This window comes from Streptomyces sp. NPDC005962, assembly GCF_040629205.1.
Classification (GTDB): Bacteria; Actinomycetota; Actinomycetes; order Streptomycetales; family Streptomycetaceae; genus Streptomyces.
Genome location: NZ_JBEXVE010000024.1, coordinates 56,397 through 148,968, shown reverse-complemented (window position 1 = coordinate 148,968; position 92,572 = coordinate 56,397). Strand labels below are relative to the sequence as shown.

The following is a 92,572-nucleotide window of genomic DNA, read 5'->3' as shown; positions in this document are numbered from 1 at the left end:
CGGGCGAAGTTGCGGGCGAGGTTGCTGCCCATGACGGCGAGCCCGGTGACGCCGATCTGGGCGGTGGGCTGGGTGGCGGAAGGGCTGGGCATACGGTGTTCCACTCCTGTCGCACGCATCGAGACTTGTGCGAGGCGGCAGCGACGAGAGGTCTGGGGATCTTCCCCCTCGGTCGTCCCGGCATCGCCCGGTCATAGTTACACGATGTGCTCGACGCCGGGATGTCTGTCCGAAGAAAGCGGCCGGAGTGTGTCACCTTTTCCGCTGCCCGGGTAGGCGCCAGATTTGTGGGATGTCCACAAGGCGGCGCTTAGGCGTGCTGTGGGCCATTGGCTCCGGGGCTGGGTTCTGGCGGTTTGAGATCTTGGCGCTTGGCGGCGGTCCTGAGCGGTAGGTAGCGGGTCTGATGCTGACCCAATGCTGACTTTGCTGACGATGGATCAGGAGGCGTGGGAACCGACCTGCCGGGTCTCGTGGACGTTTAGGACGCCGGTTACCTCTGATCGCGGTGTAACTCTGCGTGATGTGAGGTGCGTGGCTGCGGCGGGTGTGGGGATTCGGGGCGTGGCGCCTTTCCGTGTCGAAACCGAAGAAGCTCGTGGACATCGGCGCCCCCGTGAGCGTCGTCCGTGGTGTGGGCGTGGGTGAGTCCGGAGATCGGTGTAGTCACCGCCGGGCTTGCGGAACGGGAGTCTCATGGTTGCGCCAGTCCCGTGCCCCCCAAGTTCGTGTTCTGATTGCAGAGCAGCATCGTGGTCCTGGCATTTCACCGCCGCCTGTGCCGACGAAACGACCGTCGGCAAGGGAACGCGTATGTGGAACAACGAGGTGCCTGTCGATTGCCGGTATTAGCGGCGGCGACGCTGATTGATCGTGGTCTCGGGAAGGCGGTCCGCACAACTTCGTCATGAAGTCGTCTACCGGGTGGCGCTGACCTGCGTCGATGCGCCCATGAAAATCTCTGACCGGCGCTGATGCTTCTTGCAGGGTCTTTCAGGTGGGTATCGCGTTACGCAGTCGATTCTCCCCCCCCGCTCCCCAGCAGCGCTCTTGCTCCCCAGATTCTCCCCAGCGATGCCCCCGCGCCGCGGGTCCGTGGCGAGGTAGAGCCAGTCGATTGAGCCGTATCCGTAGGCACGCTGAGCGATTGCCGCAGGGGACAGAAGCCTGTCAGCAGGTTCTTCGTCTGCTGGTGGTACACGGGCTACCCCTCAATTGACCAGCCAAAACGGCTGCCGTGGGACCGGACGGCGGTGATCCGGCCCGCAGATGGCCCGGATCATGAAAACAGACGATTGATCGACGTGTTGACTCAGCCAGCGTCGCGAGCGGTGCCGAAGAGGATCTGTATCCCCCGGCGGGGTACTTGTCAGCTCCATGGCTCTCCGGGTGACTGCCGCCCCGTCTGGGCGCAACGCGAACTCCTACAAGCAGCCCTCAAGGGCACCCCACTGTCGTCCTCGATGCTCGCCCACCTGCTCCTCCGCATCCGCACCGACGGGCGCTTCGACCTCCCCCGGCAGGCCCTGATCCGGCTGTGCCTGACCCGGCCCCATCCCAACTGTCGTGGTGGTGTTGCCTCTCGACGTGAGGGTCTGGGGCTGGCGGTGGATCTCTTAGAAGCCGTTGTCGTATCGAGCGGAAGATGAGGCTGGTCGAACAGGGTTCCTGGTCGGGTGATCTTCCGGTGGTCGAGGCATGAAGACAGGGCCTCTTGGTAGCTCGTGGGTGCGAATCCATACGAGTGGCAGGAGGCCCTGTTGCCGCAGTTCTATGTGCTGTCGCCCTCAGAGTCCAACCCGGCGGCACGGTCGTGTGACTGTGCCGCTCACGTGTACGGGAACGCGGCTGACCGGCCGGAACGGGTGCGACGGTATCCCTCGGACATGACGGATACCGAATGGGCGGCCGTGCGGCCGTCACTGCCGGTGCCGGCCTGGCTGGAAGGGCGGGGCGGACAGCCGGAAGGCTACTGCCAGCGGCAGATACTGGACGCGGTCCGCTACCTGCTCGACAACGGCATCAAGTGCCGGGCGATCCCGGCCGATTTCCCCGCATGGGACCGGGTCTACGCCTTCTTCCGCCGCTGGCGACGCCAGGGGCTGATCAGCGAGTTCCACGACCGGCTGCGCGGCCGGGTGCGTCAGGCGGAGAGCAGAGATGCGGAGCCGACCGCCGCGATCCTCGATTCACAGTCTCTGCGCGTGGCCGCGACGGTGCCGGCCGTCTCACGCGGCTACGACGCGGGCAAGAAGGTCATGGGTCGCAAGCGGCACCTGGTGGTGGACACCCTCGGACTGCTGCTGGCCGTCACGGTGACCGCGGCCAGCGTGCAGGACCGCGACGCGGCCCGGCCAGTCCTCGAGCGCCTGCGCCAACGGCATCGTCGCATCCGCCTGGTGTGGGCCGACGGCGGCTATGCCGGACAGCTCCTCGGCTGGGCCCGCGATCATCTCCGCCTCACCCTGACCATCGTCAAACGCAGCGACGATACGGCCGGGTTCGTGGTGCTGCCCCGGCGCTGGGTCGTGGAACGGAGCCTGGCCTGGCTGATGCGTTCGCGCCGTCTGGTCCGTGACTACGAGAGGCTGCCCGCCACCCACGAAGCGATGGTGATGTGGTCGATGACCATGCTCATAGGGCGTCGTCTGGCCCGGCACCACCGTGCCCCGCGCTCAGACGGCGACCGCCACCGGTGACCCGCCCTTCGCGGAGAACACTCCCGGCGCCGACTCGGCCGCCCAGCCGCGTTCCACCAGGCGCTTCAGCTTCGAACGAAGCCCTTCCACCTTCGCCGGAACCGCCTCCAGCCCCAGGGCGGCGGCCAGTTGACCGGCCCGCATCCCGCCGGCGTCGGCTCGCGAGGCGAGCACAGCCATGATCCGCTGGTAGTCCGGCGCGAGGACCTCCGCCGCGAGACCTTCCCGCCACTGCGGCACCACCGTCCCCGTCCGTGCTCCCCGATCCGGCAGCACGCAGACCGCCTCCCGGGCGCCCACTTCCGCGTCCTGGTCTGGCCGGACCGGCCCGGCCAGCACATCGCTCACCGTCTCCCGCGCGATGACCAGCCGCTCCAGCACCACCTCGGCATCCTCCAGCTCGGACGCGACCCGGGCGGCTTCCTCCCGCAACCGCTCAATCCGCTCCCGAGCAGCCGACTCTCTCGACTCCAGCAGACCCAGTACCGACGCCATCGAAACTCCCCACACGATCAAGAGGCAACACGACGCCTCATCCCTGCCTCGCCAGAGAGACGCCCATCCCCACCAGCGGAAACACGGCGATCATGTTCAGTAAGACAACGGCTTCTTAAGGATGTGGTGGATCCCGGTTTCGGTAACCGGGGATCCGCGGGTACATTGCCGTCGCCGTGCCTCCAGGACCTGGTTGTCTGGTTCGGCCTAGTGCCGCATCGGGCAACCTTGCGGCAGCTATCTGATATGAGTTGGGGCAGATGCGCCGCGTCTGGGTGGGTGCAGTGAGGGGGAGATCATGTCGTACGGCTGGAAGATCGCGACGGTAACCGTCGCAGTAGCGATCATTCTGTCCACGCCTTTGATCTGGCTACTCGATGGCCCTGATGCGGGTCAGTTGGTTGGAGCTTCAGTGCAGGCCGCCACCGGCGTTGCTGGTTTGGTGTGGGCGTTGTACCAGCGGGCAGCTGCGCGTACGGGGCCCCAGGATTCTTCTGTCCATACAGGCTCGGCCGCAGCTACTGGCGGCGGCAGCGCCCACACTGGCGTGCGGCGACCTGGCGGAGTTGGCAGCGGAACAGCCTCAGCGGAACGGACTGGAAACGCAGCGGCGTGTGGTCCCGGCAGCAACGCGAGCACCGGCATCGACTACAGCTGAACCGTCGGCAGGGGGGGAACGTGGTTCGTCGATGAAGTGGCGCCGCAAGCGTGACCCACTCAAGTTTCGTGCCAGGGCCCGTGGTATGGGCAGCGAATTGAAATCGGTGAGCGTCACCGAGACCGGTGACGCGAGGGCCCAGGGCGGTGGAACAGCAACCACCGGCTATCACGGGCCGGTACCGAACGCTGATGGTCTGCTGCCTACCGCGTCGGCGGAGATCCGACATACCGGAAATGCCTCTGCTGCTGCTGGGAGCATCGCCAACACCGGGTACATGGCGATCGGTACGCTGAACATCACGAGCTCGGGATCTCGTGAGCCGGTGACCTGGCCGGCGCGGGTTGGTGTGCCGCCCGTAACTGCCTCTGCCTTTCAGCCCCGAAATGAAGTGCGTGGCCGGATTAACTGCGCCCTTCAGAGCCGCAATACCGTGGTGCTGTCCGGGGGCGGTGGAGTGGGCAAATCGCAGATCGTGGCCGCTTATGCCCGTGAAGCGCTGACCGAGGGTATCGACTTCGTGCTTTGGGCTGGTGCCGCGGACCCTGAGCAGGTAATGGCTGTGTATGCCCAAGCCGCGTACCGCATTCACGTTCCCGGCGCCCATGGCCAAGACGTCGAGTCGGACGCGCGAGCCCTTTTGGACTGGCTCGCTACCACAACTCGATCATGGCTCCTGATACTTGACGATATCAGCGACCCCCATGCGATGGCTCCGTGGTGGCCGCCATCCTCACCTACGGAGACCGGGCGAGTACTCGCCACGACCCGACGCCGAGAGGCTGCGCTGTCCGGTGGCAACCGATCTGTCGTCCATGTCGATACCTTCACTAAGTCTGAAGCTGTGGCCTATCTGCACGACCGTCTTACTGTTGAAGATGCGGCCCCCTTGATGGATGACCAGGTGGGGCCGGTTATTGAGGAGCTGGGGCGACTTCCTTTGGCGCTATCCCATGCTGCTGCCTACGTCATCAATGAGGCTGTGTCCTGCACGGAATACCTGCGCCGGGTGAACGACCAGGAATCTCGGCTGGACCTGCTACTGCCACGTCAGGCGGACACCGAGGGATACGGCCGGCCAGTAGCCGCAGCCTTGTTGCTTTCGCTTGACGCTGCCAACTCGTCCCACCCTGTCGGTCTTGCCATCCCAGCGCTCCGCTTGGCTGCCTTCCTCGACCCTGCTGGCCACCCGCGGTCGTTATGGGGCACGACGGCCCTTGCCGAGTACTTGGCCGAACGCCGTGCAGAGACCTCCGGACCCACTCCGGCGGTGACTGCGGATGACGCGCAGGCGGTGCTGCGGCAGCTCCATCGGTACGGACTACTCACCGACGAGTCCGACGGTGACCCTCGTCTCGTACGTCTGCACGCACTGACCGCCCGAGCCGCCCGGGAGACCATTCCGGTCCCAGAGCTGGCGGGGATCGTGATAGCTGCTGCGTACGCAGTGCTTGAGCTGTGGCCGGAAGAAGACCACAACGCCCCCGATCTGGGTGCTGTCCTGCGGGCCAACGTCGAAGTCATGTCTGCCTGTCTCGGCGTCCCCCGGTGGTCGTCAATCGTCCACCCACTACTTTTTAGACACGGCGACAGCCTTCTCCAGGCTGGCCTCTATCCAGCTGCTCTCAGGTACTGGCGTCGGCTTTCCATCAACTATCAGCGACTCTTGGGGAAAAAGGACTTCGTAACTTTGGCGGTCCGCGGTCGGGAAGCCACTGCCAATTGGCGGACTGGGAACATCGACGAAGCGATCGCCATTCAGAAGCACGTTGCCGCGCAGTACAAACGACGTAAGGGAGCCAAGCACCAGGATACCCTGAACGCGCTCGTAAACCTGGCGATCTACTACCGGAATGCCGGACGTGGAGGCGATGCGATCGCCCTGCTGAACCGCGTCATCAGGCGGGACAACGCCTTGGCGGCCGATAATCCCAGTACGCTCAATCTCGGAAACAATCTAGCCGCCGCTTACGGAAATGCAGGATTCTTTGGCGAAGCCATCAACCTGCTGGAGGTAGTTGTCGCCCAGTCTGCGGAGGTCCTAGGTGACAAGCACCCTGCCACGCTTCTCGCTCGCAGTAATCTCGGGGTCAACTATTGGCGTGCCACGCGTGTTGACGAGGCGATCCAGCTCTTGGAGCCGACTGTCGCCGAGTTTGAGGCAGTCCTAGGAGCTGACCACCCGGAGACTCTCAATGCCTGCAGCAACTTGGGGATGGTCTACCATTTCGTGGGAAATCTGGCTCAAGCGATCAGATGTGAAGAGAAGATTGCCGACAGTCGGGAGCGGTCGGTCGGCGCCCACCACGCAGACACCCTTCAGGCGCAGGAGCTTCTCGCCACGTCGTATGGAATCGCGGGCCGTATTGACGATGCGATCAGGCTGCAGAAGCAGGTCGTCGCCGCACATGCTGGTTCACGGACGGCCGATCCGTCAGACTATCTGCGCAGCAGCGGGAACCTGGCAGTCATCTATCGCCAGGTGGGCTGCACTAGCGAGGCAATAGAGATTCAAGAGATGATCGTCGCTAGTGCTGAAGAAGTTTTCGGGCGAGGCCAGCCGATCTCGCTTGCTGCCCGTGGGAACCTCGCCACCTCCTATTGGCAGGCTGGCAGGGTAGACGAAGCAATCGACTTGGAAGAGCGAGTGGCGCAAGAATGCGAGCAGCTGCTGGGCGTTGGCGATCCTCAAACGATAAATGCCTACGGGAACTTGGCTGTCTCCTATATGCAGGCAGATCGGATCGTTGAGGCAGAAGAAATTCTTGATCGGTTTGGCCTGAGTCTCGACTGACGGCGAAGCTCCCGCCCGAGAGGTTGCGCGTCTTATGAGGCCCAATACGCAGTGATTGGTGCCTCAGATAAGCGATATCTCTGCGTCTACAGGTGCCTGCTCCGTGCCGTTCAGTGGCTCCGAATTGAGGTGGCGGCTGGCGGTCGGCACGCCACGCCTGGCTGGCGGCTTGCGCCGCTAAGGAGTGCTTTCAGAAAGATGGGAGTCTGCGGGTGAGGATCATGCACTGAGCGAGTTGGAGAAACGCGTCGTGCATGTCGTCCCGGGACTCCCAGCGCATACGTAAGCGGCGCGGGCCGTGGAGATGGGCGATGGCGGATTCGGCGACCCAGCGGACCCGGCCCAGTCCCGAGCCGTGGGCCTGCCCGCGACGTGCGATCTTCGGGGTGATGTTCCGCTCGCGGAGCCGTCGGCGGTAGATGTCGTGGTCGTACCCGCGGTCGGCATACAGCGCCCGCGGTTTGCGGCGGGGGCGGCCCCGCTTGCCCCGTACCGGCGGCAGGTCATCGACCAGCGGCAGGAGCTGGGTGACGTCGTTGCGGTGGGCGCCGGTCAGCGACACCCGCAACGGGATACCGTTCCCGTCGGTCAGCACATGGTGTTTCGAGCCCGGCCGTGCGCGGTCAACCGGACTCGGGCCGACTTTTGGGCGGCTTCGCCCCCGCTTGGCCTGCACGTGAGAGGCATCGACCGTGGCACGGGAGAAGTCCAGTCGGTCCGCCGCCCGCAACCGGTCCAGCAGAACCTGCTGAAGCTCACCCCACACGCCGGCCGCCTGCCACTCGGCCAGGCGCCGCCAGCACGTCGGTCCCGAACCGAACCCCAGCTCCTGTGGGAGGAATTCCCACTGGATTCCGGTGTAGAGCACGAACAACACGCCCTGCAGCGTCTTACGGTCATCGATCCGCTTGCGCCCCGGGTACCGGTAGCGGCGTTCGTGTCTGGGCAGGAGTGGTTCGATCATCGCCCACAGCTCGTCACTGATCTCCCACGGCTTCGGCTGAGCCATCCTCACTCCTGAAGAACGAGGTCGCCTACCCCTCCACCGTGCCACACGAAGATCATTCTGCAAGGACTCCTAAGTGCGTGGCGGCGCGGCATTACGTGGTTGAAGGCGGTCAATGATCAGGTGGCGGGCATCGGGCAGATGGTCGTGCCGGGCACCCCGCGCGACTCGCTGCACGTCCTGGACACCCTGCTGAACCTGGACGCCGGGGTGCGGCCGGAGATGGTCGCCACCGACAACGCCTCGTACTCCGACATGGTGTTCCGGGTTGTTCTCGCTGCTCGGCTACAACTTCTCGCCCTGCTTCCGGGATCTGGCCGATCAGCGGTTCTGGCGGGCCGAGCCGGCCAGCAGCCCGACCCCCGCGAGGCCCGCATCACCCGACTGCGGGACCTCAACCAGCGGCTCACCGGCAAACTCGCCCGCACACACACCGAGCTCACTCAGCTCAAGGAGCGACAACGGCTCCTGCTGTCCATCTTGGCCGCCAAAGACGACGATCTCCAGCGGCTCCGTCGCGAGCTGAGCACGTTGAGCTGCACATCCCTGGCTCCCGTCCCGAAACAGCAGGAGGACGCCTCCACGGGCGTCCTCCCCAGGCAGACCTGAAACCCCGTCGCCGCCGCAGCGATCCGATCAAGGCGGGAGGGCCGGGGTGGGATCCGGCCTGTGAGCGGCGGGCGCGTACTGCCGCTCAGTCCATTTGCTTGCGGCGTAGGTCGCTGACGGATTCGCCGAACTCGCGTTTCAGGGACCTGCCGAGGTGTTTGGTGTCGTGTACTCCCCATCGTGCTGCGATCGTGGCCGTGGAGATGTCCGCGGAGGCGGGGTCGAGAAGGTCTCGGCGGATCCGTAGCAGGCGTTCATGGCGGACCCAGGCGGCGAAGGTCAGGTCACTGCCCTTGAAGAGCGCATGGAGGTACCTGACGGAGATGTGGTGCTGGTGCGCGACTCGTTCCGCACTGAGGCGGGGGTCGCCGAGCTGGGCCAGCGCGTAGGCGCGGATACGGTCGGCAAGGTCGCTGGCGACGGACGCCCGCTCGGGGGTGGTGTCGGCGAAAGCGGCAAGGAGGAGTGCGGTGAGCGCGTCGGCCAGATACGTACGTGACACACGCTGACGGGGAAGGTCCTCGTCGGCTGCGGACAGGGCGTGGCCGAGCAGTCTGCCGATCCCGCCCTGAGTGGATATGGGGAGCGCCGTGCGCCGGCTGATGGAGTTCGCGTGCCTGCCCAGACTTGCCCGGGGAACGCAGAGCACAGTCATGTCGCTGGGGTCGGCACCGATGAGCCGGTAGGGCCGGGTGTTGTCACAGGCGAACAGTTCACCGGGTCTCACGGCCGTGGTCCGGTCGTCCTGGGTCGCCGTGACCGGGCCGTGGCGGTGCAGAGTGAAATGCATCCACTCCACGTCGCTGGAGGTGATGCTGCGGTTGTCCCGCGTCACCGTCGCGGCGGTGGCCTGGATACGGGCGACGACCACGGGTCCGATGACCGCGTGGTCCACCACGGCTTCGAACCCCTGCGGACCGGGATCGGTCACCCGCAACGGGGCGAACAAGGCCGAGGCGACTGCCTCGAACGACTCGGTTCCCCTTAATCGGGAACCCTTGCGGTCGGTCATGCCCATGTGCTCCCAGCCCCCTGTGCGCATGTGCGGTTCAGTCCCAATTGTGCACCGTGCACGAACTGGAGAGTCACGGTGCGCATATGGGTGCTCGCGGGTCGCGGGTTGCGCCTACGGTCGTCAACGAGCGATCAACCGCCGGGCGGAGCGAGCCGGCGACGCATACACATCTCGTCGACACCTGGGAGATCTGCATGATCAAAGGTCGTATCGCAAAGGCATTGGCCTCAACGGCGCTCGTCCTGGGGGGAGCGATGACGCTCGCACCGAGCGCGGTGGCGGACAGCGGCTCGTCGGTGACCGCCCTCCCCGCGTCCAGCGACTCCGCGCTGGCCTCATGTTGGGGCCAACGGGTGACCGGCAGCGCGGGCCATCAGGGGAACAAAACCTGGTGCGACTCGGGACGGTACCGTGAAGTGATCAAGTGCGAGACCCTGGGCGGCTACCAGTACACGCACTACGGTCCCTGGGTATGGGCGAGCGCGGAGAGCGTCGCATGGTGCAACCTCGGCGACAGGATCATCGGAGACTATACGGAGTGGGGGGCCTGAGGCTCCTTCTGAGGACGCCCGATCGGTACGCATCGACCCACGCCGGCGAGCTCTGTGCGGAGATGAACCAGAGGTTGTCCCGTAACCGGTGATGCGGTTGGTGCGTCCGCCGGACCTTGAACCATGCGGTCACGCGATCCGCGACAAGACAGCGGCCGATGCCGCTTCGCGGAAACGGCTCAGTACCACAGCGGCCACCTCGGGCGCCGCACCCAGCACGTCCGCGACGACGTCCAGCGCTACCTCGTCTTCGGCGTCGTCCCAGGACAACTGGGTGCCGCTCACGTGGCTGTCCTCTCCACGTCGGACGGGCGGCCAGGCGGGAACGCGACATCCGTCACCCGAACCGGGCAAGGGGCTCTGGCACCAGGTGATGCAGCCAGGGGCGGTCAGCGGTGGCCGATGGATCACGCCTCATGCTTCCTGCGGCACGAGAAGTGCTCGGGCAGTCCTTCGGGTCCTGGAAGGCTTGCGGGCTGACCGCAGCCGTAGCGGCAGAGTGGGATCGCTTGACCCGACGCGTCGACTGGAAGCCTGGCGGCCTCGGTTTCCCGGGTGCGGGACTCGAGGACGATCGCGCGGCTGCCACGTCTCTGCTTCGTTTCAGCCCGCACCTCCGAGGTCGGACGGTCCTCGGTGCACCTGCCGCGCCGGTCCCCCTGTCGTACGGATGGCTGGCGCTCCTTGCCGTCCAGGGCGGGCCCGTTCGCCTCGAGGTACTGCTGCCACTGCTGTGCGGGGAGCCAACCGTGGTGGCCGCCCCGCTGGAACGGGATCCGCTCACCGGCCGCAGCTTCCACGATGAACCGGGTAAGGGTTAAACCGCCTTCCCCTGTGAAGGTGCTCGACTGATGGGCGGGCATGAGGACGCGGTGCCAGCCCCCGCAGTACCCGGAGTCGGTGGGGTTCTCCGGGTCGTAGGGCTTCTCCGGGCACCGGGTGAGCGCGCCGTTTTGGCTGCACTGGCCCTCCTCCAGGACGAAGTTGCCGTCCTGGACCGCGATGGGGTTCTTCTGCACGCGGATAACGGAGGCCGGCAGGTTGGGCGTGCGGACGTATGGGACGGTGCCGATGCCTGCGTGGTCGGGGTCGGCGAAGTCCCAGACCGACTGAATACCGCCGCGGCGCCGGAACCCCTCCCGTGCACGCATTCCGCGGGTTGTCTGGGCGCTCAGCTGAGGCTCGTAGCCCAGGACGATGCCGTTGGCGCCGTTGATGCGTACATCGAGGCGCGCGTGCCCGTCTGCGGTGTGCGATTCGATGTCGGCGTGGAAGCCGTGATCTTCGGAGTCCTTCGCGACGCGTTCCTTGCGGGCGAGGTGCTCGTCGGACTCGTGGCTGATGGGCTTCTCCCCGGGTTTCCGGTAGTGGGAGGCAAGCCATACGCCGTCACGCTGGACGAGGTACATGGGGACGCGCCGGCTGCGGAGGTCCCGGCAGTCGGGGCAGATGAGCCCGCGCTTTTCGACGGGGACACGTCCTCGCATGCGCAGGAGCACGTTCAGGAGGTCTTGGCCTTGCGGGACGCCGAGGTCGGCGCGGTCCAGGTCGAGGTTGCGGCCGGCCGGTTCGTAGTAGACGGGGTTACGGAAGAGGTCTTCGTCGCTGTCGATCTGAAGGTCGTCGTCCACTGGTGCTCCCCGCAGCCGCCACGAGTAGGACTCACAACGCTACGGGGAGGGTCTGACAATCGGGGCTGAACTGCGGAAACAGGGCGTACTGACCGCAACGACTGTCACGCACGGGATAGAGCAGGCGCTTAGAAGGTGCCTGCTCTATCCACTGAGCTACGGGGACTGACCTGCGCAAACGCAGGTTCCTTACACTGTCCCCCGGAGCCCGGGGGACACATGGGGGAATCGCTGATCCCTGGCGGCCGGGGATCAAAGCGTCTCCCGGCGAGGCCGTGCGTAGGATCTCACAGCATCTTCACGACTCCGAAGTCCCTGGTGGAAACAAACCGGTGCCTTCTCGGCGTTGATGTTCTCCTAGCCGAGGAGGGGAAGGTGTCGGGCCTGAAGCTGTTCCACACGACCACGAGAGGTGTGGCCGAGATCACGCCGCGTCTTGCTGAGGTTGAGGCAGATGTGCAGGGTTTCGTCGAGGCGCACATGGAGACGCTGCTGGGTGTCCGGTTCCTGGCGAGCGAGTACAGCACAGGGCCGGTCCACGGCGGACGGATCGACTCCCTGGGCATCGATGAGAACGGGGCTCCCGTGATCGTCGAGTACAAGCGCGGCACCGACGCAGGAGTGATCCACCAGGGGCTGTTCTACCTGTCATGGTTGATGGACCACCGGGCCGAGTTCGAGCACCTGGTCCGCGACCGGCTCGGGGGCACGGCCGCGGCCCAGGTGCTCTGGAGCGGACCGAGGCTGATCTGCATCGCCGGCGACTTCACCCGCTATGACGTACACGCCGTACGCGAGCATCAGCGCAGCATCGACCTGGTCCGCTACCGCTTCTTCGGTAGCGATCTGCTCGGCCTGGAGACGGTGGCCTCCGTCACCGGCCGGGTGCCGGCCGCATGGCGGACTCGACGACCGGCGGCCGTTCCGGTGAACGGCGCCGGGCAGAGCGCGGTGCTGGTCGATCTTGTCCAGGCGGTCGACGAAGCACTGCTCGGACTGGGAGACGGCGTGAGCCGAGTCCGGCGCAAGCACTACCGGGCCTACCAGCTCCTGCAGAACTTCGCCTGCGTTTGCCCGCCGCAGAAGACCAAGCTCCTTGTCTACCTCAAGGCTGACCCGAAGGAGGTTGACCTCGTTCCCGGGTTCACCCGGGACGTGACGGGGCTGGGGCACCATGGCACGGGCGACCTGGAGGTGCAGCTGCGCACGGAGCGCGACCTGGAGCGCGCTCTGGACCTGTTCAGGCTCAGCTACGACGCGGCATAGCCCGGGGGCAGTCGAACAGGGTGGGCGCGGGTATTACGTGCCTATTCGGTTGTCAGCGGGGTGCTGCCTTTCGACGAGGGCGGACTGGGGTGGCGGTGGACCTCTAATGATGCGGTGGATCGCCGGTTTGGCCAACCGGCGATCCACTGCTATAGAGGCTGGATCGGTGCCGGTTGTCGGTGTGCCTCGGCATGTGGGTGCGTTAGGTATGCGGGGATGGGCTGGTAAAGCTTTCGGCGCGTTTCATAGTCGTTCAGTTCTGCCTCGTAGGATTGGGCTCTGTCACCGGAGCGGCGGGAGAAGCGCACTTGGAGTGCGCCCGGCTGTCCGGTGCTGCTGCGGGCGTAGAACCGGCAGCCCCAGTAGTGCTCGGGCGGTTGGCCGCAGGAGCAGTCCAAGTTCGTGCCGATGATCGGCAGACCGCATTCCGGGTCCGTCAGCAGGTTCGTGAAGCCCTGGTGATAGCACGGTGCCTCGGTCAGGGGCACGTTGATGTATTCGATGATCCATTTCGTGCCGCCGTCGTCGGTGAGATTGGTCCAGGCCGTGGTACTCAGAGGCAAACCGATGGTCCGAAGCAGTGGCGCGCGGCGGAGGAGGCCGCTGGCGAGCCAAGCTGAAGGCTTCTTCCGGTAGTGATGTCGGCCGAGGACGGTGTCGGTGGTGGGTTCACGGAAGGGCGTTTCGCTGCGGTGCCATCGTCCAGGGCTGAGTTCATGGCAGTAGTGTCTGCCGCTCGATTTGTCCTCTTCCATCTGGAGGGTCAACGCGGTGGACCAGTCCTCTGCGGAGATGCCCAAGATCGAGAGGGAACCTGGCATCCCGATTCGCTGGACGTGCACGCCGTCGTTGTCTGGAGTGAATCGGGCGCCCGGGATGCCGCGGACGTCGCCATATTCGTCGAAGCTGGGGACGAGGTCACGGATCAATTCCTTTGCCATGGATTCCGAGGCGAGACTTTGGACGACGTCGTTCTCGAAAGTCAGGGCGATGCTGCCGGGGCGAGGGATGACGGAGCGGATGCCCCAGGGGTTACGAGTGTCCACCGATGGCCAGGCGAGGCCGGATAGGACGTAGCTCTCCAGTACGGCTTGGCTGGGGTGCGCCTCGGGAACCAGCGGCGACTTCGGAGGAAGGGACTTCACGCGCTTGAGAGCGTCGGTCCAGGCCATTCCCGTGGCCAGACAGAGCTTCTCGGCGCGTCGCTCGACACAGGTACTCTTCACGGAAGGCTTTCCGCCGCGACTCCCTGTCCCGACCCAGGATGCGCGGCTGTCCTCCGCGGTGCACGAACTGTACGGAGCTGCGACGCCAGCCGAGTTGGCTCATCTCCACACGCCCCGTCGGGTGGGCGTGCCGGAGGTAGGACCTCGCTGGGCCCGTGCGTCGCACCATACGCGGAGAGAGCGACCGGGCCCACGTTCAGACGAGAGCCCGGCCGATGAATCATCCAGACGGCCTATGAAAGGGGCTTCGCGCCTTCAGGCCCGATCGTGCCGTGTACGCGGAGGGCAGCGGTTCACTCCTTTACTTCGAGGCCGCACATCCCGGCGAGAGTGCTGGGTGTCAGGGGAGCGAAGAGTTCCTTGTCGGGCAGTCGGCGAAGGATGCGTTCCCAGAGTTCGGACGGCAGGCGGGAGGGCGGTCGTTCGCGCGTGGTCCGCAGCTCCAGGAGGACCGTCTTCTGGGGGTCTGCGAGTACGAAGTGCTGGTCGCTGCCGTAGCTTTCGTCGGTGTCGCCGCGGAACCTCTTGAGGTGAAGGGGCAGGCCGAACACCGGGTCCAGCAGGGCCGAGGCAATGTGGTGCGGTCCGGGTCCCAGGTCGAGGACATGCGAGGACCGCAGGATCAGGCGCACCGTGTCGAACGCTGAACCGCGGTAGCCGTCCACGAAGAACGTGTTGGCGACGGTGTGCAGCAGACCGAGACGGCGGAGAAGGCCACTGCCCAGCCAGGCTCCACGCCGCTGCACGCGGACGAAGTGGTCGTCCTCGTCGTCCCACCTGGCCTGGTGCGCTCGCTCGGCATCAGTCCAGGCGCGCGGAGATGAGCGCCAGTACAGTTGTACGCCGTCGAGCCACATTTCGAGCATGAGCTTCTCGGCGCTGCGCCAGACCGTCGAGGGCAGCCCTGTCAGCCACAGGCGTGCTGGCTGGCCGAGAACCCGTAGCTCGATTCTGGTCGCGAGCCGTCGGGTGATGCGCAGCCCGGGTACTCCCCAGACTTCGCCGTTGGACCCGGATGCCGGGAGCAGGTTGAAGAGGATTTCGGCCGCGCGTTGCTCGCTTTCCACCCGCAGGGTGACGCCGGTCGGATCTGGGTGAACGGCCGTGACGCCGAAGGGGTAGCGTGTGTAGACGTTCCGGTGCTCCAGGAGGCCGAGGAGGACCCGAGCTTCCAGCCATTCCTGGGCCGGGGTCCCGGCGGCGGGGACGGGTGGTGCTCCGGCTGGCAGCTGATCGATGTGACGGCGGGCCTGCTGCCACACCTCGCCGGTGTAGAGGCGGCGCAGTTGAACGGCTTCTAGCTTGGACGGACTCATGGTTCTCCCATACGCCTCGGCCCGGGACGTACATGTGTGAGACCCATGTGGTTGCGGACAAATCTGCTTGAGATGACCGGTTCACCCGAGCGTGGAGGGAAGGGGCCGAAAGTCTCCGGGGAGCGGTGGTCGAGCCGCACTGCGGATAGTAGACCACCGTGAACGACTGGTCTGCCGACGCGGTCGGGCTCTCACTGGGAAGGAGTAACGGCGCCGAACGGGGCGAGCCCTTCCGGCTCCGGACCGGCTTGTGAGCTGAGAGGACTTGGACGGCCCGTGGTTCGTTGCGGCGGCGAACGCAGCAGCCTGCCTTTTTCACCGGAAGGCGTTGCTTAACTCTATGAGTCCGGGCAGTGTATAGCCTTAAGAGTCAAGTTATATGTGTCGAACCGGCAGGCGACGACAGCAGACAGGGCCCACGCCCCAAGACGTAGACCCTGTACTGGGATCGGCAACCGCGAACCTCTGGGCTCCCCTTCCCGGATATACCAGATCCGGGAAGGGGTCAGAGAAGGCCGACGAGTTTGTTAGCCAGGGATGTCGCGACAGCGGTGATTGCGATCATGACCACTCTCTTCCACCAGCGATGGTGGATGACATCCCGAAGCCGCCTTCCCAGCCCCGCCATTCGCCCTTCGTGATCTGCCTGACCCTGCTGGCGTTCTGTCATATCCAACCTCCCTCCTGGAGTCCCGGCCTCGTTGCCGAGACATGCGGGGTGAGGAGAGCACGGATGCGCCGAGGCGCCACCAGCCAGCATAGAAGCTGTGCCGCCTGAAGGCGGCCGTTTAGCTGGAATTGGCGACACGTAACCGTCAGGTGCGAGATCAACTTGGGGCGCGCATGTTGCCTCGGGTTGATGGATTCCACTCCGTGAACCGGCGAAGTACGGGCCGAACTAGAGACCACGGGGAGACGTGCTTGCCTGCCTCGCTCCGGCTCAGCTAGATTCGGTCCGGGTTGAAGGGAACCCTCGTCGTGCGCCTGCCCGGACCGATGGCGCAGCGTGTCGAAAGCCCCAGGTGCCCTCCAAGTACTGCTCTACGGCGCACAGTCTCGTTTTCGCAGGCAGTAACTCTTTCCCGCGCTGGGTCCGGCAGCGCCGAAGGAGCCTGTCATGCCCAAGAACGACGTGATCGACCTGTGCCGCCGCTACACCGGGGAAACCTGGGCTGGTGCCAAGGAACGTATCGATCGACTTCCGTCGGGAAGCCCACTCATTCCCTTCGCTCGAGGTGACCAGGCGTTCCTCGACAGCCAAGTCCTGCGGGCTTTGTTGGAGTACCCGAGCACCTACACCACCCGGCCGCTCCGCGTACTGCGAGTCATCCCGGGCGAGCAGCGGACGGTCATTCGCTTCGCGGCCGACTCCGACCCTGATGGACTGGCCGAGCTGATCGCCTGGGGGTTGTTCTCGTCCGGAGGCAGGGATGACCTGCGCGGGATCAGCGGTCTGCGCCTGATCAAAGCCGGACACGGCAGGCTTGACCTCGGGCTCCATGGAACAACTGCCAGGCTTCGACTGGACGGTGTTCCTGATCGGGCCTGGGCAAGGGCGGAAGAGATCAGGCTCCGGACCGGGGCTGAGCATGGCGAGCCCTCGCCCTGCCGGTACCGCGGTCTGACGCCGGGCGAGCGGGCCTTCGCGCAGGAGCACGGCTGGTTCGAAGAAGCTGGGCGGGAGACGGCGGCTTTCGGGAGCGCCCTGCTGCGGCGACTTCTGATCTTTCGCTCTGGTGCCGACTGGCTGGACATGGCGGGCTACATCAAACAGGTCAACACATACGCGTTCCGCCTGACCTTCGCAGGGGCCCGCTGGACGGACCACGAGGTGCTCGTCGGGCACCTGACGCACCCGCTCTGCGGGATCGCCCTCAAAGAGGACATGCGCACCTGCACGTGCTCGTATGGGGAGCGGGGGTGCCGGCTCTGGTTCGACGCGCCTGAACAGATGCCCGGGCGACTCGACCTGCAGATGGCCGAGGCCGGCGCGGACTGCGAGATCGCCGAGTACAACCAGGCACTCACCTACACGGGCAGCCCGAGCGACGAGATCGCACGCGTAACCGGTAACCCGCCGGGCATGACCGCCGAGTGCGCTCCGAAGTGCCACCGGCGCCACGGCACCCTCGCTCATCTTCAACGGGTGGCTGAGGCACGCCGGAAGGAGTACGACCGCCTCCGACGGAGGGCTCGCTGATGCCGCCGCGGGGGTCCGGCATGGGGCTGGGCGGGCAACCCGGAGCGGAGGTGCAAATCCCTCGGGCTTCAGGGGGCGCGTGGTCGAGGAGTCCTCGGCAAGTGCGGCCCCGGAGAGGGCTGCCCGGAGGAGCAGGATCTCCGGTGGTGGATCCGCTGTTTGCAGGGATCGAAGCGGCTGAGACCGTCAGTTCACTCGAAAGAGTGGAAAGAGTGGCGGCGACCGGGCGATGCGCCAGAGATTTTCAAGCCCGCCTGACCATTTTCGACCGTGATTGCCAGATGTGGTTCGCTCACTGTCCGCAACAGTGGCCTGTTGAGTCGAGAAGTGGTCAACAACAGATCTGCGCTATGGCTTTATCGGGAGTGCACGGTTCCGTTTTCATGTGGATCAGGGGGCCACCGCAAGCGGGTAATGCGACTAGCGTCCGACTGGGCACGGAAAAGGGTCCCGAGGCGACGTCAACCAACTCGGGACCCCTCCCTCGTGCCATCTCAACTACGCACCGAGGAGCGCGAAAATTGATTCAGCACGTCCGCCGGAAGCTCGCAAGCGTCCTTCCGGCAGCGCCAGAGATTAGCATTCCGCTGTCGGCCTTCCTGCAAACCGCCATTTCGAGCGTCGTGATCCTCACGCTGCGCTTCAGCTCTCTGCTCTTGATCGGCGTACTCGTAGCAGCGGCCGTCCGTAAGGAGCCCTTCCCGGCTTCCGTCCTGGTGGGCATGACGGCTGCCTCCGTGGCCGACCGCAGCTATGTCACCTACCTGAAGGTCCGCCGTACCGTCTGACGGCGCGACCCTGCGTGAAGAAGCCCTCGCCCGTCTCGCGGGCGAGGGCGGCACCGCCGCCACCACGGCGAAGCGGCCGAACACGCGCGGCGTTGATCCCTCCGTGCGTCCTGACGGCCGGCGGCGCCCCCTCTGTAGCCCACCGCGGTGTCTCACGTGCGAGCCGGGTGCCGCTCCGTCCTGCCCTGCACCCCCCTGTGAGGTGAACGACATGCTGATGCGCTCCAGCCCGCCGGGGCTGCGCGCTGACACCGAACTCGACGACCGGCACCTCGCCGCGTGGACGGCCCCTTCGGTCACGCAGCGACACCTGGTCTCCTACACCGTTTTCTGCTGCGATCACTGGGTGGTCTACCGACGTTTCGGCACTGCCGTGGCGGGTTCGGTCCACGGCGGTGTGGGCATCGCCCGGGCCGCCCTGCGCGATCTCGGCGAGCAGTGGGAGAGGGCACTTCGCACTTCCTCACCGACTGCACATGCCTGGGGCCTGCTCTCCCGCAGAGCCTCGGAGCGCCGGACCGCGCCGCTGCGGGGACTTCACCATCTGCTCGGCCGTGATCAGGCGGACGCCCTGGTCCTGCGCTACAAACTCGGCCTTTCTCCCCTCCAGGCCGGCCATGCGATGGGCCTGTCCGAAGCTGACTTCGAGCTGCTGCGTCACCGGGCTCTGCGGGATCTGCTCCCCGCCCGAACGTTTTGAAATATGCCTGCGTCGTATTCCTGAATGAAGTGGCTGATGTGCGCCGCAACGTGACGGTCAAGTCGACGGCCGAAATGCCATCAGAATAGGTGCACCCTTGGCGGGTGCGGCTAGCCCTGCCTCGCCTCGTCCTCCTAACATGGGACCTCTGCCTTCGGGTACCGGCAGCGTCTCAGGGGGGACGTATGCCTTCCGAGAGTGTGGGGAGCGGATCATCGTTGATGCCAGCAGGCCAAGCGTTGCCAGGATGTACGACCACCTTCTGGGCGGCACGGACAACTATCAGGTTGATCGAAAAGCGTGCGAGGAATTACTCCGCCTGGCTCCCAGTAGCCGTGAATTAGCGCGGGTCAACCGGGCTTTCCTCATCAGGGCCGTGCGCTATCTCGCACGCGAGCAGGGCGTGCGCAGATTCCTCGACCACGGGGCCGGACTCCCGACGCGGCCCAACGTGCACCAGGTCGCCCAGGACGTCGATCCGACCAGTGAAGTCGTCTACATCGACAATGATCCCGCAGTTCTGGCGCATGGGGAGATGATGCTGGCCGAGGACCCGAGGACCACGGCCGTCCTCAACGCCGATATCCGCGAAACCACAGAGATCTTCGAGAGCCGTGCGGTACGACGACTGCTGCGCGGCGACCAGCCGGTCGCCGCGCTGTTCGTCTCCGTTCTTCACTGCATTCCCGACGATCACGACCCATGGGAGCTGGTCCGGGCAGTCTCCCAACAGTTGCCGCGCGGCAGTTACCTGGTGATCGCGCAGCTGGTCAGTGACGATCCGGAACTCCGCGGCAGCATCACCGACTTCATGCAGAAGATCACCGGCGACTCCTGGGGGAAGGTCCGCTCGACCAGCGAGGTCGACCGGTTCTTCGAGGGCCTCGATCTCCTGGAGGCCCCCGGGCCGGTCGAGGTCTCGCGCTGGCTGCCGGAGAGCGATCTGGCTCCGCGGCAGCGGAGCCAGGAGTGGATCGAGTACGGCGGGGTCGCCCGCATCAGCTGACGGGGGCTACTCCGGGCTTTCGTCGGCGAGTCGGCCGATGTAGTAGTTGAGCCGATCCATTGTCTCTGTCTTCGACAGGGCGTGTCGCCACCAGTGGTCCATCGACGCCATGAAGGTCTCGATCTGCGCGGTGTCGGTGAGGAGTTTACCGCCGACGTTCTTGTCCTCCAGGTAGACGGCTCGGCCGGTGGACTCGTCGTGGGGCTTGCACAGGGTTATGGCGGGGTGGAGCGGGGAGCCCTGCCGCATGGCCGACCCCGGCAGGATCCGCAGGTGCACGTTGGGCTTGTTCTCCGCGATGGTGTACAGGTGGCGCAGTTGCTCCCGCATGACGCGCACGCCGCCCAGTTCCTTGTCGAGCACGGATTCGGCGATGACGGCCCTGAACATGGGGGCGTTGGGCTGGTCGAGCAGATGCTGTCGGCGAAGCCGCATCTCCAGGCGGCGGTCGATGGCCGCGAGGTACATGCGCCGCGTCTCGGGGTCGACCTGGGCCAGGGCGAAGTCCGCCATCACAGCACGGGCGTAACCTGCGGTCTGGAGCATCCCGGGGACGTTGTTCTCCTGATACACCTGGACCACCTTGGACGTGGACTCCAGGGAGTACAGGGACATGAGCGCGGAGCTCGCGACATCTGCGAAGGAGGACCACCATGTCCGCTCATGCGGCCACTGCAGGAGCATCTCCGCTTCCCTGACGCAGTCCTCCGGCGCCCGGTAGAAGCGCAGCAGCGCGAAGACGTGATCGGCCTTGAGCGTGACGCCGGCGTTCTCGCAGCGGCTGAGCGTGGGCACGGACCCAAGCTCTGGGACGGCCACCACGACCTCGCTCTGGGTCATCCCGCTATCCACGCGCAGGCGCTTCAGTAGTGCACCGACGAGCTTCGCCGCTGCTTTCGGCGTGGCTGGCGGTGGCTCTCCCTGCCGCCCGACCAGAGCCAGAATCCGATCTGACATGTGCACTCCTCGCGCGGGCGGGAGTCTCCCGCCCGCGCTCAGAATGGACAGCCATCTGCCGATGGGCAACCTATGGCCGACGTTTTTTAGACAGCCGTGGAGCTGAACTCTCCCTGGCACACGCTGTCGAGGAAGACCCTGATCTGGGGGCGGGTGAATACCAGCGCGGGACCGTCAGGGAAACGCGAATCACGGACCGCGACGTCGGTTTCATTCACGTGTGCAAGCTCGACGCAGTCGCCGATTCCATCGCTTGCCGACGCCTTCGTCCACCGTGCTCCGGTGATCTCGCTGGTCGGTGTGCCGTTGGTGACCATGATCATTTTCGCACCTGTCCTTCGTGTCTGACCAGAGCCGATCCCCACCGGTGCTGGTCGCTTCCCACTTCCCCGCAGCCCCGCTTGCAGCCGCCTCTGAAATTTTCACGGGGCGGTGAAACTCGTGGCGGAAGCCTAGCTGTGTTGACCTGCTCGCGGTGTCCCTCGAATGGGCGCTCTCGCCGAGCCTGAAAGCTGTTTATATGACAAGTGGTGGGGGTTGGGGTCTTGGTTAGCGGTAGAGAATGGCTGGAGATGAACCGGTGGCGGAGGGTGGTGTTGTGTGGCGATTCCATGGGCGCCGCATTCAGGGGGAATTCGCCTGGCTCGGCGCAGTGCCCTTATCGGGTCGTCACCAGACTGAACTGCTGAGCGCACGGACCGGTGCTGTGTGCCGCAGGGCGGTTCGCGCGCGGTCTGCCCGCGGAGCTACGACAGTGCCGTGGTGCTGCTGTCCGTGACGGTCACAGGCTCCTGCCGGATGACTGTGCGGGGGCAGCCGGGATGCCGGGTGGTGGGGTGGTGGTTCGGAGCACTGCGCGACGAGGTGCTGTTCGCAGGTGGTTGCTGGTGTGAAGGGCGAGTACCTCGGCCAGGTCGGCGATCATCAGTGCCGGGGCGGAGGGCGAGGCGCGGAGGGCCCAGGTGGGCTGGTCGATGCTGGGGCCTGCCCACATGGTCCAGGTAGGGAGGAGGCTGTCCGGTCTCTGGGCGGCGAAGGCGTCGAACTGGACGCCGGTGTCGTTGGACGGGTGCGTCCAGCGGAGCCAGCGTCCGTCGACGGTGTGCGTCCAACCGGCCTCTGTGAGGGGCTTGGTGGCGGTGGTGACGTTCTTCTTGGCGGCGGGGCTACCGAGGGGGATGTCCCAGCCGTCGCCGTTGGCGAGAAGGTCCAGCAGGGTCTGAAGGACAGGGGCCGGGGTGGAACCGGTCGCGGTGAGGTGCCATAGGCGGTCGGAGACGGGCGTCTCGTACGCGGCCACGGTCCAGGCGATCTCGCGGGGGTGGGCTTCGTGGACGCGTTCGATGCGCAGGGTCTGTGACTCGTGGATGGCGTTGGTGGTGTCGTCTGACCAAGTCCGCCATTTCTCCCAGTCGCTGTTCGCATCGAGGAATTCGTCGAGGATGGCGTCGTGGTCGCCTGGGTCGGCTGTGTAGGCGGGCACGATCTCCGGTTCAGGTGTGTGAGGTTCGGGTTCGGCAGTCGGTGTGCCGAGTGAGGCCCGGGCTTCGGCGGCCTCGCGCTCGGTGGCGGTCATCGGCGCGGACCCGGGGCACACGGTGTCGCCGTAGAACCGTTCGAAGGACGCCAGGGCCTGGGCAGGCGAGTCGAAACTCTCCACGATCTGCCGCAGGTGGTCCTCGCCGTGGAGGTAGACGGACTTGTCGTTGCGGCCGAGGTAGGTGCCGACCGCGACGGTGGTGTGGCCGTCGTGGGCGTGGGCGTGGATGAGGAGCTGGCCGTTACGGATGTGGTCATGGATCTGCTGAGCCTAGTTGGAGACCTCGCGGAGCTGGGATGGGTGGGGTGGGTGTCGAGGAGGACGTGCGCGTCGATGGGGGGAGTCACGTGGGGTGTCGTCTCTTCTGCCGGTGGCCGGGCCTTCGGGTCCGGCCACCCGGCGTGTGCGGGGTGCTATCGGGGTGCCCGCGCGGCGCGGGCGGTGCGCGCGGCCGTGGTGGTCGGCGGGCCGGCGCGGGTGGTGGGCGCCGGTCGCGGTCGCTGCCGCGGGACCGTTGCGGTGGCGTGCTGCCAGCGGGTGCGGACGGCGCCGATGTCGGCGAGGGACCGGCGGGCACCGACGACGAGTTGGAACGGGGTGTTCGCCGGGTCGCCGGCATACGCCTCGATGCGCCGGCCGGTGTGATGGGCGGTGGCCAGGAGGGAACGCTGCAGGGTGCGCTCGCCCCAGTGCTCCAGGGAACCGACCGGTTCGGCCAGCAGGCGGAGCACCTCGCCCGGTTCACTTCCCTCGTCCCGCAGACCGCGCTGCTGGACCTCCCACAGGATCGTGACGGGGTCGACAGGCTCACGGCGGCGGGCTAGGGCGGTCAGGCACTGCCACAGGCCGGCGTGCAGCGGCAGGGTGAAGTCCTCGGGGAGCAGCCACCGCACGGAGTCGATGTCGGCGGGGTGGGCGGTGGCGGTCGCGAGCAGCAGCTGCTCCTCCTCGACCGCCTCGGTGCGGTCGGGCGTGATGGCCGGCGGTGGTGCCGCGGTGCGGGGCAGCATTCCGGCGCGCGGCGGGAAGTGGATCGCGATGTCGTCCACGACCGCGGCGAGCGCGTCGGCCTCGGCGAGCACCGTCGGGACGGGCTGGGGGAGGGAGGCATCGTGGGCGGTCTGGACGAGGCGTTCGGCGGCTGTCTGGAGACGGCGGCGGGCGTGTTCGGCCTCGACCATCCGCGCGTATGCGGGTGCGTGTGCCGGCCACAGACAGGGCTGGATGAGGTTGTGCAGGTAGGAGGCGGTCAGTCCGCGCGCCTGCTCGTGCCCCGTGGCAAGCACCTGGTCGAGCCACTTGGTGTTCTTCGCGTGCTCGGCGGGGTCGGGCAGCGGCAGGGTGCTGATCGCGGCGAACAGCGCGGCGTGGTGACGGTCGGCGAAGCTCTCGGGGCCGATCCGGGAAATGTTCTTGAGTTGCTGGGGGTCGACGAGGAGGGCGCCCAAGAGAGACTGCTCGGCGTAGAACCCCAGCGGCCGTCGTGGCGGGACGGGGACGAAGTCGTCTTTGTCAGGGTGGGGGAGGGACATCAGGCGGCCAGGGTGAAGTCGGTGGCGTTCAAGGAAACGGGCAGGTGTGGGGCGAGAAGGTGAGCCGCGAGCAACGGCGGGACAGCGTTGCCAATCTGGCCGAAGACCTGGCCTTTGTTGCCAGCCCAGGGGTAGTCGGCGGGGAAGGTCTGCAGGATGCCGGCCTCCCGGGCGGTGATCCGGATCGGCTCCGGCACAGCGGGGGCGTCCGTGTCCTGTGCCGGCGCAGCGGCCGGTTCGGCGACCCAAGTGCACTCGTTCGCGCGGTGCCCGAAGAACAGGGTGCCCGCCGGCTCCTGGATGGACCGGATGGTGGCGTTGGCCTGGTTGTTGCTGCGCAGCGACCATGACCAGCGGTGGGCCTCGGCGGTGAACCCCGGTACCGGAGCGCTGGCAGCACGGTTCTCACCGGTGCCGTGCCGGGCGGCCCATCCAGCTCCTTCGCGGCGGGACCGCAGGACCACTCCGTCCGGCCGGGGCATCCAGGTGCCGCGCTCCCGGGCGTCGGAGAGCGTTTTACGGGAGCCCGACGGGAACGGTTCGGGCCCGCCGCCGGGTCCGCCGCCGGCGCAGACGGTGGGGACAGGCCGGTCGGTCGCACCCCACCCCAGAGCCTCAGCCATGCTCACCCAGCGGGCACGGCCCGCACCGAACAGCGAATCAGGCTCATCGACCTGGGCATGTGTCGGCTCGGGAGGCTGCGCCGCACGGACCCGGGAGGCAAGCAGGATCGCCCGCCTCCGCGTCTGCGGAACGCCGAAGTCGGCGGCGTTGAGGACCCCGTACCATGCCGAGAATCCCCAGCCACGCAGGACGTTCGCGTACTGCTTCCACAGCGGCAGGACGTCCGGCACCTCCTCCATGGCGACCCACTCGGGCTCGCCGACCGTGCTCAGAGCGTGGAGGTAGCGCATCGGCTCGGCCGCGAGGAGAGAGCGCTCGTCGCGGCAGGAGGCGAGGAGCCGCTCGCGCGTGTCGCGTCCGGCAGCGAGGTCCTCGACCGCCTGGTGCACCAGCGGCTGATCCACCAGCCCGAGCCGCTTGCCGGCCATGCTCCACGCCTGGCACGGAGGAGACGCGATCAACCCGCGCGTCCGGCCGAGAAAGGGCCACGTCGGATACATCGCCACATCGGCCCGTACCGTCAACTGGCCAGCCGCAGAACGGGTCTTGCAGGCCCACGCGTCCCACTCCAGACCGACATCTCGCACGCCGAGGACGTCCAGCGCATGGCTCCAGCCGCCCGGCCCCGCGAAGAGATCGAGGATCACGTCGCCAGCCCGAAGTCGTCCTGCGTCAGCGCGTCCGCATCCCCGCGGCACGCCCACGGCGAGCAGCCGTCTACGACACCGCTCTCCAGCTCGTCGGCTTCGTCCGCGCCGATGCGCAGGGCGGCCCGTTCGGCCGGGGTGACGTGGTCGATCGGTGCCTGGCTCAGCGGGACGCGGGAGCGGTGCAGGAATGCCTTGCCGAGCAGTCGGCTGCCCGCCGCGTTGGCGCGGGCATTTCCCTGCCGGATGGCTGCGTCGAATTCGACGACGTCCGCCCATTCGGAGGGGGAGGTGTCCCTGATGTGCCGCCACTGGGCATTTCCGTGGAACGGGCACCCGAGGCAGCTCGATTTCGGTGTTTCGGCCAGCCCGAGCGACGTCAGGTAACGGATGCAATCCGCTCTGCTCCAGCCGAGGTCCAGAAGCGGATGCCGATTGCGCATGTACTTGACATCGGCGTCCTTGGCCCGGTGGAACTCATCGGTTGAGATCCCCACCCACTGCTCGACGAACACCCCCTTCGGGATGCGCGAGGGGTAGGGGTATCCGAGCAGTTCGCGGACCTTTTGCTTTATCGGTTTTACCTTGTATTCGCCGGTGCACTGCCTTCTGGTCATTCCAGGCCGCCCGTCCTTGTTGAGGATGTGGAGGGGCATGGAGGCGAATCGGTGCTCCGGGTTCAGTGCGTCACTGCGAATGTTTCCGGACGAGACTCGGAATATTGGGATTCCCGCAGGCGCGGCGATCTCTCGTTCCAGGCGGTCCACGTGGGCGTAAACCGCTTCCGGTTCCCATCCGGTGTCGGCGAATATTGCACAGTCGACCGTTGGGAGGATTCCCTCGGCCGAAAGGGCAAGGAGGGTGCTGGACTGAACTCCCGCACCTAGAGAAAGGCAGTGGAATTGGGGCTGATCTGAAATAGTCTGTCCTGGGAGTAGAGAAAGAGAGAGCGCCCTCAATGCGGGTCGTGCGAGCGCGGGCTGGGCGGAATCCGCGGTCGTGACGTATGGCGTGGCAGAGGGCGGAGATGCGGGTCATCGGGTCGCGGAGCGTGCCGCGGTCGCGGCCGGACGGGCGGACGGGCGGCCGGCTGTGAGCGCAGGGCGCCGTGGCCGGCCGAAGGTGGCAGCCAGGCCGCGGCACCCGTCAGCGGTGAGGTGGACCCGCTCGTCGTGGAGCCAGAGCGGGCACGGTTCGCGGGCCACCAGGCCGCGGGACTCCAGGGAGCGGACGGTGCTGATGGAAAGGCGGATGTCGTCGCGGCGGACGTACGGCTTGCCGAAGGCGATCGTCACCTCCCCCTGCGCGATGGCACGCAGCGCGGCGTCCTGAGCGGCAGACAGGGCAGGCGGCTGGTGCAGCGGGGACACACCCCGACGCCGCCGGTCGGTGACGACCAGCTCGGCGGCCGTCACCGCATCATGGGCACCGAGCGCGGTCAGGTCCCGTACGAGGGCGAGGCGGCTGCCGGCCTCATCCATGGCTTGCTCATAGGTCACGAGCGGCACGCCCTGGGCGGGGAGCCCGGCGCGGGCGCTGTCCAGGATGTCCACGGCGTCAAGGAGATGGTCGGCCGCGTCCGTGGCCAGGTAGGCGAGCTGCCGCACCCGCGCGTACACGGTGCGGATCGCGGGGCTGTGATACATCGACTGAGCGTCGATGGCATCCACGATGTGCAGCGCCGAGTAGGCCAGGTGCTGGGTGAGGGCGGTCTGGTGGGTGAGGGCGGTGGTGGGGCTGGAGCCGGTCAGCCGGAGCCGGGTCAGGGCGTCGTTGTGCCGGGTGAAGTCGGCGGCGAGGAGCAGAAGTTGCTCGCAGGCCGGCACGGTGGGGTCGGTCATAGGGGCGGGTGATGCCTTTCTCGGCGTGTGGGCCGTCGCGAGAGGTCAGCGGCGGCGTACGGCACGGTCGAACTGGGCTCCGGCGTGGTGGACGTGCGGGTTCATGGCGGCTTCGGGGGCCAGGGCGGTCAGCGTGCGGGCCATTGGGGGACGGTGGTCCGTGGAGGCACTGCTCACGAAGGCGAGCGGCTGGAGGCGGACCACCGCGTCCGAGACCTCGTGGCTTTCGTAGAGCCGCTCGTCGGTGACCGCCTTGAGGGCGGTGCGGGCCGCGGAGGCGAGTTGCTGGGTGGAGGCGACGTGGGCGTCGGGCTCGGGCTGCGAACCGGCCCGCAGGAGGCGGTCGAGCGTGTCGTTGTGCCCCACGTACTGGTCCGAGAGCAGCACCAGCCGTTCCACCGGCTTCGGCGGGGCGGCCACGTCAAACAGGAGGCCCTCGGCGGGCGGTGGCGTTATGCGCGGCGCCGGACGGCCGGTGCGTGCGAGGGCGCCGGGGCGGGTGCGCTCGCAGCGGCGGTTGACCTCGGCACCTCCAGCGCGGTGCGGGCAGCTGCCAGGGCCCGCCCGGCGTCGTCGAGGTGGATCCGCAGGCGGCTGTGGTGGTCGAGCGAGCCGAGCTTTTGCTGGAGCGTGTCCTGCGCTGTGGTGGTGAGGGTGACGAGCGGGGCGAGGGCCTGGGCGTAGTGGGCGATGGCCCGCCCGAGGTGGCCGGCGCCCGCGCCGAGGGTTTCGGCGGACGGGAGGTCGGCGATGTTCGGGGCGAGCTGGTACTCGATGTCGGCGGCCATACGGGCGGCGAGATGGCACAGCAGGTCGATGTGCCGTGTGGCGTTGAACAGGCCGGTGCCGTCCGCGGTGATGGGGTGGTCGCGGATGCCCGCGGACACGGCGTCTACCGCTTGGCGCGGGGACATGTCGTCGAGGTCGGCGGGTTCGTAGGTGTGCAGGGCGTCTCCAGGCAGGTGATTTAAGGGGACTTGCCACAGAAAGCGGGCGACGCGGTCCTTGCCGTGGCCGGCGTGAGGGCTGGTGAGCGTGGTGGTCGCGTCGATCTCGGACAGCTCGGCAGCCGCTCGGGCGAGGAGGCCGAGGGCGGGGCCTGCGCCCGGAGAGTGCGGGTCAGCGGTGACGCCGGGCCGGTGGTGTCGGAGGGCTGACGGCGGCGGGGGTACGGTCCAGGTCCTGTTCGTGTCCCGGGCGGGGTGAAGTACCAGGCTGGTTGCTGAAGGCGGGAGCGACGCGGTCGAGGGCGCGGACGATCTGCTGGGCCTGATCGTGCGCTTGGCTGAGCTGCTGGGCGATGTCCGCGGGGAGCCGGTCCCATCGGGCTGTGTCCTCGTAGTCCTTGATGATCTCTATGGCGTTGCGGAGCTGGTCGGCGAGCTGCCGCAGGATGGCGGTCTTCTGCTCCCCGGTGTTCGCGGTGTGCGCGGCCTGGAAGAGTGCGTCGAGGGCGGTGGGCAGCGGTCCGGGGTCGGTGGGGAGGCCGTAGAGCTGGGCGTGCAGGGCCTGGGCGAAGGCCGTGACCGGCCCGCCGGTGGATCGGTGGCCGAACTTGGCTCCGGCCTGGCGCCGGACGCCGAAGCTGACGGTCACATCCCGGGGTGCGGCGTCGGGGTGGATCTGAGCGGCGAGAGCACGCGCGAGGTCATGTGCGGTGGGAGTGTCGGAAGACGTCGTGACTCCAGGGGGTGGGGAGGTCAGCGGCGGCGGGCGGCGAGGGCGCGGCCGGCTTGTGCTGCGTGGTGATGGGCGTGGGGGTTCACGCTGGTGCCCCGTACGGGGGTGATGAGGGTGTCGCCGAGGTCGCGGGCGAGGTAGGGGATTTCGCGGAACTCCCGCTCTACCGGGTCGGGGCTGGAGAGGTGGGCGAAGAACTGCCTCACGAGCGGTTCGGGGGCATCGACGGTGAAGGTGGCGGTCCAGGTGGTGTTGAAGCCGCCGTGGATGGAGTTGAGCACGGTGTACGACGTTTCGGCGTCGGGGGTGTGGCGGAGGGTGCAGTACTGGTCCGCGGAGGTGAACTCGCCTCCGTCCGGGGAGGGCGTCCAGTGGTTGAGGGCGGCGATGTCGGCGATGCTCAAGCCGGTGAGGGGGATGCGTTCGCGGTGGCGCTGGTCGCCGAGCATCTGAGGGAGGCTCTGGGTGACGGCCGCGACGGCCTCAGTCGGCGTCTGGCGGGTGAACTCGGCAGTCCAGTAGGGCTCGTGGTGGGTGATGGTCCACCAGGTGCCGTCGAAATCCGTGGGGTCGAACTCGACCTTGAGGCTGTGGTCGGGACTGTGGACGCGGACGCGTCCGGTGGCCGCGTCGTGGTCGGCGTTCCAGCCGAAATGGTGGATGAGGGGGCCGAATGCGTCGCCGACGCGGTCAAGCCCCGTTCCGGCGAGGTGGCGCGGTGAGACCATCACGCGGTCGGTGGGGGAGAAGGCTGTCATGTGTGCTCCTGGGTCTTTGCCGGTCGTCGGCATCGCGGGCCGGGGGCCCGGCTCTGGGGAGAGGCGGGCGTGTGATCTGCCGCAGAGGGATATGGGCCCCGGGGCTGGAGAGGGTGTGGCAGTCAGCGGGTGCGGCGCTTGGAGGTGGTGGGCTGCGGTGGCTGGGCGGGTGCGGGGGCACTCGCCCGGGATGGCGCGGGTGGGATGGCGTCGGGTGTGGGGAAGCCGAGGCTGACCTTGACACCGTGGCCGAGAGCCCACAGGTGGATCTCGGTGCGGGTGACGATGCCGACGCTTTCCCGTTCGCTTATCTCGCCGGGCAGTGCGTAGCCGGTGGGCGTGCGCTGGAATCCGTGCTGCTCCAGCACCTGGCGGGCCGCATCCGTGTCGGCGGTGGCGGTCACGCGCCCGTCGGAGAGGTCGAAACGGGCGCCAGTCTCCGGCAGCGGACCGGAGTCCAGCCAGCGGGTCGTCCAGCTGAGGTCGGCGAAGTCCATGGTGTGCGGGAGCAGCTCGTAAAGGGCCTGGCCGGTCTGGTGGTGCGCTTCCTGAGCCGAGGTGGGCGGCAGCAGGTACAGGGCGCGGCCCTGGTGCTCGCGGGCGGTGAACCCGTTGCGCGTCAGGATGCGGTGGGCCGCGGGAAGGTCGCCGTTGAGGGCGACGAAGGTGTGCCCGTCGGTGGTGGAGCCCACGAACACATCGTGGTGGTCGATGAAAGCCATCGGAATTCCTCCGGTTACGCCGCGGACGATGCGGCGGGGGCAGGGATGTGGGATGTGCCTTCGGGGGCCTGCCAGACACGGACGAAGTCCGTTGCCGCGCGGGAGCGGACCGGCACCAGATGCAGGTCGCTCATGCGGCCGTGTGGAAGTCGGACTGCTTGGGAGCGGTCTTGGCGATGGCGCGGGTGGTGATGGCCTTCGAGGCGCGCGCGGAGGCGGCCGAGAGCTCACTGGAGCCGGGTTCCAGGTACCAGGGGCGCAGGTCCAGTACGGCGACGCGCATGCCGGTGGCGAAGACGAGCGCGGTGCCCTTGGGCAGGGCCCGGATGGCGTCGGCGGGCAGGATCCGCTCCTGGCGCATCGACAGGCTGGTGGACTTGCCGGACTCCGAGTGCGAGGTGGAGGCGGTCTCGACGTCGTGGTCGCCGATCATCCGGGACAGCTTGTCGGCGAAGTCCGGGTCGTCGATACCGGAACCGACCAGCTTGATGGTGGCGGCGGACCACATGGCGTCCATGCCCGCGTCCCCCCAGACTTTCTGGCCCTGGCGGTAGGACTGCAGGATCGTCATCGGGATGACACCACGGGAGCCCAAGTGCGAGTACAGGTCCGGCAGATCCGAGATCTTGCAGACGTTGGCGGCTTCGTCGAGGATCGCGAGCAGGGGCGGGTCGAGGCGTCCGCCGGCGCGCTCGGCCTGTGCGGTCGCGGCCCGCATGACGGAGTCCGCGCACGCGGCGATGAGCGCTGATCCTCCGCCGCCACCATCCTTCGACAGCAGGTAGAGGGTGTCCGTGCTGGTTACGAAGTCGGCGGGCTTGAACTCCGCGACATCGGTCTGAGGGGTGACCCAGGCGGCGATCTCCGTATTGAGCAGCGGCGCGGCGTACTGGCGCGCGGTCTCGTAGATGCCATCCCTCGTCTCCGGCGGGCCTTCCACCGTGCCCTTGAGCTGGGCGGCCACGGCGGCGAAATCATGGTCGCGCAGGATGTCCAGCGGGGTTCGGTCGGCGGGGAAGGCGAGCCAGGCCATCACGTCGGTGGCGGGCCGGTCGTCCAGGGCTGCGGCGAGGAAGAGCTGGCTGAGGATGTTGGATCCGGCCTTGGACCAGAAGTCACCCTGCTGGGAGGCATCGACGCTGGCTGCGACGAAGTGCCCGGCCAACCGGCCGGCGCCGTCGAGTGTTTTGGCATCGGCCAGGGGGTTCCACCACATGGTGCGCTCGGCGTGGGCGATCTGCTGTGGGTCCATCGTCCACACGCGTCCCACCGCCGCGCGGGCGTCGAGCGTGGCGGTGTAGGCGTCGCCTCCGGCCTTGTTGGAGGTCAGCAGGACCGGGCCGGGAGCGGCGAGGATCGAGGGGATCGCGAGCGAGGTGGTCTTGCCCGAGCGCGGGGCCATGATGGCGACGGCCACGTCCTCGTAGCCCATGCGCACTTCGTGCTTGGTGTTCTGCAGGTTGCCGAGCAGGATGCCGGTGTCGCGGGCCTCGACGTGCTTGGCGTCCTGCAGGCTCGGACGCAGGGAGCGGGCTTTGTCAGTGATCGCCTTGGCCATCAGCGGTTCGATGTCCCGGGCCTTGGCCATACCGGTGATCTTCTTCTTCCTGCCGCCGCTGCGGTTCTTGTGCCGGGCCCACAGGATGCCTGCGGCCGTCCCGAGGGCAAGGAGGAGGAGAACGGGGACGATGCGCGCACCGATCAGCAGGGATGTTTCTCCTGCGTCGGGCCAGACCTGCTCGGGGTGGCGCAAAGCGGTGGTCGGCTGGTAGGGGGCCCATCTGGTGCCGGTGAGGTAGGCGGTGATGTTGCCGGACAGCCAGGCGAGGTGAGACAGGGGGACAGCGATGGCGAGAACACCGATGAGGATCTTGAAGGCTATGTCGTAGCCGTCGCTGTTCGGGGGAGAGGTGGAGCTGGACAGGAGGCGGTTCCAGGAGTACGGGGCGGAGCGTGGGAGGCGTTAGCGGGCAGGCCGGTGCGGCGGCGCCTTCGGCGGCTGTGGCGCGGGCGCCGGTTGTTTGGACCGGGCGGTAAGGGCACGGACGCGGTCTTCCAGAGCGGAGGAGACCTGTGCGGCGGGCACTTCCCGGTGCGTGAGGGTGACGAGATCCGGGTCGCGGGTGGGAAGCTTGAGCGGACTTCCGGTGCGCGGTACCGGGCTGGGGTCGGCGAGCGCGGTGGTGAACGCGGCGATTAGGCGGGTCGGTGTGTGCTCGGCAAAGACGGCTTGCCACACGGGCCGGGCGTCGTTGAGCGCCGTGACGAACCAGGGCCCGCTTCCCGCGCCATCAAGGCGTCGGACGCACGCCGTGCCGAAGGGGGAGACGAGTCGTTTCTGGATTCTGGCAGGGCTCCAGTTGGCTTGCAGGAGCGGCTCGTAGGGATCTGCCTCGGTGGACCCGCCCGGCGTCGGGTCGGTGAGGTCGTCGAGGAAACCGGCGATGGCCTCAACCGGGGTGCGGGCGCCGAAGCTCGCATACCAGGCGGGCCGGTCCGGTTCGGCGCTGTGGTGGAGGATCCACCACGGCCCGTCGGGGACGGGCTCCAGCCGTAGCACGGCTTTGTGGTCGGGGCTGGAGAGCATGACGCGCGGAATGAGGGGCTCGCCGCCGTCGCTCCACCCACAGGCGCGGTGCAGGGGGACGGTGATCCAGGCGGGGTCGCCGCCGCCGGCGAGGTGGCGCGGGGCGATGAAGTTGACCTCGACGGTTGCGGGAGTCGGGGGCATGCTCACTTCCGTGTCGCAGTTCGCCGGACGGGTGCGGGCGCTGGTATGGGAGCCAGAGGCGAACGGGTCTTGCGAGCGGCGGAGTTGATTTCCCGGAGCGCCTTGCCATGGGTGGCCCAGTCGTCGAGGTAGCTCCACGATTCGGCGTGATGCTCGGCGAGGGCGTCGTCGAAGTCGGTGGTGCCGGGCTTGGCGGTGGCGGGCAGGGCGTCTCGGGTGGCCAGCCACTGTTCGTGCAGTTCGTCGAGCCGGTCGAGGGCGGTGTGCAGGACGCCCAACTGGTAGGTCCAGCGGCTCTGCACCGTGTTCTCGGGCAGCTGGGCCAGCTGTGTCTCGGCGGTGGCCAGCAGGTGGTGGGCGCCGTAGTGGAGCGGCTCGAACGCCGTGAGGGTGTCGGCGTCGCGCTGGCTTGCACGCATGCCGTAGGCGTGGTCGTCGTGGGGCCAGCCGTCGAGGTCGGAGTGCTCCTCGGAGTACGTGTCCCAGGCGTCGAGGATCTCCTTGCTGTCGCGGATGAAGCCGTCGAGGTGGCACAGGAACTCGCGGTGGGCGGTGGGATCGAGGGAGATGGTGGCGGGGGTCCTCTCTCGTGGGATCAGCGGCGAGCGGTCGGACGGGGAGTGCCGGCTGTGACTGGAATGGCCGTTGTGGGGTTCGGCTGCTGTTGGCGGCGGGCGGCGCGTGCTTGCGCGCGGACGGTGTCGAGGCGGGCGGTGTGTGCCTCGACGACCTGTTCGGGGGTGAGGGGGCTTGGTTTCTGCACGGCGCTGTGGTGGATGGTGTGGTCGAACAGAGCGCGTCGCAGTGGTGCGTTATGGGCGAGGGCGGTGACGAAGGCGTTCATCAGGTGGGCGGGTGCGTGGCCGTCGATCCAGGCGTGCCATATCCGGGGGCCCATCGGGGTGCCGTATCCCGGCTCGCACGTCTCGACGTGCCAGTGCCAGGTGTGGTGCCGACCGCCGTCGTGCCGCTGACGCACGTGGCACATGCCGTCCGGCGAGACGGCAGCCTCGTCGGTGTCGATCGTCCAGCCTGCGGCCTTCAGCACGTCAAAGGGGGCCGGCTGCTGGGTGGGCGGCGGGCCGATGAGGGCGTCGGTGAGGCTGCCGAGGATCTCGGCGGGGACGAGTTCGCCGAACTCGGCGTACCAACCGCGCTCGGTGTCGGTGGGCTCGGCCCGCAGCCGCCACCACGCGGAGGTGGCGGACTGCGGGTCGAACTGGAGACGGTGGCGAAGGTCAGGGCTGCGCAGGACGATCTCGGCACTCAGAGGGTCGGAGACGGCGCGCCATCCGGCGGCGGCCAGACCGTGAGTGACGTGCCGGGCGTCTCCGGGGCCGGCGAGGTGGCGGGGGTTGGTGTCGAACGGGATCTGCCTGGCGTGCTTGTCGGCGAACGCGGCGAGCTGCCGTGCGCTCAGCGGCACCAGCAGCCCCCCGGCTCGCTCGCGCCGGCGCTGCCGTACAGGTCGCGGAGGTCGTCCAGGGCGTAGTGGAGCGTGTGCTGGTCGGTCTGCTCCCACGCGGCCGTGCGCAACTCGGTGATCAGAAGGTCGACCTGTGCGGTGCGCGGCGTGTCTGGGTGTTCCTGTACGGCGCGGGCGAGGGCGCGCAGGGTGTCGGCGAGCTGGACGGGCAGGCCCGTGTATTCGTCGAGGAGCGGCTCGATGAGGGCGAGGGCTTCCACGGGTTCGGGGTTCTCGCGCAGGTAGTCGGTGAGGTCCGACAGCGTTTCTGTGGCGGTGCGGATGGTGTCCGGGGTGAGTGCGGGCATCGGGCTCCTTGGAATGGGGCGGCGGGTCAGCGGCGGGTCCGGGCGCCGCCGGCCGGGGTGTAAGGGCGGGCGGTGGTGCGTGGCCGGGTGTTTCGGGCGCTGTTGCGGGCCCAGGTGGCGGCGCGGGCGGCCGTGATCCGGGCCTGCTGCCACGCACGGAGCTGGGAGGGCTTGACGGAGACCGACCAGGTACGGATCTGCGCGCTGTGCGGGACGCGTCCGCGCGGGCGCATCACGGGATCAGGGTCGGCGAGTTCGGCCGAGAAGGCTTGCACCAGGTGCATCGGCGTGTTCGGTGAGAAGGTGGCCGTCCAGCTGTTGCCCTGCTTGTCCTTCGCCCCGGTCCACCACATCGCCGAGCCGTCGGGGCTGTGGTGGTACTGCATCCACGCGGTGCCGTCCGGGCTGGTCGCCCTGTAGTGCTCGCCCTCGAAACGCGTGTGCCAGTTCTGCTCCTCCAGCGGCGCCCAGACGTTGGGGGCGTGGGCGGAGCGGGGACGGGTGAGGGCGTCGGTCAGACCGGCGACGATCTCCACCGGCGTCTGCCGGCCCAGGTGCGCCGCCCACTCGCCGTTGGGAACGTCCGCTTGGCCATGGATGGTCCACCCGCCGGGCAGGACGTAGGGGGCGTAGGCGACACGGACGGTGCGGTCCGGGCTCTCCATGAACACAGGACCGCCCGCCTTGGACCTGTCCCGCCATCCCGAGGCGCGCAGGAACTCCGAGACGTGCCGGACGTCGCCGCCGCCGGCCAGGGCACGGGGCAGCACGAGGTAGTGCTGCTCGGCCTGCTCGCCTGACCCCCAGCCCTGCCACTGCTTCTTCTTCACCGTCGCCGCCGGACGACGAGCGGCGCGGGTGCCGGTGGCTTCGCCGAGGTGGTGGCGGGCTGGGCGCCGACGTGCTGCAAGGTGTCCATGTGTTCCTCCAGGTCGAGGGCGACGTCGTGCAGCACGTTCGAGGCACGGCCCAGAGCGAGCCACACCTCTGCGGGGAGCGCGCCTTTCCCTGCCTGGCCCTTGGCGAACACGCTGCCGGTGGCGACGAGATGGGTGACGCCGCCGAGGACTCCGGCGTCCGAGTCCAGAACACGGGCGATGACCTCCGCGGCCTGGGTCGGGGGGAGCTGAGAGAGGTGGTCGGCGAGCTGGCCGAGCTGGCGGGTGATCTCGTCGGCCAGTCTCACCGGGTAGGGGGCGAGGTGGGACATGCTCCTCCGGGTCAGGACGGGGCGGTCAGTGGTGATGGCAGTGGCCGACGCGCTGGGGCTCGGCGAGGACGGCCTCCGGGCGGGCGCCGGCCAGCGGGGAGGCGCGGTCGGGACCGGTGGGGATGCAGGCGCGCAGGTAGCGGCGGAACAGAGCGGTCGCGAGTCGGGGTTTGAACCGGTTGCTGATGGGTGGGGGTGTGCGGGGTGCTACGGGTTTCTCCGGGGATTGAGCGGGTGCGGGGTGGGCGGCCCCGGCGGGGTGCCGGGGCCGCCCGGTGGTCTTACGGGGTGCGCCGGGCGGGTGCGGGGCGCGAGGGGGAGCTGGCCGGCGCCGGAGACTGCGCGGCGGGGTGGGCCGCACGGGCGCGGATGTCGTGCACGGCCTGCCGGTAGGCGTCTTCGTCGAAGACGTCGGACGTGCAGTTGACCTCATACCCTGCCAGGAGCAGGGCGGGGATGGCGCGAGTGGCCAGGCGCTTCTGCTCGTCGGCACCGAGGTGTTCGGGCACGGTGTGCCAGATGTAGAGCGGCGCGGCCGTGGGGTATTCGTGGCGTTCCAGGCCGAGCTGTTCCAGCAGGTCGTGGAGCTTGGCGGGGGCGCCGGTGGGGGTGTCGGCGTGGATGGTGGTCGTCAGGGCCTTGATGTAGATCTCGACATCCGTGCCGCATTCGTCGGCGAGGTTGGCCATGTGTTTTTCTCCGGGTTCAACGGTGGCGGGAGGCAGCGGGCTGGGCGGTGCCCGGCGGCGGTGTGGGTGCCGCCGGTTGCGGAGCGCGGGCGGCGTGGTTGCGGGCGCGGAGGATGACGTGCGCTGCTTGGCTCATGGAGCTGGCGGTGTCCCCGAGCCGTGCGAGGGGTTCGGGTTCCTCGCCTGGGGCAGCACCTTGGAGGTCACTGGCGGCGATCCAGGCCCGGACGACCACTTCTCTGGTGAGGGGCAGCAGCCCGTTGACCGGGGCGGCGATCTCGGTCAGCACCTCGGCCACCACACTGTTGGTCCCGGCGGCAGAGGCCCGCTCGGCGAGATGGGCGAGGTAGCGCACGGCTGCGTCGCGTTCGCCGTCCGGCGTGGTCAGCGTGTTCAGGGCGGGGTCGAGGTGGACGCTGTGACCGGCGGCGAGCAGGGCATGCGAGGCGGTGGTCGCCTTCAGCCGCTGCTGCTCGACGGGCAGGCCGTAGGGAAGCCGGTGGTAGTCCCCGCGAGGCCCTGCAGCACAGAGGAAGCCGCCGGTCCGCTGGAGGATGTCCGACGCCTTCTCGGTGCCGCCGATGGCGACGACCAGGCCGGTGCGCGGGTCCTTGGTGATGGTGACGTACTCCAGCACCCAGAAGTCGGGCTCCGACTGCTTCACCGAGCCCTGGTGGCCGGCGAACGGCTGCCGGCCGGGGAGGGCGGCACGGAAGCTGGGGCGGAGGTGGGCGCGGTCCGGCCTGCGGGGCGCTGGAGGGCGGTGCCGATGCCGAGCGCGTCGAGCTGCGGGCCGATCTCTCGCAGGGCGCGCGCCTGCGCCCTGGTGTCGTCACCGCTGAGGCGGTAGATGCCGCTGTGCGGGTCCTGGATGAAGCTGTTGGCCACGAGGACGGCGCTGGCGCGGTCGCCGTCGGGGGCCGTGGCGACGCTGCCATCTGGCTGCCAGGTCAGGACGACCCGGTCCGGCTGGGAGGGCTCGATGCCGCCCAGGGCGTTGTGCCGGACCTGGGCGAGCGCGCTGTCGTAGCGGGCGAGCAGGTCGCCGGAGACCCGCTCGGCGCTCAGGAACGGGTCGTCCGCCAGGGCGATGCCGTTGGGCTCGGGAACGGTGCGGTACGCCTCATCGGGCAGGGCCCGCGAGGCGACGGCGGCGATGAGGAATCCATCGCGTTCGTCGTGCCGGTCCACAAGGACGAGCTGGGCGCCGTCTGGGCGGCTCAGGACGGCTGCCTGCTGGAGCGGGTGTTCGGAGAGGGAGGCGGCGACCAGGTCCAGGTCCCAGATGCGGTCGGCCAGTTCGGCGAGGTCGTCCTTGGCCTCCGGCGGGAGGTGAGTGCTGGTCCAGGTGTCGGGGAGTTCGCCGGCGAGGACGTCGGCGTACGAGGCGAGGCGCTCGGAGGTGTCGTGGTCGTGCATGGTGTCCTTGGGCGAAATGGGGGTCAGCGGCGCAGTCCGGCGGCCACCGGGGGCGGCGGGGCCGGGATCGTGCGCGGCGGGGGCGGGCAGGCGCACACGGCGGAGCGCTCGCGTTCGGTGGCGGGGACCTGTTCGGTGCAGGTGCTGCGGCCGGGGTGCGGGGCGTGCCGGTCGGCGAGGTCGGTGCGGGTGTAGGCGAGGTCGGTGCGGATGATGTGGAGGTACTCGTCGGCGAGGTAGCGCAGCCACCGGGCGGTGTAAGGGTCGGCCGCCTCGCCGAGCCCCTCGTGGAAGTCGGCGGTGGCGGCGAGAACTTCGCGCAGGGCGGCGAGGATGCCGTCGTGGGCGGCGGTCAGCTCGGTCAGTGCGTCGGCCGCCTCGTCCGTGGCGGTGGCCTCGCGAATCCGCGCGGCGAGATGGGCGATGGAGGAGCCCAGCGGCAGGTAACTGGCCGGACGGGCGTCGGTGTCGAAGCCCGCGTCGCAGCCGACGTGATACCCGGCGACCCGGAGGCGGGCGACGGCGTCGGTGGCGAGACGGGACTCGTCGTCCTCGGCCAGGCCGGTGGGGGCGCGGTGGTAGGTCTCGTGGACGCGGACGATGGCGATGAAACCCGCGCGCTGCAGGACGCTGTGCGCCTCGGAGTCACCGCCGCGGGCAAGGAGTTCGTCGGAGTGCGGGTCGCGGCGGATATCCACGAAACGGTCGGTACGGGGCAAGGAGACGTCTTTTCCTACGGCGATCGGTGGGCGGTGTGCAGGGTGACGGGCGGTACGGCCGCGACCCGGGGCTGGCCCAGGTGGGCGGCGGTGGTGTCCAGGTCCTGCTGGATGGCGTGGAGGCGGCGGGCGATCAGCTCCAGCCGGTGCGCCGAGTCGGTGCCGACGGCTCCCGGTTGGCGGGCGATGCGGTGTGCGGTGTGCTCGACCAGTCCGCGGACGGTGGCCAGCGGACCGGCCTGTTCGTCGGAGAGCTGCGTGAGAACGCTCGCGAGCTGGGCCGCTGCCGTGGGCGCCGTACGGATGACGGGCCGCGCCGTGGGCCCGGTGCGTACGGGGATCAGGTGCAGGTCCTGCTCGATGCGGCGGGTTTCTGCTGCGATCCGACGCGGAGCGTCTGCGGGCGGTGCGTGCCACGCACCGTCGAGGCGGATCAGGTTGGCGATCAGATCGAGGCGTCCGGGCTGGGCCTGAACGGCGATCCACCGGCAACCGTGCTCCTTGCCGGGAACCTCGATACCGGCGGCCCGCGCGATCCGATGAGCGACCTCGGCCCACTCCGGTCCGGACAGTTCCCGGTCGTCTGAGTGAAGACGGACGCCGAGGTGGAAGATCGCCCGCCGGTCGTCGCCCCGGCTGGCCGCGAACCGATGCTCCAGGTACGGGTCTTCGAGGTGCTCGGCCCACTGGACGGACGTCCAGGTCTTCTGCTCGTCGTCCAGGGTGAAGTAGTCCAAGCCCGGCCAGTGGGCGACCACCGTGTACTCCGTCAGGCCCTCGTTGGGCGAGACCGGCCGCCCCAGCGCCTCGGCGAGCGAGTCGTGCGGCCTGTGGGCCCGCTCGTGCAGGCGGGGGATCACCGGCCGCCCCGGACGTCGGCGATGTGCACCAACTGGTTGAGGGCGGTGGTGGTGTACCAACCGCAGTCGATCAGCTCGTCGCGGCCGGCGAACCGCGCAAGGAGCGCATCCTCCATGGCCCGCAGGTAGATCAGGCAGTCCGGGCAACGGTACGAGAGGTGCGCGAGGTAGCGGGGGTGGGCGGTGATGTAGGTCTGCGCGCCTCCGGCGGCGTCGCGCAGCCGCCACCCGTCCTCGTCGGTCGGGGTATGCCAGGACGGGGCGACGACGCGCATCGCATCGCCCCACAGTTCCCCGCCGGCCACCCCCTTCAGGACGACGATGGTGTCACCGGCCTGGAAATGCTGGTGCGTGATGTCCCGGTCAGGGGTGAGCGGGTCGGGTGTCGGCGCGAAGGCCGACGTAGGCGGGGGCTGGGACAAGCGGTTCCTTCCACGCGAGGCTGGCGGGGTGGGAGGAACAATGGTCCGGAAGAACACCGGTTTGGCTAACCGGCGTTTCCCGGCTATGTTCCCCAGCCATCAGCGGAACGGGTTCTCCGTACCGCGGTCCGCCACGGTGGCGGCGTCGAGGAGTTCAAGCAGGTCAGTGCCCTCTGCGTCACGCTGATCGATCCACCACCCGGCGCGCGTGATGGCGCGAGCCTTCTCCTCCAGCTCCGCCCAGTCCGCCTCGTCCCAAGTCCCCTCCTCGACCAGCGCGGTGTGCGCGGCCGCCATCAGCTGGTGGCGGGAGCGCTCACCCCAGCCCAGGGCCTTCTCCGGGCCCTCCAACTGCGGCATGTCGAACTGCTTCGCCCACGCGAGGGCAGCCTCCTGCTCGGCGGCGCGCTTGGCTGCTAGCCACTCCTCCTTGGACTCGGTGTCGGCGTCGCGCGCCTTCCAGCAGTTGGTGCAGTCCTTCGCCGCGAGCCAGCGGGCGAATGCGGCCCGCTTGTCGGCAGGACGACCGGACAGGTCATGAACCACCTGGTGGGAGCAGGCGTGTTCCACGGTCCACTGCGTACGGACGGCCATAAGTAGGTCTCCTCAAAACGGTTGGAAGGTAGGGGTGCGCCCTGATCAGGGCTTGTTGTGCCGGCCGCGCTGCCGCTGGCCGGCGGGGCCGAGACGTCGGCGCGCGGCGAGAAGGATGGTGAGAGCGAAGGCCGCGCCGGCGGCGGGGAGCACAGCGCTGGCCAGAGGCTGCTCGGCGAGGCGTCCGGCGAGGGCGGTGCCTATGGACTGCCCGGCGCCGATCGACAGGATCAGCCACGCGTACGCCTCACTGGTGCGGCCCGCGGGAGTGAGAGCGTCGGTGGTGACGTAGGTGCAGGCGACCACGACGGTCAGGAACACACCGGGCACCGCGATCGCGACGGTGGCCGCATACGGGCTCGGGAGGGTAAGGAGCGGGAGCCACCCGGTCAGGAACGCGGCTGTGGCGATGATCAGTCGCCGGGTGGTGGCGCCCGGCCAGGTGCGGCTTCCGTAGATCAGGCCGCCCAGGAAACTGCCGGTGGAGAACGCGGCGGGAAGGGTTCCGGAGAGCATGTCCTGGTGGTGGTGCTCGGCCATGGCGATGGACCACACGTTCATGGCGCCGATCGCGAACCCGATGCCGGTGAGTGAGAGGAACAGCAGCAACACGGCAGGGGCGGCCAGCCCCCGTGCCAGGGCCGCGTCCTGGACCCCGGTCCGTTCGGGTCGCCAGTGCCGTGACGGCGGCGCGAGGGCGACCGTGACGGTGCCGGCCAGGCCGAGGGCGGCGGTGACGGCGAGCGCGACGGCGGGGTTGTACGCGGAGGCGAGAGCGGCGACGAGCAGGGGGCCGACGATGTACAGCAGGCCCTGTGTGCCGGTGTCGAGCGCGAGCGCGGCGTGCCGCAGCCGGGGGTCGGGCAGCACACTCGGCCACAGCGCCCGCAGCCCAGCCTCCAGGGGCGGCGTGGTCAGGCCGCCTCCGACGACGATGGCCGTGCCGAGGCCCGGTCCACCGTACGGTCCGGCCAGGGGCAGGGCCACCAGGAGGGCCGAGTTGAGCAGGGCGGCCGGGAGGTGCACCGCGCTGTGGCCGTGGCGGTCCATGAGGCGTCCCTTGACCGGCTGGGCCAGCGCGGAGGACAGCCCGTACAGGGCGCTGAGCAGTCCGCCGAAGGCGATGCTGCTGCCGCTCGCGGTGGCCCACAGGAGCATGACGACGGGCGCCATGCTGTTGGGGAGCCGGCCGGTGAGGGTGCCGCCGAGGAGGCGGGCGACGTAGGGGCTGCCCAGCACCGCGCCGTAGGTGATGCGCGGTGCCGGTGCCGGGGGCGCGGTCAGGGACAACGGGTGCTTTCTCGGTGGCCTAGCGGTGGCGGGCGGGCGTGCTGGCGCGGGGCGGCGGTGTGGGTGGTGCGGTGTCCACGGCCGGACGCGGGCGGACGCGCAGCACGGGGGTGCGGTGCGGCGGCAGGACGGCGACGGTCGAGCCGAGGTCCTCGGCCGCCTCCTCGACTTCGCGGGCGAGGAACTCCATCTGCCGGCCCAGCGCCGAGAGACGGGCCGCGATCTGGCGGCCCTGCACGGTCTCCAGCGCATGGGCGAACTGGCAACTTGTTTCCAGGAGTTCCTGGAGACGGACCATGGGCCCTGCGTCGTAGCCGCGCTGGGTGGCACTGAGGAGAGCGTTCGAGGCGTCACCGGCGTGCTGGGCTTCGATGACGTCCCGGGTGAGTTCGTGCAGCGAGATCTCGGGGGCGGGCTCGGGCCGGTTGAACCCTGAGACATCGGCGCGCAGCACACCGGGCGGCACCGGGGCAGGGAGTACCTTCCCTGCCTCGTACTGGTCGGTGTAGTGCCCGATCACCTGCCAGCCCGGCGCGTCCAGGTCGCCGCGCAGCGCGACCACCGTCGAGTCGTCGTCCTCGACGAGGTAGGCGAGGGAGATCGGCTGCCCGTCGGCTGCGTACCACGACTCGGTCAGCTCCAGCTCGCCTCGCCTCTGCGCGGCCTGGGCCCTCTCGGTCCACATCTGCTGTTCCTCTTCGGACAGCGGGGCCTTATGGTGCTGGCCATCGCTCTGGCCGGCGAGGTTGCTGGCGATCATGCTGTGGTCCGCCCAGGCGGCGAGGTGCGGCCACAGGGCCGCGTGCTGCGCGCGTTCGGCTGCGGACCCAGGGGCGGCCGGCCGGTCGAGCGCCCGGCGGATCTCGGCGGCGGAGACGGCCAGACCGTCCAGCACGGCCCGCCACCCGGCCAGGTGCCGGGCAGGTGGCAGCTCGTCGAGCGCGCGGCGGGCGGCACCGAGCAGAGCCTCGGCGTGCGGGGCGAGGCGGGTGGTGTACGCCTCCACCGCCGCCTTGTCGCGGTGGGCGCGTGCGGCTGCCGCGGCGCCTGCGTGGACGGTGCGGCCGTAGCGGTCGCGTGTCATGTCGAGCGCGACCTCGCTCTCGTGGTCGATCCCGGCCATCCGCAGCCGGAAGCCGCGGGCGCCGTCAGCGAATTCGGACGCCACCGGCAGGGAACTGTCGGGGGTCGGATTGCTTGCGGGCGTCATCGGGACCGCCCGCCGCCCGAGGCCGTCAGGTGGACGGTCGGTGCGTAAGTGGGCTTCGGCGGGACCGCCCGGGCCGACGGCGGGGAGGTGGTGGGCGGTGTAGCGCGCTGCGCCGTTCGGCCTGCGGCGGCCTGGGCGAGACGGCTGCGGCGTTCCTGGAGCCCGTTCGGCCGGACCGGGCGTCGTGGGCTGGCGGCCAGGGACGGGTCGAGGCGGATGTCGGCCTGCACGGTGTAGCCCTGGCGGCGCAGATCGTGGATCGCCTGGCGGGTGCGGCGGGGGCCGTCGCGCTCGGGCTCGCTGAGCCGGTACAGCCCAAGTTCACCTGGGACGGGCTCGAACTGCTCGCGTTCCAGGTACCAGTGGGCGAGGTGCGCGGGTATGGAGGAGGTGAAGGAGGCGACGAAGCCGTGGGTGGCGTGGTCGCCGAAGGCGAAGTGGGTGCCGGGCTGCAAGGGGGCGGGATTCTCCTCACGTTGTCGAGTGGAAGGCGTCAGTGGCTGCGGTGCGCGGGACGGGCTGCGGCGAGGGGCCGGACCGGCGCGGAGAGGGGGAGGGCCGGACGGCGGTGGGGTGCGCTCACGCGGGCCTGACGCAAGAAGGTCTCGCCGTCGGTGAGCCAGGTCTCGATGGCCGGCCACGCGCGTGTTCGGCGTTCCTGCGACGGCACGGAACCGCCGTGGACAATCCCGTCGATCAGGGTCTCGGCATCGGTCAGGGCGTGAGCCAGCCGGGAGAGCGACATGGCGTCCTCGGGCCATGGGCTGCTGGCGGGACGGCACCGGTCGATCAGGGGTGGGGCGTGGTCGACGACGGTGAGGAAACGGTGCCAGGCGTAAGCGAGGAACAACTCGGTCGCGGCGCCGACGGCGGCGGCGCTCAGCGGGGTGGCGTCGCTGTAGCGGCCGGAGGCGTTCATGGTCTGCCAGGTGTCGTGCTCGGAACGGATGTCCCCGAGTGCGGCAGTGATGGCCGCGGTCCGGCGGGCGTGGACGGCCTGCTCGTAGGAGGGCAGGTACCGATCCGTGAGGGCCTGGGCAGCCCGTCCGGGGGACGGCGGCAGGACGACGCTGCGCGGGGCGTGGGGATCGCCGTAGCCCCCTTCGAGATCCTCCGGGGCGAAGGCCCCGACCAAGTAGTCGAGTTGACGGCCGGGGCGCTCGATGAACAGCAGCGTGGTGCCCTGCACCGCATCGGTGAGGAGCACGGCGTAGGGAATCCGCTCGCTCTGGACGGCGCGGCCGAGTTCGCCGCTGTCCCAGATCCAGGGAACCAGGTCTTCCTGCCAGGCGGGGTGCGAGTAGACCTCGACCGAGGCATGCCACTGGCCGGGCAGTCGGCGCGCGAGGTCGCGGGCGGCATCGCCGATGAACCCGCGGTTGCTCGTGTGCACACTGATGCGGTGCCGCTTCGAGCACCTGACCAGGTCGACCACGGTGGTCTGGTTGCCGTCCGCGGGCAGGTGGTAGACGCCGTCGTCGTCCCGCCGGAAGCCGCTCTCCGCGAGGGCGGTGTGCGCCCACGGGTACCGCTCGCCCGAGGCGATGGCGACGATCCCGGACTCCCGGCTGTGCGACAGGACGATCTGCGCCTCAGCCATCGACCAGGTCCTCGCGGCGCAGGGCGGCGCGCAGGCTGCGGCCGTAGGCCCAGGCGTGCTCCCGGGCCGCCGCCTCCAGCTGGCCGTATCCGACCTGAGCTGTCATCTGCCCGTCCCATTTACGGTATCTGTACACGGGGATCGGCAGCAGGATTCCGGGCGCGAGAGCGGTCACGCCGAGGGCCGCGCAGTAGTCCTCGCCCTGGACGAGGCCGCCCATCGGAGCGGCGCGCACGAGGTCGGTGCGGGCGAGGATCGTGGTCGGCCCGATGGGGATGGTGTCCGACGGGGACTTCCAGTACGTCCACACATCCCCGGCCTCGTGGCGGCCGGGCGGCGTGGGACAGCGCCACAGGGTGGTCGTGCCGTCGTGGTACTGGTCCTCGCTCCAGCCCGCACACCAGCCGACCCCGGTCGACTCCAGGGTGTTCAGCCGCACGGCCATCGCATCAGCGGGGAACTCGTCATCGTCGTCCGCCCAGTTGAGGTACGGGGTGCGTACGTGAGCGAGGGCCAGGTTCCGGGCGCAGGCGGCGCCGACCGGCCGGGGCAGTACCAGCGTGCGGACGCGGGGGTCCTGTGCGAGCGGTGCCGGCAGGCGGTCGGGGGAGGCGCCGTCGAGCGCGATCACGGCCTCCCACGGCACCGATTGCCGGGTGAGGCTGGCGTGCATGGCGGTTAGGTAGTCGAGCCGGTCTTCGCGCAGGCGGCTGGCGATGACGACGGTGATCAGGGGCGTGGTGTGCGGGGGCAGGGAAGGCTCCGGGAAGACGAGGGGGAACTAGCGGCGCGTGGCGGGGCGTGGGGTGCCGGCCTTCGCCGGGGCTGCGGCAGGAGCGCTCCGGGGCTGCGTGCCGCGCGGTGCCCGGAGGGTCGGCGCGGGGCCGAGGGAGGACCAGGCCGCCGGGTGGTCGTTGAAGGCGGTGCGCGGATCGGTGTCCCAGCTCACGACCGGGCCGATGTCCTTGTTCAGGAGGCTGATCACCTCGATGCCCTGCTGATGCAGGACGTACCCCCACTGCATGTCCTGCTCGTCGGGGGTGTCGTCGGTAACCGACATGCGCACCGGCGGCGAGCCGTCCGGGGTGATCAGGTGGTCGAGCGTACGGCTGGGCCAGTGCTCGCCACCGGTCAGCGCGGCCACGAGTGCGGGCGGGGCATCGTCGAAGAGATCGGTGCCGAGTTCGTCCCAGCCAACGGCGACATCGTCGATGAGGTGCCGGCACATGGCCTCGACGTTGCGCCCGAACTTGTACTGGTAGGCAGCCAGGAGCAGGGGGAGGTGGTGGCTGGGGACGCCGTCGAGCTGGACGTGAATGCCGCTGTACCCCGTGCCGATGGTAGGGCGGGCGATGAAGGAGCGCGTGGGCAGGGAGTTCTCCAGATCGAGCAAGAAGGGGGGGAGGTTCGGCGTCCGTCAAGGTGGCGCGCGGCACGTCAGGGGTGATGCGTCTACACGCGGTCCGACCAGGAGGCCACCAAGGGCCGGACGCGTCGGTGCGGGGTCAGGTCATGTGTTCCTGGAGAGAGGCGGTGGTCCCGCGTCATCGCGTGTGCCGCGGCTGTGCCGGCGGGACGGCTCGCGGTGGAAGGGACGCCGGGCCTGGGACGGACGTGAGCCGCGGTGCCGGCACGAGCGGAGTCAGTGCCCGCATCCGGTCCTCGGCCACGTGCAGCACCTCTCCGAGGTCGCGGATCTCGGCGGCGGCGTCGGCGAGGTCGTAGGACAGGTCGAAGCCGTCGTCCTGCTCGGCTTCCTTGGCCTTCTCGCCCGCCGCTTCGAAGAACTCCCCGAGCCGCTCCAGCAGGCCGTTCGCCGGATCTAGAACCTGGTCCAGCAGAGCGGCCACCTCCGCGTACGACTGGGTTCCGTTGAGCCGGTCGGTGAGCGCGAGGAGCGCATCGCCGTAGACATAGGTGGTGGCTGGGTCCATGCTGTCGTCTGCCGTCGGAGTAGCTGCGGTCTCACCTGCGGCACTGATGTCGGAGTCGTGCACCGTGCCGTAGGTGATGTGGGTCAGGCGGATTTCGTCGCCCAATTCGATGTCGGCACTCGCCTGGGCGGATTCGAGGGCGGCGACCCGCGCGTGGGCGTCATCGAGATCCCGGGCGCGCAGGGTGAAGTGCAGCGTGCCGTCCTGGGCGACGTCGAAGGGGCTCAAGGGCTCGGATGTGCGGGGCGGCGGAGCTGTCGGCATGAGCGGGCTTCCGGTAGGCGAAGGGGGACCGGGGAACAGAGCGAGTTGGCCGAGCCGCTGGTCAACAGCCTGGATCAGGGGCGAGGCGCTGCCGCCGTGACGTACTTCGGGGCGGTCCGGGACACGGGGATCGGCTGAGGGAACCGAGTCGTATACCACCTCAGGCAGCATGTGGTCGTCGCGGTGACGGCGGGTGACGGACCACCCCTCCGGGGCTCCCGGTGCATGGTCGGACGATGGCTCCTGCGGCGGAGAGATGATCAGGTAGCTGTCGTCGGGGAGCGATACGTGCACCACGTACGCGCTCAGCCCGAACTCGATGTCGCACGGCAGTCCGCGCTGGCGCAGTGGCATGGTGATGTGCGCGTGGCGGCGCCACAGCTCCTGCCACCACGCGGCGTTCACATTGCGGTGGTCGGGAAGCGGTGCGATCGGCGGGGCTTCGAGAGCCGCGTTCCGCTCGGGCTCGGCGGGGGTGAGCGTGGTGTCGGCGCCGTCAGCGGCCACGGCTGTTCCTGCGCGAGGCGGGGTCGTGCCGGGGCGGCGGGATGTGCCGTGCGGGATGGGGCCGTCCCGCCGGGTGTACAGGGGAAGCGACGTCGTACTCGTCTTAGGAGTCGGTCAGGCCCTGTTCCATGTGGGCTTCTCGATCGGCGACCTGGTCCATGAGGTCGTCGTGGTCGGCTTGGCACTGCTGGTACTCGGCCCAGGCGGCGTCCGTGAAATGGGCGGGGCGGTTCAGGGGACTCCTCGTGAAGCGGGTGGGGGTCGGCCCGGGCTAGCGGTGGCGACCGCTCGGTCTGGGCGGTGGCGGCACGGGGCACTCGCGGTGGGAGGGCGCGGGAAAGGTGCGGTGGAGGTCGAGGTGGCCGTCGAGCTCCTTGGCCGCGTCGCGGAGGGATTCCGATGTGCGCCGCAGGTAGTCGCGGGCCGTGCCGTGGTCCAGGACCATGCGGTTCTTCAGGTAGTGCTGGTCGGCCGGGCTGGAGGAGCGCGGCAGACCGAGGGCGGCCTCGGCAGTCTCCGCGAAGTGCGCTGCGGCGTGGGCTGACATGGTGCTCGCCATCGCGAGGTGGGCCAGGGTGATGCGGCCTGCGCGGTTCGTGCTGTGTGGGGTCGTGGCGAAGGCGGCAGTGAGTCGGAGGACCTCGCGGGAGAGGTCCTGCGCGTTGGTGGCGTGCTGGAACAGCTCGGTGAAGGAGGGCTCGGCCGGCACGTGGCCGCTCTCGTCCAGCAGCCGCCACTGCTCGGCGTTGCCGGAGCACTCGGACTTCAACGCGGTGAGCGTGCCGATAAGGCGGAGGGCCTCGTCGCGCGGAATCAGTGCGCGCTGGAAATCGGGGTTCATGAGTCTCTTGCCGTTGCCTGTGGGGCTGTGTGTTCGTTCGGGTCCGTTTGAGCTGGTGAGCCGGGGTTTCTGCAGGCAGGGTCCCGGGATGACTAGCGTCTCCGTCTTGGGGACGGTGCGTGCGGTGGCACCGGCGGCGCGGCCTCTGGGTGTTGTGGCGCAGACGTCGGGCGGGCCCCTTCCCCGCGGCCCGGGAGGGCCTGGCCCTCTTCGGTGAACAGCATGTCCACGAACTCGGTGTGGGTACCGTGGGAGGTGAGCTGGGTGGAGCCCCAACGCTTGAAGACGCCCTCGATTTCCAGCCATTCCCCGTCAGGGCTCACGGCTCCCGTGTGGATGATCATCACCCACTCGCCTTGGACGGGCTCGGGGCGAGGGGGATGGCCCCCGTATTCGCGGTAGGCGGCCATCAGATCTTCGAAGGTGGCGATGTCATCTGGGGTCAGGGTCCGGTGATCTATCCAGGAGAAGGTCATGGGCATGTATCCGTGTGTTGTCAGCGGTGCTCAGTTGCCGTGGCGGTGTGGTGGAGAGCCACCGTTCCGGTGCGCGCCGGGCTGTGTGTCAGCCGGAGGGAACTCAGCGTCTTCTTGTCTCTATCCCCGCGAGTTGGTTTGGATCATTGAGGTCTCGTTGACCTGGAGTCCCAGGTGGGCGGGGGTTCACCCCTGAGGCTGAAGAATCTGGCGTTCCGTCGAGATTCCTGACGGTCAGGCTGTATCTCTGATGCATGCGCCAGATCCGCGAACTGAGCGGCCGATGAGCCTTGCGGTCGTTCGCAGCCTTACGTCCGCCGGTGGGCTGCGGACGCAGCAGGATGTTGAGGACTTCGAGCAGGAGATCGTTGATCAGTACGCGCTCGCGATGGCGGCAGCCGGGCTGACCGACGGCCATGTGGGCAACGCCCGCACGGCAGTCATCGACTTCGCGCGGTCGCTGCCCGGTCCGATCTGGAGTGCATCCTGTGACGATGCGGACCGGTTCCTGGCTGACCTGCGACAGGTAGGCCGAGCCGCCAACACGCGTGCTGGCAAGGCCGGCATGGTGGCCCAGTTTTACGACTTCGTGATCAGCCGCTACCAGGGAGACATCCATGCCCAGACTGGTTACGTCATCGAGCAGCCGATCGATGAGTTCAACCGGCCGCCGGGACGAGCCCAGGGCGAGATCCGGATTCCCCCCTCGAACGCCGAAGTCGAGGTGCTGTTCAGCCAGTGGCGGTCGAGTATCCCCGACGCCCGGAAGTACCTTCCTGCAGCGCGGAACTACTTCGCCGCGTCGCTGTGGCGCCGACTTGGTCTGCGGATCGGCGAGAGTGTGGGACTCGATATCCGCGACTGGCATCCCGACTTGGGTGAGTTCGGCAAACTCCACGTCCGCTATGGCAAGGGCTCGCGGGGCCGCGGCCACAAGTCCCGGCTGGTTCCCGCGATCAACGGCGCGGATCGCCTGATCGACTGGTGGCTGGCCGAGGTCCGCCACCAGTTCGGGCCCGACTGGTCGGACCCCGATGCCCCGATGCTGCCCAGCGAACGGTTCGACCGGGAGCTCAACCGGTGTGGTCGGGTCGGCGACGATGCCCTGCGACGAGGGCTCGGCACCCAGACTGAACTGTGGCTGCCGTCGTGGGCGGGCCGGCTCACCCCGCATGTGCTTCGTCACTACTGTGCCTCTTCGCTGTACGTCGACGGCATGGACATCAAGGCGCTTCAAGAACTGCTGGGACACGAGTGGTTGGCTACGACGAGCCGCTACATTCACGTCCACAGCGACCACATCGAGCAGGCGTGGACGCAGGCCAACCAGCGCCTGACGTCCCGATTCGAAATGGGGGTATGAGGCCGTGCGCTGGAACCTGCGGATGAAGGCCGCAGAGCGTGGCATCTGGAAGTCCGCCGAGATGCGAAGGCAGCTCGGCGAGGCGGGCCTGGAGATCAGCGCGGGCAAGATGTCGGCGCTGTGGACGGGATCACCGACCACGATCCGCCTGGATGACCTGGACGTGATCTGCTCGGTACTCGACTGCGATCCGACCGCCCTATTGATCCGCGAACCGGACAAGGTGGCCGAACGGCGCCCGCGCCAGGAGAAGGCGGCATCCGCCACCTCCGACGCCCCCGTGATCGTAACTCCCCGGTTCGGCAAGCCCAGGTCGGAGCCACCCCTGTGAGCACCACCCCGCCGCCCCGCTGCTTTAACTGCCGTACCAACTACGTCGCATGGACCAAGCCGCGAGTCGACTACTGCTACGTGTGCCTGCCCGGCGGTCCCTTCACCCCGCCGGCCTGCCGCCGCTGCGGCTCGACCGGCTACTTCAGTCAGGGGCTGTGCGCGGTCTGCCACCCCGGCGGGCCTGGGTACCCAGGATCGTGCCGAGGCTGTCTGGCCTGGGGCGTTCAGCGCGCCTACAGCTGGCATTGCTGGGCCTGCCGCTGGTGGCAGGGCCACTACCCGGTCGGCACCTGCATGTACTGCGAGAGGGAAGCACCGATCGGCGACGCCGGCGCCTGCCGCCTGTGCCTCGAAGAAGGCCGCAGGAACAAGAACGCGGACCGGGCCATCAACTACGCGGCCGTCGCCCGCACCGGCCAGCAGCTCTACCTCGCCAACCTGCACTCCGCCTACGCGGAAGGCGCCGCCCGCAAGGTCAACCGACCCAAGCACCCAACGCAGGTGGTGCGGCCTCCCATCAACCCCCGGTTCGCACCGGTGCGCTGGCGGCAGCTGATCCTCTTCCGTATGCCACCCGACCAAGCTGCCCTCAAGCGCCGAACCACAGCGCCGGACACGGGCATGCTGGCCTACTGCGACGCCATCCTGCGCGAGCACGCCGCCCGGCATGGCTGGAGCAAGAAGCTGACCAACGACGTCAAGCGCTCGATCAAGCTGCTGCATGCCCTCCAGGCCACGCCGGGCGCGAAGATCCACGCCACCGACGTCCTGGAACTTCCGCGGCTCGGCGGCACCGCAGTGTCCACCCTGGAAATCCTCACGGCAGCCGACCTGCTGATCGACGACCGCACCCTCGCAGTGCGCCACTACTTCGCGAAGCACACAGCCGGCCTGCCACCCGCGATGACTCAGCAACTGCAGACCTGGCTCGACGTCATGCTCGACGGCAGCCAGAAGGCCCCACGTCGACACGCCCGCCATCCGCAGACCGCCCACCTGCACATCCTCGGGATGGCAACCATCCTGCGGGCCTGGGCCGAAGAGGGCCACGAGTCGCTTGCCGAGATCACCCGCGAGGACTACACCAACGCTCTCCCGGAGCGAGGGGCCCACCGCAACTTCGCAGAACAGGGCTTCCGGTCGCTCTTCACCATCCTCAAGGGCCGCAAGCAGGTCTTCACCAACCCAACCCGAGGCATCCCTCTCACACGCGTCGCAGGCACCATCCCGCTCCCGCTGGACACCGAGGCGATCAGGAGCGCGCTCAACTCGCCCGACCCCGCGTGTGCCCTGGCCGTGGCCTTGGTCGCCTTCCACGCGCTCACCAGCCCGCAACTGGCATCGCTGCAGGTGACCGACATCCAGGACGGCCGCCTCCGCCTGGCCGACCGAAACTTCCCGCTGGCAGGACCGGTACTGACCCGGCTCACGGCCTACCTCGACCACCGAGCCAGGACCTGGCCGACGAGCCTCAACTCGCACCTGTTCATCAACCGCAAGACCGCACCCCGACTCGTGCCGGTCAGCCGCAACTTTCCGTGGACACAAGCGCAGTTGAAGCCCCAGGCGCTCAGAGAGGACCGCATACTCCAGGAGATCCACGCCACCGGGGGGGACGTGCGCCGCATCTGCGACCTCTTCGGCCTCTCGATCGAAGCCGCCCAGCGGTATGCCAACACGGTCGAGCATCCCGGTCTCACAGAAAGCCGTGTTCCGGGTTCGCGAAACCCACGGGTCCGATAGCCTCATTTATGCTTCCCCATCCGTGAGTTCATGGGGATCAAAGGCCCAATATCCGGGAACTTGCGGACCTTTCAGTGCATGCGAGCGTCGGTGTCGAAGAGCGCCCGCTCGTGCGCGTGCAGGAGGTGCTGCACGATGAAGGATCGTCCGGAGACTTTCCACAGGCCACGCCCTCGGTTGAGGTGGGCGACGGCGTTCATCTCAACCGAGGTCAGGCCGAGCAGCGAGGCCGCGGCGTGCAGTTGGTCGGTCTCCTGGCGGTAGATGATGCGGGTGGAACAGTCCGCGAGGAGTCCCTCGGCCAGAGCCCGGCCGCGGGATCCGGCGTCGCCGGCGGTGAGCAGATCGCTGAGCCGGTGGATGACCATGAGGTTGGCGATGCCGAGACCGCGGCTGAGCTTCCACTGGGCCTGCATGCGCTGGAGCAGACCGACGTGCCGCATCAGCCGCCACGCCTCGTCGTACACGATCCAGCGCCGGCCGCCGTTCGGATCGGAGAGGGCGGACTCCATCCAGGCGCTCGCGCAGGTCATTGCCAGGACGAGGGCGGTGTCGTCGCCGGAGCCGCCCAGCCGGGACAGGTCGATGGTGAGCATCGGCGCCTTGGGGTCGAAGGCGACGGTGGAGGGGGCGTCGAACATGCCGGCCAGGTCACCGTGGACGAGGCGCCGCATGGCGTGGGCCAGGTCGCGTGCGGCGCCGCCGAGTTGGCCCGACATCATCCCGGCGGCTTCGTCGAGCGCACTGGGGTTGTTGAGGGTGGCGGCGATGTCGCCGAGGAGCGGGGTGCGGCCGGTGGCGGCGGCGCGGGTGACGACGGCGTCCAGGGCGACGTCGAGAGCGGTGTGTTCCATGGGCATCAGGTCCCGGCCCAGGACCGTCCTGGCGAGGGAGCCGAGCAGAAGCAGGCGGCGCTTGCGGATCTCGCCGGCCCAGTCGGCCTCCGCAACGTTGTCCGGGCGCGGGGCCGCGTCCAGGGGGTTCAGGCGTCCGGGCAGTCCGGGGCCGAGAGCGACGGACCGGCCGCCGAGGGCTTCCGCCACCGGCGTCCACTCACCTTTCGGGTCGCAGGGGACGTAGACGCGGTATCCGAAGGCCACCGAACGCAGCGCGAAGGACTTGGCGAGCGCGCTCTTGCCCTGGCCGATCACTCCGGCGAGCAGGAGGTTGGGGTTGGTGAATCCCTCAATGCGGCCGTACAGCGTGAACGGATCGAAGACGAAGGACGCTTCGGCGTGGACGTCGCGCCCGATGTAGATGCCGTCAGCGCCGAGCCCGCCCTCGGCGAGGAAGGGGTACGCGCCTGCCGCGATGGCGGTGGTCATCCGGTGGGCGGGCAGGCGCAGGCGGCCCCCGCGAGCGGATGCCGATCCGGGTCGGCCGCTGGGCGGGTACAGGGGGGCGGGGGTTCCGTGCTCGGCTGGTGTGGTGCCTGTTGGAGGGACGGTGGTTTCGGCGCGGGCTTTGGCGGTTGCTTCGGCGAGCTGACGGCGGGCGGCTTTGCGGGCGGCCCGGTCGGTGCCGTGCGGGGTGAACAGCGTGCTGGCGGAGGCGCGGTGGGCAGCCCGGTGCTTCATCAGGGGCCTTTCGGTCCGTCGGCGGGGTCTATCGCAGGTCAGTGGGGGTGTTTTTGCGGCGCGCGATGTGTCCTGCGGCCAGGTGGCGCTGGCAGATCGTGAGGACTGGCGGCCCCTCGGGAAGCGGCTCGGGCCGGCACTCGGCGGATTCCGCCGATCCAGGTGGAAGGAGGTGGAAGGCGTCGTGCACGGCGGCGGTGGCCCGCCACAGACCGGTGCGCGCCGTGGCCAGATGCCGGCCCGCGCCGGGAAACGGTGGGCGCGTAGCGGTGGCGAGGTGGTCCAGGAGCCGGTGCAGTACGTCGAGGTGGGCGTGGAGCGCGTCGAGATGTGCGCGGTCCACCGGCTCTGGCGGCGGTGGCCGGTCCAGTCCGCGGGCATGGTGGCGGATGCCCGCGGTGGCGGCACGCAGGTAGGGGTGTGCCGTGGGCGGGGTGGGAGAAGTCAACAGGGTGGTCCGTGGGTCTGGTGTGTATCAGCGGGGGCGCCGGGGCGGCCCGCAGGACGGCCGGGGGCCGGGGGAAGCCGGGGCTGGCGATGTGGTGCGCCGGAGGGGTGCATGGGCCTGTTCGTGGCGCAGATCGATGTACGACCCGGATTCCCGGGTACCGGGATGGCTCTGGCCGGGCACCAGCTGAGCGTCGCCCGGGGTCTCGTAGCCGTCTGGGGGACGGATGTCGGCCTGCCACTGCTGGAAGGAGGGCAGGCGGGTGAGGGCGCGGTGGGCGTCGTCGAGGCTGGTGCCGGTCACGACGAACAGCCACGCGGCGGCCCCCTCCTCGTGACCGGGGCCCTGGACCGCGACGGTGAACGGGCGGCGTGAGGGCACGGCCACCAGGTTCTCCAGCCGCTCCAGGAGGGTGTCGAGCGCGTCGCCGGCTTCCATGGCCGTTCTCTGGCGGGCATCGTCGTAGTCGGCGTACCGCTCGTCGATCACTTCCCCGTCCGCGGTGCGGTAGAGGTCCAGCTCTGCCTGGTGGCGGCGTTGCATCTTCCGCAACGGCAGGAGCAGTGCCGTGATCTCGTCGGTGAGATGTGCTGACGGGGACACCGTGGCGTGCGGGGGCCGGTGGTGGGGTGTGCCGGTCACAGGGCGGTCCGGGCGAGCGGGAGCGCGCTGAGGGCGAAGGCTTCCGACTGCTGGTAGTTGAGCCGTCGCAAGTCGATGCCGGAGGTGACGGCGTGGGTCTCGATCTGCGCGCAGGCGGCGTCCAGGAGGGCGTCGGTCTCGGCGGTGACGGTGACCAGGCCGGTGAGGGCTACGTCCGCGTGCCCGGCGATGAGCTGCCGTTCCCGCGTTTTGACGTCGGCGTACTCGACGGAATCCTCTTCGGAATCGACCTGTCCCCGGCGGGCACGCTCGTTCGCGTCTGCGACGATCGCGGCCTTCTTCCGCTGGACGTCCCGCAGCGCGGACTCAAGCCCCTGCGGCACGTATATAAGGGACAGGCTGCGCCGCACGCCGGCGGTGAACATGATCCCGTGCAGGAACCCGGCCCCCGTCTCGGTCCTCGGCCAGTTCTCCACCCAGTACGTCGCGTGCCGTGCGCTGTCGGTGGTGAGGCGGTCGTAGTCCTCGAACTGGACGACGGGTCCGGCGGCTGCGGGGTCGGCCTCGGCGCGGCCGGTCTTTGACCACTGCTGGAGTGCGGCGAGGGCCTTGGGGTCGTAGGCGGTGCGGATGACGGCGGCGATCTCCCGCGCGCTCAGCCACGCGGTGACTGTGAGTCCGGCGTTGCGGGCGGCCTGGGCGATGGACGCGGTGGTCTGCTCCATGACGGTGAACGCCCCGGGCAGTCCTCCGCCTGCCTGGCTGATCAGGCGCCGGGCGGCCTTGAGGTCGAGGGAGATGGCGAGGTAGGTCTCGTGCGGAGCGGCGGCGGGTCCGGCGGATGCGACCAGTTCGGAGTAGATCTGTCCGGCGACGGGGGTCTGGGGCTGCCCGTTGTGGGTCCAGTGGCGGGAGAGGGTGTCGCCGCTGTCGGGGACGGTGCGCTCCAGCACCTGCACGGTGGCGATGTGCCCGGTGCGGGCGATGCCCGCCAGAGCCCGTCCCCAGCTGCTCACGTTGTGGTTCTGGGTCGTGGGGTCGAGGAGGGCGAAGGCACGGCTGCTGACCCGGGCGATGGCGGTCAGCGTGTGCTGGTGGGGGTCGTGGACGGCCGCGGCGCCGCCTGCGGAGTCGCCGGGGGTGACCACTTTGAGGGAGGCGGTGGTGCCGGGCAGGTGGAGGACGCCGTCCTGCCGGGGCCGGGTGACGGGCCGGGCGAGCCAGGGTGCCTGGCCGGTACGGCGGCGGTGTGCGTAGCGGGCGACGATCGGTGCCCAGTCGGTCAGGGAGCGGCCGTGCCGGCGGATCGCGACGAGCACACCGGATGCCGCCCACAGCGGCGCCAGGACGACGGCGCCGAGCAGGCCGGTGGAGATCACCGTCATCAGCAGCAGTGTCAACGTGCAGGAAACGAGGACGAGTTGGGGCAGGGAGAGGCCGAGGAGGATGCCGCGGCGGGACCGGTGCGGGAACTTCACCGTGACCGGGGCGACGGAGAGATCAGTCAAGGGGCGGGTCCTGAAGGGCGCGGGTGGAACCCGGGGGCGGGAGGTGCAACGCACGTCCCGCCCCCGGTAGTCGGGCAGGGGATCAGAGGCCGGTCGGCGGCGGCGGCGGTCCGCTCGCCCCGCGGGAGGTGGTGTTCTGTGAGCCGGAGGGCGGGGGTGCGCCCTGCGGCAGCGGGGTGGTGGTCGGCGCAGCGGACTGCCATCCGCCGCTCTGGCCGGACGCGTCGCTCGCGCCGGATTCGCCCGGTCCCGGGCTGCCGCCCACCTGGCCGCTGGTGTCCTCGGACACGCTCGTCGGCGCGGGCTGAACGGCATTCTCCAGGCCAGTCTTGACGGCATCGCCACCAGGTGAGCCGCCCGTGCCGCCGCTCTGGGAACTTTCCTTGCCCTCTCCGCTTCCGCCGGTCGGATTGGCGGCGATGTCGCCGGGGAAACCGCCTGAGCCAGCGGCGTCGGGCCCCTGCGGCGCGCCGCCTGCTGCGGCGGCTGCGCCACCGGTTCCGGCGGTGGCCGCAGCGGCGGCGGCCTTGCGGGTGGCCTTCTCGGCGTGGGCCTTGGCGATCTGGGCTCCAGCGCCGCCGGCCCGGTGGATGGACTCGCCGTCGGTGCCGTCGGCCGCCCAGTGCACGAACTTGAAGACGGCGTACGGGCAGAGCAGCACGAGGACCATGATCACGATGCCGGACATGACGTCGGCGAGGGCTGCGATGCCGTCCTTGGCCTCGGTCTTGCCCATGGCGGCGATGCCGAGCACGAAGACCACGGTCATCAGCAGCTTGCTGACCACGAGGGTGGCGGTGGCCTCGATCCAGCCCTTGCGCCAGCGGCGCGCGACCTCCCAGCCACCGCCGGCGGACGCGAAGACAGCCAGCGTGACCAGGACCAGAATGCCCACTTTTCTGGCCATCATCACGCACCAGTAGAGGAAGGCGCCGATGGCGGCGCCGAGACCGGCGACGACCGCGACGAGCCAGCCCAGTCCGGACAGTCCCGGGATCTGGCTGGCCTTCACGATGCGGCGCACGGCCGAGGCGATGTCCAGATGCGCGGCCTTGAACAGGCCGTCGCTGACGGCGTCGACCACTTCGAGGGCGACCGTAGTCAGGGCGATGGCACAGAAGGCGAACAGGACGCCGCTCACGGTGCCGGTGAAGGCTTGTGCCAAGGCTTGTCCGTCGCGCCGGACGGCGGCCCGGACCAGCTGCGCGCAGAAGGTAGCGACCAGCAGGACCAGGCCCAGTGGCAGCAACATCTCGTAGTTGTCGCGGAACCATCCAGCATTCAGGTCCACCTTCGTGGTGGTGTTGACCGCCTCGGCGGCCAGATCGGCTGCGGCAGCTGCCAGTTCACCGGCGGACTTCGCCATCCAGTCACCGATGGCCTTGCCGGGGTCCGAGGCGAAGTCCACCGCGTCGCCGACAGCGCACACTTTGTCCGCCAGAGGGAAATCACAGAAACCCACGGGGAGTTACTCCTCCTTTCGTATCTCAGGCGCGGGTCACTGCGTGACGCTCGGAGCGATGGCGGCCAGGGCGCAGTCGTGGTTCGGGCGGCACTGGACGGCGAGGGTCACCGCCCGTCCCTCAGCCCCGCCGCCGCCCTTCTTCCAGGCGATCTGCTGCTTGCCGTTGACGGTGACGACGTAGACGTACGCCTCGGTGATCGCGGACGGGTCATCGGCCAGCGCCCGCTTGAACGCGGAGGGGTAGTGGCCCTCGGCGACGCTGGCGGTGGCGTGCTGGCCCTGGTCGGCCATCCGCGACCACAGCACCGGATCGGGAACCTGGCCGGAGACCGAGGCCCAGTCGGCGTACTTGGTCTCCGCGGTCATCCAGGCGCGCATGCCGGCGAGCTGCCGGTCGCGGCTGGTGTCGCGGGTGTCGTAGGACCACAGCATCTGCGCCGCTGCCTTGGCGTAGGCGACCGGTTCGGCGATCCGCGGGGGCTTGGGCACTGACCCCGACCCGGAGGAAGGCTTCGGGACGGCCTCGGAAGAGGAAGCGCTGCCTGCCGGGGCGGGCACGGCGGTGTCCGGGGCCTGGTGGCCCCTCCCGCTGCCGGTCACCACGGCGACGATCCCGGCGATGGCGAGCAGGACGGCGACGGCGCAGGTGGCGATCGCGATGCGCCGGTTGGCCGACCAGCCCGCCCCGTAGGAGGACAGCGAAAAGGAGGGGGATCGTTTCCGCATCAGTGGACCTGCGCCCCCAGGCCGGAGAAGAAGGCCACGATTCCGTTCGCGGCGCCCAGGCCGAGGGCGGCGCCCGCGGCGACGACCGCCCCCTTCTTGCCGTTGGCCTCGGCCTGGTGACCACCGCTGTGGTGACCCCAGGCCCACACGCCAAGCGAAACGGCGAGGGCGCCGACGACGGCGATGATCCCGAACATGTTGATGCTGTTGACGACGTTCTTCAGCACGCTCAGGCCCGGTAGCCCGCCGCCCTTGGGCGAAATTCCTGGGTCGTAGGCGAACTGGATGACGCGGTCTGCGAGAGAGACGGACATAGGGGTGGCGGGGCTCCTTGCATACGCGGACCGGGCGAGGGCCGGCAGAAAAAAGGGGGGAAGCGGAAGCGGGAGGTGCGCTCGGGGCACGGAAGTGGCAGCGGCTGCAGGCCGCCCGGGGCCGCACCGGGCGGGGGCGGCGTCAGAGGACGCGGCGGACGGCGAGGATCGTCCAGTCCTTGATCGGGGTGATCCGGACGGGCTTGGTGGTGCGCGGCGCCTCGATCACGAGGCCCTCGCCCATGTACATGCCGACGTGCTCGGGCCGGGCGGCGGTACCGCGGCTGAAGATCAGGTCACCGGGCTTGAGGCGGGCGCGAGAGACGGCCTTGCCCTCCTTGACCTGCGTGTACGTGGTGCGGGTGAGCGTGACGCCCGCGTGTGCGTACGCCTGCTGCGTCAGGCTGGAGCAGTCGCAGCGGCCCATGGGGTCGGGGCCGTGCGCGTTGGTGCAGAACCCGCCCCACTGATAGAGCGTGCCGAGCTGGCGCATCGCCCACCCGATGGCCTTGCGCGCCTTCGGATCAGCGTCCTTAGGGATCTTGTAGCCCTTGGGGACGCTTCCCTCGGGGATACGGCCGAAGCCGGAACCGTCCTGGCCCGGCGCGCAGCCGGTGGTGCCCGTCGACGGTTGCTCGCCCTGGTCCGCGCCCTTGCTGTCCGCGTCGTTGCCGCCGCCGGGGAAGGTCTTGGCGATGGCGGCCTGTAGCGCGGTGGCCAGGTCCTCCCACTGCGCGTACGCGTCCGGCAGCCCTGACTTCTGCACGGCTTGGGCTCCCTGGGTGACGGTCATCTGCTGCCAGCCGCTCACCTTGAGCAAGCGCTTGTAGAACTGCTCGGAGGCGTAGACCGGGTCGCGGATCTGCTGGGCGCTGCCCCAGCCCTGGGAGGGACGCTGCTGGAACAGACCGAGGGAGTCGCGGTCCCCGTAGTTAAGGTTGCGCAGGCGGCTCTCTTGCATCGCCGTGGCGAGCGCGATGATCTGTCCCTTCTTGGGGACGTCGAGCGAGAGGCCGGCGGCCACGATGGTCTGGGCGTTGGGGACCTGTTCGGCGGGCAGGTCCAGGCCCTTGATGTGGACGTTCTTACCGGACGCGCCGTCGAGGATCTTGGTGACCTGGTCGGCGACCTTGTCGGTGTCGATGTCGGTCAGGCAGTTGCTGGAGGAGCCGTTGCTCTGCACGGCGTCGGTGGAGGAGGCCAGCATCATGCCGCCGGTGCCGGCGATCAGGATCGGGGAGAGGAAGACGACGCCGATGCCGGCGGCGAGCGCCTTCAATCGGAGTGGACCGCTCGCGGGTCAGCGGTTGCGGGCAGGGGCGGGTAGCGAGAGGTCATGAGCGTGTCCTTCGGGGTGCGGTCTCCGGCGTGCCGCGTGCGCGGGGCGTGGTGGAAGGGCGCGGCGGCCGGGGTGGGGCGATCGGGGCGGGCCGGTGTGGGCGAGTTGCCGCTCGCTCCGCGTGGCCGGGCCGTGAGCTAGGTGTGCTGGGGCAGGGGGTATCTCCGTGAGGTGTGGCGGGGAGTAGCCAGCGGCGGTGTGCGCCGGGCGGTTCAAAAACAGTAGGCGCGGATCGGCGGTTGACCAAAAAGTCGGCGTGAGGTGCCGGAATCCGGTACCCCGGCAGGGCACTTCTTGGTCGTCGGCGGATTCGCCTCTACAGTTTTTGGACTCCCCTCTCGCCTTCCTCGGTCTGCGGCCCTGGGCTTCTGCATGCCCACTTCCGGCCCGCGAGGACTCTCGTACGAGACGGGTAGTTCCCTCTGCGATTCCGCACCCGAATAGGGGTTCCTCTTTGCCTTTTTCCCTTCACCAGGGCGATGCCCTCAGCGTTCTCGCCGGCCTCCCAGACGGCTGCGTCGACTCCGTCATCACCGACCCGCCGTACAACTCCGGCGGGCGGACGGCGAAGGAGCGCACCACCCGCTCCGCGAAGCAGAAGTACACCTCCGCCGACGCCCAGCACACCCTGCCGGACTTCACCGGCGAGAACATGGACCAGAGGTCCTACTCGTTCTGGCTGACGCAGATCATGACCGAAGCCCACCGCCTCACGAAGACCGGTGGTACTGCGCTGCTGTTCACCGACTGGCGTCAGCTCCCGACCACGACGGACGCGATCCAGGCGGCCGGGTGGCTGTGGCGCGGGGTGCTGGCCTGGCACAAGCCGCAGGCCAGGCCCCAAAAGGGCCGGTTCACCCAGAACTGCGAATTCATCATCTGGGCGTCCAAGGGTCCGATCGACGGCTCCCGTAACCCGGTCTACCTGCCGGGGATGTACTCGGCGTCGCAGCCCTCGGGCACGAAGCGCCAGCACATCACGCAGAAGCCCGTGTCCGTGATGCGTGAGCTGGTCAAGATCAGCCCCGACGGTGGCTCGGTCCTCGACTTCTGTGCCGGCTCCGGCTCTACGGGTGTCGCCGCCCTGCTGGAGGGCCGGGATTTCATCGGCGTGGAGAAGACCGAGCACTACGCGTCGATCGCGGCCGACCGGCTCACCGAGACGATCCGCGAGACCCTCACGCAAGACGACGTGATTCTCACCGCCTGAGCTGCTACCGCGCTTTCGTCAAGACGGGCCGGTGCCCGTTCGTGACGCCAGGCGGCATTCCGTCGGAGCGTGCGGGTTATTCGCTGTCCGGCCCGCGTGTCACCGCTTCCGCCTTCTTTCATCCCGTGTCTCGTAGGAGGCCGAGTTTTTCATGCCCGAATCCATAAAACCCTCCGAAGAAGGCGAGTTGGAGCCGGTCCGAGTTCCGGATCGGCAGCTGGAGGGGATTGAGACGAGCGTGCGACGGCTCATGGAACAGTCGGCGCAGCAAGCGCAGCAGCTCGATCATCTCGCGTCCGCCCCGACGCCGAGCGGGTCGCCGTTCGCCGCGTTCGGCATGCCGGGGCTTGGCGGGCCGCCTGCCGCCGCTCCACCCGAACCTCGCCCGATCCTGGAACTCGACGGGGAGGAACGGGAAGACGAACTCGACGCGCTCAGCGACTGGGTCGACGACTTCTTCCTCCCGGTCTACGGGGCGGAGGTCACCACCGCGGCGCCCTGGTGTCTGCGGTGGCAGGAGCACGACGATGTCGTGGCCTGGCTCCATGCCCTGTGGCTCGCCTACCAGCAGCACAAGGAACCTGACGCCGGATTGAGCGGGCTGTTCGTGTGGCACCGGGACTTCCTCACCCATGCCGTTGCGGCGGTCCGCTCGCCGGGTGGGCCGTTGTCAGCCTGCATGACCTCTCCCGATCGGCCCGCGCACCGTGTTCTGCCCGGCCCGCCGCCGTCCGTGCGCACGGAGACCGCGTCCGCGACGGAGGCCGCCGAGCCGGACGAGCCGACGTCATGACCGCGGGACAGGGACAGCCCGCCTTCGGACTGAGCTTCGACCCCCGCGCGCTGGACGATCTCCTTCAGGCCCCTAGCGATATCCGTGACCTCACCCTCGTCTACCTGCAGGAAGTCGTGAACGCGCAGCGCTTCGGGCTGCGTCTCGACGGCGACCTGGAGGGGTACCGAAAGCTGTTCGTGGACTCGCGCAAGGACTGGCGCATCGTCTACGGCGTCCGCCCGGCGCCCGCAGAGTCCGCGCACCACAAGGAGATCCATGTGGTCGCCATCCGGCCGCGTGCGGGCAACGACGTCTACGACGAGGTCGGCCGCCGCCTGGGGATGACCCGCCGGCCGCTGAGCGCCCGCACCCACGCGGCACGCTCCCGCTCCCCGCAGCTGACCACCCGCGGCCCCGCGCCTCGGCCCGGTCCGCCGCCCACCGCACTGCCGGGTCTGCCCCGTCCCGCACAGAACCCCGCGCACCATCACACCCGCTGAACGCACGGAGCCTCGCCTATGCCCCCTGAACCCGCGCCGCCACCAGCCCGGCGTGCGCTCTCCCCGCTCGACCATCGCCTCGAAGCCGTCACCGGCCACGACATCGACACCCTGTGGGCCTACCGGGACCGCGGCGTCCTCGACGAGCTACACGCCCACCTGGTCGACCAGCACCGCGAGTTGACCAAGACCCAGACCAGCGTCACTTTCTACCTCCGCCTCCTCAACCGCCTGTCCAGCGGCGAGTTCGACGTCGATGACGCCCTGTTCGCACGTATCGAACGCACCATGGACCAGTTGGAGGAAGCCACCGACGCGCGGGAGGCGGCTGCCGGGAAGGTGCTCGCCGCCCTGGAGCCGATTGAGGCCGCCGCAGTGGCATCGTCCCCCGGAAAACGAACCATCTCGACGGACGACCAGGCTGCGCTGCTCGCCATCGCCGGCGGCGCCAAGCTCTACGAACACCTGCTGACCGGCCGGATGTCCGTCACCGCTGCCTCCGGCACCCGTATCCCGCACGCCAAGCTGCAGCGGCTGGAGGACGCCGGCCTGGTCGTCCGGGACACCGGCCACCCCGTGCACGCCGGCCAGCCGGTCGCACTCACCGACGCCGGACGCGCCGCGCTGTCCGCCGCCCGACGGACGCCCACAACCCAGCGGCCCAAGATCTCTGCTCGACCCGGCACAGCGCCTTCCGCCCCGGCGCAGCGGCGCTGAACTCCACCGAAAGGCCCTTGTTGTCTCGCACCGAACCGGCGCCGGCTCGGAGGCCCATCCCGCAAGTCGACTTCGAGCTGGACGACTTCGACGCCGACGAGGAGAAGTCCGTCGACTTCTACCGCCAGGTTGCCGTACACGAGGACATGCTCGTCCCCCTCGCCGAACACCACACTCCCAACGGCGCGCACAGCTATTACGTCCTCTTCGACCGCACCGCCACCTGGGGACACCCAGGCATGCCGCAATACGTCGCCGTTCACCTGAAGCGGGACCGGGAGAAGGAGACGTTCGACTTCGAGCATGCCCTGCTGCCGCTGCCCGCTATGGCGCAGTCCTGGCTCATCCACCGCGGCTGCCCGCACGATGCCATCGGCCTCGACCCCGAGCTGGGCCCACCGCCGGCGGACGAGGCTACTCGTGCGCTGGAGCGACGCCTCGCGGGCGACGGCGACCACTACGCCATGGGCTACTCCTACACCTGCGACGACCCGGACGACATGGTCACCGTCGTGGCACTGCGCGCCCTGGACGAGCGCGCCCCCAGCCCGTTCCGCGTCATCGTCCAGAAGGTCGATACCGACGCGTGGACGCACACCCTGCGCGAAGGCGGCTTCGACACGGTGAGCGAGGCCCTGCAGTGGTGCGACGACCGGCTCACTGGCGACGCCGGTCCACTCCCGCCGGTCCGCCCCGCAGCCGCAGCCAGCCGCCCGGCCGGTGTATCGAAGGCCCCTGCTCCGCGCCCGCCCGGCCGTTCGCGCTGAGCCCCAACGCCGACGCGGGCGGCGAAACATAGCCGACGATCGCCGGTTAGCCAAACCGGCGATTCTCCGGACTCTTATACAGCCGCCGGGACAACTCCCGCGGCGCCCTTCCACGCAATCCCTATGCCTTCACGGAGATTCCTTCCGCATGCGCTCCACCCGAATTGCCATATCCGCGGCGATGCTCGGCGCGCTCGCTCTGCCGGTGCTGTCCGCCACCACCGCCAGCGCGGCACCCGCCAACGTTTCCGCGGCCCCGGCGAGCAGCTGCTCGTCCCTGCCGCCGCTGCCGTACGCGGTGCACGCCAAGGCCGTGACCATCCGGTCCAAGGCCAGCTCGAAGTCCACCGCGCTCGGCGTGCTCTACAAGAGCCACAAGTTCAGCGTGTCCAAGAAGAGCGGCAACTGGCTCTACATCACGGACAAGTCCACCGGCGTCAAGGGCTGGGTCTCCGGCACCTACGTCTACCGCGACATCCAGATGTGCCTGGACTGACAGGCATTCAGCAGGTATCCGAAAGCGGCTGAGCCGCCGGGTACGGCCGCCCCTCTCATATTCCCGCCAGGCATCGGCCTTTCCAGAACAGGAGTTTCCCTTTTGTCCGACGGCATATCCGATGACGCTGAGGATGTCGTGGGCGTGCTCACCGAACGGATCGAAGCGCGCTTCGACATGGACATGGACCAGCTGAAGGCCGCGGTCGCCGCCGCGCCGACCGCGAATCCTGAGGCCACCGACGTCGTCAAGTGGCACGGCCTTCTCGTCGAGGCCCAGGCGATGCTCGACCGGGCGGAGGATGACCTCCTCGCCGCGCTGGACACCCAGCCCAGCGAGGTCGACGATCCGACGATGGGCCTCGCCCACCGCGTGAACGCGGCCGTGAGCGCCCGCGACGGCCGGGCCATGGTCGTGCGGTGGCTCCTTGCCCCGGACGCTCCGGGCAAGACGGGCCTCGCCGCTGAACGGCTCGCCCGCCTTCGTCCCCGATCCGGTCCGGCTGTGCAGACCAGCGCTCCCCACCGACCCGCGGGTACACCCGCGTCGGCGTCGGCGTGGCGGGCGGGAAGGCCGGCCCGATGAGCCCGGTCAAGGCCAGCACCATGGACGCCGACCTTCAGAAGGTCTTCGGGAGCCCGGTCCCCGAGCTGTACGAGGCGGCTGTCGGCCTCGACGCCTCTCCCGCCCTCGGCCGTGCTCTGGAACTGCGCTCCTTCCTGGCTCTGACCGAGGAGCAGGTCGACTGCGTCCGCGACCGCGTGCACGCAGACATGGCTCCGGACCGCGACATGAGTGAACTGTCTGCGGACCAGCTCCGCTTCGACGCGCAGTGGCTGGAGGCGGCGCTGGATGCCCGCGACGGCTACCGCGCCGCCCTCGGTGAGCTGCTGCGCACCATGCCCCCACCCGACCAGCGGGCCCGGCCCGTCCGCATGACGCAGCTCAAGGCCACCGCAACACTGGCCCCGTCCGCCGCCCCGGCACCTCCACGTGCCGGGGCGGCCCGGGCCCGCCGACCGTGAAAGCCCCCGCTTGTCCCACCTCACGTCCACCGAGATAGCCGGACGGATCGAGGATCTGTACGGCGCGCCGCTCGCCGACCTCGAAGCCCGCGCCCAGGACCAGCCGCCCGGCATGCTCTCCGCCCTGCTCGGCATGCACGACGACCTCGCCCTCGCCGAGCGCAGCATCGACGTCCACCGCGACCACCTCGCCCGGCTCATCCGCCCCGAGCGGCAGATCGGCCGACACGAGGTCTCCCACCTCCTTGACGGTTCACGCCGACTCGCCGAAGCCGTCGCAGTCCGCGATGTCCAGGCCAAATCGGTCTTGGCCGTTGTGCAGAGCCTCGCCCGCGTCCCGGCCCCAGCGCCGTCTCCGCCGACGCCGTCACTGCCGCTACCGGCTCCGCCCCTTCCGGACCAGAGCCCGGCGCACAGCCGCTGACCGCAGGCGATCCCCCTTATTCACCCAGGAGTTCCTCCCTTGGCCATCACGGCTCTGCCCCCCGACACCGACGCTGACATCGCCCGGGTCACCGAGGCCCTCGCCATGATCACCCCGCGCTGGAACGTGAGGATTCTGCTGGCCCTCTCCGACCCGCCGCTGCGTTATAACGAGCTGGCGGCCAAGGTGTCCTGGCTGCAGAACGGCCAGCTCCACCCCAAGCTCAAGTCGCTGTGCGACGCCGGGCTCGTGGAGCGCACCGAACACACCGCACGGCATGTGACCTACGGGCACACCGAGCGTGGCGCCGCCCTCATGCCGGTCCTGCCGGTGATCATCACCTGGGCCGAGAAGCATCTGGAGACCGCGGACCGCCCGCTACCCGCGATCGAGCAGATCGAGGACAGCCTCACCCTGCTCACCCGGCGGCACGCCGCCGCCATCCTGTGGGTGCTCAAGTCCCGGAGGGAGGTCAGCGGGCGGGCCCTGGCCCGGATCGTGATGCCCAGCAGCGACTGGACCAACGTCTACCCACCGCTGCGGCAGCTCGTGGCCGACGGCCTGATCGACACCGAGGGCACGGGCCGGCCCTACCGGCTGTCCGCGGCGGGCGACGGTCTGGGTCCTGTCCTGGGTGCCCTGTCCGCGTGGTCCGCCGGGCAGCCCCTCAACCAGGCGGTCCACCACCCGGTCTGGGGCCACCCGCAGGCCAAGCCCGCGCCGAGGCCGTGGGTCAGCAGCCAGTCCCGACCGGCCCCCGCGGCGCTCCCGCAGGCCCGGACAGGCGAGTCCGTTCCGGTGTGGCACAACCGCGACCTCTTCTCCCACGCCACGACCGCCCGCCCGAAGGCGGCCATCCCGGCGGGAGGCCCGCGCCGATGACCACCCTCTTCACCACAGCCCAAGTACGCAACGCGGTCGAGTTCCTGGCCTCGCGCTCCTTGATCCGCTTGGTCACCGAGATCGACGATAACGGGGCGATACCGCCACGACGGCTGGCCGCCACCCTCCCCGACCTCTCCAAGCACCAACTGCGCAGCGCGACCGAAACAGCCCGCGCTCACGGTCTCGTCCGGACCGCGCCCGGCGCCGGCCTGGAACTCACAGAGGCTGGTTCGGAGTTGGCCGACCTGTACGACGCGGTTGCGCGCTGGTCCCGGCGCCACGCCTCCCCGGCACTGGTCTGCGAGTTCAGCAACCGCGTCCGCCACGTCCTCGACCTGCTGACACCCTCGCTCGCAGCCGAGAGCGCCGACAGCCTCGCACGGCTGCCCGCGGCGCGACTGCCCAGCGCCGAGGCCGAGGCGGACCTTGCCCGTCCCCGCGCCCTCCTGCTCCAGTGGGTGAGCGACAACCCGCAGGTCACCTGGGCGTCCGGGCCCGAGCCGGTCGCGTGAGCGCTGCTGTCACGCCCCGGCACGCGCGCCACACCGCCGGGCTGATGCGCGGCATCTACCTGCCGCGCACGGCGGACGCCCTCGCGTTCGCGATGTCCACCTACGGCATCCCCCTCCTGGTCCTGGCTACCACGCGCTCGGCCGCGCTGACGGGAGCGGCATTCGCTCTGGAGTGGATTCCGAGGCTGGCGGCGTTCGGGTGGGCCGGATCGGTCGTCGACCGGCGCGGGGCATCCGTAGTTTTCCATCTCGCCTCCCTGGGACGCGCGCTGGCCCTCGCCGCCGGCGCGGTCCTTCTCCACCTCCACCCGTCTGGCAGCGTGGCGAGCGTGACCGTGATGGTGCTCGCGGCGGCAACTGGGGTGCTCACCGAGTTCAGTTACATCGCGGCCGAGACCGCGGGCGCCGCGGCAGGCCGACGGGCAGGGGCACGGGTCCACCGCGTCCAGGCGAACCTGCTCGGCATTGATCAGACCGCGACGCTGGCTGGCCCGGCGCTCGCAGGGGTGCTCCTGATCGCCGGGCCCCCGCCGATGCTCGCCGTGATTACCGCGCTTTCGCTGCTCGCGGCGCTGCTCGCTCTGCGCACACCCCCCTCGCCCGTCGTCCCGGCCCGCGCGCCGAAGGGGCGGCCGGGCGCCGGACTCCTGACCGGGTGGCGCACCATCCGCTCGCTTCCCGTGCTCGGCTGGCTCGTGACCGGGCTGACCCTGTCCAATCTGGCCACCGGGCTCCTTCAGGCGGCCGGCCCGGTGATCGTGGTGAAGCACTTCGGGCAGTCCACCACCGCCGTCGGCCTGGTCTGGTCCGCCGCTGCCGGAGCGACGCTCCTGAGCGTCACGCTCTGCCGGTTCGCGCTGGACCGCCTGGGCCTGTGGCCGGTCGGCGCCACCTGCGCGGCCCTTGCCTCGCTCGCCTGTCTTGCCGCCGCCCAGGCCCCCGACTACCTGTCCTACCTGGTCCTGGTCGCCGTCCTCATGGCGGCCGAAGGCGGCATGATGGTCGTCCTGCGCACCCTGCGCTCTCGCCTGATCCCCCCGGAGAAGTTCGGCAGCACTCTGTCGGCGACCATCCTCATCCTCCTGCTGCCCTTCCCCGTCGCCGGCGTACTCACCGCCCTCACTCCGCCCGCCGCCCTGGGCCACGTCCTCACCGCCTGCGCAGCCTTGCAGGCTCTCGGCCTGTTTCTGGCTTTTGCCCGCCTACGCGCCGATCCCGTCCTGCGCGCCTGACCCTGTCGTGTTTCCCCAGCCGGTGGAGAACCCCATGCCCATCGCTGTTCTCGGCCCGCGCGGTCGCACCATCACCGAACAGTTCCACGCCTTCGACGCGAACAACCCGCACGTCTACCGCGCTCTGGAACGCATGGCCGCCTGCCGCCTTGCCGCAGGTGCTACACGGGTCAGCCTCAAGGACCTCTTCGAAGACCTGCGCCGCCAACTCCCGTACGGAGTCGCCGAGCTGAACAACAACTACACCGCCCTCTACGCCCGCCGCCTGATCGGCGACCACCCCCACTGGGCCGGAGCGTTCGAGCTGCGCCGCCGCCGAGCCGCCTGACACACCCTCTCTCCTCTCTCGCCCTGCCATCCACCGATACGGAGAACACCTTCTTGTCCGCTCGTCCCCTCGTGCTCGTCGTTTCCCCCGGTGACGAGACCTATCGCGGCTACTGCCTGGAGCAGGTGGCCGTCGCGTACGACGTCGTTCTGCTGGCCGGCGCGGAGCCGTCGTGGGAGAAGCCGTTCATCGTCGACCACGCCGTCGTCGACCTGAGCGATCCCGCAGCTCTGTTCGCCGGCGGCCGGGCCCTGGCTGAGCGCCACGACCTTGCTGGCGTGGTCATCTGGGACGAGTGGTATCTCGTCCCCACCGCCCGTCTCGCTCGCGCGCTCGGTCTGTCTTCGCCTTCCGTTGAGGTGATGCGGGCCTGCCGCAACAAGGCCACCGCACGTACCCTCTTCGCCCGTCACGGGGTGCCGTCGGCCGCCTCGATGAAGGCGCGGACCCTGCTGGAGGCCGGCCTTGCGACGATGACCCTGGGCTATCCCGCCGTCATCAAGCCCGCCGCGTTCGCCGGCAGCACCGGCGTGATCCGCGTCGACCGTCCCGAAGAGCTGCCTTCCGCGTTCGCGTTCGCCTCGGCCGGCGCGAGCCGCCAGGACACCGGCGTCCTGGTAGAGGAGTACCTCGACGGGCCGGAAGTCTCCGTCGAGTGCGTCACCCACCGCGGCGTGACCACCGCGGTCGCCGTGACCCGCAAGCACCTGGGCCCCGCCCCGTATTTCGACGAGACCGGCCACACCGTCGATGCCACCGACCCGCTCCTGGCCCAGGTCGCCCCGGCAGCCGCTGCCGCGGTCAAGGCCCTGGGGATCACCGACGGCGTACAGCACGTCGAGCTGCGCCTCGTCGGTGGCCGGCCCCGGCTGATCGAGGTCAACGCACGCATCGGCGGCGACATGATCGGCCACCTCGTCGGCCTCGCCACCGGGATCGACCTGCCCAAGGCCGCCGCCGACCTCGCCTGCGGGACCCTGCCGGACCTCACCCCGAGCCGCAGCGGGGCAGTGGGCATCCGCATGCTCTACCCGGCCGTCTCCGGCACGCTCACCGAGCGGCGTATCAACCAGTCGTTCGCCGCCCGCACCCCCTGGCTGCGGCAAGTGCAGTGGATTCGTGAAATCGGCGACCCGCTCCTCCTGCCGCCCGAAGGCGACCTGTCCACCGCCCGGGCCGGGTTCTACATCGTCACCGGCCGCGACACCGCCGAGGTCACCGAACGCCTCGACGCCGCCGCCGACGAGATCACTGTCACCACGCGGGCGGACCGATGAACCGGCCCGATCCGCGCCGCGACATCGACGGCGACGTCTACGTCTCCCCGCGCCATCTCGCCTCCACCACCGGGATCGGTGACCCCGCCCTCGCTCCGCTGCTCGACCTCGGCTGGGACCTCCAGTACGACGAGTACTCCAATGTCTACGTGACCGCCCCCGACCGGCGCGTGCGCCTGGGCTACCTGCCCGAAGGCGAAGATGACGGGCTCTGGCGCATCAACGCCTACAAGGACTCGTTTGGGCCGCCGGCGTGGGGGGTCTGTTTCAACGACCGCGTCCCCACCGAGTTCGTGGCCGCGTTCACCACCGTCCTCGCCACGGCGTACGAGCAGGGGCCGGATTCCTGCCTCGCCCGGCCGGTCTCCGGGACCGACGAGCACGATCCCTTCCTCGCCGTCGTCCCGCTCCTGAAACAGGGCTGGGAGATCGACCGCCCGCGCTGGGGCGTCTTCGCCGTCCAGGCCCCAGATGGGCTTGCCGGCATGGAGTTCACCACCGGCGACCTCGATCCGGAAGCCGAGCTGACCACGCGGGACGCCCGCTGGCAGCTGTGGGCGGGCAAGTCCATCGACCGGCCCCTGTGGTACGCCACGGCCAGCACCGACACCCCCGTCGCCCTGCTCACCGCCGTCACCCAGTGCGTCGCCCATCCGACTCCGCTGCCCCGGTGGCGTCAGGACACCTTCAGCTACGCCAAGGGCATGGCCCAGCTCACCCCCATCCTTGCGCCCGGGCCACCGGCACCCACACCGCTCGACGTGCAGCGGGCCGCCGCGTCCCGCCGCCCGGCAGCGCTGCCTGCGGCCAGCGTCCCGCGCTGGAGCACCACCAGCCGACCCGCCCTGCCCGGCCCACGCCGATAGCACCAGCCCGACCCCGACCGGAGACCCCTTTTGTCCCTACAGGCCCCCGAGTTCTTCGCCGAGCTGTGCCTCCCCTTCCACTTTTCCGAACGCCAGAGTGTCCGGATCGGCGGTGAGCTGCGATGACGTCTGGCGTATATGTACGTGACGCGGTGAACCGCCAAGGCGTCGCACTACGGGCCGAGTTGGAGGGTGCGCGGCCCACGCTTGGTGCCTTCTCGGTGGCCGGCTATCCGGATCTACGTAGCGGTGTCGAGACGTTCGTCGCCTTCGCGCAGAGCGGCGCAATGGTGCTGGAGGTGGGCGCCCCCGCCGTTGATCCGTGGCTCGACGGTGCGGCTATTGCCGCCGCGCATCGCCGCGCGCTTCGTGCCGGCGACGGGGTGAGCACCACGCTGGAGACGGTGCGGCAGGTGTCCACGCTGTCGGACAAGCCCGTGATCACGATGATGTATTGGGCGATGGTGCAGGCGTATGGGCCGGAGCGGATGGCTCGTGACCTCGCTTCGGTAGGGGCTGCCGGATGCCTCGTTCCCGACGTTCCGCCTGCGTACGCGCTGGCCTGGGCGAGGGCGGCCGCCGAGGCCGGCATCACCGCACCCCTCCTGGCCGCTCGCGGGGCATCGCCCGCCCAGATGAGCGCCACGTGCCGGGCCGCGACCGGCTTCGTCTACGCTCTTGCGGCGGCAGGGCAGCGGACGGGCTACTCGGACGGGATCGATCTCGACGGGCTGGCCTCGTTCGTCGGAGCGGCTCGGCGCCTCGCGCCGACGACTCCGGTCCTCACCGGCATCGGCATCTCCACCCCAGAGCTGGCCGCGTCTGCCGTTGGCCAGTGCGGTGTCGTCGGGGTGGTGATCGGCTCACCGCTGGTGCGGGCGCTCGCCGACGGAGGTCTTGATCGAGCGATCCCGGTGGTGGAGCGGTTCGCCGCGGCACGAGCAGGCGGCGGCCTGGCTGATACCAGTGCGGTCGGCGGCCTTCGGAATCCAGGCCAGTTCTTTGAGATTGGCCCTGCCTCGACGTCGAGGGATCCGCTGGGATGGGCACGGTACCGCCGGATGCACGGCGTCAATGAACCGTTTGAACCGCCGTCGAAAGGCCCCGATGACCATGCCGCGTCCACGTCCGTTTGCACAGGCCGGCGTGTTCTCCGCGCCCCCCTGTCTCGGGAATCCGGTAGCTGTCGTGCTTGACGGATCCGAGCTGGACGAGGAGGCGATGCAGCGGGTCGCCCGCTGGACGAACCTGTCGGAGACGGCCTTCGTGCAGCCTCATCATGGCCGACGTGACAAGGGTCCTGCTCCGTGGAGATCCGCCCATGCTCCGGTCGGACCGCATTCGCGGTGCAGCCAAGCGCACGAGACGCCCTGGTGATCTACCGCAACGCGAACGGCCTGGGCGGGCCCGACGGCGCAGCCCGTGGCTTCTCCGAGTGCATCGACGACCGGTCCGAGACGTGCCTCGGCCGCCGCCCTGGACGCCATGGGCTGGTGCATCGGCCCGACGTTCTCACCCTCCACCGTGACGAACCAACCCTGTATGGATCAGAAAGCGAGCTGGCATGAGCGAGATTGAGAAGAAGCTGACGTCGATGGGACTGGCGCTTCCGGAGGTCCCTGCCCCCGCGGGCTCATATCTGCCGGCGGTCCAGTCCGGCAGCTACATCTACACCTCCGGTCAGGTCCCCTTCGTCGGCGGCAAGCTCCCTGCGGTCGGCAAGGTCGGCAAGGTCGGCAAGGTCGGTGCCGAGGTCGACCCGGCGCAGGCCAAGAGCCTGGCCCGCACGTGCGCGCTGAACGCTCTGGCCTCAGTCAAGGCTGTCGCCGGAGATCTGAACCGTGTCCGGCGTATCGTCAAGGTGGTCGGCTTCGTCGCCTCCGCGCCCGATTTCACAGGCCAGCCCGGCGTCGTCGACGGAGCCAGCGACCTGCTCGGAGACCTCTTCGGCGACAACGGCCGGCACGCTCGCAGCGCGGTCGGCGTCGCGGTCCTGCCGCTTGATGCCCCCGTCGAGGTCGAGATCATCTGCGAACTCGCCGACTGAGCTGCCCCTTCGAAGCCCGGGGGCGTACGCATCACGGCCCGTCGCCTCGACGTGGCCACGCCCCCGGATTTTGGATGGCTGTCAGAGCGGCCTGGCGAGATCGGAGTCGCACGGTTCGACGTCCAGATGTCCCAGCAGAAGGCGCGTGTAGGCGAGTTCGCCGACGTCGTCGGGCCCGAAGACCGCGTTCACCAGAGCCCGTGTGCCGCACTCGACGAGGGCCACCAGGCGCACCAGCGGGTAGCCGGACGCGCGGACCCTGCCGATGTGTTTGCGAAAGTGCCAGGTCACCGCTTCCTCGTCGGGAGCGGACAGGGTGGTGCCGTCCACGGCGACCCGGCGCAGGCCACCGTGGATGGCGCGGACTGGCGGTGGTCGTCCACCGGCCCGGCCTGGATCGAGAACAGGTGGCGCGGCGGTCCGCTTCCCACCCGTCGTTCTCGTGGGCAGAGCCACGCGTCCTCATGTCCAGGCTCTGCTGCGGCCGTTGTCCGGCGGATCGGGTCTTCGGTCGGCCACGTGCGGGAGAAGCTTCAGAGAAAGGAGGAGAGGCCGTCGAGGAGCCGGTCCACGTCGTCGGCGGTGTTGTAGGGCGCGAGTCCCGTCCGCAGGGCGGGGTCCTGCAGCTTCAGGGCGGCGAAGGGCTCGTACGCGTAGAACGACCCGGCGGGTGCCAGGACGTCGCGTGCGGCCAGGTGTGCCTGGGCCTCGCGGGCGTCGCGGCCTTCGAGGGTCATCAGGAGGGTCGGGGTACGGTCGGACGCCTTCGAGTGCACGGTGAGGAGATCGCCCAGAGCACGCAGACCGTCCTGCAGCCTCGCACGCAGCGCCTGCTCGTGCTCGTGCACCGAGCCCAGCGAATGCGCGAGCCGCTCCCTGCGCGTGGCGCCCACGCCCGGGTCGATCGCGGCAAGGAAGTCCACGGCGGCGGCGGCGCCCGCCAGGATCTCGTAGGGCAGCGTGCCGAACTCGAAGCGCTCCGGCACGGTGTCGGAGGACGGCAGGAGCTTGTCCGGGCGGAGGGTTTCGAGGAGTTCGGGCGCTCCCGCGAGCACGCCGCAGTGCGGTCCGAGGAACTTGTACGGCGAGCAGACGAACAAGTCCGCGCCCATCGCGGGCACGTCCACCAGGTGGTGCGCCGTGTAGTGCACCCCGTCCACGTACACCAGCGCGCCGACCTCATGCGCCCGGTCGGCGATCCGGCGCACCGGGGGCTTGGTGCCCAGCACGTTCGAGGCCGCCGTGATCGCGACCAGCCGGGTCCGCGGCGACAGCGCCCGCTCGAACGAGTCGAGGTCCAGTTCCGTCGTCGCGGCGTCGATCTCTATCCAGCGGACCGTCACTCCGGCGCGCTCGGCCGCCTGGACCCAGGGGCGGACGTTGCAGTCGTGGTCCAGGCGGCTGAGAACGATCTCATCGCCGGCCTTCCAGTCTTTGGCCAGGTGACGGGAGAAGTCGTAGGTGAGCTGGGTGGCGCTGCGCCCGTGGACGATGCCGTCGGCGGGCACGCCCAGCAGGTCGGCGTAGGCGGCTCGGAACTCCGCGACCGCGCGCTCGGCGTTCAGCTCGGACGGGCTGAGGACACCCCGGTTGGACAGGGGGCTGGTCATCGTCGCGGTGATGGCGTCGGCGACGGGGCGGGGGGTCTGGGTCCCGCCCGGGCCGTCGAAGAAGGCGAGGCCGTGGTCGAGGGAGGGAAAGTGCGCCCGCAGGGCGGTCAGGTCGATGGCCATGGCCTCGGCTTTCTGCAGAGTGGGGGACGATCCCGCGATCGGCTGTCGGCGACAGCGCGGCGGATGAAGCGCAGGGCGGGACGCGTTCTTCCGGCCGGTTGCCTAGACTCTGGCAGCGTCAGCGGAACACGTAAAGCGATGGATCGAGAAGCGAAAGTTCACAAGTCATGAAGTCGCAGCCGGATCTGAAGCTCCTGTCCACCTTCATGGCCGTGGTCAACCGCGGCTCCATGGCCGAGGCCGCGGCGGTCCTCGGCTACGTGCCCTCCGCGGTGTCGCAGCACATCGCCGCGCTGGAGCGCGGCATGGGCATCGAGCTGGTCGTCCGCCGCCCCGGCAGTCGGCTGATCCTGACCGCGGCCGGCCGCTCCCTCGCACAGGCGGCCGAGACGCTCTTCGACGCGACCGCCCGATTCCAGGACGACGCCAACGGCATCTCCAACCGTGAAATCGCCGAGCTGCGCGTCGGCGCCTACCCCAGCGCGATGAGCCACCTGCTCCCCGGGATTCTGCCCGCCCTCAAGCCCCTCGGCCGCGGCCCCCGCATCCGCCTCGTCATCGTGGAAACGGACAAAGGGCTGCCCAGGGTCAGATCGGGGGACCTGGACCTGCTCATCGCCTACCGGTACCAGCCCGAGGACCCGCCGGCCGCTTCCCGTGAGTGGACCATCACCTCCCTGGGGCACGAGCCGCTGGTCCTCGTCACGGGCACCCGGCCGGGCCGCCGCCCGCTGGAACTGGCCCAATGCCTTGAGATGGAATGGACCTCGGGCCACACACACAACCCCGACCGGCGCCTGCTGCACCGCTGGGCCAAAGAACTGGGGATCTCCCCCGACGTCACCCTGGAGACCGAGGACCTGCACAGCATGCTGGCCATGATCAGAGCCGGTCTGGCGGTAGGCATGATCCCGGCCACACTCATCGGCGCAGACAGCGGCCGACCCGGAGTCGACCGGGTTGTCCTTCCGCCTGCGGCCACGCCCCTGCACCGCGAGGTCCTCGCCGTCAGCAGACCCGGAGCCCGCCCCCCGATCATCAACGAGCTGGTCACACTGCTGACCGAGGCCCTGGACAGCGTCCAAGCAGGCGAACAACGAACGGCGAACCAAGTGACGAGCCCTCTGCGGCCAACGTGACCGAACGGTCGCCGGCCCGGAGCGAGAACCAGCAAACCAATCGAGCAGCAGCGGACAGCGGAAAAGACGATGCCGCGCGACAGCCTGGCTCTGTCAGCGTTCGGCGGCTCCACTTGTCAGCCGCACTCGGCCCCATCGCCTCCGGGGCCGCGTCAGCGGATGCTGGCCCCACCCGACGACCTGCGCCGTCTGCGCGTCGGTGGAGCCAAGTTCCACTGGTGATCAAGGCGTCCGAGATCCACGAGTGGGGCCGAAACCCGGTGTCGGGTGGGTCCACTTCTCGCTGATGAAGCCAACAGCCCAACCGGGACGGACGGCTGCCATGGAGCCGGTGACGAACTTCGCCGACAGCACCCGCGCGGGCTGTTCCCCCTTCAGGCCGCGCTGCGTTGCCGCAGTCTGCCCATCGCAGGCTTGAGCACCGGCAGAGCAACGTGGGCCAACTCGGTAAGGGCGCTCAAGGCCGGCCTTTCCACCCGCTCCCTCCACGTCCCAGCCAACCAGTCCACCGTGTCGGGACTGGCCCTGTTCCGCCCGGCCAGGAAACCCTTGGAATGGCCATACCCCCACCCTCGCGCGGGGGCACGCCTTGAGAACTGTTTACCGTCCGCACCGAAAGGCCCTTTGATGACTGAGCCGCGCACACGCCCGTTCATGCAGGTCGACGTGTTCTCCACCAACCCTTGTCTCGGCAACCCGGTCGCTGTCGTCCTCGACGGGACGGACCTCACCAACGAAGAGATGGAGCGCCTGGCGCGCTGGACGAATCTGTCCGAGACCACGTTCGTTCTGCCGCCAACCACTCCGGAGGCGGACTACCGGCTGCGGATCTTCTCCCTCAAGGGCGAACTGCCGTTCGCCGGGCACCCCACCCTCGGCTCCGCGCGCGCCTGGCTGGACAACGGAGGCACGCCCCGGCACGCCGGAAGGATCGTGCAGGAATGCGGTGCCGGCCTGGTCACCGTGCGCGACCACGATGGACTCCTGTCCTTCGCCGCCCCGCCACTCGTCCGCGAAGGCGCACTCGACGAGGAGTTCCTCGCCCAGATCGTCGCCGCGTTCGGCATCACACGTGACCGCGTCCTTGCCCACCAGTGGGTCGACAACGGACCCGGCTGGGCTGTGATCCAGTTGCCCACGGCCGAGGAGGTCCTCGCCCTCGAACCGGACTTCTCTCTCATCCCGACCGCGATGGTCGGCGCGATCGGCGCCTACCCCGACGACTCCGAGCACGCCTTCGAGATGCGCACCTTCGCCCCCGGCGTCGGCGTGGCCGAGGACCCCGTGTGCGGCAGCATGAACGCCTCGGTCGGACAGTGGCTCACCTCCACCGGCGCCGCGCCCGCCACCTACCGGGTCTCCCAAGGTGCGCGCCTGGGCCGCTCCGGAACCATCGAGATCACCACCGACACGGACGGCACCGTCTGGGTCAGCGGGGCCACCACCAGCCACATCCGCGGCACCATCACCCTCTGACAGTGATCCGGGATGACACCCCGCGCACCGTGATCAACCACGGCGCGCGGGGCCCTCGTCCGTCCGCCTGTGCCCCGTCCTTGAATCACGCATGCGATCGATCCACTCCTCGCCGCCGAAGCATGACCCGGTGCAGTCAAAGACTCAGTGCCCATTCCCTGCGGACCGCGGCTACCCAACGCCTCCCGGACAGACCACTGCCTGATCAGCGACCCGCAGGGGCCGTTCCTCGGTGGGCAGCGTGCAGGACTGCGGCACCCACGCAAGATCAGTCATCGCGATCACTCCTGTCGTCGCATCCCTCGGCGGGGACACCTCCGACGGTAAACCTGTACCTAGGTACCGGTTGCAAGCCCGGTCGCCGATTGATCAGCGCCGGACATCTCCGTGGGCGTGTAGAGCGGCTGATCTCCCTGGCGCCGCGCTGAGGACGTCAGCGTCCCGCTTGCCCGCCCTGTTGCTGTTCAACGAGCTGGGCTTCGAGTTCGCCGATGCGGGTCTCGGCGTGTCGGAGGTTGGCACGGCAGCCTTCGAGGCGTTCTTGCAGCTCGCGGTGCTCCCGCGCGAGCTGCCGGACCCGGCGCCTCAAACTGGCGTTCTCCGCGGCCGTGGACTGGGCCGGGTCACCGCTGCTGGCCGTCTCGGTGTCGCGGAGCTGGCCCATGAGCTCGCCGATGCGGCTGCGCTGGGCCCGGATCTCGTTGTGTGCCTGGGTGAGTCCGTCTTCGGCGTTGAGGGCGCGCTCGCGCCAGGTCGCCTCGACGCGGTCGTGCTCGTCGGCGACGCGGCGGGTGCGCTGGTTGCGGGTGGCGACGACCGCGTCCTGGACCAGGGGGCGGGCCTGCGGGTTCTCGTAGAGGAAGGTGCTGGAGACGCCGGCGCGACGTGCGATGGCCGTGACGGTGAGCTGTCCTGTCTCGCGGCGCAGCTGGGCGATGGCGGCCTGGACGTCGGCGAGCTTGCGTTCGGTCTGCCGGTGCCGTGCGGCGAGGGCGGCCGTGGGCGAGATGATGGACGTCATCGTTCAGCTGACCTGGGGGCTGAGGTCGTCGAGCTCGGTCTCGAACTCGTCCTGCTGGCAGGCGAGTTCACCGGCTCGGAAGGCGGCGGACCAGACGCGGCCGTAGAAGTCCTGGGGACGGCGCAGGTCGAGGCTGAGCGCCTCTTCGAGTAGGCCGACGGCGGCCAGGGCACGCTCCAGCCCGTCGATCGCACGGGTGGTGGGATCGAAGTGCTTGTGCAGGTAGTCGCGGGTGGCCGGGTCGGGCGCGCCCTCGGCGAGCATGCGCCAGTGCTCGCGTTTGCGGTGCCAGTAGACGAGGTCGGCGCCCGTCATGACGAACTTGTCGCAGTTGTGGCAGTCGAGGTTCCAGGGGCAGGCGCCTCCGTCGACGACGGGCTGGAAGGTGCAGAAGCCTCCTTCCGCCGGCGTCGAGCGGTGGGTGAGGTCGACGAGCATGGCCTCGGCTTCCTGGCGGGTCATGGGTTCGCCGCCGGACAGGACGATGCCCGGTTCGAGGGAGCCTGGTCCGCTGACCCAGACGGTCTGCAGGGCGTCGCTGAGGCGCGGGTCGGTGTTGGCGATGTGGGCGTAGTGCTCGGCCATGGCGTCGGAGACCTGACCGAGGTAGCGCTTGATCTGCGAGAGGTTCGCCCCTGCCTTGAGCAGGTTGGTGGCCAGGGTGTGCCGGGCCTGGTGGGCAACGGTGTGCGGGATGTCCAGGGTGAGAACCCAGGCGTGGAACAGCGTGTGGAACCAGCCATAGCTGACGCTCTTCACACCGGACCGGTTGGCCGTACGACGCGGGAAGAGAGCCAGTTCGAGTTCCTCGGCCGGGTTCGGCGGACGGCCGTGGCGCTGTGCGAAGCGAGCGCGGGTCCTGGCCTGTCGCGTCTCGATGCGCTGGTAGATCCGCTCTGAGATACGGATTCCCTCGTCGAGCTGCCCGACCTTGGTCTGGTCGTGCCAGAGCAGGGGCAGCTTCTTGTACCGGCCGATGCAGTCCAAGCGGAGAGTGAGGACCTCGCTGGACCGGCGCCCGGTGACGACGATCGTCTCCCAGATGTCGCGCAGCCCGCGGTCGTCAACGTCCGTGCTGTCCAGGCGGCTGAGGTTGGCCTCGTCGGCCAGGGCGCGGGCCGCCTCGTCGGAGAACGGCCGGCGGCGCTTGCCGCGGACGTTCCCGCCGCTGGGCAGCGCCACAACGAACTGCCTCGCCAGTCCGATGCGTTCGGTCTCGCCGGCGTCCATGGCGGCTCGCAGCACGTGGCGGGTGGCACTGAAGATCCCGGAGACCTGCACTTTGGTGACGTTGACCGGTGCGCCTCGCTGGTGGACCTTGTGGTGGACGCCCAGCGGTTTCAGTCCGTGCTCGGCACGGTGCCGCTGATCGGTGACGAAGCCGACCATGTGCTCCTTGCGCAGCAATGTGGGGTCATGGCCGCCCTTCGGGGCGTGTGCTTCCAGGTAGGCGCTCAGCTCGACGCACCCGCGTCGCGGCCGGGTGAAGGCGGTCTTGCCCCGGGGCGGGTCGGTGGTCAGCCGCATGTCCATCCAGTCCCACAGCAGATCGCGCAGCCAGCGCTGGCTGACCAAGGTGAGGTCGAAGTAGCTCAAGTGGCCGCCGAGCCGAATGCCGTAGTGGTCCGTCTCGATGTAGCCGGCCTCCTTGGTGTCCTGGCGGCTGAAGTAGACGAGCCGCAAGTGGTCCAGCATCGCCCGGGCCATGGTCCGCGGGTGCTGCGGAGTGACGTCCAGCTCCAGATCGGCCAGGGAGTTGATCTCCTGTCGCTGGCACTCGGTGACCAGCCGCTGCACCACACTGATCGGCCAGCGCGCCCCTTCAGCAGGACCCTGGGCATGCCGGTGCAGCACCCACTTGAACTCGGCCCGGGCCAGCGGCCGCAGACCCCGCAGCGACAGCACACCGTCCGTGCGCCCGGCCGGCGTCGCCTTTGCGCACCACCGGCGGAAGACAGCTTCGTCTGCGTAGATCACCGCGAACGTCGCGGGCACGCCGCGACGGGGGCGCTGGTGGACCGCTCGCGCGTTTCCCGGCCTGCTCTCCCGGATGTAGCGCAGGAAGTGGTACGGACACAGGCCGATGTAGTGGCCCGCTCCCTCCGGGCACGAGGGCACCAGGCACTCACCGAGACGAGGAAACGGCTCCTGCCGGCCAGCCCAGAGCTCGTAGTCGTCCGGCCTGCCGTTCCGGCGCTGGAACGCGCTCCACTTCACCAGGGCCCCGGAGTGCAGGAAGCACAGCGAGTTGCCGCTATAGGCCGGCACGTCGGGGCAGAACAGGCAGTGGCCGAGGTGTCGTCCACCGCGGGGCTTGAGCGGCACGGCCTCCTTCAGGAAGGCGACGATGTCGCGGCCCTCCCGCTGGCACCGGCTCCACTGCGCGGCGTGGCCGCAGCAGTAGTCCCGCCAAGTATCCCGGCTGCGCTCGCAGTCCGGCACCCCGCACAGCCAGCCGTACACAGGGTGATCACACGGGACCCGAATGACGCCAGGCCGCAGTACTGGGTCGAACGCCGGCCCGGCGATCAGGGCCTGGAGAAGCTCCAGCCGATCGGACGTGGTGCGCGTCCCCGCGGTCGAGTCTGTCGCAAGGGCCAGGGCCGGGGCCGGAGCGCTCATTCCTCCTCACCCCAGACCGTCTGCAAGGCCACGGAGAACTCCGGCGAGTGGAGGTCGGGATGCCCGTAGACCTCATCCACCATGCGTGCCGAGGCCCAGTTGCCGACCTCCTTGGCCACCATCGGGTCCTTGGACACGTCCAGCACGTCGTTGGTCAGCTGGTGCCGGAACGCCTGGGGCTTGATGCGGCCCGGCAGGCCCGCTCGGCGTCCGGCCCGGCGCAGCACCCCGCGCGCTGCGTCGGCGGACCAAGGCTCGCCGCGCCGCGGCCCGCTCAGCTGGATCAGCAGCATGCCGTGCCCGGCCGCGACACCGGTGTACTCCGTCGTCATGTAGGTGAAGTAGCGGCTGATCATCGCCGGGCTCGCGCGGTAGATCTCACCACCGGTGATTACGCCGTCGACCACCTGCCAGTCGGGCTTGATCTTCGCCGCTGCGCGGTTCTGGTTACCCGCCCGGTGGCAAACGTGCACGTGCGGGTCCCGGCACTCGCCGCAGGCCGCGTTTCGCCGCAGGTGCAGGTCGACCAGATGCAGGCCGGTCAGGCCGCCGATGCGCATGGCGGTATCCGACAGCCACTGCACGACCATGGCGTCGCGTGCTGTGTTCACGCGTTCCAGCAGGCTCGGCTTGGCGCCGTCCGGCAGCATCTTCGGGTGTCGGCGCGTCGGCCGGCCGGTGGGCGCGAGCGGGTTGGCGGGCATCGACTTCGCCACGTGCCCCAGGAAGGCCCGGCTGCGGTCCGCCTTCGTCGGCAGGCGCTCCACCGCCAGCGCCGACCGCAGCTCGGCGTTCACGCCGCTGCCCGTGCAGACGTGCAGGTAGAAGCCCTTCAGGCAGGCCGCGGCGACCTTGAGTGCGGACGCACCGTACGGACGCTTTGGCGGCAGCCGCCACGGCTGCCCCCACGGCATCGGCACCTGTGCCCCGACAGCTCCCATGTAGCGCAGCAGGTCCCGGAGCGTCGCCTTCTCGGGCGTCAGCTTCTCCCGGAGGCACCACCGCAGGTGGTCCACCAGGGAGTAGGCGTACGTCTTCTGCGTTCCCAACCCCTCGTACAACCGGAGGAAGTCATCAGCCTCGTCATGGACGGACCCGTCAGCACACAAGATCGTGTACGACCGGCCCCCTCCCGCACGCGTCAGCACCTGCACACGCAGGTCCCCCACCACCAACGCCGGTCGCGCCATTTCCCGCCCGCCCCAAGCTCTTTGAGTACGTGCCAGAGACTACGGGCGTGGTCGGTTAACGCGCCCGGGATAGCTGATCAGGCGACCCGAACGGGTGACGCGGAGACTCTCAGGCAGGTCGGTAAATTCCACGACCACGCCGTCGTGGGCAACACCTACTACGCAACCCCCGTCCCCGGCGCACCGCTGCGGCTGCGGATCGATTTCAGCCGCACCATCTACGCGGACACCTACGGCGGCCTGCGCCTGGCGGTCGTCCATCCGGAGCGCGGCGAGATCGACGCGGTGGCGCTCAGCTTCGAGGACCACGGAACTTTCCACCGCCGCGACGACGCCACCAACACCCAGCCGAACACCAAGCAGCGCGGCACCTTCGACAAGTACCACCGCCCCGGCCGACCCCCGTGGGAGGGGGCCGTCACCACCGGGCTGCGCGACGCCATCGAGCAGTACACCGCCGTCTGGTTCCCCGGCGCCTGGACAGCGTCCGCGCCCAGCCGCCCGGCGGGCCGTACTCCGCGCAGCACACCCGTCCCGCCGGCCACCCGCAGCGGCGCCCGCGTCCGCTGACCTTCTTCCCCTTACTGATCAAGGAGCCCTCTTCCTCGTGCACGCACGTCTCGTCCGATCCGTCGCCGTCGCCGTCGCGGTGACCGGCGCCCTCACCTGGGCGCCGGCCGCGAGTGCCCAGCCCTCGGAACCGACCCCCTCGGCCTCTACGGCTCCCGCCGCGACATCGGCCCCGGACGCGGATAGCGCCGAGATCACTGTGAAGGACTCGGCCGGGGATGCGCTCCCCGGCGCCGCGTTCCTGCTGCTCGACTCCGCCGGCCAGGAGGCCGGACGCGGGAAGACTGACGCACAGGGGAAGCTGTCCTTCCCTGACCTCGCGCCGGGCGTCTACCGTCTCAAGGAGACGGCTTCCGGCAGTCCGCTCCACGAGGTCGTTGCCGACCAAGACGTCATCGTCACCCCGGGCGCGACCACTCGGCTGACGGCCACCGACCCGTTCAAGGCCGCCAAGGTCCTTCTGCAGGCCAAGGACGACAAGACCGGCAAGCTCCTGCCCGGCGCGACCGTGAACATCGGCACCGGCACCTCGACGCTGCTCACCTTGACCACCGGGGCCAAGGGCACGGCTTCCGGAGAACTGCCGGTGTCGAGCCGGAAGACGCAGTTCTGGGTCAAGGAGATCAAAGCCCCCGCCGGATACGACCTCTACAAGCCATCCAAAAGGTTCAGCGCCGGCCCCGGCGCCCCGGTAACCGTGACCGTCACCAACGCCAAGACCACGACCGGCCCGAAGCCCGACCCCTCAAACAAGCCGACCCACAAGCCCACCAACACCCCGCCCACCCCCGGCAAGCCGAGCAGCGGGACCGGCACGGGCACACCCTCCTCGCCGGGCACCGACACACCGGACGCCGACTCCTCATCCACCGCAGCCGCAGCCCCGGTCGGCGACTCCACACCGACGGCACCAGCGGGCTCCCTCGCCCACACCGGCGCCGACCCCACGCCGTGGATTGCCGCAGGCGCCGGCCTCCTCGTCGCAGGCGGCATCGTCACTCTGATCGTCGCCCGCCGTCGTACGGCGGACGGGTCCGAGCCCACCGACAGCGGCACGGCAAGCTAGCCGAAGACGAACCACCGCCAGCAGGCCCCCGGGAACCTCAGCACTCCCGGGGGCCTGATCGTGTCTTTCACCTACCTTCCGCGTCAGCGGCCAGCCTGCTGCTATCCGCGCCCCTGGCCGAGTTCGAGCGGACGAGTACGGTCGCGGCGTCGCAGTCGGTACAGGCACGCGCCCCGTCCCGCATCAGCGCGTCCAGGGCTTCCTGCGTGCCCAGCTCCGTTCCGCCGCCCGAACGTGACGGCACGGGGCGTCGTGCACGACGGTCCGGCCCTGGCGCTCGGGTGCGGGGCGGACTACCCAGCCGAGAGCCGGACAGACGCTGGGTCGGTACGCCGGAGAGGTCAACTCCATCGTTGTGCGTCAATTGTCGGTCGGTCACCCAGACTGTGTACTCGGCCGCCTCGACCCCATCTGGGATCTCGGCGGCGATGTCGATGCCGACCTCGGCCACACCGTCAACCACGGAGCGGTTGACGGTGTGGGCGGGAGCGGATCCTGCGGGAGCGGACCTCGATGCGGTCGCTGGCGAGGTGAGTGAGGAAGGCGGCGGCCATCTGGGAGCGGCCCGCGTTGTGGACGCAGACGAATAGCACCCGAGGGCTTGCGGGGGTCAGACACGAGCGGAGCCTTCCGGGAGCGGCGGCTGGGTTCAGGGTGTTGGTGGCGGGGCGGGGAAGAAGCGACCGGGCGGCCAGGGCGACGTAGACCAGGCCGATCAGGACGGGGACTTCGATGAGCGGGCTGACGACTCCGGCCAGGGCTTGTCCGGAGGAGGCTCCGAAGGTGGCGTCGGCGATGACGAGTTCGAAGTTGTTCTCCGCCGCGGTGAAGGCCAGCGTGGCCGCGCGCGGGTAGTCCAGTCCGATCGCGCGTCCCAGGGCCATGGATCCGGCCCTCATCACGGCGAAGTACACCAGCAGCGGCAGCGCGAAGCGCGCTACGTCGGCGGGGCTTGCTCGGCCGCTACAGCTTCACCGCGAGCGTCCCGGTGCGTGTGGGCGTCGGCTGGCGGCATTGCCCTACCTCGGGGCGGTGTTATCGCTCCGCTTCCGCGGGCAGGGCGGGAGGAAGCTGAGAAAGCGAGGTCGCCGGTGGGTCGTTGGTCCTGGTACAGGCGACCGAGTTCATACCAGGCCATGGCCCCGGAAGAAGGAGCCCTGGGTCGCACGGGCCCGCTGGTAGGCCGCGATCGCCGCGTCGGTCTCAGCGACAGTCTGGCCACGCACTCGGCACGGCCTCCGAGCGGGTCGGGGCTAGGCGCGTGCGGGAGGCAGGTCGTAGCGGCTGACGGCCAGGTACGTTTCCGGCGTCGCCGCTTCGAGGAGACCCTCGTCGCCCTCCAGGTCGAGATCCGGCTCCTGGGGACGGCGCAGCAGGTCGCTCCAGTCGCTCGTAGCACCCCCCCTCGTAGGCGTTGCGGAGCAGGGGGCGCAGCCGTTGACGGGCTTCCTCCTGCTGTTCGCGGAAGATCCGCCGCTGAGTGAGTCGCTGTCGTTCCTGAGCTTCGTCGCTGAGTTCCAGGTCGGTGGCCGGCTGGTCCTTGACGCTCAGTTCTGGGGTGCGCTGCGCGATGGCGAGGTCTTCCTCATGGAGGCGCTCACAGGCGGCGAACAGTTTCCGGGACATGCCGAGGTGGACCTCGGTTCCGGGGATGCGACAGGTCAGGAAGTCGTCGAGACCCATGGAGCGGATTCCGGCGCGCAGGGTGTGCTGCTCGGTGTGCGGTGCTGCTCCGCGGGCGTCGGCCCGCATGGCGAGGGTGAGGCCATCGTCTTCCAGGGGCGTGGTAAGCCCGGCGCGCCGGTGACGGGAAGCGCGGTCGGCGGGAACGGGGACGGTGCGCAACTGCGAGGCAGGAGCCGAGCGAAGGGCCAGGTAGGTGAGCATCTGGGCGCGGGCTGCGTCGATGAGGGCGTCGTCGCTGTCGGCGAGGTGGTCTTCCAGGTTGCCCGGGCCCGCCGCCTCGTCGTTGGTGTTGGATCCGGCAGGGGCCAGGGGTGGCTGGTCGGGGTGCAGGTTGTGGTCGATGGTGCTGGGGTGCAGGTTGTGGTCGATGGTGAGGAAGAGATCGTCTCCGGGCCGCACGGACGCCCCAACCAGGACGGTGCGGTGCGCGTACCCACTGAGGACCGTGCTGCCGGCCGCCAGCTGGGCCCACCCCTTGCGGAGTGTGCGGAGGCCGACGTCGCCGCCCTTGGCCTCGATCAGCCAGTACAGCTCCTCTGCCTTGTGGTGCCCCCATAGGTCGGGCAGCTTCTTCTTCGGGTCTTTGAACGTATTGAGCAGGGCGGGGATGGGGCCGCCGAGTTCGAGGTGTTCGGTCTGGCCGAGGCCCAGCAGCGAGCGGCATGCCCACTCGGTCATCGTCATGCCCAGCCGGTAGGCGGCGGCGCTCTTCGCGCTGCGCTCGGTGCCGTGCGCGTACACCGGGTTCAGGGTCAGGCGCCGGTCCTTGGCGCCCGCTACGGGATACCGGGGCTTGACGGGGTGCGCGCCGAGGTAGGCGTACAGCGGGGAGACCCGGGCGACGAGTTCCCCGTGTGCGTAGTGCGGCTGGTTCTGCAGGTGCGGGGTGACGTCGCGGCCGACTTCGGTGGCAGCCTTGATGATCTCCCGCCACGTGGTGGTCGGGGCGTACCAGCCGTCGGTCGCCGGGAACCCGTCTGACCCGGTCCACGCCTTGTGCTTGGCCGTCCGCCACTGCCTCCGGGGCTTCTTCGCAGGCCCATTTCGGAACAGGACCGGTATGTCGAAGCTGTCGGCGTAGGTAAGCGGTGGCTCGTCGGGAACGTGTGCGGGGATCATGCGGATCACTCTGGCACGGGCCCCAGGCCGCTGCCGGCGCCGGGTATTGAACTGTTATGGGGCCACGGCGGGAGCGATCCGGCTGCGCTTCGGAATGGGTGTTTGGACACGCCTGAAGCCGGGACTCGGCAGTTCGTGTCCGTTGACATCGAACTGCGGGGGTCTCAGATGGCGTTCTCGCGGCCAATGGCCACCTCGTGGCCGATTGGCCACGGATCTGAGGCTTTCCGGCCACCCTGTTCGCTCTAGGGGATGAAGGCGAGGTGGCGCAGCCATCTTCTGGGACAGTCGCTCGGTAGTCCGGCTGCTCCCGCTGAACGCCTACCTCGGTGCCAGGCTCCTGACCCATGAACACGTCGGGCTGGGCATCTTCACCACCACCGTCACGCTGATCCTCGCGGCGAGCCTGACGGTCCCAGGGTCTGAAACCGCTCGGCGTACACCCGTAGAAATGGCGTCTGCTCGGCAGCCGGTCATGGGGGTGGCCCGCAGGCCGGAGTACCTCGGCACCTCCCGCCAGCGCCAGCCCGTTGTCTCCTGCCTACGCTTCCGGGACCAACCCCGACACCGTAGGCGAAGATCGGGGACATGAGCTTGTGGGGTATGGGACAGGAGACAGCCACCGCCGTCATGGGCGCAGGAGGAGCTGTGGTGGGCGCGGCCCTCACCGGGATGTTCACCGTTCGTGGTGCGCGACGGCAAGCCGCAGCCGCTGTCCAAGCCGGGCTCGCCCAGGCCGCCAGCGCCTACCTCGGCCCCCTCGACACGGCCCGCCGCGCGGCGCAGAGGGAAGCCTACGTACGGCTCATGACGGCAGCCCAGAGCTACGCGACCGAGGTACACCCCGTCCTTCGGCTGGCCAGGGGGATGGACAGGGCGGCCGCGAACAGAGACAGCCTCTCCCGCAGGGAGGCCGCCAGAGAGGCCGCGGCGGAAGCGGACTTCCGGGACCGCATATCGGCGGTAAACAACCCGAACGCGGTATCGACGGCTGTCCAGCATGTGGAGCTCGAAGGGCCCGCCGAGGTAGCCGAGGCCGCGCGGCAGGTCCGCGCCGCCACCACCGGCCTCTTCCGCACGCTCCGGCAGGCGGGACGTAGCGAGCGCGTGGCCGGAGGAGTCGTCCCGCCGGACCCGGAGCGCTCCTGGACGCGTCATGAGGAGCTGCTCACCGCGATCGAGCGGTTCACGCAGGCCGCGCAGGAGCACCTGAACCGCCGAGACCATCCACGCACTGACGAGCGGCCCGGGCGGTGGGCACGGGTCTCCGCGTTCTTCAGCCGGAGCAGCGCCCGCCGGACAACCACGTGACCGCTCACTCACGGATGCCGGCACCTACTAGCCGGGCTGCACCTTCACCATGTTGATGTCCGTGGCGGTGCCCTCGGCCTCCAGCGGTTTCTTGCGGTCCTACGCCCTGGGCAGGGTCGTAGCTCACCGCCGACGTGCGCTTCTTGCCGTCCTGTACCCACTGGACCCGGAAGTTGCTCCCTCGTCGGCTTGGTGTGCGACGACCAGCCGCGATTCCACAACCTCGCATCCAGGACTGAATGCGTGGCCCTGCCCTGGTCAGAATGAGCCGGGCACTGTGGCAGCGGCGGTGGGGGCCGGACCGTCGCAGGGCTCAGCGTCCGGAGCTAACGGAGCCCGACTGCTCGGAGCGCCCGCTCGTCCGCCTGGTAGGGGTAAGAGTGGCCGTGGTCGAGGCTCGTCTGGAGCAGCGCTCCCTGCTCCTTGTCGGCATGAAACAGCGACAGAGTGGCGCAGCCCTTGCACTTCTCGCAGGTGAGGAACGGGCTCAGCGGGTGGAGTCCTTGGTCGCGGTCAGCCAGGTACAGACTGGTCTCGATACGGTCTGGTCCGGCATGACACAAGTTCTCGGTGGGAACGACCGGGTGGTCTCCCATGAGCCGCCGAAAGATGATGGTGTCCGACTTCTCGTGGCGATCCCACTCCACCTTGGTTACATCAAGCAGCTGCAGGTCAGCGAGGAACCGTGCTCGGTCGAGGAGGAAGCGTAGGCCATCGTGAGCCTCACTCAACTTGGAGGCCGAGACCGCAGGGAGGTCTTCACGCCCGTGGGCCCTGCTGTTGCGCTTGGTGCCGAGGCTTTGGCACGCTACCTCGGCCTCGTCGTCCGCAATGAGGACTGCGAGCTCGTGGAGGGGGTGCTCGGGGGGAAGGTCGGACATGCCCTCCGCTGCTGCGATCTGCTGAAGGATGCGCTGCCAGTCCCCGAAGCCAGGGCCGCCGAGTCCGGTTGCGATCTTCCCCTTGAACGTTCTGATGGCCTTGCAGGTGATGCCGGCCTCGTGCGCCAGAGCGGTCGTGAGAAGCGCGCTGTATCCGAGCAAGGTTTCCGCGGCCTTGAGTACGGCCTCATATTCCTTCGCCTGGGCATCGTCCTTCTGCGCCTCGACGTTCCGCCAGCGCAGAGCGATCGGATAGGGGTATCGCGTGCGGACAATGAAGTCTGGATCCTCGAGTTGGGCAGCAGCCACAGACCGGAGCCGGGTGAGCTGTCCGGTAGTGATGATGAGCCGCCTGGCCTCCTCCGGGCTCGTGCTCCTGTCGAAGGCCGACTCCGCAAGCGCGACAGCTTCGGCCGCCATTTCACCCAACCGCTGCCCGGCGGCAGCGAGATCGGCCAGGGCCGCGGACAGCGCTTGGTCCTCATTCGGCAGCTCCAGCGCCTTGAGCTGGGAGAGCCTGAGGTGCTGCTGACCCGATGATCCGACTGTGAGAACTCCGACGGTATCGGAGCGCAGGAACGCGAGGATCAGACGGGCGTGCTCCGCCGACAAGGGTTTGGTCGGGCGGAGAACAAAGAGGCTGCGCACGGCAACGGCCGGTAGATCGGCTTCCTGTACTAGAGCAGCCTTCGGTCGACCGGAAATCACCGAGGACAGCAAAATGTCGCCGGCACGCAGATGAAGCCGCTCCGGCGCATCACTGCGCCAGTCATCGACTTCCGGGTCCGGTTCCGCGATCACACCATCTCGCCCAATGTTTTTCAGCCAGATGAGGCGGACAGCCCCCGAGTCGGCGGGCCCGCAGGCGCCGTCTGTGGCCCGGCGGTCAAAAGCCCATCCGTTTAAGACGGTGCTGAACACCGATTCGAACGGCAGGCGGTCCGATGACGATTCTTCGTGTTGCTCAGTGCTGGACAAGGGCCCCCCAGGATCGTGATGCCGAGATATTACGATGTTGGATTCACCCGTGACGCGGCCAGGGACCCCGAGCGGTTCGACGCACTCAACGCTCCGGCCTGGCTGCACCAGCACTTCACCGCCGCCCACGGCGAGCAGGCGGTCGCCGGATGAGCACCGCCGCCGACGGCCTGCTGGTGCTGATTGCCGTACGCCCACCGCGCGTCACCCCCGCGGCGCTGGACGACTTCTTCGCTCGCTTCGAGCCCCCTGCATAGATCGAGACCGGGATCAGCGCTACGACGAGTGAATGATCAGACAGGAGTTCGTCCCACCACGCTGTCCCTTGACAGACAAAGGCCACGGTCAATGAGAAAGGGACAGGCGAAATGCGGACCTACAGCTGTAGGTTCTCACTTTCGGTGTCAGGCGCCGACGCTATGACCTGGACGTTCCCCTCCAGTCTCACGACGTGTCGGCAAGCGGCTGTCTCAGATCGATGTCATTTCCTCAGACTGCCCAGCCGGCTGCGCCGGACCTCATGAACCTGCATCGGCGGCCGTCCGTTCCATCCACTCCCGCACCTTCACTGCTTGCTCGATGCGGTTGACGATGTCCTTCTTGGACGCCGAGTCCAAGGTCTCCGGGATCTTGTCGAAGGTGTCGGGAAGGACGTCGAGGAGACCCCAGATCTGCTCGCCGGTGCTGACGGTCAGCAGTTGCTGGCACCTCCACTGCAGCGGCACCTCGGGACGGTGCGTGAGCCGCTGCACGAGTGTCGGGAACAGGTAGTGCGTCGCTTCTGCGGCGAGGTGCTCTCGTAGCCAGTCGACCGGGAGCCGCTGGCTGAAGCCATGCATGGTGGCCTCCTGGGCCAGGTCCAGGAGCTGAGCGGTGTCGACGGCTCGGATGGTGCGGGGAAGGGCCGGGGTCATGTCGCGATGATGCCAAGAAGCCCTCGGAACACCGAGAGGTCGGCGGGGTCGGGTTGCAATCTGTCAAGGAACTCGGCATTGCTGGGCGATGAACCCTGCGGATCGGTCGAGCTGGAAAGGAGATCCGGCCTTGGTTGGTTCCCAGCCTCGGTCCCGTGCTTCTCGGATGCTGGCAGCAACGTGGGCTGGGCGGATGGGCACTGCCTCGGCACCCACCCAGTTGCTGGGATGGGCCTGGCCGCTGGTGACGATCAAGGTCGTGCCCGGCTGGCTGCCGCTGGCTGCTTCAACCGCATAGGTCAGTGGTGTCCAGCAGAGTCCCTGTATGTAGGAGGGCTTCCTGCGGATCCGCCAGCGGTACTCGATCCCGTCAACGGTTATACGCCGGGAACCCTTCTTGTTCAGCGCCATCTTCGCCTCCTGCGCCGTTGGACTCTGATGTGTCGCCGCGGTCGCGAAAAGCAGGTTGCACGCGAACGTACCGAACGTTATCGCCGACAAGCACCTTCGGGACTACGGATGGGTTGATCAGCCCATAGGTTGGTGTCAGTGCCGAGCGACCCGGCGCATCGCACCCGCCCCGGGTGCACTCACCGCGATCGGAGAGCACCGTGAAGAACAGGGCGTTGTGGCGTGTAGTTGACAACGAGAGTGGTAGCCAGTCCATCGTCAGCACGCCCTCCGAGGCGGTCGCGTTCGTCAACAGCCGGTTCGACACCGATGACGACGACGAGCCGTTCAGCATCACCGAGGTCGGTCCTCTCCTTCCGAAGCCGCTCGGGGTCATCACCGCATGGGCCGCCGAGAAGGACGGCGAGCGAACCGACGGGCGTACTGCCCCGATCACCATCAGGCCGGTTGTGACGGACAACGCCAACGAGTGCGATGACGTCGTGCTCTGGGGCGACGTGTACGTCTCCTGGGACCACGACATGTACACCGTCGAGGAGCCGGACAGCTCCGAGTACAGCGAGGCTTACAGCGCAGCCGAGTTGAGCGCGATCCTCGACGAGTACGCCGACGACTACGAGTACGCGCCTGAAGGGCCTGAAGGGCCCGACAGCCACAGGTGGCCGAAACCGGAAGAGTTGATCACCTACGGCGCCCAGGAGTGCGCCAAGCGGTTCGGGCACCTCGACGACGACGCCCTGCTGTGGCTCGCTGCCACCCGCATCACGCTCGCCGTGTGGCGCAACACACCCGTCGAGAACTGGCATGCCGGGAAGAGTCCGCTCCACGACGGCACAATGATGCGGATCAACACGGCAACCACCCGACTCGTGCGCTCGATGCTGTCGTTCGACCATGTCGACTGGATTGGTCTCGGTCTCGCGATCGTCAACCCGTCCCGGGTTCTACCGACCGGGCAGTCTGTTCTCGAGCTCGGGCTGGCCTGCCACAACCCTGACGACCCGGCACACGAGGTTGATCCGCGCGTAGAACTCGCGGGGATGGCACAGGTCGCGATCTCATGGGGGCGAAGGTACTGCCTTAGCGAGAAGGAGTTCGGCCTGCGAACCCTGATCGAATCCTTCTGCGCGTCCGACAACGGCTGGTTCGGAGCACCGAGTTGGGGGCGCATCGTC

At 69.1% G+C, this 92,572-nt stretch carries 95 protein-coding genes and 2 pseudogenes (1 of these 97 running past the window's edge); 37 read left to right on the top strand and 60 right to left on the bottom strand.

The window, feature by feature from the left end; genetic code table 11:
• Positions 1-1,886: 1,886 nt before the first annotated feature.
• Positions 1,887-2,699 (top strand): IS5 family transposase, encoded by an 813-nt coding sequence (locus ABZ370_RS31920; protein WP_358627712.1) that lies wholly within the window; start codon positions 1,887-1,889, stop codon positions 2,697-2,699.
• Here ABZ370_RS31920 and ABZ370_RS31915 read toward each other — a convergent pair.
• Positions 2,676-3,194 carry a hypothetical protein gene (locus ABZ370_RS31915; protein WP_358627709.1) on the bottom strand — a complete coding sequence of 173 codons (519 nt, stop codon included), beginning with the start codon at positions 3,192-3,194 and terminating at the stop codon, positions 2,676-2,678. The two genes, ABZ370_RS31920 and ABZ370_RS31915, sit on opposite strands and share 24 nt — an antisense overlap.
• Positions 3,195-3,937: 743 nt before the next feature.
• Between ABZ370_RS31915 and ABZ370_RS31910 the strand changes: the two genes are divergently transcribed.
• Positions 3,938-6,646, top strand: a complete 2,709-nt coding sequence (locus ABZ370_RS31910) for a tetratricopeptide repeat protein (protein ID WP_358627706.1) — start codon at positions 3,938-3,940, stop codon at positions 6,644-6,646.
• 190 nt (positions 6,647-6,836) lie between these two features.
• Here ABZ370_RS31910 and ABZ370_RS31905 read toward each other — a convergent pair whose 3' ends face one another.
• Positions 6,837-7,655: an IS5 family transposase gene (locus ABZ370_RS31905; protein WP_358627703.1), complete on the bottom strand. Its 819-nt coding sequence runs from the start codon at positions 7,653-7,655 to the stop codon at positions 6,837-6,839.
• An 84-nt stretch (positions 7,656-7,739) separates the two neighbouring features.
• On the opposite strand from ABZ370_RS31905, the pseudogene ABZ370_RS31900 reads away from it, so the two are divergent.
• Positions 7,740-7,989 (top strand): annotated as a pseudogene (locus ABZ370_RS31900) (Tn3 family transposase); the annotation flags it as partial.
• A 357-nt stretch (positions 7,990-8,346) separates the two neighbouring features.
• On the opposite strand, the gene ABZ370_RS31895 reads toward ABZ370_RS31900, so the two are convergent.
• Positions 8,347-9,273, bottom strand: a complete 927-nt coding sequence (locus ABZ370_RS31895; RefSeq protein WP_358627700.1) for a helix-turn-helix domain-containing protein — start codon at positions 9,271-9,273, stop codon at positions 8,347-8,349.
• A gap of 56 nt (positions 9,274-9,329) precedes the next feature.
• Here ABZ370_RS31895 and ABZ370_RS31890 point away from each other — a divergent pair, with 56 nt between their 5' ends.
• Entirely contained in the window at positions 9,330-9,827 is a 498-nt protein-coding gene (locus ABZ370_RS31890; RefSeq protein ID WP_358627697.1) for a hypothetical protein, read from the top strand.
• A 129-nt stretch (positions 9,828-9,956) separates the two neighbouring features.
• Here ABZ370_RS31890 and ABZ370_RS31885 read toward each other — a convergent pair whose 3' ends face one another.
• Both ABZ370_RS31885 and ABZ370_RS31880 read right to left on the bottom strand, forming a co-directional pair.
• Complete coding sequence (locus ABZ370_RS31885; RefSeq protein ID WP_358627694.1) at positions 9,957-10,112, bottom strand: hypothetical protein; 156 nt, start codon at positions 10,110-10,112, stop codon at positions 9,957-9,959.
• Between the two features lie 122 nt (positions 10,113-10,234).
• A complete protein-coding gene (locus tag ABZ370_RS31880; protein WP_358627691.1) occupies positions 10,235-11,458 on the bottom strand; it encodes a hypothetical protein in 1,224 nt (407 codons plus the stop codon).
• A 375-nt stretch (positions 11,459-11,833) separates the two neighbouring features.
• On the opposite strand from ABZ370_RS31880, the gene ABZ370_RS31875 reads away from it, so the two are divergent.
• Positions 11,834-12,724, top strand: a complete 891-nt coding sequence (locus ABZ370_RS31875; RefSeq protein ID WP_358627688.1) for a DUF5655 domain-containing protein — start codon at positions 11,834-11,836, stop codon at positions 12,722-12,724.
• 149 nt (positions 12,725-12,873) lie between these two features.
• On the opposite strand, the gene ABZ370_RS31870 is transcribed toward ABZ370_RS31875, so the two are convergent.
• Both ABZ370_RS31870 and ABZ370_RS31865 read right to left on the bottom strand, forming a co-directional pair.
• Positions 12,874-13,950 (bottom strand): hypothetical protein, encoded by a 1,077-nt coding sequence (locus ABZ370_RS31870; RefSeq protein WP_358627686.1) that lies wholly within the window; start codon positions 13,948-13,950, stop codon positions 12,874-12,876.
• A gap of 293 nt (positions 13,951-14,243) precedes the next feature.
• Positions 14,244-15,266, bottom strand: a complete 1,023-nt coding sequence (locus ABZ370_RS31865) for a hypothetical protein (RefSeq protein ID WP_358627683.1) — start codon at positions 15,264-15,266, stop codon at positions 14,244-14,246.
• 1,117 nt (positions 15,267-16,383) lie between these two features.
• Here ABZ370_RS31865 and ABZ370_RS31860 point away from each other — a divergent pair.
• The 4 genes from ABZ370_RS31860 (at position 16,384) to ABZ370_RS31845 (ending at position 19,960) form a co-directional block, all read left to right on the top strand.
• Complete coding sequence (locus tag ABZ370_RS31860; protein ID WP_358627681.1) at positions 16,384-17,466, top strand: hypothetical protein; 1,083 nt, start codon at positions 16,384-16,386, stop codon at positions 17,464-17,466.
• A gap of 521 nt (positions 17,467-17,987) precedes the next feature.
• Positions 17,988-18,254: a hypothetical protein gene (locus ABZ370_RS31855; protein WP_358627678.1), complete on the top strand. Its 267-nt coding sequence runs from the start codon at positions 17,988-17,990 to the stop codon at positions 18,252-18,254.
• A 211-nt stretch (positions 18,255-18,465) separates the two neighbouring features.
• Entirely contained in the window at positions 18,466-18,954 is a 489-nt protein-coding gene (locus ABZ370_RS31850) for a hypothetical protein (protein ID WP_358627675.1), read from the top strand.
• A 211-nt stretch (positions 18,955-19,165) separates the two neighbouring features.
• The gene (locus ABZ370_RS31845; protein ID WP_358627747.1) at positions 19,166-19,960 is read left to right on the top strand and encodes an SAM-dependent methyltransferase; all 795 of its coding nucleotides are present in this window, start codon (positions 19,166-19,168) and stop codon (positions 19,958-19,960) included.
• Positions 19,961-19,966: 6 nt separating this feature from the next.
• Here the strand turns inward: ABZ370_RS31845 and ABZ370_RS31840 are convergent, their stop codons facing one another.
• From ABZ370_RS31840 to ABZ370_RS31675, 34 genes are all read right to left on the bottom strand, one after another.
• Positions 19,967-20,917 carry a helix-turn-helix transcriptional regulator gene (locus ABZ370_RS31840; RefSeq protein ID WP_358627672.1) on the bottom strand — a complete coding sequence of 317 codons (951 nt, stop codon included), beginning with the start codon at positions 20,915-20,917 and terminating at the stop codon, positions 19,967-19,969.
• Between the two features lie 86 nt (positions 20,918-21,003).
• Entirely contained in the window at positions 21,004-21,240 is a 237-nt protein-coding gene (locus tag ABZ370_RS31835) for a DUF397 domain-containing protein (protein ID WP_358627669.1), read from the bottom strand.
• Positions 21,241-21,698: 458 nt separating this feature from the next.
• Positions 21,699-22,577, bottom strand: coding sequence for a DUF317 domain-containing protein (locus tag ABZ370_RS31830; RefSeq protein ID WP_358627666.1), 879 nt, complete (start codon positions 22,575-22,577; stop codon positions 21,699-21,701).
• Positions 22,578-22,870: 293 nt separating this feature from the next.
• A complete protein-coding gene (locus ABZ370_RS31825) occupies positions 22,871-23,989 on the bottom strand; it encodes a DnaB-like helicase N-terminal domain-containing protein (protein WP_358627663.1) in 1,119 nt (372 codons plus the stop codon).
• Entirely contained in the window at positions 23,989-25,260 is a 1,272-nt protein-coding gene (locus tag ABZ370_RS31820; RefSeq protein ID WP_358627744.1) for a DNA cytosine methyltransferase, read from the bottom strand. Before ABZ370_RS31820 ends, ABZ370_RS31825 begins: the two co-directional genes overlap by 1 nt.
• Positions 25,257-26,180 carry a hypothetical protein gene (locus tag ABZ370_RS31815; protein ID WP_358627741.1) on the bottom strand — a complete coding sequence of 308 codons (924 nt, stop codon included), beginning with the start codon at positions 26,178-26,180 and terminating at the stop codon, positions 25,257-25,259. Before ABZ370_RS31815 ends, ABZ370_RS31820 begins: the two co-directional genes overlap by 4 nt.
• Before the next feature lie 114 nt (positions 26,181-26,294).
• Entirely contained in the window at positions 26,295-27,101 is an 807-nt protein-coding gene (locus tag ABZ370_RS31810; protein ID WP_358627660.1) for a hypothetical protein, read from the bottom strand.
• Positions 27,102-27,146: 45 nt separating this feature from the next.
• Positions 27,147-27,521 carry a hypothetical protein gene (locus ABZ370_RS31805; protein WP_358627657.1) on the bottom strand — a complete coding sequence of 125 codons (375 nt, stop codon included), beginning with the start codon at positions 27,519-27,521 and terminating at the stop codon, positions 27,147-27,149.
• A gap of 32 nt (positions 27,522-27,553) precedes the next feature.
• Positions 27,554-28,015, bottom strand: coding sequence for a hypothetical protein (locus ABZ370_RS31800; RefSeq protein WP_358627654.1), 462 nt, complete (start codon positions 28,013-28,015; stop codon positions 27,554-27,556).
• A gap of 205 nt (positions 28,016-28,220) precedes the next feature.
• Complete coding sequence (locus ABZ370_RS31795; protein ID WP_358627651.1) at positions 28,221-28,697, bottom strand: hypothetical protein; 477 nt, start codon at positions 28,695-28,697, stop codon at positions 28,221-28,223.
• Between the two features lie 104 nt (positions 28,698-28,801).
• Positions 28,802-29,539 carry a DUF317 domain-containing protein gene (locus tag ABZ370_RS31790; protein WP_358627648.1) on the bottom strand — a complete coding sequence of 246 codons (738 nt, stop codon included), beginning with the start codon at positions 29,537-29,539 and terminating at the stop codon, positions 28,802-28,804.
• Between the two features lie 122 nt (positions 29,540-29,661).
• A complete protein-coding gene (locus ABZ370_RS31785; protein WP_358627645.1) occupies positions 29,662-30,261 on the bottom strand; it encodes a hypothetical protein in 600 nt (199 codons plus the stop codon).
• A gap of 130 nt (positions 30,262-30,391) precedes the next feature.
• Positions 30,392-32,185, bottom strand: coding sequence for a TraM recognition domain-containing protein (locus ABZ370_RS31780; protein WP_358627738.1), 1,794 nt, complete (start codon positions 32,183-32,185; stop codon positions 30,392-30,394).
• 39 nt (positions 32,186-32,224) lie between these two features.
• The gene (locus tag ABZ370_RS31775) at positions 32,225-32,992 is read right to left on the bottom strand and encodes a DUF317 domain-containing protein (RefSeq protein ID WP_358627642.1); all 768 of its coding nucleotides are present in this window, start codon (positions 32,990-32,992) and stop codon (positions 32,225-32,227) included.
• A 2-nt stretch (positions 32,993-32,994) separates the two neighbouring features.
• A complete protein-coding gene (locus ABZ370_RS31770; protein WP_358627639.1) occupies positions 32,995-33,411 on the bottom strand; it encodes a hypothetical protein in 417 nt (138 codons plus the stop codon).
• A gap of 176 nt (positions 33,412-33,587) precedes the next feature.
• On the bottom strand, positions 33,588-34,418 hold the full coding sequence (locus ABZ370_RS31765; protein WP_358627636.1) for a DUF317 domain-containing protein: 831 nt from the start codon (positions 34,416-34,418) through the stop codon (positions 33,588-33,590).
• Positions 34,409-34,765 (bottom strand): hypothetical protein, encoded by a 357-nt coding sequence (locus tag ABZ370_RS31760; RefSeq protein WP_358627633.1) that lies wholly within the window; start codon positions 34,763-34,765, stop codon positions 34,409-34,411. The genes ABZ370_RS31765 and ABZ370_RS31760 overlap by 10 nt, the downstream gene beginning before the upstream one ends.
• 26 nt (positions 34,766-34,791) lie before the next feature.
• Positions 34,792-35,595, bottom strand: a complete 804-nt coding sequence (locus tag ABZ370_RS31755) for a DUF317 domain-containing protein (RefSeq protein ID WP_358627630.1) — start codon at positions 35,593-35,595, stop codon at positions 34,792-34,794.
• Positions 35,592-35,975 carry a hypothetical protein gene (locus tag ABZ370_RS31750; protein WP_358627627.1) on the bottom strand — a complete coding sequence of 128 codons (384 nt, stop codon included), beginning with the start codon at positions 35,973-35,975 and terminating at the stop codon, positions 35,592-35,594. The genes ABZ370_RS31755 and ABZ370_RS31750 overlap by 4 nt, the downstream gene beginning before the upstream one ends.
• Before the next feature lie 281 nt (positions 35,976-36,256).
• Positions 36,257-36,664, bottom strand: coding sequence for a hypothetical protein (locus tag ABZ370_RS31745; RefSeq protein ID WP_358627624.1), 408 nt, complete (start codon positions 36,662-36,664; stop codon positions 36,257-36,259).
• 16 nt (positions 36,665-36,680) lie between these two features.
• Positions 36,681-37,328: a hypothetical protein gene (locus ABZ370_RS31740; protein ID WP_358627622.1), complete on the bottom strand. Its 648-nt coding sequence runs from the start codon at positions 37,326-37,328 to the stop codon at positions 36,681-36,683.
• Positions 37,325-38,083: a hypothetical protein gene (locus ABZ370_RS31735; protein WP_358627619.1), complete on the bottom strand. Its 759-nt coding sequence runs from the start codon at positions 38,081-38,083 to the stop codon at positions 37,325-37,327. The genes ABZ370_RS31740 and ABZ370_RS31735 overlap by 4 nt, the downstream gene beginning before the upstream one ends.
• A gap of 23 nt (positions 38,084-38,106) precedes the next feature.
• The gene (locus tag ABZ370_RS31730; RefSeq protein ID WP_358627616.1) at positions 38,107-38,781 is read right to left on the bottom strand and encodes a hypothetical protein; all 675 of its coding nucleotides are present in this window, start codon (positions 38,779-38,781) and stop codon (positions 38,107-38,109) included.
• A 35-nt stretch (positions 38,782-38,816) separates the two neighbouring features.
• On the bottom strand, positions 38,817-39,662 hold the full coding sequence (locus ABZ370_RS31725; RefSeq protein WP_358627614.1) for a relaxase/mobilization nuclease: 846 nt from the start codon (positions 39,660-39,662) through the stop codon (positions 38,817-38,819).
• Positions 39,659-40,084 carry a hypothetical protein gene (locus ABZ370_RS31720; protein WP_358627611.1) on the bottom strand — a complete coding sequence of 142 codons (426 nt, stop codon included), beginning with the start codon at positions 40,082-40,084 and terminating at the stop codon, positions 39,659-39,661. The genes ABZ370_RS31725 and ABZ370_RS31720 overlap by 4 nt, the downstream gene beginning before the upstream one ends.
• 99 nt (positions 40,085-40,183) lie before the next feature.
• The gene (locus ABZ370_RS31715; RefSeq protein ID WP_358627608.1) at positions 40,184-40,678 is read right to left on the bottom strand and encodes a hypothetical protein; all 495 of its coding nucleotides are present in this window, start codon (positions 40,676-40,678) and stop codon (positions 40,184-40,186) included.
• Between the two features lie 45 nt (positions 40,679-40,723).
• Positions 40,724-41,968, bottom strand: a complete 1,245-nt coding sequence (locus tag ABZ370_RS31710; protein ID WP_358627605.1) for an MFS transporter — start codon at positions 41,966-41,968, stop codon at positions 40,724-40,726.
• Positions 41,969-41,987: 19 nt separating this feature from the next.
• The gene (locus ABZ370_RS31705) at positions 41,988-43,178 is read right to left on the bottom strand and encodes a hypothetical protein (protein WP_358627602.1); all 1,191 of its coding nucleotides are present in this window, start codon (positions 43,176-43,178) and stop codon (positions 41,988-41,990) included.
• Complete coding sequence (locus ABZ370_RS31700; RefSeq protein ID WP_358627599.1) at positions 43,175-43,633, bottom strand: hypothetical protein; 459 nt, start codon at positions 43,631-43,633, stop codon at positions 43,175-43,177. The genes ABZ370_RS31705 and ABZ370_RS31700 overlap by 4 nt, the downstream gene beginning before the upstream one ends.
• 38 nt (positions 43,634-43,671) lie before the next feature.
• On the bottom strand, positions 43,672-44,778 hold the full coding sequence (locus ABZ370_RS31695) for a hypothetical protein (RefSeq protein ID WP_358627596.1): 1,107 nt from the start codon (positions 44,776-44,778) through the stop codon (positions 43,672-43,674).
• Positions 44,771-45,511 (bottom strand): glycosyltransferase, encoded by a 741-nt coding sequence (locus ABZ370_RS31690; RefSeq protein ID WP_358627735.1) that lies wholly within the window; start codon positions 45,509-45,511, stop codon positions 44,771-44,773. The genes ABZ370_RS31695 and ABZ370_RS31690 overlap by 8 nt, the downstream gene beginning before the upstream one ends.
• Positions 45,512-45,559: 48 nt before the next feature.
• The gene (locus ABZ370_RS31685; RefSeq protein WP_358627732.1) at positions 45,560-46,096 is read right to left on the bottom strand and encodes a hypothetical protein; all 537 of its coding nucleotides are present in this window, start codon (positions 46,094-46,096) and stop codon (positions 45,560-45,562) included.
• 226 nt (positions 46,097-46,322) lie between these two features.
• Positions 46,323-47,483: a hypothetical protein gene (locus tag ABZ370_RS31680; RefSeq protein ID WP_358627593.1), complete on the bottom strand. Its 1,161-nt coding sequence runs from the start codon at positions 47,481-47,483 to the stop codon at positions 46,323-46,325.
• A 271-nt stretch (positions 47,484-47,754) separates the two neighbouring features.
• The gene (locus tag ABZ370_RS31675; RefSeq protein WP_358627590.1) at positions 47,755-48,324 is read right to left on the bottom strand and encodes a hypothetical protein; all 570 of its coding nucleotides are present in this window, start codon (positions 48,322-48,324) and stop codon (positions 47,755-47,757) included.
• A gap of 759 nt (positions 48,325-49,083) precedes the next feature.
• Here ABZ370_RS31675 and ABZ370_RS31670 point away from each other — a divergent pair.
• The 3 genes from ABZ370_RS31670 to ABZ370_RS31660 are packed head-to-tail and all read left to right on the top strand — an operon-like array spanning position 49,084 to position 52,239.
• Complete coding sequence (locus ABZ370_RS31670) at positions 49,084-50,163, top strand: tyrosine-type recombinase/integrase (protein WP_358627587.1); 1,080 nt, start codon at positions 49,084-49,086, stop codon at positions 50,161-50,163.
• A gap of 4 nt (positions 50,164-50,167) precedes the next feature.
• Positions 50,168-50,494, top strand: coding sequence for a helix-turn-helix transcriptional regulator (locus ABZ370_RS31665; RefSeq protein WP_358627584.1), 327 nt, complete (start codon positions 50,168-50,170; stop codon positions 50,492-50,494).
• Positions 50,491-52,239: a hypothetical protein gene (locus tag ABZ370_RS31660; RefSeq protein WP_358627581.1), complete on the top strand. Its 1,749-nt coding sequence runs from the start codon at positions 50,491-50,493 to the stop codon at positions 52,237-52,239. The genes ABZ370_RS31665 and ABZ370_RS31660 overlap by 4 nt, the downstream gene beginning before the upstream one ends.
• A 71-nt stretch (positions 52,240-52,310) precedes the next feature.
• Here ABZ370_RS31660 and ABZ370_RS31655 read toward each other — a convergent pair whose 3' ends face one another.
• The 8 genes from ABZ370_RS31655 to ABZ370_RS31620 form a co-directional block, all read right to left on the bottom strand.
• Positions 52,311-53,816, bottom strand: coding sequence for an ATP-binding protein (locus tag ABZ370_RS31655; protein WP_358627578.1), 1,506 nt, complete (start codon positions 53,814-53,816; stop codon positions 52,311-52,313).
• Positions 53,817-53,844: 28 nt separating this feature from the next.
• Positions 53,845-54,264: a DUF6238 family protein gene (locus ABZ370_RS31650; protein WP_358627576.1), complete on the bottom strand. Its 420-nt coding sequence runs from the start codon at positions 54,262-54,264 to the stop codon at positions 53,845-53,847.
• A gap of 27 nt (positions 54,265-54,291) precedes the next feature.
• Entirely contained in the window at positions 54,292-54,906 is a 615-nt protein-coding gene (locus tag ABZ370_RS31645; RefSeq protein ID WP_358627573.1) for a hypothetical protein, read from the bottom strand.
• Positions 54,903-56,375, bottom strand: coding sequence for an SCO6880 family protein (locus ABZ370_RS31640; protein ID WP_358627570.1), 1,473 nt, complete (start codon positions 56,373-56,375; stop codon positions 54,903-54,905). Before ABZ370_RS31640 ends, ABZ370_RS31645 begins: the two co-directional genes overlap by 4 nt.
• 82 nt (positions 56,376-56,457) lie before the next feature.
• On the bottom strand, positions 56,458-57,837 hold the full coding sequence (locus ABZ370_RS31635) for an ATP-binding protein (RefSeq protein WP_358627568.1): 1,380 nt from the start codon (positions 57,835-57,837) through the stop codon (positions 56,458-56,460).
• Between the two features lie 36 nt (positions 57,838-57,873).
• Positions 57,874-58,566: a hypothetical protein gene (locus tag ABZ370_RS31630; protein WP_358627565.1), complete on the bottom strand. Its 693-nt coding sequence runs from the start codon at positions 58,564-58,566 to the stop codon at positions 57,874-57,876.
• Complete coding sequence (locus ABZ370_RS31625) at positions 58,566-58,880, bottom strand: DUF6112 family protein (protein ID WP_358627562.1); 315 nt, start codon at positions 58,878-58,880, stop codon at positions 58,566-58,568. The genes ABZ370_RS31630 and ABZ370_RS31625 overlap by 1 nt, the downstream gene beginning before the upstream one ends.
• A 142-nt stretch (positions 58,881-59,022) precedes the next feature.
• On the bottom strand, positions 59,023-60,159 hold the full coding sequence (locus ABZ370_RS31620) for a C40 family peptidase (RefSeq protein WP_358627559.1): 1,137 nt from the start codon (positions 60,157-60,159) through the stop codon (positions 59,023-59,025).
• Between the two features lie 514 nt (positions 60,160-60,673).
• Between ABZ370_RS31620 and ABZ370_RS31615 the strand changes: the two genes are divergently transcribed.
• From ABZ370_RS31615 to ABZ370_RS31530, 18 genes are all read left to right on the top strand, one after another.
• The gene (locus ABZ370_RS31615) at positions 60,674-61,429 is read left to right on the top strand and encodes a site-specific DNA-methyltransferase (protein ID WP_358627556.1); all 756 of its coding nucleotides are present in this window, start codon (positions 60,674-60,676) and stop codon (positions 61,427-61,429) included.
• 250 nt (positions 61,430-61,679) lie between these two features.
• Positions 61,680-62,222, top strand: a complete 543-nt coding sequence (locus tag ABZ370_RS31610; RefSeq protein ID WP_358627729.1) for a DUF4913 domain-containing protein — start codon at positions 61,680-61,682, stop codon at positions 62,220-62,222.
• A complete protein-coding gene (locus ABZ370_RS31605; RefSeq protein ID WP_358627553.1) occupies positions 62,219-62,704 on the top strand; it encodes a hypothetical protein in 486 nt (161 codons plus the stop codon). The genes ABZ370_RS31610 and ABZ370_RS31605 overlap by 4 nt, the downstream gene beginning before the upstream one ends.
• 18 nt (positions 62,705-62,722) lie before the next feature.
• Complete coding sequence (locus tag ABZ370_RS31600; RefSeq protein ID WP_358627550.1) at positions 62,723-63,421, top strand: hypothetical protein; 699 nt, start codon at positions 62,723-62,725, stop codon at positions 63,419-63,421.
• A 17-nt stretch (positions 63,422-63,438) separates the two neighbouring features.
• Positions 63,439-64,188, top strand: coding sequence for a hypothetical protein (locus ABZ370_RS31595; protein ID WP_358627548.1), 750 nt, complete (start codon positions 63,439-63,441; stop codon positions 64,186-64,188).
• A 148-nt stretch (positions 64,189-64,336) separates the two neighbouring features.
• Complete coding sequence (locus ABZ370_RS31590) at positions 64,337-64,684, top strand: SH3 domain-containing protein (protein WP_358627545.1); 348 nt, start codon at positions 64,337-64,339, stop codon at positions 64,682-64,684.
• Between the two features lie 102 nt (positions 64,685-64,786).
• Positions 64,787-65,269, top strand: coding sequence for a hypothetical protein (locus ABZ370_RS31585; protein WP_358627542.1), 483 nt, complete (start codon positions 64,787-64,789; stop codon positions 65,267-65,269).
• Positions 65,266-65,709: a hypothetical protein gene (locus ABZ370_RS31580; RefSeq protein ID WP_358627539.1), complete on the top strand. Its 444-nt coding sequence runs from the start codon at positions 65,266-65,268 to the stop codon at positions 65,707-65,709. The genes ABZ370_RS31585 and ABZ370_RS31580 overlap by 4 nt, the downstream gene beginning before the upstream one ends.
• A 10-nt stretch (positions 65,710-65,719) precedes the next feature.
• Positions 65,720-66,133, top strand: a complete 414-nt coding sequence (locus ABZ370_RS31575) for a hypothetical protein (protein WP_358627536.1) — start codon at positions 65,720-65,722, stop codon at positions 66,131-66,133.
• Positions 66,134-66,172: 39 nt separating this feature from the next.
• Positions 66,173-67,015 carry a winged helix-turn-helix transcriptional regulator gene (locus tag ABZ370_RS31570; protein WP_358627533.1) on the top strand — a complete coding sequence of 281 codons (843 nt, stop codon included), beginning with the start codon at positions 66,173-66,175 and terminating at the stop codon, positions 67,013-67,015.
• Positions 67,012-67,530, top strand: a complete 519-nt coding sequence (locus ABZ370_RS31565; RefSeq protein ID WP_358627530.1) for a regulator — start codon at positions 67,012-67,014, stop codon at positions 67,528-67,530. The genes ABZ370_RS31570 and ABZ370_RS31565 overlap by 4 nt, the downstream gene beginning before the upstream one ends.
• Entirely contained in the window at positions 67,527-68,762 is a 1,236-nt protein-coding gene (locus ABZ370_RS31560) for an MFS transporter (protein WP_358627527.1), read from the top strand. Before ABZ370_RS31565 ends, ABZ370_RS31560 begins: the two co-directional genes overlap by 4 nt.
• A gap of 34 nt (positions 68,763-68,796) precedes the next feature.
• Positions 68,797-69,090, top strand: a complete 294-nt coding sequence (locus ABZ370_RS31555; RefSeq protein WP_358627524.1) for a hypothetical protein — start codon at positions 68,797-68,799, stop codon at positions 69,088-69,090.
• A 53-nt stretch (positions 69,091-69,143) separates the two neighbouring features.
• Positions 69,144-70,367 carry an ATP-grasp domain-containing protein gene (locus ABZ370_RS31550; RefSeq protein ID WP_358627521.1) on the top strand — a complete coding sequence of 408 codons (1,224 nt, stop codon included), beginning with the start codon at positions 69,144-69,146 and terminating at the stop codon, positions 70,365-70,367.
• Positions 70,364-71,233, top strand: a complete 870-nt coding sequence (locus ABZ370_RS31545; protein ID WP_358627519.1) for a DUF317 domain-containing protein — start codon at positions 70,364-70,366, stop codon at positions 71,231-71,233. Before ABZ370_RS31550 ends, ABZ370_RS31545 begins: the two co-directional genes overlap by 4 nt.
• A 122-nt stretch (positions 71,234-71,355) precedes the next feature.
• The gene (gene trpA, locus ABZ370_RS31540; protein WP_358627516.1) at positions 71,356-72,429 is read left to right on the top strand and encodes a tryptophan synthase subunit alpha; all 1,074 of its coding nucleotides are present in this window, start codon (positions 71,356-71,358) and stop codon (positions 72,427-72,429) included.
• Positions 72,341-72,610 carry a PhzF family phenazine biosynthesis protein gene (locus tag ABZ370_RS31535; protein ID WP_358627513.1) on the top strand — a complete coding sequence of 90 codons (270 nt, stop codon included), beginning with the start codon at positions 72,341-72,343 and terminating at the stop codon, positions 72,608-72,610. Before trpA ends, ABZ370_RS31535 begins: the two co-directional genes overlap by 89 nt.
• Before the next feature lie 187 nt (positions 72,611-72,797).
• The gene (locus ABZ370_RS31530; protein WP_358627510.1) at positions 72,798-73,280 is read left to right on the top strand and encodes a RidA family protein; all 483 of its coding nucleotides are present in this window, start codon (positions 72,798-72,800) and stop codon (positions 73,278-73,280) included.
• 81 nt (positions 73,281-73,361) lie between these two features.
• Here ABZ370_RS31530 and ABZ370_RS31525 read toward each other — a convergent pair whose 3' ends face one another.
• Positions 73,362-73,610 carry a hypothetical protein gene (locus tag ABZ370_RS31525; RefSeq protein ID WP_358627507.1) on the bottom strand — a complete coding sequence of 83 codons (249 nt, stop codon included), beginning with the start codon at positions 73,608-73,610 and terminating at the stop codon, positions 73,362-73,364.
• A 203-nt stretch (positions 73,611-73,813) separates the two neighbouring features.
• Positions 73,814-75,013: a cysteine desulfurase-like protein gene (locus ABZ370_RS31520; protein WP_358627504.1), complete on the bottom strand. Its 1,200-nt coding sequence runs from the start codon at positions 75,011-75,013 to the stop codon at positions 73,814-73,816.
• Positions 75,014-75,180: 167 nt separating this feature from the next.
• On the opposite strand from ABZ370_RS31520, the gene ABZ370_RS31515 reads away from it, so the two are divergent.
• Together ABZ370_RS31515 and ABZ370_RS31510 are read left to right on the top strand one after the other, a co-directional pair.
• Positions 75,181-76,152 (top strand): LysR family transcriptional regulator, encoded by a 972-nt coding sequence (locus ABZ370_RS31515; protein ID WP_358627501.1) that lies wholly within the window; start codon positions 75,181-75,183, stop codon positions 76,150-76,152.
• Between the two features lie 627 nt (positions 76,153-76,779).
• Positions 76,780-77,628, top strand: a complete 849-nt coding sequence (locus ABZ370_RS31510; protein WP_358627498.1) for a PhzF family phenazine biosynthesis protein — start codon at positions 76,780-76,782, stop codon at positions 77,626-77,628.
• A gap of 433 nt (positions 77,629-78,061) precedes the next feature.
• Here the strand turns inward: ABZ370_RS31510 and ABZ370_RS31505 are convergent, their stop codons facing one another.
• From ABZ370_RS31505 to ABZ370_RS31495, 3 genes are all read right to left on the bottom strand, one after another.
• Positions 78,062-78,649 (bottom strand): DUF6262 family protein, encoded by a 588-nt coding sequence (locus ABZ370_RS31505; RefSeq protein ID WP_358627495.1) that lies wholly within the window; start codon positions 78,647-78,649, stop codon positions 78,062-78,064.
• 3 nt (positions 78,650-78,652) lie between these two features.
• Positions 78,653-81,112, bottom strand: a complete 2,460-nt coding sequence (locus ABZ370_RS31500) for a tyrosine-type recombinase/integrase (RefSeq protein WP_358627492.1) — start codon at positions 81,110-81,112, stop codon at positions 78,653-78,655.
• Positions 81,113-81,267: 155 nt separating this feature from the next.
• Positions 81,268-82,425, bottom strand: a complete 1,158-nt coding sequence (locus ABZ370_RS31495) for a tyrosine-type recombinase/integrase (RefSeq protein WP_358627489.1) — start codon at positions 82,423-82,425, stop codon at positions 81,268-81,270.
• Between the two features lie 180 nt (positions 82,426-82,605).
• Between ABZ370_RS31495 and ABZ370_RS31490 the strand changes: the two genes are divergently transcribed.
• Both ABZ370_RS31490 and ABZ370_RS31485 read left to right on the top strand, forming a co-directional pair.
• The gene (locus ABZ370_RS31490) at positions 82,606-83,031 is read left to right on the top strand and encodes a hypothetical protein (protein WP_358627487.1); all 426 of its coding nucleotides are present in this window, start codon (positions 82,606-82,608) and stop codon (positions 83,029-83,031) included.
• Between the two features lie 37 nt (positions 83,032-83,068).
• On the top strand, positions 83,069-84,097 hold the full coding sequence (locus ABZ370_RS31485; protein ID WP_358627484.1) for a SpaA isopeptide-forming pilin-related protein: 1,029 nt from the start codon (positions 83,069-83,071) through the stop codon (positions 84,095-84,097).
• Positions 84,098-84,164: 67 nt separating this feature from the next.
• Here ABZ370_RS31485 and ABZ370_RS31480 read toward each other — a convergent pair whose 3' ends face one another.
• The 3 genes and pseudogenes from ABZ370_RS31480 to ABZ370_RS31470 all read right to left on the bottom strand — a co-directional run bounded on the left by ABZ370_RS31480 (position 84,165) and on the right by ABZ370_RS31470 (position 86,902).
• Positions 84,165-84,341 (bottom strand): DUF6233 domain-containing protein, encoded by a 177-nt coding sequence (locus ABZ370_RS31480; protein WP_358627726.1) that lies wholly within the window; start codon positions 84,339-84,341, stop codon positions 84,165-84,167.
• 168 nt (positions 84,342-84,509) lie between these two features.
• Positions 84,510-84,651, bottom strand: a pseudogene (locus tag ABZ370_RS31475) (phosphotyrosine protein phosphatase); the annotation flags it as partial.
• A gap of 649 nt (positions 84,652-85,300) precedes the next feature.
• A complete protein-coding gene (locus tag ABZ370_RS31470; RefSeq protein WP_358627481.1) occupies positions 85,301-86,902 on the bottom strand; it encodes a gamma-glutamyltransferase in 1,602 nt (533 codons plus the stop codon).
• Positions 86,903-87,505: 603 nt separating this feature from the next.
• On the opposite strand from ABZ370_RS31470, the gene ABZ370_RS31465 reads away from it, so the two are divergent.
• Positions 87,506-88,213, top strand: a complete 708-nt coding sequence (locus ABZ370_RS31465) for a hypothetical protein (protein ID WP_358627478.1) — start codon at positions 87,506-87,508, stop codon at positions 88,211-88,213.
• Positions 88,214-88,539: 326 nt separating this feature from the next.
• On the opposite strand, the gene ABZ370_RS31460 is transcribed toward ABZ370_RS31465, so the two are convergent.
• On the bottom strand, positions 88,540-90,072 hold the full coding sequence (locus ABZ370_RS31460; protein WP_358627475.1) for a restriction endonuclease: 1,533 nt from the start codon (positions 90,070-90,072) through the stop codon (positions 88,540-88,542).
• An 18-nt stretch (positions 90,073-90,090) separates the two neighbouring features.
• On the opposite strand from ABZ370_RS31460, the gene ABZ370_RS31455 reads away from it, so the two are divergent.
• Entirely contained in the window at positions 90,091-90,225 is a 135-nt protein-coding gene (locus ABZ370_RS31455) for a hypothetical protein (protein ID WP_358627472.1), read from the top strand.
• A gap of 365 nt (positions 90,226-90,590) precedes the next feature.
• Here the strand turns inward: ABZ370_RS31455 and ABZ370_RS31450 are convergent, their stop codons facing one another.
• The gene (locus ABZ370_RS31450) at positions 90,591-90,986 is read right to left on the bottom strand and encodes a hypothetical protein (RefSeq protein ID WP_358627469.1); all 396 of its coding nucleotides are present in this window, start codon (positions 90,984-90,986) and stop codon (positions 90,591-90,593) included.
• A 63-nt stretch (positions 90,987-91,049) separates the two neighbouring features.
• Positions 91,050-91,397 (bottom strand): hypothetical protein, encoded by a 348-nt coding sequence (locus ABZ370_RS31445; RefSeq protein ID WP_358627466.1) that lies wholly within the window; start codon positions 91,395-91,397, stop codon positions 91,050-91,052.
• Positions 91,398-91,597: 200 nt separating this feature from the next.
• Between ABZ370_RS31445 and ABZ370_RS31440 the strand changes: the two genes are divergently transcribed.
• On the top strand, positions 91,598-92,572 hold the 5' portion of the coding sequence (locus ABZ370_RS31440) for a hypothetical protein (RefSeq protein WP_358627463.1). 276 nt of this gene lie beyond the right edge of the window; the window shows 975 of its 1,251 coding nt (coding positions 1-975); its start codon is at positions 91,598-91,600; its stop codon lies off the right edge, out of view.

Excerpts from the sequence above, each read along its gene's own strand:
- ABZ370_RS31920 (WP_358627712.1), top strand. The coding sequence starts at position 1,887 with ATGACGGATACCGAATGGGCGGCCGTGCGGCCGTCACTGCCGGTGCCG.
- ABZ370_RS31915 (WP_358627709.1), bottom strand. The coding sequence starts at position 3,194 with ATGGCGTCGGTACTGGGTCTGCTGGAGTCGAGAGAGTCGGCTGCTCGG.
- ABZ370_RS31910 (WP_358627706.1), top strand. The coding sequence starts at position 3,938 with ATGGGCAGCGAATTGAAATCGGTGAGCGTCACCGAGACCGGTGACGCG.
- ABZ370_RS31905 (WP_358627703.1), bottom strand. The coding sequence starts at position 7,655 with ATGGCTCAGCCGAAGCCGTGGGAGATCAGTGACGAGCTGTGGGCGATG.
- ABZ370_RS31895 (WP_358627700.1), bottom strand. The coding sequence starts at position 9,273 with ATGACCGACCGCAAGGGTTCCCGATTAAGGGGAACCGAGTCGTTCGAG.
- ABZ370_RS31865 (WP_358627683.1), bottom strand. The coding sequence starts at position 15,266 with ATGAGTCCGTCCAAGCTAGAAGCCGTTCAACTGCGCCGCCTCTACACC.
- ABZ370_RS31860 (WP_358627681.1), top strand. The coding sequence starts at position 16,384 with ATGCCCAAGAACGACGTGATCGACCTGTGCCGCCGCTACACCGGGGAA.
- ABZ370_RS31850 (WP_358627675.1), top strand. The coding sequence starts at position 18,466 with ATGCTGATGCGCTCCAGCCCGCCGGGGCTGCGCGCTGACACCGAACTC.
- ABZ370_RS31840 (WP_358627672.1), bottom strand. The coding sequence starts at position 20,917 with ATGTCAGATCGGATTCTGGCTCTGGTCGGGCGGCAGGGAGAGCCACCG.
- ABZ370_RS31835 (WP_358627669.1), bottom strand. The coding sequence starts at position 21,240 with ATGATCATGGTCACCAACGGCACACCGACCAGCGAGATCACCGGAGCA.
- ABZ370_RS31825 (WP_358627663.1), bottom strand. The coding sequence starts at position 23,989 with ATGTCCCTCCCCCACCCTGACAAAGACGACTTCGTCCCCGTCCCGCCA.
- ABZ370_RS31810 (WP_358627660.1), bottom strand. The coding sequence starts at position 27,101 with ATGACCGACCCCACCGTGCCGGCCTGCGAGCAACTTCTGCTCCTCGCC.
- ABZ370_RS31800 (WP_358627654.1), bottom strand. The coding sequence starts at position 28,015 with ATGTCCCCGCGCCAAGCGGTAGACGCCGTGTCCGCGGGCATCCGCGAC.
- ABZ370_RS31790 (WP_358627648.1), bottom strand. The coding sequence starts at position 29,539 with ATGACAGCCTTCTCCCCCACCGACCGCGTGATGGTCTCACCGCGCCAC.
- ABZ370_RS31785 (WP_358627645.1), bottom strand. The coding sequence starts at position 30,261 with ATGGCTTTCATCGACCACCACGATGTGTTCGTGGGCTCCACCACCGAC.
- ABZ370_RS31775 (WP_358627642.1), bottom strand. The coding sequence starts at position 32,992 with ATGCCCCCGACTCCCGCAACCGTCGAGGTCAACTTCATCGCCCCGCGC.
- ABZ370_RS31770 (WP_358627639.1), bottom strand. The coding sequence starts at position 33,411 with ATGCGTGCAAGCCAGCGCGACGCCGACACCCTCACGGCGTTCGAGCCG.
- ABZ370_RS31760 (WP_358627633.1), bottom strand. The coding sequence starts at position 34,765 with ATGCCCGCACTCACCCCGGACACCATCCGCACCGCCACAGAAACGCTG.
- ABZ370_RS31750 (WP_358627627.1), bottom strand. The coding sequence starts at position 35,975 with ATGTCCCACCTCGCCCCCTACCCGGTGAGACTGGCCGACGAGATCACC.
- ABZ370_RS31745 (WP_358627624.1), bottom strand. The coding sequence starts at position 36,664 with ATGGCCAACCTCGCCGACGAATGCGGCACGGATGTCGAGATCTACATC.
- ABZ370_RS31735 (WP_358627619.1), bottom strand. The coding sequence starts at position 38,083 with ATGCACGACCACGACACCTCCGAGCGCCTCGCCTCGTACGCCGACGTC.
- ABZ370_RS31715 (WP_358627608.1), bottom strand. The coding sequence starts at position 40,678 with ATGGCCGTCCGTACGCAGTGGACCGTGGAACACGCCTGCTCCCACCAG.
- ABZ370_RS31705 (WP_358627602.1), bottom strand. The coding sequence starts at position 43,178 with ATGACGCCCGCAAGCAATCCGACCCCCGACAGTTCCCTGCCGGTGGCG.
- ABZ370_RS31695 (WP_358627596.1), bottom strand. The coding sequence starts at position 44,778 with ATGGCTGAGGCGCAGATCGTCCTGTCGCACAGCCGGGAGTCCGGGATC.
- ABZ370_RS31675 (WP_358627590.1), bottom strand. The coding sequence starts at position 48,324 with ATGAACCCCGATTTCCAGCGCGCACTGATTCCGCGCGACGAGGCCCTC.
- ABZ370_RS31670 (WP_358627587.1), top strand. The coding sequence starts at position 49,084 with ATGAGCCTTGCGGTCGTTCGCAGCCTTACGTCCGCCGGTGGGCTGCGG.
- ABZ370_RS31655 (WP_358627578.1), bottom strand. The coding sequence starts at position 53,816 with ATGAAGCACCGGGCTGCCCACCGCGCCTCCGCCAGCACGCTGTTCACC.
- ABZ370_RS31630 (WP_358627565.1), bottom strand. The coding sequence starts at position 58,566 with ATGCGGAAACGATCCCCCTCCTTTTCGCTGTCCTCCTACGGGGCGGGC.
- ABZ370_RS31625 (WP_358627562.1), bottom strand. The coding sequence starts at position 58,880 with ATGTCCGTCTCTCTCGCAGACCGCGTCATCCAGTTCGCCTACGACCCA.
- ABZ370_RS31610 (WP_358627729.1), top strand. The coding sequence starts at position 61,680 with ATGGAACAGTCGGCGCAGCAAGCGCAGCAGCTCGATCATCTCGCGTCC.
- ABZ370_RS31605 (WP_358627553.1), top strand. The coding sequence starts at position 62,219 with ATGACCGCGGGACAGGGACAGCCCGCCTTCGGACTGAGCTTCGACCCC.
- ABZ370_RS31600 (WP_358627550.1), top strand. The coding sequence starts at position 62,723 with ATGCCCCCTGAACCCGCGCCGCCACCAGCCCGGCGTGCGCTCTCCCCG.
- ABZ370_RS31590 (WP_358627545.1), top strand. The coding sequence starts at position 64,337 with ATGCGCTCCACCCGAATTGCCATATCCGCGGCGATGCTCGGCGCGCTC.
- ABZ370_RS31580 (WP_358627539.1), top strand. The coding sequence starts at position 65,266 with ATGAGCCCGGTCAAGGCCAGCACCATGGACGCCGACCTTCAGAAGGTC.
- ABZ370_RS31565 (WP_358627530.1), top strand. The coding sequence starts at position 67,012 with ATGACCACCCTCTTCACCACAGCCCAAGTACGCAACGCGGTCGAGTTC.
- ABZ370_RS31555 (WP_358627524.1), top strand. The coding sequence starts at position 68,797 with ATGCCCATCGCTGTTCTCGGCCCGCGCGGTCGCACCATCACCGAACAG.
- ABZ370_RS31545 (WP_358627519.1), top strand. The coding sequence starts at position 70,364 with ATGAACCGGCCCGATCCGCGCCGCGACATCGACGGCGACGTCTACGTC.
- trpA (WP_358627516.1), top strand. The coding sequence starts at position 71,356 with ATGACGTCTGGCGTATATGTACGTGACGCGGTGAACCGCCAAGGCGTC.
- ABZ370_RS31535 (WP_358627513.1), top strand. The coding sequence starts at position 72,341 with ATGACCATGCCGCGTCCACGTCCGTTTGCACAGGCCGGCGTGTTCTCC.
- ABZ370_RS31530 (WP_358627510.1), top strand. The coding sequence starts at position 72,798 with ATGAGCGAGATTGAGAAGAAGCTGACGTCGATGGGACTGGCGCTTCCG.
- ABZ370_RS31520 (WP_358627504.1), bottom strand. The coding sequence starts at position 75,013 with ATGGCCATCGACCTGACCGCCCTGCGGGCGCACTTTCCCTCCCTCGAC.
- ABZ370_RS31515 (WP_358627501.1), top strand. The coding sequence starts at position 75,181 with ATGAAGTCGCAGCCGGATCTGAAGCTCCTGTCCACCTTCATGGCCGTG.
- ABZ370_RS31510 (WP_358627498.1), top strand. The coding sequence starts at position 76,780 with ATGACTGAGCCGCGCACACGCCCGTTCATGCAGGTCGACGTGTTCTCC.
- ABZ370_RS31505 (WP_358627495.1), bottom strand. The coding sequence starts at position 78,649 with ATGACGTCCATCATCTCGCCCACGGCCGCCCTCGCCGCACGGCACCGG.
- ABZ370_RS31470 (WP_358627481.1), bottom strand. The coding sequence starts at position 86,902 with ATGATCCCCGCACACGTTCCCGACGAGCCACCGCTTACCTACGCCGAC.
- ABZ370_RS31465 (WP_358627478.1), top strand. The coding sequence starts at position 87,506 with ATGGGACAGGAGACAGCCACCGCCGTCATGGGCGCAGGAGGAGCTGTG.
- ABZ370_RS31455 (WP_358627472.1), top strand. The coding sequence starts at position 90,091 with ATGCCGAGATATTACGATGTTGGATTCACCCGTGACGCGGCCAGGGAC.
- ABZ370_RS31450 (WP_358627469.1), bottom strand. The coding sequence starts at position 90,986 with ATGACCCCGGCCCTTCCCCGCACCATCCGAGCCGTCGACACCGCTCAG.
- ABZ370_RS31445 (WP_358627466.1), bottom strand. The coding sequence starts at position 91,397 with ATGGCGCTGAACAAGAAGGGTTCCCGGCGTATAACCGTTGACGGGATC.